The sequence below is a fragment of the Flavobacterium sp. U410 genome (assembly GCF_053570605.1).
In genome coordinates this window covers 1-83,199 of sequence record NZ_JBSEFI010000019.1, presented here as the reverse complement: position 1 = coordinate 83,199, position 83,199 = coordinate 1, and the positions used below count along the sequence as shown (strand labels likewise).

General features: G+C 33.1%; 89 protein-coding genes, 4 tRNA genes, 1 pseudogene and 1 riboswitch. Of the genes and pseudogenes, 43 read left to right on the top strand and 51 right to left on the bottom strand.

Annotated features, from left to right (window positions below; genetic code table 11):
- Window positions 1–94: 94 nt before the first annotated feature.
- The 11 genes from trpA to ACUSJC_RS12970 all read right to left on the bottom strand — a co-directional run bounded on the left by trpA (window position 95) and on the right by ACUSJC_RS12970 (window position 9,651).
- On the bottom strand, window positions 95–856 hold the full coding sequence (trpA, locus tag ACUSJC_RS13020; RefSeq protein WP_449270000.1) for a tryptophan synthase subunit alpha: 762 nt from the start codon (window positions 854–856) through the stop codon (window positions 95–97).
- 63 nt (window positions 857–919) lie between these two features.
- The gene (gene trpB / locus ACUSJC_RS13015) at window positions 920–2,107 is read right to left on the bottom strand and encodes a tryptophan synthase subunit beta (protein ID WP_449269999.1); all 1,188 of its coding nucleotides are present in this window, start codon (window positions 2,105–2,107) and stop codon (window positions 920–922) included.
- A 1-nt stretch (window position 2,108) separates the two neighbouring features.
- Window positions 2,109–2,741, bottom strand: a complete 633-nt coding sequence (locus tag ACUSJC_RS13010) for a phosphoribosylanthranilate isomerase (RefSeq protein WP_449269998.1) — start codon at window positions 2,739–2,741, stop codon at window positions 2,109–2,111.
- A 22-nt stretch (window positions 2,742–2,763) separates the two neighbouring features.
- Window positions 2,764–3,549, bottom strand: coding sequence for an indole-3-glycerol phosphate synthase TrpC (gene trpC / locus ACUSJC_RS13005; protein ID WP_449269997.1), 786 nt, complete (start codon window positions 3,547–3,549; stop codon window positions 2,764–2,766).
- A 70-nt stretch (window positions 3,550–3,619) separates the two neighbouring features.
- Window positions 3,620–4,612 carry an anthranilate phosphoribosyltransferase gene (gene trpD / locus ACUSJC_RS13000; protein ID WP_449269996.1) on the bottom strand — a complete coding sequence of 331 codons (993 nt, stop codon included), beginning with the start codon at window positions 4,610–4,612 and terminating at the stop codon, window positions 3,620–3,622.
- A 38-nt stretch (window positions 4,613–4,650) separates the two neighbouring features.
- Window positions 4,651–5,214, bottom strand: coding sequence for an anthranilate synthase component II (locus ACUSJC_RS12995; RefSeq protein ID WP_449269995.1), 564 nt, complete (start codon window positions 5,212–5,214; stop codon window positions 4,651–4,653).
- A gap of 18 nt (window positions 5,215–5,232) precedes the next feature.
- Window positions 5,233–6,633, bottom strand: a complete 1,401-nt coding sequence (locus tag ACUSJC_RS12990) for an anthranilate synthase component I family protein (protein WP_449269994.1) — start codon at window positions 6,631–6,633, stop codon at window positions 5,233–5,235.
- A gap of 221 nt (window positions 6,634–6,854) precedes the next feature.
- On the bottom strand, window positions 6,855–7,847 hold the full coding sequence (locus ACUSJC_RS12985; RefSeq protein ID WP_449269993.1) for an alpha/beta fold hydrolase: 993 nt from the start codon (window positions 7,845–7,847) through the stop codon (window positions 6,855–6,857).
- Between the two features lie 102 nt (window positions 7,848–7,949).
- The gene (locus ACUSJC_RS12980; RefSeq protein ID WP_449269992.1) at window positions 7,950–8,519 is read right to left on the bottom strand and encodes a YceI family protein; all 570 of its coding nucleotides are present in this window, start codon (window positions 8,517–8,519) and stop codon (window positions 7,950–7,952) included.
- Window positions 8,520–8,557: 38 nt separating this feature from the next.
- On the bottom strand, window positions 8,558–9,190 hold the full coding sequence (locus ACUSJC_RS12975) for an NAD(P)H-dependent oxidoreductase (protein WP_449269991.1): 633 nt from the start codon (window positions 9,188–9,190) through the stop codon (window positions 8,558–8,560).
- A gap of 5 nt (window positions 9,191–9,195) precedes the next feature.
- On the bottom strand, window positions 9,196–9,651 hold the full coding sequence (locus tag ACUSJC_RS12970; protein ID WP_449269990.1) for a MarR family winged helix-turn-helix transcriptional regulator: 456 nt from the start codon (window positions 9,649–9,651) through the stop codon (window positions 9,196–9,198).
- A gap of 129 nt (window positions 9,652–9,780) precedes the next feature.
- Here ACUSJC_RS12970 and ACUSJC_RS12965 point away from each other — a divergent pair, with 129 nt between their 5' ends.
- From ACUSJC_RS12965 to ACUSJC_RS12955, 3 genes are read left to right on the top strand one after another with little or no spacing between them, the layout of a single operon-like run.
- Window positions 9,781–10,293, top strand: a complete 513-nt coding sequence (locus ACUSJC_RS12965; protein ID WP_449269989.1) for a TlpA disulfide reductase family protein — start codon at window positions 9,781–9,783, stop codon at window positions 10,291–10,293.
- A 4-nt stretch (window positions 10,294–10,297) separates the two neighbouring features.
- Complete coding sequence (locus tag ACUSJC_RS12960) at window positions 10,298–10,906, top strand: thioredoxin family protein (RefSeq protein WP_449269988.1); 609 nt, start codon at window positions 10,298–10,300, stop codon at window positions 10,904–10,906.
- A gap of 21 nt (window positions 10,907–10,927) precedes the next feature.
- Window positions 10,928–11,236: a rhodanese-like domain-containing protein gene (locus ACUSJC_RS12955; RefSeq protein WP_449269987.1), complete on the top strand. Its 309-nt coding sequence runs from the start codon at window positions 10,928–10,930 to the stop codon at window positions 11,234–11,236.
- Between the two features lie 80 nt (window positions 11,237–11,316).
- On the opposite strand, the gene ACUSJC_RS12950 is transcribed toward ACUSJC_RS12955, so the two are convergent.
- Window positions 11,317–11,994, bottom strand: a complete 678-nt coding sequence (locus ACUSJC_RS12950; protein ID WP_449269986.1) for a Crp/Fnr family transcriptional regulator — start codon at window positions 11,992–11,994, stop codon at window positions 11,317–11,319.
- A gap of 116 nt (window positions 11,995–12,110) precedes the next feature.
- Here ACUSJC_RS12950 and ACUSJC_RS12945 point away from each other — a divergent pair, with 116 nt between their 5' ends.
- The 8 genes from ACUSJC_RS12945 to ACUSJC_RS12910 all read left to right on the top strand — a co-directional run bounded on the left by ACUSJC_RS12945 (window position 12,111) and on the right by ACUSJC_RS12910 (window position 20,857).
- A complete protein-coding gene (locus ACUSJC_RS12945) occupies window positions 12,111–14,486 on the top strand; it encodes a heavy metal translocating P-type ATPase (protein WP_449269985.1) in 2,376 nt (791 codons plus the stop codon).
- 86 nt (window positions 14,487–14,572) lie between these two features.
- Window positions 14,573–14,770, top strand: a complete 198-nt coding sequence (gene ccoS, locus ACUSJC_RS12940; protein WP_449269984.1) for a cbb3-type cytochrome oxidase assembly protein CcoS — start codon at window positions 14,573–14,575, stop codon at window positions 14,768–14,770.
- A 2-nt stretch (window positions 14,771–14,772) separates the two neighbouring features.
- Window positions 14,773–16,965 (top strand): cytochrome-c oxidase, cbb3-type subunit I, encoded by a 2,193-nt coding sequence (gene ccoN, locus ACUSJC_RS12935; protein ID WP_449269983.1) that lies wholly within the window; start codon window positions 14,773–14,775, stop codon window positions 16,963–16,965.
- Between the two features lie 11 nt (window positions 16,966–16,976).
- Window positions 16,977–17,147 (top strand): CcoQ/FixQ family Cbb3-type cytochrome c oxidase assembly chaperone, encoded by a 171-nt coding sequence (locus tag ACUSJC_RS12930; RefSeq protein WP_449269982.1) that lies wholly within the window; start codon window positions 16,977–16,979, stop codon window positions 17,145–17,147.
- A gap of 17 nt (window positions 17,148–17,164) precedes the next feature.
- Window positions 17,165–18,121, top strand: coding sequence for a cbb3-type cytochrome c oxidase N-terminal domain-containing protein (locus tag ACUSJC_RS12925; RefSeq protein ID WP_449269981.1), 957 nt, complete (start codon window positions 17,165–17,167; stop codon window positions 18,119–18,121).
- 57 nt (window positions 18,122–18,178) lie between these two features.
- On the top strand, window positions 18,179–19,600 hold the full coding sequence (ccoG, locus tag ACUSJC_RS12920; RefSeq protein ID WP_449269980.1) for a cytochrome c oxidase accessory protein CcoG: 1,422 nt from the start codon (window positions 18,179–18,181) through the stop codon (window positions 19,598–19,600).
- Window positions 19,601–19,674: 74 nt separating this feature from the next.
- On the top strand, window positions 19,675–20,121 hold the full coding sequence (locus tag ACUSJC_RS12915; protein ID WP_449269979.1) for a FixH family protein: 447 nt from the start codon (window positions 19,675–19,677) through the stop codon (window positions 20,119–20,121).
- Window positions 20,122–20,155: 34 nt separating this feature from the next.
- Window positions 20,156–20,857, top strand: coding sequence for a sulfite exporter TauE/SafE family protein (locus ACUSJC_RS12910; protein WP_449269978.1), 702 nt, complete (start codon window positions 20,156–20,158; stop codon window positions 20,855–20,857).
- A 142-nt stretch (window positions 20,858–20,999) separates the two neighbouring features.
- On the opposite strand, the gene ACUSJC_RS12905 is transcribed toward ACUSJC_RS12910, so the two are convergent.
- On the bottom strand, window positions 21,000–22,019 hold the full coding sequence (locus tag ACUSJC_RS12905) for a M28 family metallopeptidase (protein WP_449269977.1): 1,020 nt from the start codon (window positions 22,017–22,019) through the stop codon (window positions 21,000–21,002).
- A gap of 362 nt (window positions 22,020–22,381) precedes the next feature.
- Between ACUSJC_RS12905 and ACUSJC_RS12900 the strand changes: the two genes are divergently transcribed.
- A complete protein-coding gene (locus ACUSJC_RS12900; protein ID WP_449269976.1) occupies window positions 22,382–23,278 on the top strand; it encodes a DUF72 domain-containing protein in 897 nt (298 codons plus the stop codon).
- A 2-nt stretch (window positions 23,279–23,280) separates the two neighbouring features.
- Here ACUSJC_RS12900 and ACUSJC_RS12895 read toward each other — a convergent pair whose 3' ends face one another.
- Window positions 23,281–23,835, bottom strand: a complete 555-nt coding sequence (locus tag ACUSJC_RS12895; RefSeq protein ID WP_449269975.1) for a thioredoxin family protein — start codon at window positions 23,833–23,835, stop codon at window positions 23,281–23,283.
- A gap of 107 nt (window positions 23,836–23,942) precedes the next feature.
- Between ACUSJC_RS12895 and ACUSJC_RS12890 the strand changes: the two genes are divergently transcribed.
- Window positions 23,943–24,395 carry an Mpo1 family 2-hydroxy fatty acid dioxygenase gene (locus ACUSJC_RS12890; protein ID WP_449269974.1) on the top strand — a complete coding sequence of 151 codons (453 nt, stop codon included), beginning with the start codon at window positions 23,943–23,945 and terminating at the stop codon, window positions 24,393–24,395.
- Entirely contained in the window at window positions 24,385–24,729 is a 345-nt protein-coding gene (locus ACUSJC_RS12885) for a tRNA-binding protein (protein WP_449269973.1), read from the top strand. Before ACUSJC_RS12890 ends, ACUSJC_RS12885 begins: the two co-directional genes overlap by 11 nt.
- 48 nt (window positions 24,730–24,777) lie before the next feature.
- On the opposite strand, the gene ACUSJC_RS12880 is transcribed toward ACUSJC_RS12885, so the two are convergent.
- Both ACUSJC_RS12880 and ACUSJC_RS12875 read right to left on the bottom strand, forming a co-directional pair.
- Window positions 24,778–25,155, bottom strand: coding sequence for a PUR family DNA/RNA-binding protein (locus ACUSJC_RS12880; RefSeq protein WP_449269972.1), 378 nt, complete (start codon window positions 25,153–25,155; stop codon window positions 24,778–24,780).
- 70 nt (window positions 25,156–25,225) lie between these two features.
- Window positions 25,226–26,989, bottom strand: coding sequence for an ABC transporter ATP-binding protein (locus ACUSJC_RS12875; RefSeq protein ID WP_449269971.1), 1,764 nt, complete (start codon window positions 26,987–26,989; stop codon window positions 25,226–25,228).
- Between the two features lie 189 nt (window positions 26,990–27,178).
- Between ACUSJC_RS12875 and ACUSJC_RS12870 the strand changes: the two genes are divergently transcribed.
- From ACUSJC_RS12870 to yajC, 4 genes are all read left to right on the top strand, one after another.
- Complete coding sequence (locus ACUSJC_RS12870; protein ID WP_449269970.1) at window positions 27,179–28,285, top strand: Glu/Leu/Phe/Val dehydrogenase dimerization domain-containing protein; 1,107 nt, start codon at window positions 27,179–27,181, stop codon at window positions 28,283–28,285.
- Window positions 28,286–28,366: 81 nt separating this feature from the next.
- Window positions 28,367–29,308: a transcription antitermination factor NusB gene (gene nusB, locus ACUSJC_RS12865; protein WP_449269969.1), complete on the top strand. Its 942-nt coding sequence runs from the start codon at window positions 28,367–28,369 to the stop codon at window positions 29,306–29,308.
- An 18-nt stretch (window positions 29,309–29,326) separates the two neighbouring features.
- Window positions 29,327–29,776, top strand: a complete 450-nt coding sequence (locus ACUSJC_RS12860) for a DUF1573 domain-containing protein (protein ID WP_449269968.1) — start codon at window positions 29,327–29,329, stop codon at window positions 29,774–29,776.
- A 6-nt stretch (window positions 29,777–29,782) separates the two neighbouring features.
- Window positions 29,783–30,055, top strand: coding sequence for a preprotein translocase subunit YajC (yajC, locus tag ACUSJC_RS12855; protein WP_449269967.1), 273 nt, complete (start codon window positions 29,783–29,785; stop codon window positions 30,053–30,055).
- Between the two features lie 34 nt (window positions 30,056–30,089).
- Here yajC and ACUSJC_RS12850 read toward each other — a convergent pair whose 3' ends face one another.
- Genes ACUSJC_RS12850 through ACUSJC_RS12820 form a run of 7 tightly spaced genes read right to left on the bottom strand, consistent with a single transcriptional unit; the run spans window position 30,090 to window position 37,610 of the window.
- On the bottom strand, window positions 30,090–31,166 hold the full coding sequence (locus ACUSJC_RS12850; protein WP_449270003.1) for a peptidylprolyl isomerase: 1,077 nt from the start codon (window positions 31,164–31,166) through the stop codon (window positions 30,090–30,092).
- 9 nt (window positions 31,167–31,175) lie between these two features.
- On the bottom strand, window positions 31,176–32,270 hold the full coding sequence (locus tag ACUSJC_RS12845) for a peptidylprolyl isomerase (protein WP_449269966.1): 1,095 nt from the start codon (window positions 32,268–32,270) through the stop codon (window positions 31,176–31,178).
- Between the two features lie 15 nt (window positions 32,271–32,285).
- Window positions 32,286–32,831: a gliding motility-associated peptidyl-prolyl isomerase GldI gene (gene gldI / locus ACUSJC_RS12840; protein ID WP_449269965.1), complete on the bottom strand. Its 546-nt coding sequence runs from the start codon at window positions 32,829–32,831 to the stop codon at window positions 32,286–32,288.
- A 1-nt stretch (window position 32,832) separates the two neighbouring features.
- Window positions 32,833–33,843, bottom strand: a complete 1,011-nt coding sequence (locus ACUSJC_RS12835; protein ID WP_449269964.1) for a DHH family phosphoesterase — start codon at window positions 33,841–33,843, stop codon at window positions 32,833–32,835.
- 4 nt (window positions 33,844–33,847) lie between these two features.
- Window positions 33,848–35,833 (bottom strand): choice-of-anchor L domain-containing protein, encoded by a 1,986-nt coding sequence (locus ACUSJC_RS12830; protein ID WP_449269963.1) that lies wholly within the window; start codon window positions 35,831–35,833, stop codon window positions 33,848–33,850.
- Between the two features lie 22 nt (window positions 35,834–35,855).
- Window positions 35,856–36,704 (bottom strand): ABC transporter permease, encoded by an 849-nt coding sequence (locus ACUSJC_RS12825; protein WP_449269962.1) that lies wholly within the window; start codon window positions 36,702–36,704, stop codon window positions 35,856–35,858.
- 3 nt (window positions 36,705–36,707) lie between these two features.
- Complete coding sequence (locus tag ACUSJC_RS12820; protein ID WP_449269961.1) at window positions 36,708–37,610, bottom strand: ABC transporter ATP-binding protein; 903 nt, start codon at window positions 37,608–37,610, stop codon at window positions 36,708–36,710.
- A gap of 274 nt (window positions 37,611–37,884) precedes the next feature.
- Here ACUSJC_RS12820 and ACUSJC_RS12815 point away from each other — a divergent pair.
- Both ACUSJC_RS12815 and ACUSJC_RS12810 read left to right on the top strand, forming a co-directional pair.
- Window positions 37,885–38,061 (top strand): annotated as a pseudogene (locus ACUSJC_RS12815) (hypothetical protein); the annotation flags it as partial.
- A tRNA-Ala gene (locus ACUSJC_RS12810) sits at window positions 38,039–38,112 on the top strand. The pseudogene ACUSJC_RS12815 and the gene ACUSJC_RS12810, both read left to right, overlap by 23 nt.
- 86 nt (window positions 38,113–38,198) lie before the next feature.
- On the opposite strand, the gene ACUSJC_RS12805 is transcribed toward ACUSJC_RS12810, so the two are convergent.
- The 3 genes from ACUSJC_RS12805 to ACUSJC_RS12795 form a co-directional block, all read right to left on the bottom strand.
- Window positions 38,199–38,354, bottom strand: a complete 156-nt coding sequence (locus ACUSJC_RS12805; protein WP_449269960.1) for a DUF1328 domain-containing protein — start codon at window positions 38,352–38,354, stop codon at window positions 38,199–38,201.
- 127 nt (window positions 38,355–38,481) lie between these two features.
- The gene (locus ACUSJC_RS12800; protein ID WP_449269959.1) at window positions 38,482–39,246 is read right to left on the bottom strand and encodes a TIGR02757 family protein; all 765 of its coding nucleotides are present in this window, start codon (window positions 39,244–39,246) and stop codon (window positions 38,482–38,484) included.
- Between the two features lie 193 nt (window positions 39,247–39,439).
- A complete protein-coding gene (locus tag ACUSJC_RS12795; protein ID WP_449269958.1) occupies window positions 39,440–40,099 on the bottom strand; it encodes an ABC transporter ATP-binding protein in 660 nt (219 codons plus the stop codon).
- A 133-nt stretch (window positions 40,100–40,232) separates the two neighbouring features.
- Between ACUSJC_RS12795 and msrA the strand changes: the two genes are divergently transcribed.
- Window positions 40,233–40,877: a peptide-methionine (S)-S-oxide reductase MsrA gene (gene msrA, locus ACUSJC_RS12790; RefSeq protein WP_449269957.1), complete on the top strand. Its 645-nt coding sequence runs from the start codon at window positions 40,233–40,235 to the stop codon at window positions 40,875–40,877.
- Between the two features lie 56 nt (window positions 40,878–40,933).
- Complete coding sequence (locus ACUSJC_RS12785; protein WP_449269956.1) at window positions 40,934–41,239, top strand: hypothetical protein; 306 nt, start codon at window positions 40,934–40,936, stop codon at window positions 41,237–41,239.
- 201 nt (window positions 41,240–41,440) lie between these two features.
- Here ACUSJC_RS12785 and ACUSJC_RS12780 read toward each other — a convergent pair whose 3' ends face one another.
- The 7 genes from ACUSJC_RS12780 to ACUSJC_RS12750 all read right to left on the bottom strand — a co-directional run bounded on the left by ACUSJC_RS12780 (window position 41,441) and on the right by ACUSJC_RS12750 (window position 46,609).
- Entirely contained in the window at window positions 41,441–41,830 is a 390-nt protein-coding gene (locus ACUSJC_RS12780; protein WP_449269955.1) for a hypothetical protein, read from the bottom strand.
- A 20-nt stretch (window positions 41,831–41,850) separates the two neighbouring features.
- Window positions 41,851–42,183, bottom strand: coding sequence for a DUF6787 family protein (locus ACUSJC_RS12775; protein WP_449269954.1), 333 nt, complete (start codon window positions 42,181–42,183; stop codon window positions 41,851–41,853).
- A gap of 1 nt (window position 42,184) precedes the next feature.
- On the bottom strand, window positions 42,185–42,622 hold the full coding sequence (locus ACUSJC_RS12770) for a DUF6146 family protein (protein WP_449269953.1): 438 nt from the start codon (window positions 42,620–42,622) through the stop codon (window positions 42,185–42,187).
- Between the two features lie 80 nt (window positions 42,623–42,702).
- Window positions 42,703–43,329, bottom strand: a complete 627-nt coding sequence (locus ACUSJC_RS12765; protein WP_449269952.1) for a DUF937 domain-containing protein — start codon at window positions 43,327–43,329, stop codon at window positions 42,703–42,705.
- An 18-nt stretch (window positions 43,330–43,347) separates the two neighbouring features.
- A complete protein-coding gene (locus ACUSJC_RS12760; protein WP_449269951.1) occupies window positions 43,348–44,304 on the bottom strand; it encodes a D-2-hydroxyacid dehydrogenase in 957 nt (318 codons plus the stop codon).
- A 37-nt stretch (window positions 44,305–44,341) separates the two neighbouring features.
- Window positions 44,342–45,412, bottom strand: coding sequence for a 3-phosphoserine/phosphohydroxythreonine transaminase (gene serC / locus ACUSJC_RS12755; protein WP_449269950.1), 1,071 nt, complete (start codon window positions 45,410–45,412; stop codon window positions 44,342–44,344).
- A 138-nt stretch (window positions 45,413–45,550) separates the two neighbouring features.
- The gene (locus ACUSJC_RS12750; protein WP_449269949.1) at window positions 45,551–46,609 is read right to left on the bottom strand and encodes an acyl-CoA reductase; all 1,059 of its coding nucleotides are present in this window, start codon (window positions 46,607–46,609) and stop codon (window positions 45,551–45,553) included.
- A gap of 126 nt (window positions 46,610–46,735) precedes the next feature.
- Between ACUSJC_RS12750 and ACUSJC_RS12745 the strand changes: the two genes are divergently transcribed.
- Entirely contained in the window at window positions 46,736–47,086 is a 351-nt protein-coding gene (locus ACUSJC_RS12745) for a 4Fe-4S dicluster domain-containing protein (protein WP_449269948.1), read from the top strand.
- 114 nt (window positions 47,087–47,200) lie between these two features.
- Window positions 47,201–48,358 carry a hypothetical protein gene (locus tag ACUSJC_RS12740; RefSeq protein WP_449269947.1) on the top strand — a complete coding sequence of 386 codons (1,158 nt, stop codon included), beginning with the start codon at window positions 47,201–47,203 and terminating at the stop codon, window positions 48,356–48,358.
- Window positions 48,359–48,417: 59 nt separating this feature from the next.
- On the opposite strand, the gene ACUSJC_RS12735 is transcribed toward ACUSJC_RS12740, so the two are convergent.
- Window positions 48,418–48,957 (bottom strand): hypothetical protein, encoded by a 540-nt coding sequence (locus tag ACUSJC_RS12735; protein ID WP_449269946.1) that lies wholly within the window; start codon window positions 48,955–48,957, stop codon window positions 48,418–48,420.
- Between the two features lie 192 nt (window positions 48,958–49,149).
- Between ACUSJC_RS12735 and ychF the strand changes: the two genes are divergently transcribed.
- Window positions 49,150–50,244 (top strand): redox-regulated ATPase YchF, encoded by a 1,095-nt coding sequence (ychF, locus tag ACUSJC_RS12730; protein WP_449269945.1) that lies wholly within the window; start codon window positions 49,150–49,152, stop codon window positions 50,242–50,244.
- A gap of 328 nt (window positions 50,245–50,572) precedes the next feature.
- Here the strand turns inward: ychF and ACUSJC_RS12725 are convergent, their stop codons facing one another.
- Window positions 50,573–50,896, bottom strand: coding sequence for a YbaB/EbfC family nucleoid-associated protein (locus tag ACUSJC_RS12725; protein WP_449269944.1), 324 nt, complete (start codon window positions 50,894–50,896; stop codon window positions 50,573–50,575).
- 140 nt (window positions 50,897–51,036) lie between these two features.
- Between ACUSJC_RS12725 and ACUSJC_RS12720 the strand changes: the two genes are divergently transcribed.
- From ACUSJC_RS12720 to ACUSJC_RS12710, 3 genes are all read left to right on the top strand, one after another.
- Window positions 51,037–53,097 (top strand): S9 family peptidase, encoded by a 2,061-nt coding sequence (locus tag ACUSJC_RS12720; RefSeq protein WP_449270002.1) that lies wholly within the window; start codon window positions 51,037–51,039, stop codon window positions 53,095–53,097.
- A gap of 83 nt (window positions 53,098–53,180) precedes the next feature.
- On the top strand, window positions 53,181–54,221 hold the full coding sequence (locus ACUSJC_RS12715; RefSeq protein ID WP_449269943.1) for a PLP-dependent cysteine synthase family protein: 1,041 nt from the start codon (window positions 53,181–53,183) through the stop codon (window positions 54,219–54,221).
- A 105-nt stretch (window positions 54,222–54,326) separates the two neighbouring features.
- Window positions 54,327–54,821, top strand: a complete 495-nt coding sequence (locus ACUSJC_RS12710; RefSeq protein WP_449269942.1) for a hypothetical protein — start codon at window positions 54,327–54,329, stop codon at window positions 54,819–54,821.
- Window positions 54,822–54,943: 122 nt separating this feature from the next.
- Here the strand turns inward: ACUSJC_RS12710 and ACUSJC_RS12705 are convergent, their stop codons facing one another.
- From ACUSJC_RS12705 to ACUSJC_RS12690, 4 genes are all read right to left on the bottom strand, one after another.
- A complete protein-coding gene (locus tag ACUSJC_RS12705; RefSeq protein WP_449269941.1) occupies window positions 54,944–55,330 on the bottom strand; it encodes an acyl-CoA thioesterase in 387 nt (128 codons plus the stop codon).
- A gap of 234 nt (window positions 55,331–55,564) precedes the next feature.
- Window positions 55,565–55,749, bottom strand: a riboswitch (cobalamin riboswitch).
- An 80-nt stretch (window positions 55,750–55,829) separates the two neighbouring features.
- Window positions 55,830–55,903: transfer RNA gene (locus ACUSJC_RS12700), tRNA-Arg, on the bottom strand.
- Between the two features lie 13 nt (window positions 55,904–55,916).
- Window positions 55,917–55,991: transfer RNA gene (locus ACUSJC_RS12695), tRNA-Pro, on the bottom strand.
- Window positions 55,992–56,001: 10 nt separating this feature from the next.
- Window positions 56,002–56,085: transfer RNA gene (locus ACUSJC_RS12690), tRNA-Ser, on the bottom strand.
- A 269-nt stretch (window positions 56,086–56,354) separates the two neighbouring features.
- Between ACUSJC_RS12690 and ACUSJC_RS12685 the strand changes: the two genes are divergently transcribed.
- From ACUSJC_RS12685 to ACUSJC_RS12655, 7 genes are all read left to right on the top strand, one after another.
- Window positions 56,355–57,533: an acetyl-CoA C-acyltransferase gene (locus tag ACUSJC_RS12685; protein WP_449269940.1), complete on the top strand. Its 1,179-nt coding sequence runs from the start codon at window positions 56,355–56,357 to the stop codon at window positions 57,531–57,533.
- Between the two features lie 71 nt (window positions 57,534–57,604).
- A complete protein-coding gene (locus tag ACUSJC_RS12680; protein ID WP_449269939.1) occupies window positions 57,605–58,366 on the top strand; it encodes a C40 family peptidase in 762 nt (253 codons plus the stop codon).
- 79 nt (window positions 58,367–58,445) lie between these two features.
- Entirely contained in the window at window positions 58,446–59,126 is a 681-nt protein-coding gene (locus tag ACUSJC_RS12675) for a TIGR02117 family protein (protein ID WP_449269938.1), read from the top strand.
- A gap of 135 nt (window positions 59,127–59,261) precedes the next feature.
- Window positions 59,262–61,130 (top strand): DNA topoisomerase IV subunit B, encoded by a 1,869-nt coding sequence (locus ACUSJC_RS12670; protein WP_449269937.1) that lies wholly within the window; start codon window positions 59,262–59,264, stop codon window positions 61,128–61,130.
- A gap of 36 nt (window positions 61,131–61,166) precedes the next feature.
- Entirely contained in the window at window positions 61,167–63,815 is a 2,649-nt protein-coding gene (locus ACUSJC_RS12665) for a DNA gyrase/topoisomerase IV subunit A (RefSeq protein ID WP_449269936.1), read from the top strand.
- A gap of 176 nt (window positions 63,816–63,991) precedes the next feature.
- Window positions 63,992–65,443: an alkaline phosphatase PhoX gene (locus ACUSJC_RS12660; RefSeq protein ID WP_449269935.1), complete on the top strand. Its 1,452-nt coding sequence runs from the start codon at window positions 63,992–63,994 to the stop codon at window positions 65,441–65,443.
- Between the two features lies 1 nt (window position 65,444).
- On the top strand, window positions 65,445–67,241 hold the full coding sequence (locus ACUSJC_RS12655; RefSeq protein WP_449269934.1) for a cytochrome-c peroxidase: 1,797 nt from the start codon (window positions 65,445–65,447) through the stop codon (window positions 67,239–67,241).
- Between the two features lie 384 nt (window positions 67,242–67,625).
- Here the strand turns inward: ACUSJC_RS12655 and ACUSJC_RS12650 are convergent, their stop codons facing one another.
- Genes ACUSJC_RS12650 through ACUSJC_RS12620 form a run of 7 tightly spaced genes read right to left on the bottom strand, consistent with a single transcriptional unit; the run spans window position 67,626 to window position 71,634 of the window.
- A complete protein-coding gene (locus ACUSJC_RS12650; protein ID WP_449269933.1) occupies window positions 67,626–67,994 on the bottom strand; it encodes a DNA topoisomerase IV in 369 nt (122 codons plus the stop codon).
- A gap of 20 nt (window positions 67,995–68,014) precedes the next feature.
- The gene (locus tag ACUSJC_RS12645; RefSeq protein ID WP_449269932.1) at window positions 68,015–68,590 is read right to left on the bottom strand and encodes a DUF1572 family protein; all 576 of its coding nucleotides are present in this window, start codon (window positions 68,588–68,590) and stop codon (window positions 68,015–68,017) included.
- On the bottom strand, window positions 68,574–68,810 hold the full coding sequence (locus ACUSJC_RS12640; protein WP_449269931.1) for a DUF6095 family protein: 237 nt from the start codon (window positions 68,808–68,810) through the stop codon (window positions 68,574–68,576). The genes ACUSJC_RS12645 and ACUSJC_RS12640 overlap by 17 nt, the downstream gene beginning before the upstream one ends.
- A complete protein-coding gene (locus tag ACUSJC_RS12635) occupies window positions 68,810–69,277 on the bottom strand; it encodes a hypothetical protein (RefSeq protein ID WP_449269930.1) in 468 nt (155 codons plus the stop codon). Before ACUSJC_RS12635 ends, ACUSJC_RS12640 begins: the two co-directional genes overlap by 1 nt.
- Before the next feature lie 23 nt (window positions 69,278–69,300).
- On the bottom strand, window positions 69,301–70,113 hold the full coding sequence (gene murQ / locus ACUSJC_RS12630) for an N-acetylmuramic acid 6-phosphate etherase (protein ID WP_449269929.1): 813 nt from the start codon (window positions 70,111–70,113) through the stop codon (window positions 69,301–69,303).
- Between the two features lie 42 nt (window positions 70,114–70,155).
- Window positions 70,156–70,866 (bottom strand): ZIP family metal transporter, encoded by a 711-nt coding sequence (locus tag ACUSJC_RS12625; RefSeq protein WP_449269928.1) that lies wholly within the window; start codon window positions 70,864–70,866, stop codon window positions 70,156–70,158.
- A 6-nt stretch (window positions 70,867–70,872) separates the two neighbouring features.
- A complete protein-coding gene (locus tag ACUSJC_RS12620) occupies window positions 70,873–71,634 on the bottom strand; it encodes an SAM-dependent methyltransferase (RefSeq protein ID WP_449270001.1) in 762 nt (253 codons plus the stop codon).
- A 74-nt stretch (window positions 71,635–71,708) separates the two neighbouring features.
- Here ACUSJC_RS12620 and ACUSJC_RS12615 point away from each other — a divergent pair, with 74 nt between their 5' ends.
- Window positions 71,709–72,872, top strand: a complete 1,164-nt coding sequence (locus ACUSJC_RS12615) for a THUMP domain-containing class I SAM-dependent RNA methyltransferase (protein WP_449269927.1) — start codon at window positions 71,709–71,711, stop codon at window positions 72,870–72,872.
- A 26-nt stretch (window positions 72,873–72,898) separates the two neighbouring features.
- Entirely contained in the window at window positions 72,899–73,135 is a 237-nt protein-coding gene (locus tag ACUSJC_RS12610; protein WP_449269926.1) for a hypothetical protein, read from the top strand.
- A gap of 1 nt (window position 73,136) precedes the next feature.
- On the opposite strand, the gene ACUSJC_RS12605 is transcribed toward ACUSJC_RS12610, so the two are convergent.
- From ACUSJC_RS12605 to rlmD, 4 genes are all read right to left on the bottom strand, one after another.
- Complete coding sequence (locus ACUSJC_RS12605) at window positions 73,137–74,168, bottom strand: glycosyltransferase family 9 protein (protein ID WP_449269925.1); 1,032 nt, start codon at window positions 74,166–74,168, stop codon at window positions 73,137–73,139.
- Window positions 74,169–74,277: 109 nt separating this feature from the next.
- Window positions 74,278–74,973: a DUF6048 family protein gene (locus ACUSJC_RS12600; RefSeq protein WP_449269924.1), complete on the bottom strand. Its 696-nt coding sequence runs from the start codon at window positions 74,971–74,973 to the stop codon at window positions 74,278–74,280.
- Window positions 74,945–75,463 (bottom strand): DUF6452 family protein, encoded by a 519-nt coding sequence (locus ACUSJC_RS12595; protein WP_449269923.1) that lies wholly within the window; start codon window positions 75,461–75,463, stop codon window positions 74,945–74,947. The genes ACUSJC_RS12600 and ACUSJC_RS12595 overlap by 29 nt, the downstream gene beginning before the upstream one ends.
- A 10-nt stretch (window positions 75,464–75,473) precedes the next feature.
- On the bottom strand, window positions 75,474–76,889 hold the full coding sequence (gene rlmD, locus ACUSJC_RS12590; protein ID WP_449269922.1) for a 23S rRNA (uracil(1939)-C(5))-methyltransferase RlmD: 1,416 nt from the start codon (window positions 76,887–76,889) through the stop codon (window positions 75,474–75,476).
- Between the two features lie 174 nt (window positions 76,890–77,063).
- Between rlmD and rocD the strand changes: the two genes are divergently transcribed.
- The 5 genes from rocD to ACUSJC_RS12565 all read left to right on the top strand — a co-directional run bounded on the left by rocD (window position 77,064) and on the right by ACUSJC_RS12565 (window position 81,274).
- Complete coding sequence (gene rocD, locus ACUSJC_RS12585) at window positions 77,064–78,308, top strand: ornithine--oxo-acid transaminase (RefSeq protein ID WP_449269921.1); 1,245 nt, start codon at window positions 77,064–77,066, stop codon at window positions 78,306–78,308.
- Window positions 78,309–78,717: 409 nt separating this feature from the next.
- Window positions 78,718–79,245 (top strand): hypothetical protein, encoded by a 528-nt coding sequence (locus ACUSJC_RS12580; RefSeq protein WP_449269920.1) that lies wholly within the window; start codon window positions 78,718–78,720, stop codon window positions 79,243–79,245.
- 200 nt (window positions 79,246–79,445) lie between these two features.
- Window positions 79,446–79,931, top strand: coding sequence for a hypothetical protein (locus ACUSJC_RS12575; protein WP_449269919.1), 486 nt, complete (start codon window positions 79,446–79,448; stop codon window positions 79,929–79,931).
- Window positions 79,928–80,476 (top strand): hypothetical protein, encoded by a 549-nt coding sequence (locus tag ACUSJC_RS12570; RefSeq protein ID WP_449269918.1) that lies wholly within the window; start codon window positions 79,928–79,930, stop codon window positions 80,474–80,476. The genes ACUSJC_RS12575 and ACUSJC_RS12570 overlap by 4 nt, the downstream gene beginning before the upstream one ends.
- A gap of 408 nt (window positions 80,477–80,884) precedes the next feature.
- Entirely contained in the window at window positions 80,885–81,274 is a 390-nt protein-coding gene (locus ACUSJC_RS12565; RefSeq protein ID WP_449269917.1) for an ankyrin repeat domain-containing protein, read from the top strand.
- 53 nt (window positions 81,275–81,327) lie between these two features.
- Here the strand turns inward: ACUSJC_RS12565 and ACUSJC_RS12560 are convergent, their stop codons facing one another.
- The gene (locus ACUSJC_RS12560; protein ID WP_449269916.1) at window positions 81,328–82,416 is read right to left on the bottom strand and encodes a M42 family metallopeptidase; all 1,089 of its coding nucleotides are present in this window, start codon (window positions 82,414–82,416) and stop codon (window positions 81,328–81,330) included.
- 83 nt (window positions 82,417–82,499) lie between these two features.
- Between ACUSJC_RS12560 and ACUSJC_RS12555 the strand changes: the two genes are divergently transcribed.
- Entirely contained in the window at window positions 82,500–83,192 is a 693-nt protein-coding gene (locus tag ACUSJC_RS12555) for a DUF4294 domain-containing protein (RefSeq protein ID WP_449269915.1), read from the top strand.
- Window positions 83,193–83,199 lie beyond the last annotated feature (7 nt).

Below are 83,199 nucleotides of genomic sequence, written 5' to 3'. Positions count from 1 at the left end.
TAGCCATTGCACATTAAAAATTATAGTATAAAAACTTCAATTTCCTGATTTTTATGATTGTATATCGACTTTCTTGGCTGAATAATTAACCTTTTTACCGAACACTCTTTACAAATTTTCCAATATTCTTAATTGGGTTTTCGTTTAGAAATTTGATAAAAGCACTGCCGATAATCGCTCCTTTCTGGTACGTTGTGGCTTGTATAAACGTAACCTGATCTTTAACCCCAAACCCAACAATTTGTGGATTTTTCAGTTTTAAGTCGGCGATGCGTTTAAAATAAGCAAATTGTTCCGTTGCAAAACCACTTTGACTTCCTGTTACAGCCGCCGAACTTACCATATAAATAAAGCTATCAGAAATAGCATCAACCTGTTGAATACGTTCGTTACTGGTTTGTGGTGTGATCAAAAAGATGTTGTACAAACCATAACGCTCAAATAAAGCTTTGTATTCTGCCTCATAAATAGCTAAAGGTAAGTCGGGGATAATTAAACCATCGATGCCAATTTCAGCACATTTTTGACAAAATTTTTCCATACCAAATTGCATCATTGGGTTAAAATAACCCATAATCAACAACGGAATTTCTACGCTTTTGCGAATGTCTTTCAATTGTTCAAATAACAATTGAGTTGTCATTCCATTTTCTATAGCAATTGTCGAACTTTCTTGAATGGTTGGTCCATCGGCTAATGGATCACTAAAAGGTAAGCCAATTTCAATCATATCAACACCATTTTTTTCCAATTCTTTGATGATGGTTACGGTATCGTTTAATTGCGGATAACCAGCTGTAAAATAAATAGAAAGCAGTTTTTTATCTTGTTGTAAGGCTTGATATATTCGATTCATTTTTTGTTCATCTTTAATTTTGAAATAGAATTTTTACTAATTTGTTTGAACTAGTTCTAATTACTATTCACTCAGTTTAAAATAATTGATATAGGTATTCAAATCTTTATCGCCACGACCAGAAAGATTAACCACTACAACATCGTTTGGTTTAAAAGTTCGTTTAGCCAAAGCAGCTAACGCATGTGCCGATTCAATAGCGGGAATAATGCCTTCCGTTTTACATAAATTGAGTCCGGCTTGCATGGCTTCATTATCAGTTATGGCTTCAAAATCAGCTCGTTTTACATTGTGTAAATGCGCGTGTAACGGTCCAACTCCAGGGTAATCTAATCCGGCAGAAATAGAGTAGGGTTCCGTAATTTGTCCGTCTTCGGTTTGCATCAACAGCGTTTTGCTTCCGTGGATAATTCCAATTTTTCCCAAAACTGAAGTGGCTGCACTTTCACCCGAGTCTACGCCATGACCTGCCGCTTCCACAGCAATGAGTTTTACATTTTCTTCGTCTAAAAATTCGAAAAAAGCACCGGCTGCATTACTTCCGCCACCTACGCAAGCAATGACGTAATCTGGATTTTCTTTGTTTTCTAAAGCCAATAATTGCGATTTAATTTCCTTAGAAATAATGCTTTGGAAACGCGCCACCATATCCGGATAAGGATGAGGTCCAACCACCGAACCGATGATGTAAAAAGTATCCGTTGGATTATTAATCCAATCGCGAATAGCTTCGTTGGTGGCATCTTTTAATGTTTTAGAACCCGATGTTGCCGGACGAACTTCGGCGCCCAACATTTTCATTCGCGCAACATTTGGTGCTTGGCGTTCAATGTCAATTTCGCCCATATACACAATACATTCTAATCCCATTAAAGCACAAACAGTCGCTGTTGCCACGCCATGTTGACCGGCTCCGGTTTCGGCAATAATTCTTTTTTTGCCTAATCTTTTTGCCATCAAAATTTGCCCGATGGTATTGTTGATTTTATGCGCTCCGGTGTGACACAAATCTTCTCTTTTTAAGTAAATTTTGGTATTGTATTGCTCCGATAAGCGCTTTGCAAAATAGAGCGGAGTAGGACGGCCTACGTAGTGTTCCAGCAAATTCTGAAACTCTTCTTGAAAAGAAGCTTCGTTCATGATTTGCAAATATTTTTGACGCAATTCTTCTACATTCGGATAGAGCATTTCGGGGATAAAAGCGCCACCAAATTGTCCGTAAAATCCATCTTCATTAACGTTATATTTCATTTTAAAAGGTATTTATTTGTTGTTGAAATTGTTTTAGTTGTGCTGTATTTTTAATTCCGGGTGCTGTTTCAAACCTACTATTGATGTCTAGTGCGAAACAATGTTGAGCAGCTTTGGTTTTTAAAAACGCTTCAAGTTGGTTCATTTGTTCCAATCCGATGCCGCCACTTAAAAAATACGGTTTGTCATAAGGATATTGTTCCAGTAAGTTCCAATCGAAAGTAACGCCGTTACCACCGGGATTTTTACCTTTGGTATCCAATAAAAAGTAATCCGCTACATCCAAATATTTCTTCATAATTTTAAAATCGAAATTTTCATCTACCGAAAAAGCTTTGATGATTTTGATGTTCAATTTTTTCAATTTTTTACAAAATTCAGGTTTTTCTTTTCCGTGTAATTGCACATAATCTAATTGTTTCTTTTTTGCCGTAAGGAACACTTCCATTAGCCCCGGATTCACAAAAACACCTACTTTTTGAATGGTTTCAGGAATATTAGGTAACATTTTCAAGTCGCAAAACCGTTGGGAAGGTTTCCAAAAGATAAATCCTAAAAAATCAGGCGACAAAGCCGCAACTTCCTGAATATTTTCAGGATCTTTCATACCGCATATTTTCAGTTTAGGTTGCATGGTATTGGTTTTAAAAGAAAATTTATTGGATTAATTCTTGGATAAAAGCTTGTGCTTTGGCTCCCGGATCATCAGTTTTCATGAAATGTTCTCCCATTAAAAATCCTTGGTAACCAAATTGTTGCAATTCTTTAACGGCTTCCACAGAACTGATTCCGCTTTCGGAAACTTTGACAAATTCGTCAGGAATGTGAACCGAAAGTTTTTTACTGTAATCCAAACTGACTTCGAAGGTTTTTAAATTTCGGTTGTTTACGCCAATCATGTTCAAACTTGGCATAATCGATTTTTCCAATTCTTCCAAATTGTGAACTTCTAGCAATACTTCTAAACCTAAACTTTGAGCAAATTCTGATAAATATTTGATTTCTGTTCGGGTTAAAACTGCTGCTATCAGTAAAACAACATCGGCTCCGTTGGCTTTGGCTTCCAATAATTGGTATTCATCTATGATAAATTCTTTTCGTAAAACCGGAATGGACACACTCGCTTTTGCCAATAAAACGTCTTCTAACGAACCACCGAAATATTTGCCATCGGTTAATACTGAAATTCCGCAAACACCTGCATTTTGGTATCCCAAAACCACATCTTCTACATTGTGATTGAAGTTGATAACACTTTTTGAAGGCGAACGTCTTTTGTGTTCTGCAATAATTCCGGTAGAACTAAACGCAAGTATTTTGCGCAACGAATGCGTACGCGAATTGAAAAGATCAGTCGCTTCCAATTGGGCAACGGAAACCACTTTTTTCTTTAAAGCTACTTCACGCTTTTTATCGGCTATTATTTTATCTAATATATTCATTGATTTCCTTTTTTTGTCACATCGAGCGGAGTCGAGATGTTTTTGTTATCAATTTTACTGGAACTGACAATTATTTACTTAATTCAATTAGTTTATTGAGTTTTTCAAAAGCTCGTTTGCTGTTCAAACTTTTCTGAGCCATAGCCAAAGCTTCTTCATAACTGTTTTGTTGAACGGTTTGAATAGCAATAGCCGCATTGGCACAAACGACATCATTTTGCGCTTGTGTTCCATTACCCGAAATGATTTGGTAAAAGATTTGCGCCGCTTCATCGGTTGTGCTTCCACCTTTAATATCAGGTAATTGCGTAACTGATAGTTTGAAATCTTGTGGTTGGATAATTTGTTCCGAATGATTGGTAATGATCTTCACTTCATCGAAAAGGGAAATTTCGTCAAAACCACTCAATCCGTGTAAAATGCTGTATTGTGTATCGGTGTTTTGATACAAATAAGCATACATTCGAGCCAATTCTAAACTAAAAACGCCTACCATTTGATGTTTGGGAAATGACGGATTCACCATTGGTCCCAAAATATTGAAAAAGGTTTTTACACCCAATTCTTTACGAATAGGAGCCACCATTTTCATAGCCGGATGAAAAAGGGGAGCATGCAAAATGGCAACATTGGTTTCTTCGATTGCTTTTTTTAGAAAGTCGGTATTATTAGTGAATTTCACACCCATTTTCTCCATCACATTACTAGAACCTGAAATCGAGGAAACACCGTAATTTCCGTGCTTTGCAACTTTTATTCCGGCACCGGCAACGATAAACGAAGCTAAAGTTGAGATGTTAAAAGTGTCTTTTCCGTCGCCACCCGTTCCGCACAAATCAATGGTATCGTATTCGGAAAAATCAACCGGAATACAAAGTTCTAATAAGGCTTCGCGAAATCCGGCTAGTTCTTCTACCGTAATGCTACGCATCATGTACACTGTTAAAAAAGCAGCAATTTGACTTAAATTGTATTCGCCTTGCGAAATGTTAACCAAAACATTTTTCGCTTCTTCTTGACTTAATATTTCGTGATTGATTAATCTATTGAGTATTGTTTTCATTTTTTTGGAATTAAGAATTAGTAAATCAGTTTGCTTTTTTAATTCTTAAGCCAATTTTCTAAAATCTTTTTACCGTTAGGTGTTAAAACACTTTCCGGATGGTATTGCACGCCTCTTACTTTGTATTGTGCATGTTTCAGTGACATAATTTGATTGTTTTCATCAACAGAAGTAACGATTAGATCTGTGGGTAAATTGTCATTAGAAAGTACCCAGGAATGGTAACGACCTACTTCAAATTCGTTAGGTAAATCATTGAAAATAAAATCGTTTTCTGTTTGTTTTACTGTTGTTGCAACACCGTGATATACTTTGTTTAAATTGGTTAATTTCCCTCCGAAAATTTCGCCAATGGCTTGTAAACCTAAACAAACGCCGAAAATATCTTTGGTAGGTGCATATTTTTGAATGACTTGCTTTAGCAATCCGGCTTCATCGGGAATTCCCGGACCAGGAGAAAGCAATATTTTTTCGAATGGTTTGAGTTCGTCTAGTTCAAATTCGTCGTTGCGAAAAACAGTTACTTCGGCTCCTAAATCTTCTAAATAGTGAACCAAATTGTATGTAAAACTGTCGTAATTATCGATAACTGCTATTTTCATGTGATGTAATTTCTAAAATTAAATGGTTTCGGCAAGGTCCAACGCTTTTTGTAAAGCGTTTAGTTTGTTGTACACTTCTTGAGTTTCGTTTTCTTCGGATGAACTTTCTACAATTCCGGCTCCCGCCTGAAAATGAAGCGTGTGATTTTTACTTAAAAACGTTCGAATCATAATGGCGTGATTAAAATTTCCCTCAAAATCCATGACACCAATGGCGCCTCCGTAGAAACTTCTGTTAGTGGTTTCAATGCTTTCGATTAACTGCATGGCTTTTACTTTTGGCGCTCCGGTTAACGTTCCGGCTGGAAACGTTTTGGCAACCAAATCTAAGAAATGGCTTTTATCTTTTAGTTTTCCGGAAACTTTGGAAACCAAGTGAATAACGTGTGAAAAGAACTGAATTTCTTTGTATTTTTCTACGACAACTTCGCTACAACTTCTGCTTAAATCGTTACGAGCTAAATCGACCAGCATAACATGTTCGCTGTTTTCTTTGACATCAACTGCTAATTTTCGAGCCAATTCAGCATCTTGTTCGTCGTTTCCGGTGCGTTTGAATGTTCCGGCGATAGGATGAATTTCGGCTTGTGAATTATGGATAACTAATTGTGCTTCGGGTGATGAGCCGAACAATTTAAAGCTTCCGTAATCGAAATAGAATAGGTAAGGAGAAGGGTTGATGCTTCGCAAAGCGCGATAAACATTAAACTCATCGCCTTTGAAGTTTTGCGAAAATCTTCGGGATAAAACCAATTGAAATACGTCGCCTCGCATGCAGTGTTTCTTAGCCAAACGAACATAATTTTTATAAGCGTCATCCGTTAAATTTGACGTGTAATGACCTTCTTTTTTGAAACTGAATGATGCAAAATTTTTAGCTTGTAGCAATTGTTGAATTTCGTTGATGTTATTGTTTTGGTCTAAACTGTGGCAAAAAATATAAGCTTCATTTTTATGATGATTGATGGCAATGATATTTTGGTACACCGAATAGAACATTTCCGGAATTTGGTTTTCTGTCGATTTTTCACGGATATTCACTTTCTCAAAATATTGAACGGCATCATACGCCATGTAACCAAAAAGCCCTTGAGTAATAAATTTAAAGGATGATTTTCCGGTTTGAAAAGTTTTAGAAAATTGATCTAATTCGGTAAGAACTTGATCTTTATTGGTAATTGTATTCGTAACAGAACTTTTATCGGGAAAAGTTGTGATAATTTGTTGGTTTTCTACTTTAAAAGTCGCAATCGGATTGAAACAGATGTATGAAAAACTGTTTTCATTGGCACGATAATCAGAACTTTCCAATAAAATGCTATTGGCAAATTTGTCGCGTATTTTCAAATAAATGCTTACCGGCGTAATGGTGTCGGCAAGAATTTGTTTGTAGAAAGTATGTAATTTGAAGGTTTTCATTTGATGTTCTTTAAAATTGAGCAATAAAAAAAGGCTTGTCGTGATTGACAAGCCTTTTATGAGTATTTTGTTTTTAAATTATACTAATAGAGGTTTCGCTCACGACGTTTGACGTAAGTTATACCACCACCAAGTATTGTTTAAAATGTTGTTCATGTTCTTAAATGTTGAAACAAATGTAAAAAATATTTTTTTAGAATTCCAAATTTAGATTAAAAAAATTATTCGGCTAAGAAATTGGTAAGTGGTTGAATAAACTTTTCAAAAGATTCAATGTGAAGTAAATGTCCAATATTTTCAATCTCAACCAATTTAGAGTTTGGAATTTTTTGTTGTGTTTTTTTACCTAGTTCATAGTATAATCCCATGGTTTTTTGAATGTTTTCCGGAGCTAAATTTTTACCTAAAGCTGTGCGGTCACGTGTTCCTATGATCAATAAGGTTGGAACTTTGAGATTTGGAAATTCGTAGACTACAGGTTGCGTCATAATCATGTCATAGGTTAAAGCAGCATTCCAAGCGATAATGGGATAATCTTTATGTAAAGTCCAGCCGGCTAAAATATTAACCCACTGATCGTATTCCGGTTTCCATTTGTTGTCATAATAGAATTTTAGTTGGTAGTTTTTAATGGATTCATAATTGCTTTTTAATTCTTTTTCATACCACCAATCAATAGGTTGATAAGGTACAACTACTTTGTAATCTTCTAATCCAATGGGGTTTTCTAAGATTAATTTTTCAGTTGTTTCCGGATACATCAGTGCAAATCGAGTGGCTAGCATGCCACCCATAGAATGTCCCAGAACAGCTGTTTTGGTAATGTTTAATTCGTCTAAAATCGCTTTTGTGTTTTGTGCCAATTGATGAAAGGAATATTGAAAATGTTTCGGTTTGGTAGATTTTCCGAAACCAATTTGGTCCGGAGCTATTACTCGATACCCTTTGGTAGTTAGAGCTTCAATCGTGGTTTTCCAATAGGCTCCGTTAAAGTTTTTACCGTGTAGCAAAAGTACATTTTTACCGTTGAAATTTTTAGGCTTTACATCCATATATGCCATTTGAAGCGTTTGGTTTTGAACTTTTAGTTCCAAAAAATGAACAGGATATGGATATTTATAGTTGCTTAAGTTTTGATTGAGTGCAATAGGTTTGTCTTGTGCTGCGGCTAAAAAGGTAATTAATAGAATGACTAAAAGGTTTAGTTTTTTCATGTTTTTTGATTTTATCTGTATGAGCCTTAAAATTATATATAAACAAAAAAAGTCCAAGTATTACTCGGACTTTTCTCTTTTTCATAGCAAAGTTTATTTTGATTAGAAGCTTAAAGTAACGTCTAATTCAAATTCGTCATAGATAGTTCTATCTCCTAAATCAGAAAAGAATGAACCTGAACCATATTTAATACCAAATTTAGTTCTGTCGATGATTAATTTTCCTGAAGCGGAGTTATTGTTAACAGTTAAGTCAAAGTTTATATCTTGAGTAATTCCTTTGATTGTTAACTCACCATAAACAGTATAAACATTGTTCCCTTTATCAGCAATTTTTTTGAATACTAAGGTTGAAGTAGGGAATTTTTCAACACCGAAAAAATCTTCAGCTTTTAAGTGACCGTCTAATTTAGCTTTCATATCACCTTGTAAATCTGTAGTGCTAATTGAAGTCATGTCAACTGTAAAGTTACCACCTACTAATTTTTTACCTTTTAAAACTACAGCACCATCTTTTAATTTGATAGTTCCTTCGTGTTGACCTGTAACTTTTTTACCTACCCAGTGTAATTTACTTTTTTCGACATTTACTTTTTTAGTAGTTTGAGCTGTTGCAGTGAATGTTACAAATGCAACTAAAACTAACGCAATTGATTTTAAATTTGCTTTCATGTTTTTTAATGAAGTTAATTTGACTTTTATATAATGGATTAAATAGTTTCGAATAATGTTTCAAGTGGTTTTCTCACTTTTTTATAGTGTTGTGTACTATCTTCCTCGTGACGATACCCGATTGTTGCTACCAAAGAAGCATTCAATCCTCTTTCTGTTAAACCTAAAATTTTGTTATATTCGGCAGGAACAAAACCTTCCATTGGAGTTACGTCTATTTTAAGTTCAGCAGCAGCAGCTAAAAGATTTCCTAAAGCAATATATGTTTGTTTGGCAGCCCAAGTATTTTTTACGTCTGCCGGTAATCCTGCAACATTAGCATTCATTACGTCTTGATATCCTTTTAAAGCTTCTGTATGTATTCCGCGTGTTTCTGCAATATGATCGACAAATTTTGCGATATAAGGTTCGTCAACGTTAGTATGATTCACAAAAACAAATAGGTGAGAAGCATCAACAATTTGTGATTGCCCCCATGATGCTGGTTGCAATTGTTTTCTGATTTCCGGATTTTCAATGATTAAAACTTTATAAGGTTGTAAACCATAAGAAGAAGCGCTCAATTGGATAGCTTCTTTTAAAACTGCTAAGTCTGCATCTGATACTTTTTTAGTAGCATCAAATTTTTTTGTGGCATAACGCCAATTCTGATTATTGTTAAATGTACTCATTGTATTTAAATAGTTCTAAATTTTTCTAATAAATTGTTTAAATCTTCTAATTCTTCTTGCGACAAATTTTGTGCAAAGCATTTTTCATGGGAAATAACTAAAGGATCTAATTCTTCTAAAAGTGCTAATCCTTTTTCAGTAATTTCAATTTCCATTTTCCTTCTGTTTTCGGGACAAACTTCGCGAGTAACCAATTCTTTCAACAACAATTTGTCGACCAATCGTGTAGTGTTACTGGTTTTTGCAATCATACGTTCTTGAATCACACACATGTTTGCAGGTTTCCCTTTTTGACCTCGCAGAATTCTTAAAACATTAAATTGCTCTGTTGATAATTCAAATGGCTTTAAGACTTCATTAAACTTATCCGAAATAACATTCTGAGTGTACAAAATATTTAGTAGTGCACGCTTTTCTAATGTTAAATTTGAGTTTGATTTTATGATTTCCTCTATCTTCATTTGTAATTACAAAATTTGTATGTACAAATGTAGTGTATTTTTTAATAGTTGTATATACAAATGTGTTAATTTTTTATTAAAAAATTTCTAATCGGTTTTAGCTTGGATAACTTTAGAAAAAAATAAGAAATGAAGAGATTATTATTTGTATTTTTAGTATCTGTCCAATTTTTATCTGCTCAGGATTTAAAACCGCTTAAGACGTATTCAAATGAAAATAGAGAAGTAGCTTCTTTTGATTATGAACATTTGGAACCGCTATTTGAACAAAATGATGGTGCTACTTATGTAATTAATTTTTGGGCAACATGGTGTTTGCCTTGTGTTAAAGAACTGCCTCATTTTGAAAAACTGAATGAAACGTATAAAAATAAAAATGTAAAAGTAATCTTGGTGAGTTTAGATTTTCCTAAAAAGATAGAATCTCAGCTGCTTCCTTTTTTGGAACGAAAAAAAATACAGTCTGCCGTTTATGTATTGGATGATCCGGATGCTAATAGTTGGATCGAGAAAGTAAATAAAGATTGGTCAGGAGCCATTCCGGCAACAGTCATATATAAAGGTAAAAACAAAAAGTTTTTTGAACAATCGTTCACTTATGAAGAATTAGAAAAAGAACTCTTATTAATACTAAACAACTAAAATTATGAAAACAATCAAATTTGTACTTACTGCATTGGTATTGGTTATAACCTTTGCTTTTACCGAAAAACCAGTTGAAGGTTATAAAGTAGGCGATGCTGCAACCGATTTTAAACTAAAAAATATAGACGGTAAAATGGTGTCGCTGAAAGATTATAAAGATGCCAAAGGCTACATTGTAATCTTTACATGTAATCATTGTCCGTTTGCCAAAGCGTATGAAGATAGAATTATTGCTTTAGACAAAAAATACAAAAAATTAGGCTATCCGGTTATTGCTATCAATCCAAACAATCCGGAAGTACAACCTGATGATAGTTTTGATTTAATGAAAGTTAGAGCCAAAGAAAAAGGATTTACTTTTCCTTATTTATTTGATGAAGGTCAAAAGGTATATCCACAATACGGAGCTACTAAAACACCTCATGTATTTGTATTGCAAAAAACAGCTAAAGGAAATATCGTAAAGTATATAGGAGCAATTGATGACAATCATAGTGATGAAGAAGCTGTTAAAGTAAAATATGTTGAAAATGCTGTTGATGCTTTATTAAAAGGAAAAGAAATAGAAGTAAATTCAACAAAAGCTATTGGTTGTTCTATTAAATCCTAGTATTTTTGTCAAAAAACAGAAATGAACTTAACACAAAACGACTGGTGGAACCAATATCTTCAAGATCCTAACGGAGTTATTCTTGATGTTAGAACAGAAGATGAAAATGCAGCTTCAAGAATTCCTGAATCTATTAATATTGATTTTTATAAAGGTCAGGGCTTTGTTTATTTAGTAGACGAATTGGATAAAAGCAAAAACTATTATGTGTATTGTTTAGCCGGAGGAAGAAGTGCTCAAGCTTGTAATATTATGACACAATTAGGCTTTGAAAAAGTGTATAATCTTTTAGGAGGAATTTCAGAATGGGAAGGTCCGGTTGAACCTTAATAAGATTAAAATAAAACAAAATAAAAAGGAACTCTAAAAAATTATGGAGTTCCTTTTTCTGTTTAAAAATATAAACAACTTTATGAAAGTCTTTTTAATTTCAATTTGTCTTTAATAGCGATTTTTTTTCCAATTAACTCAATCCAGCCATTTTTATTAAATTCGGATAATAATCGAATACAACTCTCAGTTGCAGTACCAATCATTCCCGCCAATTCTTCTCTGGATAGCTGAATTTTTAATGTTTTATCGGTATTAATACCAAAAGTTTCTTCTAAATAAATTAATGTGTCAGCAAGTCTCTCTTTTACTGTTTTTTGAGCCATGTTCACCATCAAATCATCAGCATCACGCAAGTCACCACAGATAGTTTTCATAACATTCATGGAGAAATCATTATTTTGATTAAAGAATCCCATGATTTCTTTACCAGGTACAAAGCATACTTGCATATCTTCAAGAGCTACAGCACTTAAGTTAGCCGGTTCTTGACTTATCATAGAACGTTGCCCTAATAATTCTCCCGGTTTAACCAATTTGACAATTTGGTCTTTACCATTAGAACTTAATTTGGTTAATTTACAAACCCCATCTTTAATACAAAAAACACCATTTACAGATTCTCCTTCTTCAAAAAGAGGTTCTCCTTTTTTTATAGTATAAGTAGTTTTACAGTTAGCCATTTTTAAAAGCTCATCTTTATTAAGCGCTTTAATGGAACTAAACTCTCTTACAATACATTGCTCGCATTTACTCATAGGAAATTTTTTATTGGGAGTCACTTACAAATATACAAAAAAAAAGATGACAAAAATCATATTTTCTTTACGTCATATTTTTCACCTTTGTATAAGGTAAAAAAGAGCAAATTTATATGGAATCAAAAACTTGTTTCCATTGTGGTAATGCGGTAGAAAAGAAAGACGAAGTTATTTTTGATGACAAAAGTTTTTGCTGTACCGGTTGTAAAACGGTATATGAAATTTTTAGTCAAAATGATTTAACTTGTTATTATGATTTTCAATCGGCACCAGGGGCAACCCCGCAAGATATCAATGGAAAATATGACTTTTTAGACAATGACGTTATTGTTGAAAAATTATTGGAATTCAATGAAGCTACAACCAGTATTATTTCACTTTACATTCCGCATATACACTGTAGTTCGTGTATTTGGATTTTGGAAAATTTACAAAGGCTTCAAAAGGGGATTATAGCCTCACAAGTAAACTTCCCGGAAAAGAAAGTTCGTATCTCATTCAATTCGCAAGAAACAAATCTTAAAGATATTGTTTATTTATTAAGTTCCATTGGTTACGAACCTTATATCAGCTTAGAAAATTATGAAAGTGGTAAAAAGGAAATTGATCGCAGTTTGATTTATAAAGTCGGAGTTGCTTTCTTCTGCTTTGGAAATATCATGCTGTTGTCTTTTCCCGAATATTTTGAAGTTCAGGAATTTTGGATCAATCAATACCGTTCTTTCTTTAGATGGCTGATTTTCGCATTATCACTACCAGCGTTTCTTTATTCGGCAACCGATTATTATAAATCAGCTTATAAGACTATTAGAGCAGGAATTTTAAATATTGATATTCCTATTGCATTAGGTATTATTGTCATGTTTGTACGAAGTACAATTGATATTATAATGGGGTATGGGCAAGGTTTTTTTGATAGTTTGACTGGATTGATTTTCTTTATGCTTTTAGGGAAACTATTTCAGCAAAAAACCTATAGTTTTCTTTCGTTTGAACGCGATTATAAATCTTATTTTCCTATAGCGGTGACGCGAATTTCTAAAGAAGGAAAAGAAGAAGCAGTTCAAGTGTATGATATTGAAAAAGGAGATCGTTTATTGATTAGAAATCAAGAGCTTATTCCGGTTGATGGAATTTTAATTTCTGAAAAAGCATCCATTGATTACAGTTTTGTTACCGGTGAAGAAATCCCGATCGAAAAACAGTCGGGAGATAAACTTTTTGCCGGCGGAAAACAATTAGGGAAAAGTGTAGAAATGGAAGTGTTATTTTCGGTTTCCCAAAGTTATTTGACACAGTTGTGGAGCAATGATGTCTTTCAAAAGAAATTTGAACAAAAACACAAAACGATTACCGATAAAGTAAGCCAATATTTTACACCTATATTATTATTGATTGCTTTTACATCATTAATCATTTGGTTGTTTATTGATACTTACCAAGCTTTTAACGTATTCACAGCTGTTTTAATCGTGGCTTGTCCTTGTGCTATTGCGTTGTCGGCTCCATTTACATTAGGCAATGTGCTTCGTATCATGGGACGCCAAAAAATGTATTTGAAAAATGCGACAGTCATTGAACAAATGGCTCAAATCGATACCATTGTTTTTGATAAAACCGGAACCATTACGACTAATAAAAAGACAGCCATTCAGTTTTTTGGAGACGATTTATCAGAACACGAAATACTGTTGTTGAAAAACGCATTACGAGGTTCAAATCACCCGTTGAGTAGAAGGCTGTATGAATATTTGCCTGAAGTAGAAAGACTGATTCCTACTTCTTTTGAGGAAATAACCGGTAAGGGCGTTTTAGCATTATTTGGAGAAGAAACAGTTCAATTTGGTTCTGCAAAATATTTAGAAGTAGAAGAGAATTCTGATTTTCAAAAGACAAAAGTTAATGTAAAAATTAACGGAGTTTACAAAGGATTTTATATATTTAACAATCAATATCGTGAAGGTTTGACTGATTTATTTCGAAAATTAGCTAAAAATTACGAATTGAAAGTGCTTTCCGGTGATAATGATGGCGAAAAAGAAACGCTATTAACCTTACTGCCTAATAATACTGAATTGATATTCAATCAAAAGCCGGAAGAAAAATTAAAGTTCATAGAAGATCTGCAAAAGCAAGGTAAAAGTGTCATGATGATTGGTGACGGTTTAAATGATGCCGGTGCTTTAGCACAAAGTAATGTAGGTATAGCGATTTCTGAAAATGTAAATGTATTTTCTCCGGCTTGTGACGGAATCATGGATGCTAGTCAATTTTCAAATTTAGATTATCATCTACGCTATTCTAAAAATGCCATGAAAACAATTTATATGAGTTTTGGGTTGTCTCTTTTATACAATGCTGTTGGATTAAGTTTTGCAATTGCCGGGAAGTTATCTCCTTTATTTGCAGCTGTTATAATGCCTTTGAGTTCTATTACGGTAGTCAGCTTTGTAACAATTATGACAAACTTTTACGCTAGAAGGAAATAATTTTAGCAAAAAATTAAGATATGACAAAAATCATGTTTTAGTTACGAGGCGCAAACTAACTTTGTTAACGTTAAATAATAATAGGTATGAGTGTTATTTATTTATTAATTACAGTGAGTATCGTTGTCGCTGTAACCTTTTTGCTCGCTTTTATACGAGCGGTAAAAACAGGTCAATATGATGATGATTACACACCATCAGTCAGAATGCTTTTTGACGATGAAATCAAGAAAAATCCTAACAAATTAATTCAATCACAAAAAGAGAAACAAAAATCAATCTAATTATGGAAATGCAACAATTTTATTACGACAACAAAATTGTAAGAAACTTCCTTTACGCAGCGATTGCTTTCGGTGTCGTGGGGATGCTTGTCGGGCTTATAGTAGCTTTCTTTTATTTGTTTCCTAACATGACCGACGGTATTCCATGGTTAAGTTACGGAAGATTAAGACCACTACATACAAATGCAGTAATTTTTGCCTTTGTAGGTAATGGTGTGTTTGCAGGAGCTTATTACTCGTTGCAACGTTTATTAAAAACCAGAATGTATAGTGACTTTTTAAGTCAATTAAACTTTTGGGGATGGCAATTGATTATTCTAGCAGCAGCTATTACATTGCCTTTAGGTATTACATCTTCAAAAGAATATGCTGAATTAGAGTGGCCTATTGATATTGCAATTGCAGTTGTTTGGGTTGCTTTCGGAATCAATATGATTGGAACAATCATTAAGAGAAGAGAACGTCATATCTATGTAGCTATTTGGTTCTATATTGCAACTTTCATTGCAGTAGCTTTATTACATATTTTCAATAACTTAGAAATTCCGGTTTCTTGGACTTCTATGAAAAGTTACTCAGTGTATGCTGGTGTTCAAGATGCTTTGGTTCAATGGTGGTATGGTCACAACGCAGTAGCGTTCTTCTTAACAACACCTATTTTAGGGTTGATGTACTACTTTGTTCCAAAAGCGGCAAATCGTCCGGTATATTCTTATAGATTGTCAATTATCCATTTCTGGTCATTGATCTTCATTTACATCTGGGCTGGTCCTCACCACTTATTATATTCTGCTTTACCGGATTGGGCTCAAAACTTAGGAGTTGTATTCTCTGTAATGTTGATTGCGCCATCTTGGGGTGGTATGATTAATGGGTTATTAACATTAAGAGGTGTTTGGGATAAAGTAAGAGTTGATCCTGTACTTAAATTCATGGTAGTTGCTATTACAGGTTACGGAATGTCAACTTTTGAAGGACCAATGCTTTCTCTGAAAAACGTAAATGCTATTGCTCACTTTACTGATTGGATCGTAGCGCACGTACACGTTGGTACTTTAGCATGGAACGGTTTCATGATGTTTGGTATGACCTACTGGATGTTACCAAGAATGGCTAAAACAAACTTGTACTCTCAAAAATTAGCAAACTTCCACTTCTGGATCGGTACTTTAGGTATCATTTTATATGTGTTACCAATGTATGTTGCCGGGTTTACTCAAGCTTCAATGTGGAAACAATTTAATCCTGATGGATCATTGGTTTACGGTAACTTCTTAGAAACTGTTACGCAAATCATCCCTATGCACGCTATGAGAGCGGTAGGTGGAACATTATATTTCATTGGTATCTTAACTTTGGTTTACAATGTATTCAGAACAGTTAAACAAGGTTCTCCAATTGAAGATGAATTAGCAGAAGCTCCTGCATTAGCTAAAATTTCTCCTTACCAATTAAAAGGTGAAACTTGGCACTCTTGGTTAGAAAGAAAACCGGTTCAATTTACAATTTATACAACTATTGCTGTAGCTATCGGAGGTATTGTTCAAATCGTACCGATGTTAGTAGTAAAATCAAATATTCCAACTATTGCGAGTGTAAAACCATATACTCCGCTTGAGCTAGAAGGTAGAGATTTATATATCCGTGAAGGGTGTAACAACTGCCACTCTCAATTGGTTCGTCCGTTCCGTTCAGAAGTAAAACGTTATGGTGATTATTCAAAATCAGGTGAATATGTATATGATCATCCATTCTTATGGGGTTCTAAACGTACAGGTCCGGATTTACATAGAGTAGGAGGAAAATATAATGACAACTGGCATTTTAACCACATGTATGATCCACAAAGTACATCGCCAAACTCAATTATGCCAGCTTACAAATGGATGTTTGATAACAAAGCAATGGATCGTTCTTTGATTGAGAAAAAAATGGAAGTAATGCAAACTTTAGGTGTTCCTTATACCGCTGAAGATGTTGCAAATGCTAGAAAAAGTATGGATGAACAAGCTTCTCAAATTGAGAAAAATCTTCATGCAGATCCCGACTTTGTAAAAGCTTATGAAGAAAGTAAGAAAAATGCAATTGCTAGGGGAGAGAAATTTGTTCCAATGAAAGATAGAGAAATTGTAGCTTTAATTTCTTACTTACAACGTTTGGGAACTGATATTAAAGTGAAAAATCCAACAGAATAAATTTTAGAGTTATGTTAAAATTTGTCAAACACAATTTAGAAACTATCGTTGGTGTAGAAGTATATCCTATCATTTCGTTGACTATCTTCTTTATCGTTTTTGTGGCCTTTTTTATCTGGGCTATGACCTATAGTAAAGAAAAAATCAACGAGTTAAGCGAATTACCACTTAAAGAAGATTAATAATTAAAATATTTAATATGAAAAAATTAATTCCGGCATATATAAGAGTTCCTTTGATCTTCGCTATTGTTATGGGAGCTTTGGAATACTTTATAGACTCAGGAGATAAGCCAGCATTTATCAAATATCCGATGGTAGCATTATTTTTAGGAGTATTTTTATTCTTATTAATTGCTATAGAAATAGTTATTGATGCAGTAGATAAAGTTACTTACAGCTTATTAACTGATGAGCAAAGAAAGAAACTAGAAGAAGCTCAATCTGTTTCATTTTCAGATAGCAAGCTAATGAAAATGCTTACTCGTTCTAAAGATATTGAACATGAGCAAGATGTTTTATTAGATCATGATTATGATGGTATTAAAGAATTAGATAATGTATTACCTCCATGGTGGGTAGGATTGTTTTATGTTTGTATCGCGTTTGCTATCATATATTTAGTTCGTTTCGAAGTAATTGGTGATTACAACCAAGCGGAAGAATTTATTGCAGAAATGGAGCAAAAAGATAAAGAAGTTCAAGAATACTTAAAAACAGCTCCAGATTTGATGAATAAAGACAAAGTAACATTATTAACTGATGCTACTGCTTTAGCTGAAGGGAAAAAGATTTTTGAATCAAACTGTGTGGCTTGTCACCGTCCGGATGCTGGTGGAGCAATTGGTCCTAACTTAACTGATAAATATTGGATTTTAGGCGGAGGAATCAAAAATGTATTCAACACAATTACTGAAGGTGGTCGTTCCGGTAAAGGTATGGTGGCTTGGAAAGAAAGCTTAAAACCAACAGAAATTCAAAAAGTAGCAAGTTATGTTCTTTCTTTACAAGGCTCAAATCCTAAGGATCCTAAACCGGCCGAAGGAGATGAATGGGTAGAAGAAGGTGCTGCACCTGCTACTGAAGCAACTGAAACTCCTGCAGATTCTACTGCTGCTGCACCTGTAGCTGTTGAAGAAGAAGCTAAAACTGAATAAAAAACTTTAAAAAAGGATTTGGGTTTTCCCAAATCCTTTTTAAAACCAAATTGAAACATGTCTAACAATAATTTACCAGACGAAAGCTTTAGAGATAGTATAGGAACTATCGATAAAGAAGGTAAAAGAAATTATATTTTTCCTAAAAAACCATCCGGTAAATTTTACGATAAAAGAAAACTTTTAAGTTATTTTTTATTAGCCTTTTTATTTGCCGCTCCTTTTATAAAAATCAATGGGAATCAGTTTTTGATGTTCAATGTATTGGAACGAAGATTCAATATTTTCGGTTTTCCATTTTGGCCACAAGATTTTCACTTGTTTGTCATGTCAATGATTATCGGAGTAGTAGGGTTAACTCTATTTACCGTAGCCTTTGGGCGTATTTTTTGTGGTTGGTTTTGTCCGCAAACCATTTTTATGGAAATGGTATTCCGAAGAATTGAATTTTGGATTGATGGCGATCGTGGAGCTCAAATACGATTAGCAAAACAAGATTGGAATGCAGAAAAGATAAGAAAGAGAACACTAAAAGGGTTTATTTTCTTTGTTATTTCTTTTTTGATCGCTAACGTTTTCTTAGCGTATTTAGTGGGAAGCGACGAATTATTCAAAATGATTACTGAAGGACCGGCAAAAAATCTAAGTACTTTAGTTGCCTTACTAGTTTTCACAGGCGTATTTTATTTTGTATTCGCTTGGTTTAGAGAACAAGTATGTATCATTGCCTGCCCTTATGGTCGTTTGCAAGGAGTTCTATTAGATGATAAATCTATTATTGTTGCCTATGATCACGTTAGAGGAGAAGGAGAGAACGGAAGAAAAAAATGGCGTAATGGAGAAGATCGTCAAGCTTTAGGTCATGGCGATTGTATCGATTGTAACCAATGTGTTGTAGTTTGTCCTACAGGCATAGATATTCGTAACGGAACTCAGCTAGAGTGTGTAAACTGTACCGCTTGTATTGACGAATGTGATACTATTATGGAGAAAGTAGGTTTGCCTAAAGGATTGATCCGATATGCAAGTGAAGCCGAAATCATGAACAAAGAGAAGTTCACACTAACCACTCGAATGAAAGGATATATTGCTGTATTAACCATTTTAATAGGTTTGTTGATCGGTTTATTATTCCTTAGAGGAGAAGTGGAAGCAACAGTATTGCGTTTGCCAGGCCAGTTGTATGAACATAAAGGAGATAATATCAGTAATGTATTTACCTATAAAATAGTAAATAAGACTGTAAAAGAATTGGATAGTGTTCATTTCAAAGTTGTAAATCCAAAAGGAGAAATCAAAATGGTAGGAAATGAATATTTCAAAGTACCTAAAGAAGGTTTAGCTCAAGGAACATTATTCATTGAAATTAATCCGGCATTCTTAACAGGAGATAAAACTAAGGTAAAAATAGAAGTATATAGTGGTAATGAATTAATAGATCATACCACAACAAATTTCTTAGGACCAAGAAGTTTTTAAAAGAAGACTGGCCAAATGTATTGTTTTAGCGTAGATTTGGCTGGTTTTTAGTAACAAAAAATATTAGCATTATTATGAAAATCAATTGGGGAACTGGCATAGTTATAGCTTTCGGCTTATTTATGACTTTTATATTATCATTTGTTTTTAGAGTTCAATCTAATCCTAAATATGACAATGAATTGGTAACAAAAGATTACTATAAACAAGAGGCTACAGTTCAAAGTGATATCGATAAACAAAAAAATGCAAATGCATTAGAGCACAAAGTAACCATTATAAAAACAACAGAGGGTGTTTTAGTTACTTTTCCGGAAGAGTTTAGTTTGCAAGATATAAATGGGAAAGTGTCCCTATACAGACCGTCTGACCAAAAATTAGATTTTGAAATTCCAATTTCACTTTCTAGTCCACATTTGCTCATACCTAAAAGTCGTTTGGCAGGCGGTCTATGGGACATTACTGTTGATTGGAAATACCAATCAAAAGACTATCTTAACAAAGAAACTATTTATTTCTAAAAGAAACTATTTTAAATAGTAAAAAATAAAAGCTATGCTTTACACAGCACTCATATTAGGATTAATCAGTAGCTTACATTGTGTAGGTATGTGCGGTCCTATTGCTATGATGCTACCTGTGGATAGAAGTAATCAAGCGACAAAAACCATTCAAATTTTATTGTATCATTTAGGTCGAATTACAGCTTATGGTTCTTTAGGATTAGTTTTTGGTGTTTTGGGAAAAGGATTTTATCTAGCCGGATTACAACAGCAACTTTCCATAGCGGTAGGAATTCTAATGATTGTTGTTGCGGTTGTACCTGAAAAGCAATTTGCCAAATACAATTTTTCAAAACCGATTTATAAGATAATTTCAAACGTTAAATCTTCTTTAGGAAACCAATTCAAAAAGAAAACTATGGGGTCTATTTACACTATTGGTTTACTTAATGGTTTTTTACCTTGCGGAATGGTTTATGTAGCTTTGTTCGGAGCTTTAGCCATGAACCGTTTTGATTTAAGTGTTTTGTATATGATTTTATATGGTGTGGGAACTATTCCTTTGATGAGTTTAGTGGTTTATATCTCTAACTTTTTGACTTTTTCCTTTCGAAGTAAGTTGCAAAAGGTGATTCCTGTAATTGCGGTTTGTGTTGGAATTCTATTTATTATGAGAGGTTTAGGTTTAAATATACCTTACGTTTCACCCGGAAATGTTAGTTTATTTGTGCAAAGCGAAGCAAATTGTCACTAGCTTTAAGATAAAAATATAAAAAAGAGGTTGCTTTATTTTAAAAGTAATTTATATTCAAATCTGCTATAATATAATGAGACTAGTTCAGATTGATTATAAAACTTTTTTGAAGCACCTCTTTTTTAATATATATGAAATTCCCCTATTTACCGTCTTTATCAACTTTAATTTTTTCATCTCTGTTAGCTAGTTCCCAAGCTAAAGCAAATGCTAATTGCGCTCTTTTAGCTAAAGCATCGTATTCGATTTTATCAGGGGTGTCAGTAGGCATGTGATAATCAGCATGAATTCCGTTAAAAAAGAAAATAGCAGGAACACCCTTCTTTGCAAAATTGTAATGATCTGAACGATAGTAAATTCTTTCCGGATCATTTCGATCATTATATTTGTAATCTAAATCCATGTGAGTGTATTTTGCATTCATAGCTTCATTGATTTCGTGTAATTCAGAACTCAAACGATCAGATCCTATTACATAAATATAATTATTTGTATTTGGATGTAGTGTGTCTCGGCGACCTATCATATCTATATTAATGTCAGCAACTGTATTTTCCATAGGATATAATGGATTTTCTGAATAATATCTAGAACCATGGAGACCGTGTTCTTCACCTGTAACATGAAGAAATAAAATAGAGCGCTTAGGACTAAAACCATCCTTTTCGGCAAGTTTAAAAGCTTCTGCAATTTCCAAAAGAGCAACAGTTCCTGAACCATCATCATCAGCACCATTATAAATTTCACCGTTTTTTGTTCCCACATGATCATAATGAGCAGAAATGACAACAATTTCTTCAGGCTTTTCATTCCCTTTTATAAAAGCCCATATATTTTCAGAATCATTTAATTTAGGAGAGAAACCTCTGGCCATAAATTTAGAAGGGACTTTTTGATACCAATCTTCAGCTGCCGGAGGAAATTTTATTTTATTCGCTTCATATTGAGAAATCAAATATTCTCCTGCTTTTTTTTGTCCTTCTGTACCAGTATCACGTCCTTGCATTTCATCAGAAGAAACTATATATAAGTGTTCTTTTAACTCTTGAGGAGTTATAGATTGTAAATAAGTATTTAAATCTGCCTTTTTTTGAGATTTGGAAGCCGAACACCCCGCTAAAAGAACCCCTATAAATAAATAAGTTAGATTTTTTTTGTACATGTTATTCCTTTTTTAAAGTTAAAAGTAAATATATAAAACTGTTTCGGTTTTTTATAAAATAAAGGAAATTAGTATTATTTTATGTTCATATTACCAAATCAGAGAAACATTTAGTGACAGTGGTAGATACTCAAGGTTGTATATTCTTATAAAAATTAGTGATGGTAATAGATTATCCAAAGTATTTTACCTTTAATGATTATGGAATTAATAATACCTGTAATATTGGTTTAGTTTACAATATGAAGAAAATGGAATAGTTAAAGAATTTAAAACTCATTTTTCTTTAAAACGATAATTTTTTGTTATGTTTGAAGAGCACCTTAGATTTTTAAGGTGTTTTTTATACAAATTCAAAAATAATGAAATTTGGAAAAGTTGAATATCCGGAATTAATAGATTTTAGTTTACCAGAAGATAATTTAAATACAAATAGGATTTTAAATAAGCATAAGATCGATGATAACATTGAAGTTTTTGTAGGATGTGCTAAATGGAATAAAAATGATCTGAAAGGATTTTATCCCAAAGGGACAAAAGATGAATTAACGTATTATGCGACTCAATTTAATGCAATAGAATTGAACGCAACTTTTTATAAAATGCCAGATTGGAAACAAGTTAATATATGGAAAAACAAGACGTCTAAAGATTTTAAATTTTTTCCAAAGTTGCCTAATACCATAACTCATTATAAAAGATTATCAGATGTGCAAGAATATATAATTGATTTTTGTGATGCAGTAAGCAATTTCGAAGATAAATTAGGAATGACTTTTATGCAGTTGCATGAAAACTTTAGTTATAAAGAATATGATAAATTAAAACGGGTACTTGAAAATTTCCCAGAGAATATTCCTTTAGCTGTAGAGGTTCGTAGCCAAGATTGGTTTTTAAATTCTAAAATTAATCAAGAATATTCTCTATTATTAGAAGAGTTGGGATTAGCTAATATTATCGTTGATACAGCAGGTAGAAGAGATATGTTGCATATGAGGTTAACTACTCCGGTAGCTTTTGTACGTTTCGTTGGAGCTAATCATAAAGCGGATTATGAGAGATTGGACGATTGGGTAAAGCGAATAAAAAAATGGAAAGCAGAAGGATTACAAAGTTTGTATTTTTTTGTACATCAGAACATAGAAGTAGAATCACCTCTGCTCGCAAAATATTTCATTGAAAATCTGAATAAAGAATTAGGAATAAGAATAAAGATTCCTAATAAATCAAATCAGGAAACCCTTCGGTTGTTTGACTAAATTTATAACCATTTAATATTACATCCTAAGCTAGGTTTTTGGTACTCATCAATTTTTCGATTGTAGAGAATAGAATCAATGGCTCCTCGTAAATCACTTCCGCTAACAGGTATGCCATTTCCGGGACGGGAATCATCCAATTGACCTCTATAAATTAATTTATCTTGACTATCAAATAAATAAAAATCTGGAGTACAAGCAGCATCATAAGCCTTTGCTATTTCTTGTGTTTTATCATATAAATAAGGAAAATCTATTTTGTTTTCCAAAGCAAAATCAGCCATTTTATCGGGAGAGTCTTGCGGATAATTAGAGACGTCATTGCTCGAAATAGCAACTACACCAATCCCTTGAACACGATAATCATTCGCAATCATTACGATTTCATCAATTACATGTAAAACATAAGGACAATGATTACAGATAAACATGACCAAAGTACCTTTAGTGCCTTTAATAGATTCATAAGTGAAAAAATCATTAAAATTGGTAGCCGGTAAGTTAAAATCAGGAGCCTTTGTTCCAAGAGGAATCATATTAGAGGGTGTTCGAGCCATATTGTTTGTTTAAATTATATACTTAAAAAATTTATTATATTCTCTTTTTATTATACGCTATAAGTTTTAAATTAGTTACACCAAAAACAAAAATAAATAAAGCAAGTATGAGAACATTACAAGATTGGTTTAATGAATATAGCGTAAGTCATCAGAACAAGACAAATAAAGCTATTCATTATATTTGCGTACCGGCAATTTTTTTTTCTATTGTAGGTTTATTAATGAGTATTCCCAATGGGATACTAAATTTTTTACCTTCATTTTTTGCTAATTGGGCTTTTATAGCATTATGTCTAATATCTATTTTTTATTTTCGTTTATCTGCAAAAATGGGCATACAAATCGTATTATTTTCACTAGGTTGTTTATTATTGAATTATTATATAGGACAACAAGTAAGTTTATGGAAATTTTCGTTACTCATTTTCGGATTAGCTTGGATAGGTCAGTTCTATGGACATAAAGTAGAAGGGAAGAAACCTTCATTTTTTAAAAATTTACAATTTTTATTAATAGGCCCGGCATGGGTTATACATTCAATTTTTAATGGAAAATAATACAATTTCTTGGAGCGATTTTGAAAAAGTAGACATTAGAGTAGGAACCATTATTGAGATAAATGATTTTCCGGAAGCTAGAAATCCGGCATATCAATTGGTTATTGATTTCGGTGAAGAAATAGGGATCAAAAAATCATCGGCTCAAATTACAGTTTTATATAAAAAAGAAGATCTGTTAGGAAAACAGATCATAAGTGTAGTAAATTTTCCGAAGAAGCAGATAGGAAAGTTTATGAGCGAATGTCTGGTTTTAGGATTAGTCGGAGACCATAAAGAAATCACACTTCTATCTCCGGATTTTAAAGTCAAAAATGGTCAGCGGTTAGCATAAAAAAAGCCAAACTTAAGTTTGGCTTTTTTTATATATAATTTGATTCAATTAAATATCATCAAAATCTACATTAGTGAAACTTTTTGCAGAAGCAGTTTCTTCATTCTCTTCAGATGCAAACCCTTCTCTTTTGAAATCTTTTTGGTGTCTTTCAGAAATTACTTCTTCTCCTTTTTTAGAAATTACAAAAGAAGTCATTTCATCAAGAATTTCTCTGAAAGCAGCAAAATCTTCTTTATATAAATATATTTTGTGTTTTTTGAAGTGGTAAGAACCGTCATCTTCAGTAAACTTTTTGCTTTCAGTAATAGTGATGTAATAATCGTCTGCCTTAGTAGCTCTCACATCAAAAAAATATGTTCTTCTACCAGCTCTTAATACTTTAGAAAAGATATCTTCTTGTTCTAACATTTCATTGTCTCTCATATTCCAATCTATCAATTAAATGGTTTTAAGTTTCCCAAAAGTCTAAAAAAAAAATGTATTAAACAATAGTTTACAGTATTTCTTTTTCGGCAAGTTGCTTAAAATACAAGTCTCGATAATAGCCTTCGATTGCTATTAATTGATTATGTGTGCCTTGCTGAATGATTTTACCTTCGTCCAAAATAATAATTTGCGAAGCATTCTTAGCAGAAGAAACCCTATGACTGACAATTAAGGTTGTGATATCTTTAGAAAAAGAACTCAAGTTATTTAAGATAGCTTCTTCTGTTTCAGTATCTACGGCACTTAAACAATCGTCTAACAATAGGATAGGGGATTCTTTAATAAGAGCACGAGCTATAGAAACTCTTTGTTTTTGTCCGCCCGATAAGGTAATTCCTCGTTCACCTAAAACCGTTTGATAACCATTTTTGAAACTAACAATGTTTTCATGAACGGCGGCTAACTTTGCAGCATGGATCACTTCTTCTTCAGAAGCATTTTCATTACCAAATTTGATATTATTTTCAATGCTATCAGAAAATAGAAAAGCATCTTGAGGTACAACACTAACCGCATTTCGTAAATCATCCAAATTAATCAAATCTATTACAGTATTGTCAATTTCAATTTTACCTATTCTTATATCATAAAGACGACTGATCAATGATAAAATTGTAGATTTTCCAGAACCTGTTTTACCTAAAATAGCTAAAGTTTCTCCGGGGTTCACTTCAAAACTCACATTAGATAAAGCTTTTATTCCTGTATCAGGATATTCAAAACTTACATTTTTAAAATTGATTTGACCTTTAATATCAAAATGTTCATTGGTCTTATTAGTAATTTCAGGTTGAGTATTCAAAAATTCATTAATTCTTTTCTGAGATGCTTCGGCTTCTTGTACTAATGACGAAACCCAGCCCAAAGAAGCCACAGGCCAAGTCAACATATTAATGTATAAAATAAATTGAGCAATTATACCGATGTTCTCAATGGAGCCATTGATATACATCATCCCTCCGACATAAACCACAACGAGGTTACTCAATCCAATTAAAAGAATCATTAAAGGTCCGAATAAGGAATTGACTTTGGCTAAATCCATCGATTTTTTTCTACTGTCTTCTGTTAGATCAGTAAACTCGGTTTCTTTTTGTTTTTCTATAGCATAAGCTTTTATAACTCTAATCCCGGAGAACATTTCCTGAGTAAAAGAAGATAGGGTAGAAAGGTTTGCCTGAAAAATACCACTTCTTTTATTGATTTCTGAACTGATCTTAAAGATGCCATAAGAAAGTAAAGGAAGAGGAAGTAAAGAATAATAAGTAAGTTCAGGAGAAATATTATACATATAGACGATAACCATAGTAAATCGAACTAATGTATTAAGCGAATACATTACGGCAGGGCCAACATACATTCTCACTTTACTGACATCTTCACTAATTCTGTTCATCAAGTCACCCGTACGGTTTTGTTTGTAAAAAGACTGACTCAAAATTTGATAATGATTGTAAATTTCATTTTTGAGGTCAAATTCTACATAACGCGACATAACGATTAGGGTTTGTCTCATTAAAAAAGTAAAAAATCCCGAAATTAGTGTAGTAACTAAAATTAAAATTATATTTTTGAGTAATAAATTTTGAGCTTGATTAATACTGATTTCGTGATTATTACGCGTATATTCTTCTATTGACGTTATAGAGTCACCAACCAGTTCTGGTGTGAATAACGAAAAAATTTGAGCCACAAAAGTAATAACAATTCCAAGTAGGAACCGATATTTATATTTGATAAAAAATTTATTTAAATAATGTAGTTCTTTCATCTATTGAATAAAAAAAGCGATTTATTTTAGTTAAATTGGTTTAAATGTTGTTTTTTATGAAAATTATCTTTTCGTTTTAAAATTAACTTTTTATTGCTGATTTATTAAAAAAAAGGTAAATTTTTGAATCGTTTCAAATTTTTACGTAATATTGCTTCTAATTATTGAAAAATTTTCAACACAATTCAAATGATAGCAGACGTATTAAATTCAAAAGATCTTCAAAAAGTTGACCCGGTTTTCGGGCAAATTTCTTTCGATGGTCACGAACAAGTTGTTTTTTGCCATGACAAAGATACAGGTTTAAAAGCAATTATTGGTATTCATAACACAGTTTTAGGACCTGCCTTAGGAGGAACAAGAATGTGGAAGTATGCTAACGAATGGGAAGCTTTAAATGATGTATTGCGTTTATCTCGTGGTATGACATTTAAAAATTCTATTTCAGGATTAAATTTAGGTGGTGGTAAAGCCGTGATTATCGGTGATGCTAAAACTGAAAAAACACCTGAATTGATGCGTAAATTTGGGGAGTATGTTGACTCTTTATCCGGAAGATATATTACTGCAGAAGACGTGGGTATGGAAACCAAAGATATGGACACTGTACGCGAAGTAACAAAACACGTAGCAGGTATTTCAGTAGAGAAAGGCGGTTCTGGGAATCCGTCACCTATTACTGCGTATGGCGTTTTTATGGGATTAAAAGCAGCGGCTAAATATCAGTTTGGTTCAGATAACTTAGAAGGTAAAAAAGTATTAGTACAAGGTATTGGTCACGTAGGTGAAGTTTTGGTACAACATTTAACTGAAAACGGTGCAATTGTTACCATTACAGATATTAATGAAGACAGATTACATCAGGTAGGAGCAAAATATGGTGCCAAAATTTATACAGGCTCAGATTTATATACTGCTGATGTAGATATTTATGCTCCATGTGCTTTAGGTGCTACCGTTAATGATGAAACAATCAGTAAATTAAAAGCAAAAGTAATTGCAGGAGCGGCAAACAACCAATTAGCAAATGAAGTGATTCATGGAAAAGTTTTAAAAGAAAAAGGTATTCTTTATGCTCCTGATTTCTTAATTAACGCAGGTGGAGTGATTAATGTTTATTCAGAATTGGCTAATTTAACAAAAGCACAAGTGTTAGAAAAAACAGAGAACATTTATAACACTTCATTAGAAATTTTTGATTTCGCTGAAAAAAATAACATTACTACGCATCAAGCAGCATTGTCAATTGCTCAAAAGCGTATTGATGACAGAAAAAAAGAATTAGAGACAAAATAAATTCTAAATAATATTGTATTTTTGCAAAGCGAAAGATGAACTTCTTTCGCTTTCTTAATTTTTAAAAGTTCTTAACCAGTTATGTTAAACAGAAGACATATCCGTATTAAAGTGATGCAAACTATTTATGCAATGCATCAACACCAATCTGATGTTCTTGATAAAGAAGAAAAATTCCTTTATCAAAGTATCGAAAACATGCAAGATCTATACTTGTTGTTGCTTTCAGCTCTTGTGGAAATCAGAGAAAAAGAGGAAGAATATCTTGATGTGGCTTCCAAAAAACATTTAGCAACTAAAGAAGAACGAAATCCCAACCGTAAATTTATTTCAAATATTGTTTTAAAACAGTTAGCTGAAAATGAAGCATTGCAAGATGCTTTGGATAATAGAAGTATTAAAAACTGGAAAAACAATGACGATTTGATTTTGCATTTGATTGAAGAAATCAAAGCAAGCGATTTGTATGCTTCTTATATGAGTAAGCCTGTTGGTTCATTTGAAGAAGAAAAACATTTTGTAGCCGATTTGTTTAGCCAGATTATTGCGCCTAACGAGCGTTTGTATGATTATTTAGAAGATTACAAATTAACATGGTTAGATGATTTACCGGTAGTGAATACTTTTATTCTAAAACAGATCAAAGGTTTAAAGAACGAAGAAGATTCCATTCGTTTATCTAAATTATACAAAGATGAAGACGACAAAGAATTCGTTAGAAACTTATTTAGAAAAACGGTTTTAAACGAAATTGAGTTTTCTAAAGAATATATCGATAAAACACCGAACTGGGATGTAGATCGTATTGCAGAAATGGATACGATTATACTAAAATTAGCTATTTGCGAATTGTTAAAATTTCCATCAATACCCGTAAAAGTAACAATTAACGAATATTTAGAAATTGCGAAAGAGTATTCTACACCTAAAAGTAGTATTTTTATCAACGGAATCTTAGATAACTTAGTAAAAGACTTCCAAAAAGATAACCGTTTACAAAAAGCGGGTAGAGGACTATTATAAACTAAAAATAAAATTACAATGAAAAAAGTATTTTATGTAGCGGTGATAGCTATTGCATTGTCTGCAGTTTCATGTAAAGATACTGCTGAAGCTAAAATTACCGAACAAGACATGGCAGCTGTTGAAGCTGAGAAAGCTTTAATCGGTAAATTGCCGAAAGTGAGTTTCGACAAAACAGAACATGATTTCGGAACAATTACAGCAGGAGATGTAGTAGAAACAGAATTTGTAGTAACTAATACAGGAGAATCAGATTTAATCATTTCTGATGCAAAAGCGTCTTGTGGTTGTACCGTTCCTGATTATCCCAAACAACCCGTTAAACCGGGAGAATCTGCACCTATTAAAGTTTCTTTTAATTCAGCAGGAAAATCCGGAATGCAAAATAAAACAGTTACGTTAACTACTAATACAGAAAACGGACAAGAGACTTTTGCGATCAAAGCTAATGTAAATCCAAAAAACTAAATAATTATGAGTCCAATGGTAATAGGCCAGTTGCTATTAATGATAGCAATTTTCTATTTTTTATTAATTCGTCCGCAACAACAAAGAGCTAAAAAAGAAAAAGCTTTTGAAAGCGAACTAAAAGTTGGAGATCGAATTATCACAAAAGCAGGAATTCATGGAAAAATTGCAGAATTAAGTGACACTACTATGGTAATAGAAACTATGGCAGGCAAAATTAAAATGGAAAAATCAGCGTTGTCAATGGAAATGACAGCTAAACTGAATGAGAAGAAATAAAAAAAATCCCAAACTTTAGTTTGGGATTTTTTTATTATTTAACTTCAAGTAATTCTACTTCAAAAATCAAATCAGCATTTGGAGGAATAACGCCACCGGCGCCTCTTTCGCCATATGCTAGATTAGAAGGAATGTAAAATTTGTATTTAGCACCTTGTTTCATCAGTTGTACACCTTCGGTCCAACCTGGAATAACTCTTTTTAAAGGAAATTCAACAGGCTCACCTCTTTGTACGCTGCTATCAAAAACTTTCCCGTCTAAAAGCATTCCTGTATAATGAACTTTAACAGTACTTTCTACTGTAGGTTGTATGCCTGTTCCTTCTGATAAAACAATATATTTTAAACCACTGTCTGTAGTTGTTCCAGCCTCAAATTCTTTTAAAACTTTTTCTTTTGCCTCAGCTAATCTTTTGGCTGCTTCTTCAGCTTCTTTTTTTCTTTTTTCTTCTTTTATTTTAGCAAAGTTTTTACGATTTTCATCATTTAAGGCAGCAATTCTTTTGTCTTCAGCTTCCTTGTTTTCCATGTAAGCTTTAAAAACTTTTTCAGCTTTAAATTTTTTAGCATCTTTACCGTTTCTAATAATTGTTATCTTTTCGATTACATCGTCCTGAGCAATTTTGTCAACGACATCCTGACCTTCTACAACGTGACCAAAAACAGTGTGTTTTCCATCTAGCCATGCAGTTTCTTTGTGTGTAATGAAGAATTGACTTCCATTAGTACCGGCTCCAGCATTTGCCATAGATAAAATTCCCGGACCTTCATGCATTAAATCGGTAACTTCGTCTGTAAATTTATAACCTGGACCACCTGAACCGGTTCCATCAGGATCGCCACCTTGAATCATAAAATTAGCAATGACACGGTGAAATTTTAATCCGTCATAAAAAGGTTTCTTCTTTAAATTCTCAGCAACAAAACTATTTTTACCTTCTGCTAAACTAACAAAGTTGGCTACAGTAATTGGTGTTTTCTGATATTCTAAAGCAAGAAGAATAGTTCCTTTATTGGTTTTAATTTCTGCAAAAAGGCCGTCTTCTTTTTTATGTTGAGCGTTGATCACAGCAGCAAATAATACAAGAGCTGCTGTAAATTGTTTAAACATTTTCATTTTTTATTGGTTTGGTAAAGATTCAAATAATTCAATTTCAAAAACAATATCAGTATTTGGCGGAATAACATCTCCGGCTCCTTGAGCTCCATAACCTAATCTTGCAGGAATGTAAAAAGTTCCTTTATCACCAAAAGAAAGTAAATCTAGTGCTTCAATAAATCCCGGGATTAAACCTTGTTTGGTTCCGTAGTTAAAGGGGAATGGTTTGTAAGCTTGAGCAGCAGCTTTTCTAGCGTCTAACTTGCCAAATTTTTCAGCAATAGCTTCAACACTTGTGTCGAATAATTCTCCATTAGTTAAATAGCCTGCATACTGTACAAAAACTTCTTGTCCGTTAGCTGGCTTTTTACCATTGCCTTTTTCAATAGAATATACTAAACCGGAAGCTGTTTTAGTACCATTCATTGTTATAGCATTAATTTTTATTACTTGTTCTTTTTTAGCTACTTCTAAAGCTTCGGCTGCTTTCTTTTGGTTCTCAGCTTCAACACTATAATAATCTTTAAAGATTTTTACAGCATCAAATTTTTTAGCCTCGTTCCCTTTAGCAATAATAGTTACTTTTTTGATGACATCATCTTGAACAATAGCATTAACAATATCTTGTCCTTCAACAACATGACCAAAAACAGTGTGCATATTATCTAGCCAAGGGGTTTCTTTATGAGTAATGAAGAATTGACTACCATTGGTTCCCGGACCTGCATTTGCCATAGATAAAATTCCTGCTTTATCATGTTTAAGATCAGGATGAAATTCATCTTTAAATTTATATCCCGGATCTCCTGATCCATCACCGAGAGGATCACCACCTTGAATCATAAAATCGGCAATGACACGGTGGAATTTTAATCCATCATAGAAAGGTTTTCCTTTGTATTGTGATTCTACGAAAGGATTTTTTCCCTCAGCTAATGCTACAAAATTAGCAACGGTAATAGGCGTTTTTTCAAATTCTAACTGAACGATAATATCTCCTTTTGAGGTTTCAATATCGGCATATAAACCATCTCCTAAATCTTTGTATTTATCGCTACAAGAAAAGAAAGAAATAGATGCAATTAGTGCTAATAAAACTTTTTTTACGTTTTTCATTTATTAAGGTTTGAATTAATGAACGGAGTCTTTTCGTATGTCGTTAAGAGTAACAATACAAATTAAAGGTTGATTAGAAGAAATTTTATTATCATCTCCATGATAGCCATATCCCATATAAGACGGAAATATGAAAGTAACTTGTTCGCCTTTTTTCATTAGTTTAATACCATCGCGAAGTCCCATCATGATATTTTCTTTATCAACGTAGTATTTTTGAGATTTCAATTCTTCTTTAGAATAGATCACAGCATTATTTAAATCGCGAACTTCATAATCAAAAAAAGCGATGTCCCCTCTTATAGGAGAAGCAGTGATTTCTTCAGCTTTTAAGTCATATTTGTACCAATATCCTTTAGAAGAAGCTAAATATTCTTTTAAAGTATCATTTTTGATAATTTCAGCAATCAATTTTTCTTCATCGGCTACCAACTTTTTATTTCGCTCAATAGATTCTTTGATAAAAGTTCCATTGGTATGCGAAAGCGGTTTACGAGCTTGCTGCTGCGAACAAGCGGTTACTAATAAGCCTAAAGCTAGTATTCTCAGTACAATTTTCATATTAAGCGTTTTCTTTTGCTAAAATAGCAATAAATTGGTTTACGGTTTCTTCCAAACTGGAAAAAGATTTTCCACCGGCAGCATTAATGTGTCCGCCGCCATTAAAATGATTACGTGCAAATTGATTAACATCAAAATTTTCTTGTGATCGGAATGATATTTTGACGATACCCTCATCTTTATTTTCAATAAAAATGGCAGTTACGTGAATTCCTTTGATGGTCAATCCGTAATTTACAATGCCTTCGGTGTCACCTTTTTGGTAGTTAAAACTATCCAATTCTTCCTGACTTAAAGTGATGTATGATGCATTGTATTCCGGTAAAACTTTAAGGTTTTGTAAGGCTCTGCCTAAAAGTTGTAAACGGTTATAAGTGGAGTTATCATATAATAAATTGTAAACTTCTGAATTATTTACGCCTCTTTCAATAAGTTCAGCTACACAACGATGGGTTTCGGGAGTCGTTTTTGGAAATCTAAATCCGCCCGAATCCGTTAAAATACCGGTGTAAATGCAAGTTGCCACTTCTTTATTGATCAAATGATTGTAACCCAAAGCATTGATAAAATCATAGATCATTTGGCACGTAGAACCATAGCTAGTATCAGAAAATAAGAATTTTGCGTAACTATGAGGCAACTCGTGGTGATCTATTAAAATCATAGGAGCATTTAAGTTTTCCATAAAAGCGCCCATGAAGTCACCGGTTCTGTGCAAAGCATTAAAATCTAGTGTAAAAACGTAATCTGATTTTTTTAGAATTTCAGAAGCTTTGTCTGTTTCTTTTTCAAAGATGACTACATTTTGAGTATTGGGTAACCAAGCTAAGAAATCAGGATAATCATTCGGTGAAATATAAGTAACCTCATGTTGCAATTGTTCTAAGAAATGTAGCAAGCCAAGAGAGGAACCCATAGCATCACCATCAGGATTTCTATGAGAAACAATACTGATTTTTTTAGGTTGAGAAAGTATTTCTTGTAATTGAGAAATTTCTAAAGGTGTAAACATAAAATTATCTTTTTAAAGCAAAATGTCCTTTAATCGTTCTGCCATTAGTGAGTTTTGCAGTAAACCAATAGTCAGAAGCAGGAAGTTGATATCCATTAGATGTACCGTCCCAGCCTAATCCTTCAGGAGCAATTTGTTTAATTAGTTTTCCAAATCTATCAAAGATATAAATTTTGCTAGTTTGCAGTCCTCGTTTATCCATATTTTTAATATTCCAATAGTCATTATAACCATCGCCATTAGGAGTAAAATACTTAGGATAATTTAGTATGTAGAATGTATCGACAGCTATTCCGCAACCATTTTTATCTTGAACATAAACAGTATATTCTCCTTCTTCTAAGTGTTCGAAAGTAGAGATGTCTTGGTAGTGAATTCCGTCTAGTGAATATTCATAATTGCCAGTTCCGGTTACTAATATCGTAGCAGTATTATTAGAAGCAAAATCATTGATTTCAATATTGGTTATGGTTGCTATTTCGGAGCCTACAACGTAGAAAGTTTTAATTTTAGTGCAGTTTTGGCTGTTTGTAATTTGAACGGTGTAAGTTCCGGCAGTACTAACAGTTATAGAAGAAGTGGTTGAACCATCATCCCATAAATAACTGCTAAATCCTGAATCAGCTTCTAAAATTTCAGAATTGGTATTACATAATCCAATGGTAACATCATTAATATTTTCGACAAAAGTATTTACATTAAGTGTTACGGGAAAATCACTATAACAATTTACATTTGAAATTCGTGCATTAATGATTTGTTGGAAAGGTGTTGTATTAGTGTAATTACTAGGTAAAGGTGAACTAGAACCTATTTCGTAAAAGTTCACTTGAAAACTTGAAGGTAAATTGGTAAACAACTGATTCGCAATATTGTTTAAATTAAAGGAAGTCATGCCATCTTGATTGTCATCAGCATCGCATTCTGTGAAATCGTTTTGATTGATATGTAAAACCGGAGCAAATTCCAAATCAATATCAGATGAAGAAGGAGGACAGGTTCCTATACTGATTTCTACTTTGTAATTTCCGTCGGTAGTTACATCTAAAGTAGCATTGGTTTCACCAACTAAAAGAACATTATCTTGATACCATTGATAAGTTGCTCCCGGAATAGCTTCACCTATAGTAAAAGGACTATCTGTAGAGCATAACGGGTTTCCGTTTGCTACAGTTCGGTCGTCACCTAAATCTAATCCAAAATTAAAACTCCCTCCCTGTAAAAATATAGCAGAATCATAGCGATAATTACCTTCGTCAGCAATCACTAATTTAATGTGGTAAGTTGATCCCGGATTTACATTGGCTTGTGCTGTCATGCTAACCGTTTGTCCGTTGTAATTGGTAGGATGATTGACACCATTGAATGCATCAAAATATTGTTCATTTTGGGCACTACAACCTCCTGGTATATCAGGATGTACATTAGTTACTTTTACGGGAGTGTTAGTTCCCGGAAGAACTGCTAAATTTTGATAGGTTGAGCTTCCTACTTCTTTTAAAAGAAAGGCAAAACCATCCGAATAGGTACACGTTGCTGTTCCGTGATATTCCTCAGATGAAAAAATATAGTTGAAACTGATTTGTGTTCCGACTGGAATGAAATCAAATTCTAGAACTGTTGCATTTAATGAATTGGAGATATTTAAAGCTCGGTTCAAATCAGTATCGCCTCCCCAACCTATATTGGCACCATCATCAGAAATATAGCTATTCGGTCCTGGAGCATTATCAATTTTTCCGGAACTTAAAATAATTCCGTTTTGAAAGGGAAAGCTACTTCCGTTGCCATCAAAATAGCCCCAACTTTGTTGTCCGCTTCCAAAATTTCCACCCGAAACGGAAACATTACTTACCGACGCGCATGAACCGGAAAAAAGAACATTGTTGACTAGATCGGCAGCAGTATAAGTATCATCTACAGTAATATATTGGGCTTCTAATTGTTGAAAGCTCAAAAAAGATAGTAAAAAAACTAAAAATATTTTCATTTTCATAGTATCGGCAAAGATACTACAAATCTCGTTTTTCTAATAATCGGTATGACAAGAAAATAAAGATAAATGTCCAAATTAAAGCAACTAAAAGAGTTGAAAAATGAACGCTATAATCTTTAATGTTTTCTATTCCTACTTGATTTCCAATAGTTTTTACGAAATTTAATCTGGAATAAGGCTCCACTACAATATTAGACATGGCTTCTAATGGAAAAAAATCATAAATTTTATCGATTAAAGTAATATCGTCTTTACTTTCTTTAAGGATGACATATTTTAAAATTCCATGGCTAAAAAATTCAAACATCGACCAAAAGATTAAAAAACCTAATGCAAAAGCGGAACGTTTAATCAAAACACTTAAGAACAAACAGAATGAGAAAAAAGTAACCAGTTTGATAAAATAGCCTAAAACGTATTCCAATTGGGAAAAAATAATGGAAACTTCATTGTAAGAAGAAAATCGAAGTCCTAAAATTAAGGTGATGATAAATACAAAAAGCGTTGAGATAAAAGAAAGAGCAATAACAGTCAAAAATTTACTGAGAATGACTTCTTTTTTGCTTAAACCATCAATTAAATTTTGTTTTAAAGTGCCGTAAGTATATTCATTTGCCATCATTGATACGATAACAACAGCCAAAAATATTTTAAAATAATCAGCTACATAAGCGTTGAAATGCCAAATAAACGGGAAATTGAAAATTCCTTGATCGGCAATATTAATATGAATTGGTCCTAAATCAAACTCGATATTACTAATTAAGAATAGTAAAAATAATAAAGAAAAATAAAGGATAACCAATATTTTACTGGCTCTGTTTTTGAATATTTTTTGAAATTCTATAGAAAGTAAACGATACATAAATTAAGCGTGTTGGTTAGTTAATTGCAAGAATTGTTCTTCTAAGCTGTTTTTGCGTTTGACTAAATGAGTTAAAGTAATTCCTTTGGAAAACAGATACGAATTCAAATCATCAGCTTTAAGTTCTGATTTTAGGTAAACCAATAGTCTATCGTATTCCATTTTTACAGATTCAACAGCTTCATGCGAATTTAAAGTTTCGTGTAAATGTTCCATGTTTTCGCATTGTAATTCAAAGAAACCTTCGCTGGAAACCATTTCATTTACGGTTCCTTGGTACAACATTTCACCTTTTCGCAAAACCACCACATGACTGCATACTTTCTCGACTTCGTCCAAAAGGTGTGAAGCTAATAAAATAGTAGTTCCTTGAGCGGCAATGATTTTAATTAAATCACGAATTTGTCGAATTCCTTGCGGATCTAAACCATTGGTGGGTTCGTCCAAAATCAAAATTTCAGGATCGTTTAAAAGGGCAGAAGCAATAGCCAAGCGTTGTTTCATTCCTAATGAAAACGTTTTGAATTTACTATCTTTACGTTCTAAAAGTCCAACTAACTCCAATTTTTCAGTTATTTTAGCTTTTGGAACATCTTTAATTTTACATACCAAAGCCAAATTTTCTTCGGCACTCATATACGGATAAAAATTAGGACGTTCAATAATGGCTCCTACTTTTTTTAAAGCATCATGTGTTTGCATTTTGCCATCAAACCACTGATAATCGCCAGAAGTTTTATTGACAACATTTAGAACAATTCCCAAAGTAGTTGATTTTCCAGAACCGTTGGGACCTAAAATTCCATAAACATTTCCTTTTTTTATTTCAAACGAAACATTTTTTACGGCATGTACTTTATTAGAGTACACTTTGTCTAAGTTTTGAATAGTAAGAATGGTTTCCAATAGATCTTTTTTTGAAGTTATAAAATCACGATTGTGATTTTCTTAAGTATAAGACGAATCATTATCTTTTTTGTTACAAATTCAAAATAAGAAGGATTTTTTTAAGGGGCTGATGTAAAAGCAATTGAAAAAATCATTAGGTTTGTTGCACTTCAAATAAGGAATTAGATCAGTTGGGTAGAACGTCCCGAATGGAATTCAGGAAGGTCATCTTTATTATGATATTATGTTTAAAACGTATATTTTATATTCAGAATAAAAAGATAAATATTATGTTGGTCATACAGATGATATTGGTAGGAGATTACAAGACCATATCAGTCGAAAAAATTTAGGAGCTATCGATTGGGAAGTTAAGTATTATAAAAAGTTTGCAACCAGAGGAGTAGCAATTTTATTGAAAATTTACTACATTCGTCAAAAGAAATGGGGGATTAGCTCAGTTGGCTAGAGCGCTACGCTGGCAGCGTAGAGGTCATCGGTTCGAGCCCGATATTCTCCACATAAAAAATCCCGATACAATTTTTGCATCGGGATTTTCATTTCAACCAAAACTAACTTAACTATAATGAGATCAATTGTATTCGTTTAACGTCGTCCCCTTATCAATGAAAGAATAAAGAGAACGATAAAAATAAAAAATAAGATTTTTGCAATTTGTGCGGCTCCGGCTGCAATTCCGCCAAAACCAAGAATTCCGGCAACTATAGCTAGAATAATAAAGGTAACTGTCCAACGTAACATAAGCTTTATATTTTAAGGGTTAGTAACTTGTTTTTGATATTTCAAAGTTACGATGGACTGCAAGAAGTTATTTTACAACATTTTATAAGAATGTTATATAACTTTAAGGAAACAATTAAATATAGGTTTAAAACCCTTCAAAAACACCTAAGCCAAATAAAGCAAAATCGTATTTTACAGGATCTTTTGCATCCATTTCACGTAAATTGGTATCGAGTTCTTCTAAAGCTTTTGAATCGTTTTGTTTACGAGTAAGCAATCCTAATTTTCGAGCTACATTTCCTGAATGTACATCTAACGGACAAGATAAATAAGCCGGATTAATTGTTTTCCAAATACCTAAATCTACGCCGGTATTGTCTTGTCGCACTAACCAACGGAGCATCATGTTTATCCGTTTTGCAGCGGATTTATTCATAGGATCAGAAATGTGTTTGGTGGTGCGCTGTAAATGCGGAATTTCAAAAAAGATGCGTTTGAAGTTTGAAATGCTTTCGACTTGGTTTTTGTGGTTTTGAAATTGTTGAAACACGGCTTCTAAACCTTGATGATTGGTGTAAATGTTTCGTAGCGCTTTCATAAATGTCTTTGCATCTTCGCCGTTGAACGTTCGGTGGACAAAAGAATTTAGGTTTTCTAAATGTGCATCGTTGTGATTCATAACAAAATCATAAGGCGAATTTCCCATGATATCCATGAGTTTACGTCCGCTTTTGATAATCATTTTGCGGTTTCCCCAAGCTAAATTGGCCGCAAAAAAAGCAGCAATTTCAATATCTTCTTTTAATGTATAGGAATGCGGAATTTGTAACGGATCGGTGGTTATAAAATCGGGGCGATTGTATAACTCGACTTTTTCGTCTAAAAATTCTTTGAGTTCGTTTTTTGTCATTTTATTTTTTTGTCACTTCGAGCAGAAAATTAGAAAATGTAGTTTTATTGCAACGTTCGTTTTTTTGTTTATGTTTTATGCAGAAAACGTGAAGTATAGCCCTGATGGAAGCGGCATCGCCCGCATTTTTTGCGGGAATACAGCGAACAGCAGGACAATTGTGGTTGCAAAAATGAATGCTGTGCTTCTGATGTTATACAATATTTCCGTCGATCATGGTTAGTTTTCTGTCGGCCATGTCGGCTAAATCTTCGTTGTGCGTTACGATGACGAACGTTTGTCCAAACTCGTCGCGAAGTTTAAAAAATAATTGGTGCAGATTTTCTGCACTGTGCGTGTCCAAATTTCCTGAAGGTTCATCGGCAAAAATAACGGCAGGCTTGTTAATCAACGCTCTGGCCACAGCAACACGTTGTTGTTCGCCACCCGAAAGTTCGCTAGGTTTGTGATTGATTCGGTGTGAAAGACCTAAATATTCCAATAACTTTTTAGCTTCGGTTTCTAATTCTGATTTGCTTCTGTTGGCAATCAATCCGGGAATGCACACATTTTCTAAAGCTGTGAATTCCGGTAATAATTGGTGAAACTGAAAGATAAATCCTAAATGTTGGTTACGGAATTTAGACAAATTTTTGTCCTTCATTTTCAAAACATCTTCATTGTTGATGATCAGTGAAGATCCGGTTTGCACATCGGGGTGATCTAAAGTACCTAAAATTTGTAAAAGTGTTGTTTTTCCGGCACCGGAAGCTCCCACGATAGAAACAATTTCTCCTTTTTGAATATGTAGATTCACGCCTTTTAATACGTGAAGCGTTCCGTAATTTTTATGAATATTATAGGCTTTTATCATGACGAATTTTTTACAAAGTAACTTATTTTGAGGCAATGAAACTACGTTTGCAGTTAAAAAATGTGATAAAAATTCGTTAAACTGTCTTTTAAAATTTTAGTAATGGTTAACTTAGAAATAAAATTGCAATGTTATGAAAAGAATCTTAATTTTAAGTCTCTTGGTTTTGACCGCTTGTCAAGGTCAGGAAAAGAAGAAAAAAATAATGGAAAACAAAGAACCAATAGCTGTTATAATGGACAAACACAATGAGATAGCCACTTTTGCCGGCGGGTGTTTTTGGTGTACAGAAGCACTATTTTTGGAGGTAAAAGGCGTAAAAAAAGTAGTTTCGGGATATATAGGTGGAACTATTAAAAATCCGACGTATAAAGAAGTTTGTACAGGAACGACCGGGCATGCGGAAGCAATTCAAATTACTTTTGATCCAACGTTGGTTGCGTATGAAGATTTATTAGAGATTTTCTTTGGAACACATGATCCTACAACTTTAAATAGGCAAGGAGCCGATGTGGGAACACAATACCGAAGCGAAATTTTTTATTACACAACAGCTCAAAAGGAAGTAGCGGAACATTATATTCAACTGATTGAAAAGGAGAAATTATACAGTAAACCCATTGTAACGAAAGTGAGTCCGGCATCTGAATTTTATGCAGCAGAAGACTATCATCAAAATTATTACAATGAAAATTCTTCTCAAGGCTATTGCCAAATGGTGATTGCACCTAAACTGGAAAAGTTGCGAAAATACTATTCGTCTAAATTAAAGGAGTAAAAAATTGGCATTAGTTTTGAATATACATTTAGAGATGAATTAAAAATTAAACGTAAATGGCAGAAGAAATAACTGTAAAACCGGCAACTAAAAGTTCGAATAAAAAAACAAAATTAATTTTAAGCATTATTTTTGACCTGATTGGAATGCTGTCTTATGTAGTACCTATATTTGGAGAAGCTATAGATGTGGTTTGGGCGCCTATTTCGGGTTTGTTGCTGATGTTGATGTATAAGGGAACCAAAGGAAAAGTCGCGGGTATTATTGGAACTATTGAAGAATTAATTCCGCTCGTCGATATTATACCAACGTTTACGTTAACGTGGATTTATACGTATGTTATTGTAAAAGAGGAAGCCTGATTTTTTCAGGCTTTTTTTAAAATCATGATTTGATAAGATTAATTATTGTTTCCTTCTTTTCATCATCATCTACAACAGAAATTTCTTGTATTGAATATACAAATATTTTTAAAATTTTGGATTTTAGATAGTCTCTATCTATTAATTCACAACCTTGGAATTTAATTTTGCATACAAAAAAATTATTCTTCTTTATTCTCTTTAAGAAAAAATCATTATTAATGATGTAACCTTTTCTCTTATAATGAAAAAAACAATATCAAGGTTTAAGTTAGCATAATAATAAATATCTTTTCGAGGATTCTCTATACAGTCATTACTTTTAAATACATATGGAAATTTATAAAACTTACTACCCCCTGAATTCCGAACTTTAAGTTCTAATTTATCATCTTTATGCTCTAAAGTTTCTTTATTAAACGAAATGTTATTTTTGTTAAAATCAAGAGGAAGAAAATAATACTCATTGTAAGCCTCTTCAGCGATTTGTTTATTATCAATACATAGAATATATCCCTCAAAACTTTCTTGAGAAAATATTTTACAGGTAGAAAGTAAAGTAAAAACGATTATGAAAGTATGGAATTTCATTTTCCTATTTGCATTAAATTCTAATTGTTTTTATCAGAATTCCGTTCAAAAAAATCAGCAATAAAACCTAACTTCATTCCTCGGAGCATTTTCTTCTCAAAGTTCCAAAAGAACTGAAATTGTCCGAAAAGAAAACCAATGCATACTAACAAAATTTGGTAAAGCGGAAAAATTAAGATCAAGCGGAGTGGTAAATAAATAAAATAGGGTAGACTGTCTTTGTGAATGCCTAAAAAATCAGTTACCGGACGAGAAACATAAGCGGCTGTTGAGCCTGTTATAGCAAAAACAATAAAAATGATGGTAAGCTGAAGATTGCTTTTAACATTCCAGCGTTCTTTAAGTTTCTTCATATTAAATTCGAGGTGTAAAACCGCCTAAACGTTGTTGGTGTGTCAATTGAAAATAAACCAAATAATTGTATATCATATAATTGACTTCGTAACCGTAATTAGTAGTTGAATTGTAATTGATTTGCATTTCATATAAATTGGGATCGTATTGAAAAGGCATTGTAACACGTCTGTTCCATTCGGTAACCCAAAAAATGTTTCTTGTTTCTAAATAACTCTGTGAATAATAGCCTCTGGGTTTTGCATACGAATTGAACCACGATGTAAATCCGGCATCAATAATAATGACTTCATATTCAATTTCATCATTTGCAATTCTAACGGTGTCACTTTCTAATTTAGGTTTGTCGTTGTTGTTTTGACTCACTACTTTTTCACTAGAATTACAAGCAAAAAGTAATCCCGAAAGAATAGCGAATATGTAGACATAAACTTTCAAAAAGAATGTTATTTAGAATGGTTAAAGATAAAAAAAAGCTCTGACATAATCAGAGCTTTTAACAAAATATATTTTAGAGATTATTTTCCGAAAAGACCGCCTAATAATCCTCCTAAACCACCTTTCTTTTTGGTAACGGCAGCTATAGCATCACTTGCATCAACTTTTCCGTCTCCGTTTTGATCTAAAACTGAATTTAATAAATCACCGCCACCGGCATTTCCACTGGTCACGCCTGTTAGTAAACTTCCTAGTAAACCTCCCAAATCAGAAGTGCTGGAAACATTTCCTTTTTGCGTTTGTTTTCCTAAATAGCCCATGATAATAGGGGCTAACATCGGAAGAATTTTAGTAATGATACTAGAACTAACGCCTGTTTTTGAGCTAATTCCCGTAGCAATGGCATTGGTTTTATCACCTAGTAAATGATTTAAAATTTTACTACCATCAGAAAAATCGCCACCGTTTAAAAAGCCACTTACATTATCTAAAATGCTACCATCGTGTTTTCCGCTGGTTAAAGCACTTAACAATCCGTTTGCTCCATCGCCATTCAACATGTTTCCTTGCATAGCACCTAATAATTCAGGTAAGCTTGAAGAAACTACATTGGAAGCTTGAGCTTGACTGATTCCGGTTTGTTCTGAAATGTTTCCAATGATTTGTTTTCCTAAATCACTATTTACTAAGTCTAAAATTCCTGCCATAATTACATTTTATAAGGTTTATTCGTTTTTTAATAAACTGATGATTTGTTCTGCTAATTCAGTACCGATTCTATCTTGAGCTTCATTAGTCGCTGCACCGATATGTGGTGTTAATGAAATTTTAGGATTCATTAAAACTTTCATAGCCGGAGTAGGTTCGTTTTCAAAAACATCTAAACCTGCAAAACTTAATTTTCCAGCGTCTAAGGCTTCTACAAGAGCTACTTCGTCAATAACACCACCACGAGCAGCGTTAACAATTCCGGCTCCGTCTTTCATCATATCGATTTCCTCTTTAGCAATAACATATCCGTCTTGTGCCGGAACGTGAAGCGTGATAAAATCAGAATGCTTGATTACGTCTTCCAGACTTTCAGTTTTTATATCCACATTGATGAATTGACCGTTGTAGAAATCAACTTTAATCACCGCATTGTCAATATATTTATCGGCAGCAATTACTTTCATGCCTAAACCTAAAGCCATTTTAGCTACGGCTTGACCGATTCTACCAAAACCGATAATTCCTAAAGTTTTACCTCTTAATTCAACACCATTAGCATAAGCTTTCTTTAAAGCGTCGAAATTTGTGTCGCCTTCTAAAGGCATATTTCGGTTTGAATCGTGTAAGAAACGAACACCATTAAATAAGTGACCAAAAACTAATTCAGCCACACTTTCAGATGAAGATGCTGGAGTGTTAATGACATGAATACCTTGTTGGCGTGCGTAATCCACATCAATGTTGTCCATACCCACACCACCGCGACCGATGATTTTTAATCCCGGGCAAGCATCGATAATATCTTTACGAACTTTGGTAGCACTTCTTACCAAAATTACTTTTACATCGTGAGTATTGATAAAGCTAGCTACTTGTTCTTGTGCTACTTTTGTAGTTATTACTTCAAATCCGCCTTTTTCTAAAGCTTTAATTCCGCTTTTAGAAATACCGTCATTTGCTAATACTTTCATATTTTTTATCATTCTTTTATTGGGTTACCAATAAATATTAAACGTTTTTTTCTAATTTTTTCATAGTGTCTACCAATACTTGTACACTTTCTAAAGGTAAAGCATTATAGATCGATGCACGGTAACCACCTACAGAACGGTGTCCGTTAAGACCTGAAATTCCGGCTTCTTTCCACATTTTGTCAAATGTTTCTTGGTGTGCTTCATTGTTCAGTACAAAAGTAACATTCATAAACGAACGGTCTTCTGTAGCTGCTACACCTTTGAATAATGGATTTCTGTCGATTTCGTTGTATAAAAGGGTGGCTTTTTCAGTATTGATTTTTTCAATAGCTGCAACTCCACCTAAACCTTTTAACCACTTTAAAGTTAATAAAGAAGCGTAAACAGCAAATACAGGAGGTGTATTGTACATACTTTCTTTGTCAATGTGCTGTTTGTAATCTAGCATAGCAGGAATATTTCTTCCTGATTTTCCTAAGATTTCTTCTTTAACGATAACTAATGTAGTTCCCGCAGGTCCCATATTTTTTTGAGCACCGGCATAAATGATATCAAATTTAGAAAAATCTAAAACTCTTGAGAAGATATCAGAACTCATATCACAAACCACCGGTACATTAGTTGCAGGGAAAGATTTTAGTTGTGTTCCAAAAATAGTATTGTTAGAAGTGCAGTGGAAATAATCTGCATCCGAAGGGATTTCATAATTTTTAGGAATAAAGGAGTAATTGTCTTCTTTTGATGAAGCAACCAATACAGTTTCTCCAAAAGCCTTTGCTTGTTTAATAGCTCCGGAAGCCCAAGTTCCTGTGTCTAAATAAGCTGCTTTCCCATTTTCTTTCATTAAATTGTAAGGAATCATCAAAAATTCCAAACTTGCCCCACCTTGTAAAAATAAAGCCTGATATCCTTTTCCTTTAAGGTCTAAAAGTTCTAAGGCTAAATCTCTAGCTTCGTCCATTACGGCAACGAAGTCTTTGCTACGGTGAGAAATTTCTAATATTGAAAGCCCAGAATTATTAAAATTTAAAACTGCCTGTGCTGATTGCTCAAGAACTTCTTGAGGTAAAATTGAAGGACCAGCACTAAAATTGTGTTTTTTCATGTTATGTTGGAATTAACTAAATAGCGTTGCAAATTTCGTAAATAATATAACAAATAGAGGTAAAAAACATGAACAATTTCACATTGTTATCAACAATTATCGTTCTTGAATTAAAATCGATGAGAATTTAATAATGCTTTATAAATTTAGTAGAAAATCTAAAGTATCCACATTATCAGCGTAATCCCAAAGTTCCGGTTGTTGTGTTTTTCCAAATGGAATACTCTGTTCTAAGACGTTTTTAGAAACGATACATTGTATTTTTTCTACATCATTTTTTAACCTATCTTTTATGATATCTAAAGAATCGTAATATTCGTAGAAAACAGAAGAAATAGGGGAGCTATAGCCTTCATCTTCTTTAAGTGTTAAAAATTCGTTATCTAAAAGTTTAAAATTACTCATTAAAAATACGGCTTTGTTATAATCATAATTGTTGGCGTATTTTTCATAATGAATAATATCTCCGTATTCATACATGGCTTCAAAAAATGTTTTGAAATCGTAATCTTTCGGAATAAAAATTTTAGAAACGTTACGACAACCCAATCCAAAATATCGAAAAATATCTTCACCTAAACCAATTAAATCTTCTTTGGTTTCCTTTCCGGTTAAAACGGCAACAGAATTTCTGTTCTTACGAATTATACTTGGTTTTTCTCTGAAATAATATTCAAAATAGCGGGCTGTATTGTTGCTTCCGGTAGCAATGACAGCATCAAAGTTTTCTAATTTCCCTTCAACCAATTGAATTCGATCAGCAAATTCAGGATTTAACGCCACTAAATATTTAACGATTGCTTTAAGCAGTTGTTGATCGTTAGACGATAATTTTATTTTGGCAATATTTCCTGAAATCAAAACGGAAAGTACATCGTGAAAACCTACCAAAGGAATATTTCCGGCAAGAATAAGTCCAACTATTTTAGGTTTTTTATTATCTGAAAAATGGTATGATTGCAACCATTGGTTCAAATTATCAGTTGTTAAGGCATTTGCCCAAGCTTGCACTGCATGAACTACTTGTTCTTTCGTAAACCATCCGTTTAAATGTTGTTGATTCTCAATAATTGAAGCAAATTGGTCAAAAAATAAATCATTATGTAGAACATTGTTATTTTGAGTAAATTCGGTATCAAATTGTTTTAAGAAAAATCCTAATTGGACAAAATAATCTTTAATTTCATTTTGTAACATTTGTAACTTGTTTTTATAGGGTTTACATTGTACTTTTGCAAAAGTACGTAATAAGTTGTTATGGGGAGTTTTTTTAGGAAAATCTTATGTAACAATACATTTAAATCAATTTAAAAACGATATAAAATGGCTATAAAAATAACAGATGAGTGCATTAATTGCGGAGCTTGTGAGCCGGAATGTCCAAATACTGCAATTTATGAAGGAGCTGATGATTGGCGCTATAGTGATGGTACTAAATTATCAGGTTCAATAGTGTTGCCTAATGGTGAAACTGTAGATTCAAATGCGGCTCAGACCCCTTTTTCTGATGATGTATATTATATAGTTCCGGGAAAATGTACGGAATGTAAAGGATTTCACGAAGAGCCTCAATGCGCGGCAGTTTGCCCCGTAGATTGCTGTGTGCCAGATGATGATCATGTAGAGAGTGAAGAAGTACTATTGAACCGCCAAGCTTTCTTGCATAATGAGTAGTGAAAAAAAAAGAATATTTTAAAGAGGGTTTTTAATTAAAAATTCTCTTTTTTTTTTATCTTAGTCCAAACAATTAGCCCAAACAAATTGACCATTACAAAAGTTTAACCGCTTATGAGAAAGATTTTACTTCTGTTTTTTATTGCTGCTATTTATACTTCCGGTTTCTCTCAAATTAAAGAGTTTACCATTATCGTTAAGGATATTGATACAGATACTCCCGTTGACGAAGTTACTATTACAGCTTTAAAAACCAGACAAGGTTTTTTAACTAATGCCGAGGGTGTGGCAAAAATAAATCTTTCTAAGGATTCTGATTTGGAATTGGTTCATACATCTTATAAGCCACTTGTTGTTAGATATTCAACTATTAAGAAAGAAAACGTTATTTATTTAGAAAGTAATTTAAGGCTGTTAGATGAGGTGGTTTTGACGCAAAATCATCCACAGGAAATATTAAAGAATTTGATGGAAAATTCGGCTAAACATGTAACAGTTCCGGCGAATTTAAAAGTTTACCTTCGAGAGTTTTATAAGAAAGATGATGCTTATGTGTTTTTTAATGACGGATTGGTCAATTTTCAATTATTAGGATCTCCTAAGAATATAAAAACAGATATTTTAATTGAGCAGAATCGTTCTGTAGGTTTTTTTGATAATGATTTGGATATAGATGTTTTAGGATATAATCTTAATAATATCATGGAGAATTATTATCAGTTTAAGTATTTGAATGAAGTATTAAGTAAAAGGGCATTAAAAGAATATGATTTTCAGGTAAAAACATATCCGCAAAATGAAGATTATCTGGCAATAAAAATTTCTCCTTATGAAGAAGTGAAAGGAGTATTGTCTAATTTTTATATTATTTATGATAGTAAGAAGAAATTAATTGTGGAAATTAACTCTACAATTCCTTCTTCACGAATGATTTATATGGAAGGATCTTTTTTAAACCGAAGTAATATTTATATGTTAGAATATAAGAATACCTTTAGAATAGATGGTAGTTTGTATTATTTGACAAACTCTAAAGAAGTAATTGGTTTTGAGAAAAAATATAAAGGAGAAAAGAAAAGGATTGAAGTGAAAAATTACATGGTAGTTACTAATTTTGATACCAAACTATTTGGTTACTCAAAAGATAATATTTTTACAGATAAATCACTGATTAATAAGCGGTCAATGGTTTTTACGCCTTATTGGGAATTTGAATCCGGTTTAACACCAACAGTAGAGGAAAAGAAAATAATTACTATGTTAGCGGAATAAAACAATAAAAGCTGTTCTTATGAACAGCTTTTATTGTTAATAGAATAGAGGCAAAAAGGTTATGGTTTCATAACGGTATATTTCTCTACAGTAATTTCGTCTTTTTTCTTGTCGTATGACTCGATAATTAGATTTCCGTTGCTGTCAAATTTAGCAATAGAAACGTCGTTTTTATTGATGTATAAATAATAATCACCTGAAGTTTTTCTCAGTATTTCATTAGTTTCTTTACCATTGTGATAAAAGATATATCCCTTTTCATCATCTTTTATCTCATATTTTTTATTATTATACATATAGTAAGCAGAATGATCAATATCTACATATTGTGTTTTACCATCTACAGCAACTTTAGTTTGAGTTTGAACATTAACAGGGACATTCTCTTTTATAGGAATGTTTTTTCCTTTTTGCTCAGATACCTCTAATTCTACAGGTTGGGTTTCGTTACGTACGACTGTTTTTTCAATTTTACGTTCTCCTTTTGAATCTTTAATAGTCGTTACTTTTGTTTCAGTTTCCTTTAAAACATTTGTATTTTGAGCAAAGCTTATCGAACTACCCAAAATGATTACGGATAAAATCATTAACTTTTTCATAATTCTTCTTTTTAAAATTAATATTACAAAGTTAGGATTGACACGAGTTATCTGTGTTATGCAATTTTAGGAAAGTCTTATATAATTTACATTTCAACCGAAAAACCAAAAAATATTGGTTCAAATATTTATATTTGCACACTTTTAAAAAACAAATGGTTAACCCAAGAAGTTAACGGCAAATATAAAATTATGAAAGCAGGAATTGTAGGCTTACCAAACGTAGGAAAATCAACTTTATTTAACTGTTTGTCAAATGCTAAGGCGCAAAGTGCAAACTTTCCGTTTTGTACAATTGAACCTAATATTGGTGTGGTAAACGTACCCGATCCGCGTATTGCTCGTTTGGAAGAATTAGTAAAACCGGAGCGTGTTCAAATGGCTACTGTAGACATTGTAGATATTGCAGGTTTAGTTAAAGGAGCGAGTAAGGGAGAAGGTTTAGGAAACCAATTCCTTGGAAATATCCGAGAGTGTAACGCTATTATTCACGTGTTACGTTGTTTTGATAACGATAATATTGTTCATGTTGACGGAAATGTAAATCCTATTCGTGATAAAGAAACTATCGATATTGAATTGCAGTTAAAAGATCTGGAAACAGTTGAAAAACGTTTAGAGAAAGCTAATAAAGCAGCAAAAGCAGGAAACAAAGAAGCACTTGTAGAACAAGCATTGTTAAATAAAATTAAAGATGCTTTAATGCAAGCTAAATCAGCTCGTACGGTTGTACCAAACGGAGTCGATGAAGAAGTGCTATTCGAAAATTTTCAATTGATTACTGCAAAACCGGTATTGTATGTTTGTAATGTAGATGAAGCTTCTGCAGTTACCGGAAATCAATATGTGGATCAAGTACGTGAATTGGTAAAAGATGAAAATGCGGAAGTAATTGTACTTTCTGTGGGTGCGGAAGCCGATATTAATGAATTAGAAAGCTATGAAGAACGTCAAATGTTCTTGCAAGATTTAGGCTTAACTGAGCCAGGTTCAGCAGTTTTAATTCGTGCAGCATACAAATTATTGAACCTTCAAACTTATTTTACAGCAGGAGTGAAAGAAGTTCGTGCTTGGACTATTAAAATTGGAGATACTGCACCAAAAGCTGCCGGAGTGATTCATACCGATTTCGAAAAAGGATTCATTAGAGCGGAAGTAATTGCATTTGATGACTTTTCAAATTATGGTTCAGAAGCGAAAGTAAAAGAAGCGGGTAAACTTCGTGTAGAAGGAAAAGAATATATCGTTAAAGACGGAGATGTAATGCATTTCAGATTTAATGTGTAACTTGATAGAAGAAATAAATTCAGTCGTTCTAAAATAGGTTGACAGTTTTATGCTTAAAAAATAGTTAAATCGGAACAGAATTATTCTGTTCCGATTTATTTTTTAGGCTTCTAATAGTATTTATTTTTCGCTTGTAATAAGCATATTTCATAGACTTAATAAGCAGAAATTACGCTCTATCTTTATTTTAATACTACTTAAAAGCAATTTTACAATATCTCGCGATAAATCGCGTGAAAGTTTTATTTTAGCTAATTTAGCTTCTAACTTTTTATACGTTGTTACAGGAAATCTTTCTTAGAACCCCATGTAATTTCCATGAGTAAATTTATTTAAACAAATCCATTCCTGGAATATTTGGCATTCCTTCTTTGGCTACGGCAGCGATCTCAGTTTCGTGTACTTGTGTAGCGCGGTCGATTGCTTTGTTTAAAACGTTAACCAAATAATCTTCAAGCATTTCTTTGTCTTCTAATAATTCGTCAGCAATTGAAATATTTTTGAGGGTTCTATTAGCTGTAATGGTAACTTCTAATAAGTTGTCAGAACTTTTCTCATCAATTAATACGGTGTTTAAACGCGTTTTAGTAGCTTCAACTTTTTCTTGGGTTTCTTTAATTTTACCCATCATTCCCATAAGGTCTCCAAACATAAATGTTAAATTTTAATTTTGAAAGACAAATTTAGTAAATTTAGAGTCAATAAATAATTTATAATTAAATGAGAAAACTTTCGGTCATCCTGTATATTTCTATTACATTTGTCCTTTCTTGTAATTCAAAAAAGTCAGAAATGAATGCAGATGCGCAACCTCCAGTTGCCAAAAAAATACCGCACAAACTTGAAAAACATGGCGATATTAGAATTGACAACTATTATTGGCTAAACCAAAGAGAAAACCCTGAAGTTATAGCTTATCTAAATGCTGAAAATGAGTACTATCAGAAAATGACAGCTCATACTAAGCAATTTCAAGAGGATTTATTCAAAGAAATGAAATCTCGAATCAAGGAAGATGATACCTCAGTTCCTTATTTCTACAACGGTTATTACTATATTACTCGTTTTGAAACCGGAAAAGATTATCCTATTTATGCTCGTAAAAAAGGAAGTTTAGAAGCCGAAGAAGAAATTATGTTTGATTGTAACGAAATGGCAAAAGGACATTCGTATTTCAACCTAAGTGGAATTAGTATTAGTGAGGATAACGAATGGTGTTCTTTCGGAATTGATACCGTTTCTAGACGCCAATACACCATTAAGGTTAAAAACCTAAAAACAGGAGAAATTCTTTCAGAAGCTATCGAAAATACTACAGGTAGCGTTGCTTGGGCAAGCGATAATAAAACTTTCTTTTACACTAAAAAAGACCCGCAAACACTTCGATCAGATAAAATTTGTAGACATGTTGTAGGTTCAGATGTTGTTAAAGACGAATTGGTTTTCCATGAAAAAGATGATACTTTTTATACTTTCGTCTATAAAGAAAAATCAAAAAAATATTTAGTCATTGGTTCTACAAGTACTTTAACGTCAGAATATCAAATTTTAGAAGCTAACCAACCGGAAGGTAAATTTAGAATTTTCCAAAAAAGGGTAAGAGGTGTTGAATATTCTATTTCGCATTATGGCGATAGTTTTTATGTGTTGACCAATAAGGATAAGGCAACCAACTTTAAGTTGATGAAAACGCCTGAAACTAAAACTACATCAGACAATTGGGTAGATTTAATTCCGCATCGCAAAGATGTTCTTTTAGAAGGAATTGATATCTTTAAAGATTATTTAGTAGTGGAAGAACGCTCTAACGGATTGAATAAAATTCAAATTCGCCCGTGGAGTGGAGCAGAAGCTTATTATTTGCCTTTCGAAAGCGAAACCTATACGGCTTATACCACTACAAATCCTGATTTTGATACCGAATTATTGCGATTTGCTTACCAATCGTTGGCTACGCCTTCTTCGGTAATTGATTTTAACATGCGTACTCAAGAAAAAACAATCTTGAAAGAACAAGAGGTTTTAGGTGGTAAATTTGATAAGAATAATTATCAGGAAGAAAGAGTTTGGGCAACCGCAGGAGATGGAACAAAAGTACCAATTTCTTTAGTGTACAGAAAAGGAGTTAAAAAAGACGGAAAAAATCCGTTGTTGCAATATGCTTACGGTTCTTACGGTTCGTCAATGGATCCTTGGTTTTCTTCAACCCGATTGAGTTTGTTAGACAGAGGTTTTATTTTTGCGATCGCTCATATTAGAGGAGGAGAGGATTTAGGAAGAGATTGGTATGAAGACGGAAAACTTTTAAAAAAGATTAACACTTTCACCGATTTTATTGACTGTTCAAAATTCTTAATACAAGAAGGTTATACTTCAAAAGAGCATTTATATGCAGAAGGAGGTTCGGCCGGAGGGTTATTAATGGGAGCTGTTGTGAATATGGATTCCGAATTATATCACGGAGTGATAGCACAAGTTCCTTTTGTAGATGTTGTAACAACAATGTTGGACGATTCAATTCCGCTTACTACAGGAGAATATGACGAATGGGGAAATCCCAACGAGAAAGAGTATTATGATTACATGCTTTCGTATTCGCCATACGATAATGTAAAAGCACAAGCTTATCCAAACATGTATATTTCTACAGGATTGCACGATTCTCAAGTACAATATTGGGAGCCGGCTAAGTGGGTTGCCAAATTAAGAGATATGAAAACAAATAATAATTTATTATTTTTAGACACTAATATGGATGCTGGTCATGGTGGAGCTTCGGGGCGTTTTGAAGCACTGAAAGAGTTAGCCAAAGAATTTGCATTTTTATTAGATTTAGAAAAAATTAAGGAATAGTTAAACTTTTTTTGTTAAATTTGCATGGTTTTGGGGTTGTCAAATATATACACAGAAAGCCTACCACAACTAATTTTTTATTTATGAAAGAAGAAATAAAAGCCTACGATAATGTTCTTGAATTAATAGGGAACACTCCGTTATTAAAATTAAGTAAAGTAACATCCAATTTAGAAGGAAATTTTTACGCCAAAGTTGAAGCCTTTAATCCAGGGCATTCTGCAAAAGATAGAATAGCACTTTATATTATTGAAGAAGCTGAAAGAAAAGGGATTCTAAAGCCCGGAGATACCATTATCGAGACGACTTCAGGAAACACAGGTTTTAGTATAGCAATGGTTAGTATCATTAAAGGATATGAATGTATACTGGCAGTTAGCTCAAAATCTTCAAAAGACAAAATTGATATGTTAAGAGCAATGGGAGCAAAAGTATATCTTTGTCCTGCTCACGTATCAGCTGATGATGAACGTTCTTATTATAGTGTAGCAAAACGTTTACATGAAGAAACAAAAGGATCAATTTACATCAATCAGTATTTCAACGAACTTAATGTTGAAGCGCATTATAAAACCACTGGTCCTGAAATTTGGGAACAAACTAACGGAAAAATTACACACTTAGTAGCATGTAGTGGAACAGGAGGAACTATTTCGGGAACTGCAAGATTCTTGAAAGAAATGAATCCGAATATCAAAGTTTTAGGAGTTGATGCTTACGGTTCAATATTAAAAAAATATCATGAAACACGCGAGTTTGACAGCAATGAAATTTATCCTTACAGAATTGAAGGCTTAGGTAAAAATTTAATTCCAACTGCAACTGATTTTGACACGATTGATAAATTCATGAAAGTATCCGATGAAGAAAGTGCTCATACAGCAAGAGAAATTTCGAGGGTTGAAGGTTTGTTTGTGGGGTATACTTCAGGTGCAGCACTGCAAGCAGTTCGTCAATATGCAGAAGAAGGTGAATTTACAAAAGACAGTAATGTCGTTATAATCTTCCCGGATCATGGTTCTCGTTATATGAGTAAAATTTATAGTGATGAATGGATGAATGATCAAGGATTCTATGATAGTGTTAATATTGATGCTACTCAAAAAGTAGAAGTAATTAAATAAAATATATCTGTAGTAATTCTAAAAAAGGATTTTACTATAATAAAAACGGAGCTAAAATAATTTTTTAGCTCCGTTTTTATTTTTGAGAAAAAATTAAAATAAGTTTTGCGTAACTTTTTAGCTATTTTTTATACAGAGTTTAAATTAAAAGGAGTTGACTATGACAATTTACAAGTGACAGATTCTATTACGTATAATTTTGAAGCGCCGATTACAAATGTTGGAAATTTAATGACTTGTAATTTAGTGTCTGAATTTATATCTTATCAAATAGATAGTGATCCTATAGTTTATATAGTAAGTGATATCAATGCTGATTTTACAACGTATGGACTAAGTATTTTTACTTATACAACACCTATTCAAAACGGTATTTTGTTATCGTGTAGTTCAAATTTAGTTGGAATTCAATCTAATTTTTCAATTGAAGGTGGAGATGTTGGACTAATTGATCAAAGTTCTCCTGAAATGACTTTTTTACTCAACTATTTTGGAGCATTTGGTGATTATATTGATGTAAGTTTTTATGGTAATTATATTGACTATAATAATAAAAATCTAACAATTAGAGGTGTCGCACATGTAATACGAGACAACTAAAAATTAAAAGGTTAATAGTTTAAATATTATCAGGAATGATTAAAATCGGAACAGAATTAATTCTGTTCCGATTTAACTACTAACGAGTCAATCTTTTTTAGGACAACTCATAATTGTATTAATCATTCTGATATTTTTACGGGTTGCTTATTTTTATCTAAAGCAACAAAAGTGAATTCTCCATGAATAGCTTTTTCTCTTACCTCAGAATACATTTCTTCAATAAAAATTTCGACACAAACGCGTAAACTTGTGTTTCCTACATAGCAAACTCTTCCTATCAATTCAATGATAGTTCCGCCGGGAATAGGTTTTTTAAAATCAATCTTATCACTACTAACAGTGACTACTTTTTGACGGCAAAAGCGTGTAGCGCAAATAAATGCTACTTCATCCATTAATTGCATAGCAGTTCCTCCAAACAACGTGTCGTAATGATTGGTTGTGTTAGGGAAAACGGCCTTGAAAATTCGGGTTTCTGATTGTTTGATTTTTTCTTCAATTAACATAATCTCTCTTTTTTAAAGTTAGACAATGTTTTGTTAAGCCTTTTTAAGCTATTAAATCGCGAATAGCTAAATTGAAATACTCTCATTTCATTTTACTTTTAAATATTAAACAATAATTAAAAGTTCATTCATAAACTGTAGTACAGTATTGAAATAAAAATAAGGTATAAGAGAAGTGCAGCAAAAGAATTTTGCTGTTATACATCAAATCGACCTACTTTTAAATCGCGAAAGTACTGTCTGTCAAAAAAGGCAGGTCTCCTGACTTATAACAGTTTCTATCGTCCTTCCCGTTAAAAAACAGTGGAACACTAAGGATAGAAACCTTAAAGTTATTTACAGTTGCGCGACAGCTCCGGATTTACACCGGATTCCCTATTAATGTTCAATTAAGCACAACCTCTTTTGCTTGATAAAATTTATGTAAAGAACTCTTTTGCAAAATTAGCAATTAAAAACTATAAAAAACAAAAAAGCCTAGCAATTGCTAGGCTTTTTGTGATCGCGCCAGGATTCGAACCTGGGACCTACTCATTAGAAGTGAGTTGCTCTATCCAGCTGAGCTACGCAACCATTATTTTTATCGTCGGGGTGGCAGGATTCGAACCTGCGACCTCCTGGTCCCAAACCAGGCGCGATGACCGGGCTACGCTACACCCCGAAAAAAGAAGCGGAGAGACAGGGACTCGAACCCTGGCATCGGTTACCCGATGACAGATTAGCAATCTGCTCCGTTACCACTCCGGCACCTCTCCTTTAAAATTCTGCTTAAGAACTTATCTTTTTTGCGGTTGCAAATGTAAGTCGAAGTATTGTTATTTACAACTATTTTTTAAAGTTTTTTTAAAATTATTTTTCAAAAAAATCAAAACAAATTAAAATTCAACAAGATAGCTGTCTGATTTTTTTTTATAAAAAATGGAATAAAAATATTTTTAAGCAAACCATAAGCTATTTCAATCGATTTAGAGATAATTTATGGAATAAAAATAGTAAATTCGCAAAAAACTAAATAAACACAATTATGAGTAAAAAAGTTGTTATAGTTTCTGCAGCTAGAACGCCTATAGGAAGTTTCATGGGAGCTTTATCAAGCGTACCGGCTACTAAACTAGGAGCTACAGCTATCAAAGGAGCTCTAAATAAAATTAATTTAAAACCGGAAGAAGTTGACGAGGTATTAATGGGTAATGTAGTTCAGGCGAACAATGGACAAGCTCCGGCTCGTCAGGCAGCGATGTACGCAGGAATTCCAAATACTGTTCCTTGTACAACTGTAAATAAAGTTTGTGCTAGCGGAATGAAGGCTATCATGCAAGGCGCGCAAGCGATCATGTGTGGTGATGCTGATGTAGTAGTTGCCGGAGGTATGGAGAACATGAGTTTGATCCCTCATTATGTTCACATGAGAAACGGAGTTAAATTCGGACCAAGTACTTTAGCTGACGGATTACAACGTGATGGATTAGTTGATGCTTATGATAATCAAGCTATGGGCGTTTTTGCTGATTTATGTGCAACCGAATACAAGATTACCAGAGAAGATCAAGATAAATTTGCTGTTCAATCGTATGAAAGATCTGCAAAAGCTTGGGAAGACAATAAATTTGATACCGAAATCGTACCGGTAGAGGTTCCTCAAAGACGTGGTGAACCTGTTATTGTAAACAGAGACGAAGAATTTACGAATGTAAAATTAGACAAAGTTCCGGCATTGGCTCCGGCTTTTACAAAAGAAGGAACTGTAACTGCGGCAAACGCTTCGACTATTAACGATGGAGCCGCTGCTTTGGTTTTAATGAGCGAAGAAAAAGCAAATGCTTTAGGCTTAAAACCTTTGGCTTACATAAAATCGTATGCTGATGCTGCTCAAGAACCAAAATGGTTTACTACTGCTCCTTCAAAAGCTTTACCTATTGCTTTGAAAAAAGCTAATTTAGAATTGACTGATATTGATTTCTTCGAATTTAACGAAGCCTTTTCGGTAGTTGGTTTAGCTAATGCTCAAATTTTAGGTTTAAGCCAAGATAAAATTAACGTAAATGGTGGTGCGGTTTCTTTAGGGCATCCACTAGGTTGTTCCGGAGCTCGAATTGTAGTTACATTATTGAGTGTTTTAGAACAAAACAATGCTAAATTAGGTGCTGCTGCAATTTGTAATGGTGGTGGTGGTGCTTCAGCTTTAGTTATTGAAAGAGCATAATATTATATTTACCAAGAAAAACATCGGGAGTTTTTACCCGATGTTTTTTATTCAATCTCAATTTATTTTTAATGTTCGGAATTTGTAATCTTGCCATTGTTCCTATTCGTTTTGAACCTTCAGACCGAAGCGAACAAGTATCACAATTGTTATTTGGCGAATTTTTTAAAATTTTGGAAGAAACTCCCAAATGGAGTAAAATTGAAACTGCTTTTGATCAATATCAAGGTTGGGTTGACAACAAGCAATTTCAGAAGATTTCAGAAAATCAATTTTTAGAACTCTCAGAAACTCCGGAAGTTTTAAGTTCTGATTTGATTGAATATATTACAAATCCGGAAAATGAACTTATAGCAATCCCACTAGGCTCGTCTTTGTCGTTTTTAAGCCATGAAAATATCAATCTGAAGAACTTTTACTTTGAAGGTTTAAAAACTTGTGGAGTGAAGCCTAAATCAAATTTAGTTAAAACTGCTTATATGTATTTGAATGCGCCTTACTTATGGGGCGGAAAAACACCTTTCGGAATTGATTGTTCCGGTTTTGCCCAAATGGTATATCGTTTAAATGGTTACTCTATTTTAAGAGATGCATCACAACAAGCCACTCAGGGAGAAGCTTTAAGTTTTATTGAAGAAAGCGAACCCGGAGATTTAGCATTTTTTGATAACGAAGAAGGTACTATTATCCATGTAGGTATTATGATGGAGAATAATTACATTATTCACGCTTCCGGTAAAGTACGTATTGACCGCTTAGATCACTTGGGGATTTACAATGCTGAAACTAATCGGCATACGCATAAATTGAGAGTTATTAAAAAAATAATCTAAATTAGAAGTAACACTCTAAATCTAATTTATACAAAAACAAAACGATATTTAAGAATTCTTTAATTAGAAAGCACAGCAAATGAAAAAGTCAGGCAAAAAGATATTTCGATTTTTAACTTTGTTTTCACTGGCTATTATATTCTATATAATATTTGTTGTTTTAATTTCATATATTCCTGTAAATTCTGATATTCCGCTTAAAAGTCTTGCTCGTCCGGTTCCGATTTATATTTTATCAAATGGTGTCCATACGGATATAGTCGTTCCTGTTAAAAACGAAATTCATGACTGGTCACAAAAGATAAAATTTACGGATGTAAAAGCTCAAAATCAAGATTATGAATACATCGCATTCGGTTGGGGCGATAAAGGTTTTTATTTAGACACACCTACTTGGTCTGATTTGAAAACCAGTACTGCACTTAAAGCAGTTTCCGGATTTAATTCTACAGCTATGCATGTTACTTTTTATACCAAACTGCAGGAGAATGAAAATTGTATTAAGTTGTTTGTTTCTCAATCGAGCTATAAAAAATTAATCCGTTTTATTCAAGATTCCTTCCAATTAGAAAATGATAATTTTTCTAAAATAGAAACCAATGCCGTTTATGGTCTTCATGATGCTTTTTATGAGGCAAAAGGAAGATATAGTCTGTTTTACACTTGCAATACATGGGCTAATCAAGCTTTAAAAGCGGCAAACAAGAAGGCTGCGTTATGGACTATTTTTGACTTTGGGATTTTTCAGCATTATAAGTGAAATCGTACCCAATAGATCCGTTTTTTTCTTTTAAAATAAACGAAGTCTAAACTTCAAATTGTCAATAACTTCTATTGATGTAGCTTTTATTTTTTAGGCAGAAATGCTATATTGCACAAAATCCAAAGTTTATCTATGCAAGAGCAAAATCAATACACCGAAGACAATATACGTTCACTCGAGTGGCAAGAGCATATCCGTATTCGTCCGGGTATGTATATTGGTAAACTAGGCGATGGTTCTACTCCCGATGATGGTATCTATATTCTTCTAAAAGAGGTTTTAGATAACTGTATCGACGAATTTGCTATGGGTGCTGGTAAAACTATTGAAGTAACCATTAAAGATCGTTTGGTTACCGTTCGTGATTATGGTCGTGGAATTCCTCTTGGAAAAGTGGTCGACGTGGTGTCTAAAATGAATACCGGAGGTAAATACGATTCTAAAGCCTTCAAAAAATCAATTGGTTTAAATGGTGTAGGTACCAAAGCAGTAAATGCACTTTCTACTTTTTTCCGTGTAGAATCGGTACGTGATAACCAACAAAAAGCTGCGGAATTCTCAGCTGGTATTTTAACGCAAGAAGAAGATGTAGCCGAATCGACAAAACGTCGTGGAACGAAAGTTTCCTTCATTGCCGATGATACCATCTTCAAAAACTACAAATACCGTAACGAGTATGTAGAAAAAATGTTGAAAAACTACACGTATTTAAATCGTGGGTTGACCTTATACTACAACGGTGAAAAGTTTTATTCAGAATACGGATTAAAAGATTTATTAGACGAAAATATTCTTGAAGAAGAAAGAGTGTATCCAATCATACATTTAGAAGGAGACGATATTGAAATAGCCATTACGCATAGTAAAACGCAATATTCAGAAGAATATTATTCTTTCGTAAACGGACAAAATACGACACAGGGAGGAACACATCTAGGAGCTTTTCGTGAAGCAGTAGTTCGAACGTTAAAAGAGTTTTACAATAAAAACTTTGAGGCGTCTGATATTCGTAAATCGATTGTGGCAGCAATTGCTATTAAAGTTGAAGAACCTGTTTTTGAATCGCAAACGAAAACCAAATTAGGTTCTACTGATATTGGTCCAAAAGGACCTACGGTTCGTACGTTTGTTAATGATTTTATCAAAACGAAATTAGATAACTTTTTACATAAAAATCCGGAAGTTGCCGATGCTTTACTTCGTAAAATATTACAAGCAGAGCGGGAACGTAAAGAACTTTCCGGTATTCGTAAATTAGCGAAAGAACGTGCTAAAAAAGCAAGTTTACACAATAAAAAATTACGCGATTGTCGTGTGCATTTGCCCGATACTAAAAATCCTCGTTACTTAGAAAGTACACTTTTTATTACTGAGGGTGACTCGGCTTCGGGTTCCATTACTAAAAGTCGCGATGTGAACACGCAAGCGGTTTTCTCACTTCGTGGTAAGCCTTTGAATTCGTACGGAATGAGTAAAAAAATTGTGTACGAAAACGAAGAATTCAATTTGTTGCAAGCGGCTTTAGACATTGAAGAAGATTACGATAATTTGCGTTACAACAACATTGTAATTGCAACTGACGCCGATGTCGATGGAATGCACATTCGTTTGTTGTTGATAACGTTTTTCTTGCAATTTTTTCCCGAATTAATCAAAGAAGGCCATTTGTATATTTTGCAAACGCCTCTGTTCCGTGTGCGAAACAAAAAAGAAACCATTTATTGTTATAGTGATGAGGAGCGAATAGCGGCTATCGAGAAATTGAAACCAAAACCCGAAATCACACGATTCAAAGGATTAGGGGAAATTTCGCCCGATGAATTCAAACATTTCATTGGTCAAGATATTCGATTGGATCCGGTGATGCTCGATAAAGCCATGTCAATTGAAAAATTACTAGAGTTTTACATGGGGAAAAACACACCAGACCGACAAGAGTTTATCATTCACAATTTGAAAGTGGAATTAGATACCGAAGAAGAGTTACTAAAAAGCAATTAACTGTCAACTGTCAACCCGATAACTGACAACTGAAATATGAGTGAAGAAAATCAAAATATAAACCCGGACGATAATCCAAATTTTGAACCTGAAAATCAGGAGCAAGTCGAAAATTCCGATTCAATTACCAAGGTAACCGGAATGTATAAAGACTGGTTTTTGGATTATGCCTCTTATGTTATTTTAGAACGTGCCGTTCCGGCAATTGAAGACGGATTCAAGCCTGTGCAACGTCGTATTATGCATTCCATGAAAGAATTGGATGACGGACGTTATAACAAAGTGGCAAATATCATTGGTCACACTATGCAGTATCACCCTCACGGAGATGCGAGTATTGGTGATGCTATGGTAAATATTGGTCAAAAAGAATTATTGATTGATTGCCAAGGAAACTGGGGAAATATCTTAACAGGTGATGGTGCGGCTGCTCCGCGTTATATTGAAGCACGTTTGAGTAAATTTGCTTTAGATGTGTTGTTTTCGCCTAAAGTAACCGAATGGCAGTTGAGTTATGACGGACGTAAGAACGAACCCATTCATCTTCCGGTTAAGTTTCCGTTGCTGTTGGCACAAGGAGGAGAAGGTATTGCGGTAGGTTTGTCAACCAAAGTATTGCCACACAATTTCAATGAGTTAATTGATGCTTCTATCAAAATATTAAAAGGAAAGCCTTTTACCTTATATCCCGATTTTCCAACAGCGGGAATCGCTGATGTTTCCAATTATAACGAAGGAATGCGCGGCGGACGTGTGCGTGTGCGTGCCAAAATTTCGCAGTTAGATAAATCGACTTTAGTGATAACCCAAATTCCGTTTGCGACAGATACGACCAAATTAATTGATAGTATTTTGAAAGCGAATGAAAAAGGGAAAATCAAAATCAAGAAAATCGAAGATAATACTGCTGCTGAGGTTGAAATTTTAGTACACCTTCCGGCTGGTGTTTCGCCCGATAAAATGATTGACGCTTTGTATGCTTTTACCGATTGCGAATCGTCAATTGCGCCATTAGGTTGTGTTATCGAAAATTGTAACAAACCCTTGTTTATAGGTGTTTCCGATATGTTGAAGATTTCGACAAATCGTACACTAAACATCTTAAAAAGGGAGTTGGAAATCCAATTGGATGAGTTGGAAACCAAATGGCATTTTTCAAATTTGGAAAAAATATTCATTCGCGAAGAAATGTATATCGATTTCAAATTGTATAGCGACAGAGAGTCTTTGTATCGCTATTTATACGAAAGATTTGAACCTTTCAAAGAAATCTTAATTCGTGAAATTATTGATGAAGATCTACAGAAGCTAACCCAAATTCCGATGATTCGTATCACGCGATTCGATTCGGATAAGGCAGATGATGCAATTGCTAAATTAGAAGCAGAGATTGAACAAGTAAAACATGATTTAGATCATTTGATTGATTTTGCGATTGCTTATTTTACGAAGCTAAAAGAAAAATACGGAAAAGGTCGTGAGCGCCAAACTGAACTAAGAAGTTTTGATACTATTGAAGCGACCAAAGTGGTTTTGCGTAACACCAAATTATATGTCAATAGAGAAGAAGGTTTTATAGGAACCGGATTGAAAAAAGATGAATACGTTTGTGACTGTTCTGATATTGACGATGTGATTGTCTTTTTGCGCGATGGTAAAATGATGATTACTAAAGTGGATGACAAAAAATTCGTGGGAAAAGATATTATTCATATTGCGGTTTTTGACAAAAACGACAAGCGTACAATTTATAATATGATTTATCGCGATGGTAAAAACGGAGCTTCGTTTATCAAACGATTCAATGTTTCGGGAGTAACTCGTGATAAAGATTATGATTTAACGCAAGGCAAACCGGGTAGTCAAGTTTTGTATTTTTCTGCGAATCCGAATGGAGAAGCCGAAGTAGTGACTATTTTGTTGCGTCAGGTAGGAAGTGTTAAAAAGTTGAAATGGGATATTGACTTTGCCGATATTATGATTAAAGGAAGAAGTTCCAAAGGAAATACCGTTGCTAAATACCCGATTAAGCGTATTGAACTGAAAGAAAAAGGAATTTCAACACTTCGTCCACGAAAAATTTGGTTCGACGATACCGTGCAGCGTTTGAATGTAGATGGTAGAGGTGAGTTGTTAGGCGAATTTAAACCTAACGATCGTTTGTTAGTCATTTCACAAACAGGGAAATTGAAAACGATTATTCCAGAGTTAACAACGCATTTTGATGAAGATATGATTGTTCTGGAAAAATGGAAACCTAACAAACCTATTTCTGCGATTTATTATGATGGTGAAAAAGAACGTTATTATGTCAAACGATTTTTAATTGAAAATGAGAACAAAGAAGAGCTCTTTATTTCAGAACACGAGAAGTCGCAATTAGAAATTGTTTCCACTGATTGGCGTCCGGTAGCCGAAGTGATTTTTGCCAAAGTAAAAGGCGTTCAAAAAGAAACCATTACGGTAGATTTAGAGCAATTTATATCAGTTAAAGGAATAAAAGCTTTAGGAAATCAGTTGACAACCGATAAAATCAAACAGATTAACTTACTGGAATCTTTGCCTTTTGAAGAACCAGTTGAACCGGAACCTGAAAAAATGGAAGTTACCAATGAAGAAAACGTTTCGGAAGATATCAAAACCGATTTAGAAGACGACGGTCAAATAACATTGAGTTTAGATTAAATAAAATGAAAAGCCCAAACTAGTTTGGGCTTTTCATTTTATTAAAGATAAATTTACACAGTCTGTTTTTAATAATTTTTTCATAATGTTTTAGTGACTATTTTGTAAGAATAAGGAAATGTTATTTTAATCTGCTGGGCATAGCTTTGCGACTAATTAATTAACTACAAAACCTTATGAAAACAAACACTAAATTAACTTCAATTCTTGCATTTGCAAGTGTAATTGTAGCTTGTAATCAGGATGATAACTCATCTACAGTTACAGAACCTGTTTTACAGCCCGTTTTGGCTAGTCATTCACAAACTCCGGTTTTTTTATCAAAAGGAACGGGTTTTGAAAATCTTGAAATTTATTCTTTATTAAGCTCAGAAGATCAACTAACAGATTCTCCTGAATTTGTTTACGGTTCAATGGCTGATGGTGCCGGATTGTTAAGAAATGATGATGGGACTTTTACTTTGATTAACAATATAGAAGCCGATTACTCAATTGCTAGAATTTCGTTAGATCAAACTTTTAAACCTGTAAAAGGAGAATATATTTTGAATGCTGCAGCTACGGCTAGTACAGCAATGTGTTCAGGAACTTTAATTACACCTCAGGAACATGGTTTTGGTCCGTTATATTTATCTGGTGGAGAATGGGGCGGATCGTCTAAAAATGTTTTCGCAACAGATCCATTCAGAAATGCAGAAGATGCAGAATTAGGAACTGTTTTACCGGCTTTAGGACAGTGGGATACAGAAAATGCAGTGCCTCTTGGTAAAGATGCTTACTCAGATAAAACTGTGATTTTAATTGGTGATGATAAATCGGATAATACAACACCAAAAGGACAATTAGCAATGTATGTTGGTAATAGAGGAGACTTAGCGGGAGGAAAATTATATGGACTAAAAGTAACTACTGCAGGGGTAACTTACGAAATGGATATGCAAGAAGGTCAATCATACAATGTTGAGTTTGTAGAGTATACAGAAAGAACCTATAATGAATTAGAAGATGAGTCAGCTGCATTAGGAATTATGGGGTTCTCAAGAGTTGAAGATATTGATTATAGAAAAGGTTCTGCAGCTAATAACAGAGAATTTTATTTTGCAGTTACGGGGCGTAAAAGCAGTGGTTTAGTAGGTAAAGGAACGGCTTATGGGCGTGTGTACAAAGTGGTTTTAGATGCAAATAATCCATTATCAGGAACAATTACTTGTGTGCTAGATGGAGACAATGCTGCAGGTGTAGCAAAAGAATTTCACAGTCCGGATAACGTATGTGTAACTAAAAATTATGTGTACATACAAGAAGATCCAAATGGTTATTTTGATAATGCAGATAAAACACACTTTGCTCGTTTATACCAATACAATATTCAAACCGGAGCTTTAAAAGTAGTTTTAGAATGTAATCAAAATGCTGCTGAAACGGCAGGTTATGGTTTGGCTTCTAGTTTTTGGGAATTGACAGGAATGATTGATATTTCTGAGCAAGTAGGGATTGAAGGGACATTCTTAATTATGACACAAAATCACGGTTGGACAGATGCTGGATTTACAGATGTTAACGCTAATCCTAACTCTACATCAAACGAAGGAAGTGTTTTACATATAATCAAAGGGTTAGAAAGATAAAATGAAGAAAAATTTAGTTATCTCCTTTTGCAAAAAGGCTATATGTTTATATAGCCTTTTTGCATGTTTGATTAGTTGTTCTGAAAAGAAAGAATTTGATCAAAAAGAAGAAAAAGTAGTTTTAGAACAATTTTATAAACAACAGTTACAAAACTCATTTTCACAGTTAGATTCTATTGCATTAGTCTCCGGATCTACAGCAAAAAAGCAACACTTTTGGAAAGCACGAAAGGCATTTAAAACAATAGAACCGCTTTTAGCTTTTATAGATTATGAGAACTATAATTATTTGAATCAAGCTAATTTGACGAAAATAGATGAAGAAGATGCTACATCTATAAAAATTAAAAATCCTGTAGGCTTTCAGGTTATAGAAGAACTATTGTATGATGATGCATCAGAAGCAAAAGATTTAAAAGAACAAGTTCATAAAACAAGTCAAAGATTGAAATTCATTCATAAGAATCATTCGTTTCGATTTTTGAAAAACCATCAGGTGCTATGGATAATACGAGATGGATTTTTAAGAACTTCACTATTAGGAATTACCGGATTTGATGTGCCGGAAACCTCTAAGACATTAGAGGAAGTAAGTTGGGTTTACGATGGAATTTCAGAGATCATTACAATTTATAAAAACCAGTTTCAACATGAGGAACTGTTTGATAAATGGCAAAAAGAGATTAAAAAAACGCAAAAACAGTTGGCTAATTCTACTTTTGAAACGTTTAATTATTATCAATATTACAAGCAAGAAGTTCACCCTAAACTTAGTTTGTGGCAAGAAACCGTTAAGGATTGGCAAGTACAATTTCCTTTTAAGCAAGCAATAGCTTATAATGCTGATAATTTATTTACTAATGAAACTTTTAATGTTGGCTATTTTATGGATAAGCCTAATTTTCAGTTGGAGAATAATGAGGTTGAACTGGGGAAAAAATTATTTGAAGACACTAGTTTGTCAGAAAGTGGAAAGTTGAGTTGCGCAACGTGTCACCACAAAGAATTGCATTTTACAGATGGTTTAGCTCAATCTAAAGGAACCACTAGAAACTCACCAACATTATTTTATGCAGCTTTACAAAAAGGTTTTTTCCATGATAAACGTACGGGGAGTTTAGAAGGACAAATTATTGATGTTGTGGAAAATCCTAATGAGTTTCATACGAGCTTAAACACTATAGAATTAAAAGTTAAAGAGCAAAAGGAATATCAACAGGTATTCCGGAAAATATTTGGGAAAGAAGTTACGAATGTATTAATTCGTGAGGCTATTGCTTCTTATATTGCCTCTTTGAGTCCGTTTAATTCTAAGTTTGATCAAAGTATGCAAAGTGATGCAGTGGTGTTGACTGAACAGGAGATTAACGGATTTAATGTTTTTATGGGAAAAGCAAAATGTGCAACCTGTCATTTTGCTCCACTTTTTAATGGTACTGTTCCTGTGGCTTATAAAGAATCGGAATTGGAATTATTAGGTGTTCCTATGACAAAAGATACCTTAAATCCGGTTTTAGATGATGATTTAGGACGATATAATTTGTTTAAAACAGAACAACGCAAGTACTTTTTTAAAACACCAACGGTACGGAATAGTGCCGGAACAGCTCCGTATATGCACAATGGTGTGTATACAACTTTAGAAGAGGTGGTTGATTTTTATAATAAGGGAGGCGGACAAGGTTTAGGGTTTGATCTGGAATTTCAAACGCTGCCTTTTGACCAGTTGGAGTTAACAAATGAAGAGCAAAAGAATTTGGTGTTATTTTTGCAAACTTTGACTGATAATTTGAATTGATTTGGTATTCAGTTATATAACTTTTTACAATACTAAAAAGATTAAAGATAAATTTACAATAATGAATAATCTTAACATTTTCTTATTGATATTGTAAGGATAATTAAAGCTAATACTTGAAAATCTATACTACCTTGCCCTAAGGAATGTTCCACTTATTATAGGAAACAAATAAGAGGTATTGAACCGAAAATTGTTGTTGTTATTTTTCGAAACCCATGAGTGTAAAAACTTGTGGGTTTATTTTTTGATGCAAAAAGTTATATTTAGCCGTGGTTGTAGCAAAGTACCGCGTACTGCGAAAAACGCGATGACTAGTGAATAGAAAATAAAAAAGTCGGCTCCTAAAAAAAAACCGACTTTACAATATATTGTGAAAAGTGACTATTTTATTTTTACTGCTTTTCCGCGTTGTTTTTTGGAATCGCCCACAAAAGCATATTCAAAAGTGTAACCATCGGAATGAGTACTTAAAATTTTCATGTGAATAGCTTTGGTTTCAGCTCTGTTTTTGGGGTGAAGTTTTTGGAGAACAAATTCACAATCGTTAATCCAGCGAACAGAAGAAGTATCGGTTTTTCCACGAAAGGTTTCAATCTGTAGCGAATCGTTGCGTTCAAAAACAGAACGTTCTGTCTTTCCGTCAATTTCTTCAGAAAATTCGAAAGTACCGGTTTTAAAATCCGTGCAATTGCGTTCTTGATTATAACAAGAGGCTAGAAGTAAAGGAATAAATAGAATTAGTTTTTTCATTTTAAGAAAACATGTAATCTTTATTGTAGCTTTTTTAGTTCATCATCAGTAAAATGCTTTATACTTTTTTCCTGAGAAAACTTGTTGGAATTGTAATCTTTTGATTGGTTTTTAGGAATGGATAAACTATTCCATTCTGTTTCTTTCAGTAATTTAGCATAGAAGACAATTTGTCCCACGTGATAAGGATAATGGGCTAATTGCCTATTAATAGCATCTACAACGGTATGACCTTGATTGCGGATGTATACAATTTGGGTTAAATCTTCAGGTTGTAGACTTTGAAGTGTATTTAAAAAAACATCCCAGCCTTTATTCCAAAAGGATATTAATTCTTCTTTTGAATTGAAATCATTTTCAAATTCAGCATCGCGATCTCGCCATTCTTTTTCGCCGTCTGTAACTAAGAAATCAGTCCATCGGGAAAGCATATTTCCTGTCAAATGTTTTACAATGACAGCAATGGAGTTTGTATTCTCATTATAAGCTACAAACAACTGATCTTCATGAATTTGATCCATAGCTTTTTCAGCTAATGTTTTGTAATAAAGCATTTGCTTGTAAGCGCTTTCCAAATAGTTATGATTGATCTCCATCGAATAAGCTTTTAACAAGAGTATTAATTCCTTTGAAAATTAAATACATGGCAAAACCACAAATCACAATACCTAAACCTAAAACATAAGGATATAGCGGATGTTTTTGATTTTTAAAAGCACTATTGATCACCACTGGTCCTATGAAAAGCAAAGGCAGGGTAAAGGCTAATATTTTAATACCTTTGTAAAGTAATTTTCGGTTGGTTCTTGTTGCCATTAAAATGTTAAATTAAAACCAACACCATTTTGATTGGTAATCAATTTAACATCAAAGTTATACCCCAATGTTTTTTCCTTTTTAGGTAATGAAGCATTGTATAAATCAACACTTTCTTGTACTCGTTTTTTGTTGCCTGATAAAATAGGAATAGAAATCCCGGCAACTACCACACCTGCAACTGTTAAAACTTTTGGATAACTTCTGTTGTCTGTAGTAAGCCCCATCACTGCATCGGCAACACATAATCCGATACCTGAAGCTAATAAAATACCACCAATAGATTGACGTGTTTTAGCTTTGTTATATAATGATAAGGCTTCTGAATTTGCAGACAAAACATTTTTAATTTGATGTTTGTAAACCAAAGTATCATTTACAAAAAATTTGTTATCTTCATATTTAATTTCCTGAGCGAAAGCTAATCCTGTAAATAAAAAGCAAAGAGCAAATAAGACAGTTTTCATATTGTTGTGGATTTTTAAGTTATTTATAGATTAAAATTTTGAATGGCATTGCGAACGTTTCCGTATTTTTCTAATAATTCCTGAGCTTTTTCATAAGGAACTCCAAGTTCTTCAACTAACATTTTAGCCCCTCGGTCAACTAATTTATTGTTACTCAGTTGCATATCAACCATTTTGTTTCCTTTCACTCTTCCCAATTGTATCATGGTTGTGGTGGAAATCATGTTTAAGACCAATTTTTGAGCAGTTCCTGCTTTCATTCGGCTGCTTCCGGTTACAAATTCCGGTCCGACAACTACTTCAATAGGATATTGAGCAACTTGCGCCAATGAACTTCCGGCATTACAAGTAATACATCCTGTGGTAATATTGTTCGCATTACATTTTTCTAAACCGCCTATAACATAAGGTGTTGTTCCTGAAGCTGCAATTCCAATAACCACATCATTTTCAGTGATTTTGCAGGCTTGTAAATCTTCCCAAGCTTGTTCGGCATCATCTTCGGCAAACTCAACTGCACGTCTTATGGCAGTATCACCACCGGCAATTAAACCGATAACCCAGTCAAATGGTACACCAAATGTAGGTGGACATTCTGAAGCATCAACAATCCCTAACCGACCAGAAGTTCCCGCACCGATATAAAACAAACGACCTCCTTTTTTCATTTTTTCTACCACAACTGCCACTAATCTCTCAATTTGCGGAATGGCTTTTTCAACAGCTAACGGAACGGTTTTGTCTTCATTGTTAATATTATGCAACAAATCAGAAACCGACATTTGTTCTAAATGATTGTATTTTGAGGCTTGCTCTGTAGTTTTGGTAAAATTCATAGGTTATACAAAGTTGTATTGTTCCAAAGTTACAAAGAATTTTTACATAAAATACGCCAAAATGATCCCTAAGATAATTACACTCAATTTTGCCAAATTAAACTTGTGTCCTTCACTACTTTCAAAAATAATAGTAGAAGAGATATGAAATAGAATCCCAATTACAATTCCTGAAATTTCAGTGTAGTAATGGGTTAAAAAGTCTAAGTTTTCGGCTAAAAAGGTTCCTGTAGGCGTCATAAATGCAAAAACAAGCATAAAGAAAAATACTGTTTTGGGTTGTAAATGAGCATTCACAAAAAAAGAGGTTAAGATAATAGCAATAGGGAAGTGGTGTATTGCAATTCCATAAGCTAAATGATTATCTGAACTAATAGGCATTCCTTCTAGTAATGCATGAATACATAAACTAAAAAAAAGCAGCCAAGGCATTTTGTGTAAGTTATCGTGCGTGTGAACGTGTCCGTGTTCGGCGCCTTTTGAAAAGTATTCTAAAATGATTTGGAACACAATACCAATCATAATGTAAATCCCTACAGCACTGTGATGGTGGTGATGGTGTCCTTCACTATGATGTAAATCGGCTTCATATACTTCAGGAAGTAAATGCATTACCGTTAATGAAAGTAAAAACGATCCGCTAAAGGCTAATAACAGCTTTAAATTTCTTTTGTCTTTAGGTTTTAAGAATAAGGCAACCGCATAACCTAAAAGAACCGAGAAAAGTGGAAATATATATATAGAGTAAGGCATATAGTTTTATTGGAAAATCATAATTAAACGTTCTGATTGAGTTTTGTAGAATTTTTGCAATTTGTAGTTGCCAAAAATATCCAGTAGATAAATTCCGGCTTCTTCCATCATTTTTTCAAAATCTTCTAAACGCAAAGCTTGTACTTTTTCAAAGTAGCGATGCTGTTCGCCATCGGCAAAAAAATCAATTTCTTTAATAATGTGGTTGTTTTCAACATAGCGTTTGATGTGAAATTCAATACCATCAACCGTTTTTGTTTCTTGCGGAACTAAATTTTCAATCACATAATCAGCATTCATAAAATCAATACAGGCAAATCCGGTTTCGTTCAAACTGGAATGAATGGCTTTCAATGTTTTTAAATTGTCTGCATCATCTTCAAAATAACCAAAACTGGTAAATAAATTGAAAATAGCATCATATTTTTCTTCACACTGCACACGCATATCGTGTACTTTGAAATGAAGTTTGCTATTCGCAAATTCTGATGCCGCTGCAATACTGTTTTCTGACAAGTCAATTCCGGTGACATCATAACCTAAAGAATTCAAATAAATGGAATGACGACCTTTACCGCAAGCCAGATCTAATATTCTAGCTTCTTCAGGTAAATTTAAATATTGCGTCAAATTATCCATGAAGTGCTGTGCATCAGTATCGTCACGGTCTTTATATAAAATATGGTAATAAGGCGTGTCAAACCATGAAGCATACCATTTTGATTGTGGATTGTTTGGAGTAGACTGCTCAGGTGATATTTTAGACATTAATTCGTTATCAAAAGGGTTAAACATGCAAATTTAATGTATTTTTGCAAATCTATAAGCATTGAAAGAATCGAATGGAAAACTTTAGTATGATTGCCAAAACTTTTTTTGGCTTTGAAGAAATTTTAGCAAAGGAATTACAACAATTAGGAGCCCAAAAAGTGGAACAAGGAACCCGAATGGTGAGTTTTGTGGGTGATAAAGGGTTTATGTACAAAGCAAATTTAGCTTTGCGAACTGCTTTAAAAATTCTAAAGCCGATAAAAAAGTTCAAAGCATTCAATGAAAAAAGTTTGTACGAAGGCATAAAAAGTATGGATTGGTCCAATTATTTGAACGAAAATCAAACTTTTGTAGTGGAAACTACGTTGCATTCGGAGCTATTCACTCACAGTCAGTTTGTGGCGTTAAAAACGAAAGATGCTATTGTAGACCAATTTAGAGAACTGAACGGCAAACGTCCTAGTATAGATAAAGAATTTCCGGATTTACGCATTCATGTTCATATTGATCGCGATTTGTGTACGGTTTCTATTGATACTTCAGGAGCATCATTGCACCACAGAGGGTATAGAACAGCAACTAATATTGCACCTATCAACGAAGTTTTAGCTGCGGGAATGTTGTTGCTTTCGGGTTGGGAAGGAAATTCTCATTTTTTAGACCCTATGTGTGGAAGTGGAACTATTTTGGCCGAAGCCGCTATGATTGCGTGTAATATTCCGGCGAATATCAACAGAAAAGAATTTGCCTTTGAACGTTGGAAAGATTGGGACAGCGAATTGTTTGATAAAATCTTAGAATCGTTGTTGAAAAAAACCAAAGAGTTTCATTACACCATAACCGGTTATGATAAAGCACCAAGTGCTGTAAATAAAGCGAAAGATAACATTAGAAATGCAAATTTAGAAGAATACATAAGCATTCGTCATGATAATTTCTTTGAAACCAAAAAAATGACTGAAGGACCGTTACACATGGTATTCAATCCGCCGTATGGAGAGCGTTTAGATATTGAAATGGAGCGTTTTTACAGAGAAATTGGTGATACATTAAAACATGGTTATCCTAACACTAATGCTTGGTTTATTACCGCTAATTTAGAAGCCTTGAAATTTGTGGGTTTAAAACCTTCAAGAAAAATAAAACTTTTCAATGGAAAACTTGAAGCGAGATTGGTAAAATACGAAATGTACGAAGGAAGCAAGAGAGCAAAATTCAACGACTTTTCAAATTAACCAACGATTAATTTTTAAATCAAAAAATGATGAGTAAAAAAACGAAAGCCTTTTTATACAATTTAGCCGGATTTATTGCCTTTTATTTACCAACATTACTAATTGGTACAAAAGTTTTTAAACTAGAAGGTTTTGCTCCAAAAATTATAGCTTTTGTAGTTTCTATAGTTTTAGCACCTAAGTTTCAATATATGAAAACAGCGGAAGGAGATAAAATTTTTATGAAATGGTTATTCATTAAAGGAGTAAAAGAAATAGAGTAAATTATAATCTATTTTTAATTTCCTGAATAAGTTCTTCGGTTGTGAACTGAGTGGTAATTAAACTACAGTTTTTATTGCCATAAGGTTCATATCTACTAGGATCAGTAACGTGAAATAAGCCAATAGTTGTAGTTCCGCTTGCTGTGGATAAGTGCATCATTCCACTGTCAGCACCGATAAAAATAGCTGTATTTGCCATAAAAGCTGTAATTTCTCTAATATCTTTGCTGTAATAAGTCGGCGCTTTGCGTTGAATTTGAGAAACATCTTCAACCGGAAGAATTTCAACAATATTGTAGTCTGTAAATTTGGCTATCATAGCTGAATATAAAGTATTCCACCATTCTTCAGAATAGCATTTATCGCCCGTTGCAAAAGTAAAAATTGCAATTGTAGGTTTGCTTTGATTAGGAATAATTCCGTTAAGTTTATTTCTTCCTTTTTGTAATTCTTCCGGTGAAAGTTGTAAAGACAAAACAGGAATACTTTCGTGAGCTATTGTTCTTCCTGATTTTTCTAAATAAGCCCAAAAGTTGTAAACCGGAAATTTTGAAAAATGTTCGTAATCTGAAAGGTTTTGATATGAATTGTTTTCAATTTGCCCGTAAAATTTATAGGTTGCTCTTGCTGCTTTAGTAGCTAAACGCCCGGAAGAAGAACCTTTATTGGTGTTGATAACTAAGTCATATTTCTTGAAACGGATTTTAAACCACGTTCTGAAATATTGAAATAACTGTTTGAAGTGTTTTTTGGGTAAACATAAAATTTCGTCTACTTGCGGATAGGTTTCAAAAACAACATTTGCAACTGTTCCTTTTACAAATAAATCGATTTTTACATCCGGGAACTGATTGGAAATTTCTTGAATTAAGGGTGTAATCAATAAAGTGTTTCCTAATCTATGGTTTGGGCGTACAACCAAAACTCTTTTAGGAGTAAATCCTTCTTTTAAAAAGATATTTTCGCCTAAATCTTGCGTTAAACCTTTGGTTAATTTTCTTCTGTAAACATTAATTCTGGCTAAAACACTCATAAAAAAGGGGTTGGTGCTGCCAAATTTACAATTTTTTTAAAATAGAAAAATGAAAAAGCAAATTCTTAACTTTAAGGAAACAATAGAGGCTTTATAATTCCTCTTTTAATCATTGTTTCTTTTTGTAGACCGGTATAAAATAGCTTAGAGTATAGTTGAATCCGGCACCAAATTTACCTTCATAGGTTCTGTTATATCCCGGAATAAAAAGGTTGTCAAAGTTATCCGGTTTTTTATTAGAGATTAAATAATTCAAACGAACAGAGAAACCAAGAAAAATATTGTTGAATAATTTTGCTTTAACACCGCCTATAATTTCAATCCAACTGGCACTTAATCCATCAAATTTTCGGTTAGGAGATAGAGTGTTTTCTCCATAATAATTAGTTGGATCGTAAATAGTATAGGTATTTAAATTTTGAGAAAAAGAACTGATTCCAACACGCATTCCGGTGTAGATCATATTTTCCATATCTAACCAGTTCTCATAAGCATTGTAGTCGAAACCAATCTTTAAATAGGATCCGTTAGTTGTAAAATTGAAACGATCGTCATCAGTGATTTTTTCTTCGTTACCAATTTCAGCTGCAGCATAGAATTTTTGGGTTAAACGATAGTCACCAACGAGTTCTAAACCTTTATAATTACTATCGTAGAACGATTTTGATAAACGATGTAAATCAATACCTAAGCGCAAACCATAACGCTGCGGATAAGTTTTGATAGAATCTTGTTCTTGCGCATAGAATTGGGTTACCAATAGCAATGCAATAAAACTAAAAATATATTTTAACGTGTACTTCATCTTCATTGGTTATGCTAGGTTGTTCAATAGAGTAATTATTAATCCAATTGTTGGAATTTAAGGTAACCGTATTTAACGTAAAATTAGTTTTGTAGCCACAAGCTCTTGAAATATAAATATCTTCACGAGAGTATTCAAAAGTGATTTCGTCAACAATTTGACTTGTGTCTCCATAGTTAAACTTAAATTCAAATTGAGAAATATCCTCAAAAGTTTTTAATGGAATCTTAATTGTATTGTCATTCGTTAAATAACGTGCTTCATTATCACTACTTAGATTACTATTGAAAACAACACCTTTTCCAGTTCCTAATTCTTCAACTCTTAAATTAGTTACATTTTTTAATACCGTATTATCGGTAGCGTCATAAAATTCAATAACTAATTGAGGTGTAGTTACAGTTCCATCGGCACAAAGGTCATCTTTTTCACAATTCCAAAAGGAAATAGCAAAAACGAGTAGTAAGCAAGTGACAATATATTTTTTCATAAAATTTTTTTTAATCTCTTTTTTCCAAAAGTACAACATTTTCTACATGGTGCGTTTGCGGAAACATATCTACAGGTCTCACACGGATAACTTTATATTTTTCATCCATCAAAGCTAAATCTCTAGCCTGAGTAGCGCTGTTACAACTTACGTAAACTACGCGTTTTGGAGCAATTTTCAAAATTTGTTCTACCACATCTTTATGCATTCCATCACGCGGTGGATCAGTGATAATTACATCAGGTTGTCCGTGTGTAGCAATGAATTCGTCATTAAATACATTTTTCATGTCGCCCACAAAGAACTCACAATTTGTAATAGCATTACGAGTAGCATTGGCTTTTGCATCTTCGATAGCTTCAGGAACTGCTTCAACACCAATTACTTTTTTGGCTTTTTTGGAAACAAATTGCGCAATAGTTCCGGTTCCAGTATATAAATCGTAAACCAATTCTTCTCCGGTTAATCCGGCAAATTCGCGAGTAACTTTATACAATTCATACGCTTGATCTGAATTGGTTTGGTAGAAAGATTTAGCATTAATACTAAAATGTAAACCTTCCATTTCTTCTAAAATGTAGTCGCGACCTTTGTATAATTTAATGTCTTGGTCATACAATGTATCATTCGCTTTGCTGTTAATCACATAAAGCAACGAAGTGATTTCCGGAAAACGTTCGGCAACGAAATTTAACAACAATTCGCGATTTTCTTTGTCTTCATGATAAAACTGTACCAATACCATGATTTCTCCGGTAGAAGCCGTTCTGATCATCAAAGTACGCAAGAAACCTTCCTGATGACGAGCATCAAAGAAAGTCAATCCTTTTTCGGTTGCAAATTTTTTAATTTCATTTCGGATAGCATTAGAAGGATCTTGTTGTAAATGACATTTTTCAATGTCTAAAATTTTATCCCACATTCTGGGAATATGAAAACCAAGAGCATTTTTAGATTCAAATTCGACACCACTTCTAATTTCTTCATCGGTCATCCAACGAGCATTAGAAAAGCCAAACTCCATTTTATTACGGTAAAAGAACTGTTTTTCAGAACCTAAAATTGCTTCAAATTCAGGCAATTCAATTTTCCCGATGCGTTTTAGATTATTAGCAACTTCTTGATTTTTATAGAATAATTGACGGTCATACGACATATTTTGCCATTTACACCCACCACAAGCACCAAAGTGTTTACAAACGGGTTCCACTCGATAAGAAGATAGTTGATGCTGATTGGTAGCTTTACCTTCGTAATATGCTTTCCGTTTTTTAGTCGTTTGAATATCTACTACATCACCCGGTACAACATTTGGAACAAAAATAACTTTACCATCAGGTGCTTTAGCTACGCAAACTCCTTTTGCGCCAGCGTCTAAAATTTCTATGTTTTCAAAAACAATTCGTTCAGTGCGTCTTTTTCCCATAGCGCAAAAATAAAGTATTGCTTTTGATATTTTGTTTTTTAGCTTAAAAAAAGTAATTGTAACTATAAGATTGCTCTCAACTCAATTGGTTTTTTTGTATTTTTGCTAACAACAAGGATGATTTCTCTCCGAATTAAGAAGGAATTGCGATTTATTTAATTCAAAATTAAAAAAATGTCAGTTTTAGAAAAAATCAGTTCAACAGAAGCTATTGCTTTAGAAAATCAGTATGGAGCTCATAACTACCATCCGTTACCCGTTGTGTTGAGCAAAGGAAAAGGTGTTTTTGTATGGGATGTAGAAGGAAAAAAGTATTATGATTTTCTATCAGCATATTCTGCGGTTAACCAAGGGCATTGTCATCCTGATATTATTGAGGCTTTAACCACGCAAGCACAAACATTAACCTTAACTTCCAGAGCATTTTATAACGATAAGTTAGGGGTTTACGAAAAATTTGTGAGCGAATATTTTGGTTTTGATAAGGTTTTACCAATGAATACAGGTGCTGAAGCCGTTGAAACAGCCATCAAAATTTGTAGAAAATGGGCTTACGAGAAAAAAGGAATTGCCGAAAATGAAGCTCAAATCATTGTTTGTGAAAATAACTTTCACGGTAGAACAACCACTATTATTTCTTTTTCAAATGATGAAAATGCGAGAAAGAATTTCGGTCCGTATACTGCAGGGTTTGTCAAAATACCTTATGATAATATTGAAGCTTTGGAACAAGCAATTGCTTCATCGTCAAATATTGCCGGTTTCTTGGTAGAACCTATTCAAGGTGAAGCCGGAGTTTACGTTCCTACTGAAGGCTATTTGGCAAGAGCAAAAGAGTTGTGTGAAAAGCACAATATTTTATTTATCGCAGACGAAGTACAAACAGGAATTGCTCGTACCGGAAAATTATTAGCAGTACAACATGAAAATGTACAACCCGATGTTTTAATCCTGGGAAAAGCTATTTCCGGTGGTGTTTATCCAGTTTCAGCAGTGTTGGCAAATGATGAAATTATGAATGTGATTCATCCGGGACAACACGGTTCAACTTTTGGAGGAAATCCGTTGGCTGCGGCTGTAGCAATTGCGGCTTTAGAAGTGGTGGAGAATGAGAAATTAGCCGAAAATGCAGAAAGTCTGGGTAAAATTTTCAGAGAGCAATTAGACGTTTATATTCAAAATAGTTCTATTGCAACTTTAGTTCGTGGAAAAGGATTGTTAAACGCCGTTGTGATTAACGACACGGAAGAAAGCGATACCGCTTGGAATATTTGCATGAAATTGGCTGAAAATGGATTGTTAGCTAAACCAACTCATGGTAATATTATTCGTTTTGCGCCGCCTTTGGTCATGACCGAAGAACAATTATTAGATTGTGTTTCTATAATTACAAAGACTCTTCAAGAATTTGAAAAATAAAAAAACAATAACGTTTTTATAGATATTTATCATTAAAACCCTTGCTTTCAAAAAGTAAGGGTTTTATTTTTTTAAAAATTGAATATTGAATTGTTGAGATAGTAATTTTAACGGTATGTATTTTAGAACATTCATCACTTTTATTTTCCAAATTGAAATACACAATAAGTATTTTTAAAATTAATAGAATATCATAATTATTATATGTGAGATTATTATTTTCCTTAGAAAATAAGGAGAAGTATAGGAACAAAAAATGTTTAGTTAGTTTAATTATTAAATTTCACAATTTTTTTTCAAAGTAATATTTTATGATTTTAAAAAATATTTATGTTAAAATAGTTACAATTTTATGTTTTGAAAGAAAAAGAGGTTAATTTGGTTGACTAATTAATAAATCTTATATTTTATGAAAATTTTTTTTGTTTCATTAGCCTTAACTGTTTTTTTAATTTCATGTTCTAATGAAGATTCGGGTTTAGCTACACCAGAGAATAAATTATTAAACAAAACGAGTGAAATTTCTAACACTACAAATGAGACCGCTAGATTATTTGGAGGTGGATCCATTAGTTTCGGAATAGGAAGGACATCTAGAAATTGTGGTGGATTAGGAATTTGTAGAATAAATAAAGTTAGCGTAATAATTGAAGATTATACAATAACATGGACAAATCAAAATAGAACTGTTAATTGTAATTATCAAAAGATTGACGATAATAATTTTTACTTATTAATTGATAGATCAATCGTAGATGAGTTAAGAGAAATCGAAAGAGGTGATAATTTCATATTTGAAGAGAGTTTTACTTTTGATGATGTAACTACTAGTACAATAGAAGTTACGAGGGGGTTCAATGTAGCTGCTGGTAGTTATCCAATTGCTTTTGATGAAGAAAATGATATCTATAAAATCCTTCTTACTAATTCTCGTTAATTAGTGTTTTACTATAAATTAAGAAAAGATTTAGGATAATCTTTTCTTAATTTTGTTTAAAAAATAGTATTATGGTTATACATAAAAACAAATTTTTTATTTTTTGCATTCTATTTATCTTTCAGCTAACGATTGCTCAAAAGAATAAAGCACTATTTGAATTTCAGAATACTGAAAGTGTAGATAATTTTTTAAAGAAAATGAAGTACAAAGTAAACTATGAAGATGTATATATTTTTAGAAGTTTTGATGGTTTTTTTGAATATAACAAAAATGGTTATCTGAAAGGTCCTATTATTTATGTATTTAATTCGGAAGGATTTTTTCTCGAAGATATAACTCCTTTAGAGGTTGAAGAAAAATTGTCTAATTTTAAAAGAATTGAAAAAAGAGCAAAAAAAGGAGCAGTTACTATAGAAGAATGGTTCTCTAAAATAGAGAATTTTAAAGATCATCAAATTACTGAAAGAAGTAGTGATTTTGATTATTACTTTGTTTTAAATTGGGCTATTTTTTTCAATAAGCCCGATAGTATAAATGAACTTTTTAAATGGTATGATGTCCTAAGAAGACAAAAAGAGCAAGGGCAAAATATACAAATTATTCTTTTAAATATGGACTTACAAGACTCGTGGAATCTATCTCCGGAGAAGAAATCCAGTATACTTAGTCAAGTGAATAGATGAAAAATTATTTTATTATAATAGCTTTATACTTATTAAGTACTTCTGTATTTGCACAGAAAAGTGAAAATCAAATTGAAAACGACACAAATTTTAATTCGCAGAAAAAAATACAGATTTCAAACGTTACAATAGAAACGTTTAAACAGTTGGTCAATAAATCTGATAAAAAAAATAAAATAATATACTTTATAAGTAATAACTGTTCTTCATCAGTAGAATTTACTCCTCTTTTATATGAAATATATAACAATCAGAAGACTAAAGATTTTGAATTATTTGTGATATCAACGAAAGGAAAAAATCATTTTGATAAACTTTATAATTATCTCTTCTACAATGGTTATTATTTCCCTGTTTTTCTTATTTCAAAAAGTAATTCAAAAGAAGTTTTGAAAGAATTATGTTCAAGCTGTCAACAAAAATTTATGGGATATGGAAATTTTTTTGCTTTGAATGAGTTTAATGAGTTAATAATTCAAACAGATTTTAATTTTACTATGGAAGAGAAGTTAGAACAGATTAAAAAAATCATTGGAATAGAATAAATATTAAATGATAGTACATTGTTAATCAAATAATACAAGCAACCATTTTTGATCCTAACTGTTTTTTGAAATTTTTTACTTCAACGTATATTGTCTCTTAGCTATATAGTCCTTTATCAAAATATTCCTCTCTTTTATTATCACCGTTGCGTTTTTTGTTAAAACAAGCATTGGACTGTATTTTCTTGCCAGCATATATTTTTTTCAAGTCTAGGATATATTTAAAAACATATTCATACTATAATAATATAGTTTTTATCTAGCTTTACTGTATATAAAATACGTTTTTCATAAATGATATATTAAATAAAAGTTAATAAGATGTTTTTAACACAGAAAGATGTAACAAATATGATAAAAGTACGTCTATTCTGTATCATCAATCTTTAATCATTTAAATTTTATATCATGAAAAAAACGATCAGTTATCTAGGTTTAGCTTTTGTATTATGTACAACAGCAGTTGAGGCTTCTAATGTTAATCTTTTACATTCTAAAACTTATGAAATGTATTATGATGCAAATCCGTTATGTGCAGCAATAAGTAAAGGAGATTTAAAAGCAGTTAGTATAATGATTGATTATGGTGCAGATATTAATGAGACATCGTCCAGAGGAATGACACCTTTAATGTATGCAGCCATTTACAACAATACAGAGATTATTAAATTGTTAGTTGAAAAAGGGGCAAGACTAGGAATAAAAGACAATAGAGGTTTTACAGCTCTAGATCACGCAAAGGCAAGCGAGTCAATGGAGGCAATAGAATTGTTATCAAATGCTATGGCTAAGAAATAAATATTAATTTTGTTAAGGTAAAAAGGCAACTCTCAAGAGTTGCCTTTTTTATGTTATTTGAAATAAGAAAAACTTTCGTTGTTCTCTATTTTTAGTAAACTTTTGTAAATCAATTGAATCACATGTTCTACATCTTCACGGTGAACCATTTCCACTGTTGTATGCATATAACGCAAAGGAAGCGAAATCAAAGCAGAAGCGACTCCACCATTACTATACGCAAAAGCATCCGTATCTGTTCCGGTTACTCTTGAAGACGCATGACGCTGAAACGGAATTTCATTTTCAACTGCTGTATCAACAATCATTTCTCGTAAAATATTTTGAGTTGCCGGTGCGTAAGCAATAACCGGTCCACGTCCCATTTTTAAGTCGCCTTCAATTTTTTTATCAATCATTGGAGTAGTGGTATCGTGACAAACATCAGTAACAATAGCAACATTAGGTTTAATAGTTTGCGTAATCATTTCGGCTCCGCGTAATCCAATTTCCTCCTGTACTGAATTCACTACATATAAACCAAAAGGAAGTTGCTTTTTGTTTTCGTGTAACAATCGAGCTACTTCAGCAATCATAAAACCTCCCATACGATTATCAATAGCGCGACAAACAAATTTGTTACCGTTTAAAACTTCAAATTCGTCAGGATAAGTAATAACACATCCTACGTGAATACCAAGTTCTTCAACTTCTTTTTTAGTTTCACAACCACAATCAATAAAAATGTTACTTATTTTGGCACTTTCTTCTTTATCTCTATTACGAGTGTGTATAGCGGGCCAACCAAATACACCTCTAACAATTCCCTTTTTAGTATGGATGTTTACACGTTTAGATGGAGCAATCATATGATCGCTACCTCCATTTCGTATAACATAAATCAAACCGTCTTCTGTAATATAATTGACATACCACGAAATTTCGTCAGCATGCCCTTCAATAACTACTTTATAAGGGGCGTCTGGATTAATAACCCCTACTGCCGATCCATAGGTATCGGTAATGAAAGTATCAACATAAGGTTTTAAATAATCCATCCATATTTTTTGTCCGTTGGCTTCATAACCCGTTGGCGAAGCATTGTTTAAATATTTAGCTAAAAATTCTAGTGATTTTTCATTCAATATGGAACCTGTACTCATAATTTTAAATTTTTGCTAAATTATGAAATAGATTTCGTAGACTAATAATTATTTGTTTATTTTTGATTTGATATTATTAAGGTATGAAAGCGGTTTTATTATTTTCTTTATTATGTTTCTGCAGTGTTACTCAAGCGCAAGAAATTGATACACTAAAAATAACGCGTCAAGATTCGGCTATTGTTTACGCTATAGAATTAGATGAAGTGATAGTGTCCAAAGAAGAAACTGCTCTTGAGGCCGAACGTAAAAAACTACTAATATTAAAGAGAAGAGTTTTTAAAACCTATCCTTATGCAAAAATGACTTCTGAAAAGTTGGTTCAACTCAATGCTACTATGGCAAAGCTAAAAACTAATAAAGAGAAAAAGAAGTATTTTAAAATAGTAGAGAAATATCTTCAACAAGAATTTGAACCACGTTTAAAAAAATTATCTCGCAAGGACGGTCAAATTCTGGTAAAATTAATCTATCGTCAAACTGGCGAAACTACTTTCGACTTAATTAAAAATTACAAAAGTGGTTGGAAAGCCTTTTGGTCAAGTAGTACAGCTAAACTTTTTGACATTAATTTAAAAGAAGATTACCAACCTTTTGATGAAGTAGAGGATTTTCATATTGAAAGTATTTTAGTAACTGCGTTCCGTCAAGGACAATTGGTAAAGCAAGATCCGGCCATCCCTATTGATTTAAAAGAATTAGCAGCTTCTTGGCGAGCTAAAATTGAGAAGGCTAGAGCACAAAAACAAGCGTTAGAGACTAAAATTCAAGATTAATTTCTTT

Coding starts and splice junctions, on each gene's coding strand:
- trpA (WP_449270000.1), bottom strand. CDS start 856: ATGAATCGAATATATCAAGCCTTACAACAAGATAAAAAACTGCTTTCT.
- trpB (WP_449269999.1), bottom strand. CDS start 2,107: ATGAAATATAACGTTAATGAAGATGGATTTTACGGACAATTTGGTGGC.
- ACUSJC_RS13010 (WP_449269998.1), bottom strand. CDS start 2,741: ATGCAACCTAAACTGAAAATATGCGGTATGAAAGATCCTGAAAATATT.
- trpC (WP_449269997.1), bottom strand. CDS start 3,549: ATGAATATATTAGATAAAATAATAGCCGATAAAAAGCGTGAAGTAGCT.
- trpD (WP_449269996.1), bottom strand. CDS start 4,612: ATGAAAACAATACTCAATAGATTAATCAATCACGAAATATTAAGTCAA.
- ACUSJC_RS12995 (WP_449269995.1), bottom strand. CDS start 5,214: ATGAAAATAGCAGTTATCGATAATTACGACAGTTTTACATACAATTTG.
- ACUSJC_RS12990 (WP_449269994.1), bottom strand. CDS start 6,633: ATGAAAACCTTCAAATTACATACTTTCTACAAACAAATTCTTGCCGAC.
- ACUSJC_RS12985 (WP_449269993.1), bottom strand. CDS start 7,847: ATGAAAAAACTAAACCTTTTAGTCATTCTATTAATTACCTTTTTAGCC.
- ACUSJC_RS12980 (WP_449269992.1), bottom strand. CDS start 8,519: ATGAAAGCAAATTTAAAATCAATTGCGTTAGTTTTAGTTGCATTTGTA.
- ACUSJC_RS12975 (WP_449269991.1), bottom strand. CDS start 9,190: ATGAGTACATTTAACAATAATCAGAATTGGCGTTATGCCACAAAAAAA.
- ACUSJC_RS12970 (WP_449269990.1), bottom strand. CDS start 9,651: ATGAAGATAGAGGAAATCATAAAATCAAACTCAAATTTAACATTAGAA.
- ACUSJC_RS12965 (WP_449269989.1), top strand. CDS start 9,781: ATGAAGAGATTATTATTTGTATTTTTAGTATCTGTCCAATTTTTATCT.
- ACUSJC_RS12960 (WP_449269988.1), top strand. CDS start 10,298: ATGAAAACAATCAAATTTGTACTTACTGCATTGGTATTGGTTATAACC.
- ACUSJC_RS12955 (WP_449269987.1), top strand. CDS start 10,928: ATGAACTTAACACAAAACGACTGGTGGAACCAATATCTTCAAGATCCT.
- ACUSJC_RS12950 (WP_449269986.1), bottom strand. CDS start 11,994: ATGAGTAAATGCGAGCAATGTATTGTAAGAGAGTTTAGTTCCATTAAA.
- ACUSJC_RS12945 (WP_449269985.1), top strand. CDS start 12,111: ATGGAATCAAAAACTTGTTTCCATTGTGGTAATGCGGTAGAAAAGAAA.
- ccoS (WP_449269984.1), top strand. CDS start 14,573: ATGAGTGTTATTTATTTATTAATTACAGTGAGTATCGTTGTCGCTGTA.
- ccoN (WP_449269983.1), top strand. CDS start 14,773: ATGGAAATGCAACAATTTTATTACGACAACAAAATTGTAAGAAACTTC.
- ACUSJC_RS12930 (WP_449269982.1), top strand. CDS start 16,977: ATGTTAAAATTTGTCAAACACAATTTAGAAACTATCGTTGGTGTAGAA.
- ACUSJC_RS12925 (WP_449269981.1), top strand. CDS start 17,165: ATGAAAAAATTAATTCCGGCATATATAAGAGTTCCTTTGATCTTCGCT.
- ccoG (WP_449269980.1), top strand. CDS start 18,179: ATGTCTAACAATAATTTACCAGACGAAAGCTTTAGAGATAGTATAGGA.
- ACUSJC_RS12915 (WP_449269979.1), top strand. CDS start 19,675: ATGAAAATCAATTGGGGAACTGGCATAGTTATAGCTTTCGGCTTATTT.
- ACUSJC_RS12910 (WP_449269978.1), top strand. CDS start 20,156: ATGCTTTACACAGCACTCATATTAGGATTAATCAGTAGCTTACATTGT.
- ACUSJC_RS12905 (WP_449269977.1), bottom strand. CDS start 22,019: ATGTACAAAAAAAATCTAACTTATTTATTTATAGGGGTTCTTTTAGCG.
- ACUSJC_RS12900 (WP_449269976.1), top strand. CDS start 22,382: ATGAAATTTGGAAAAGTTGAATATCCGGAATTAATAGATTTTAGTTTA.
- ACUSJC_RS12895 (WP_449269975.1), bottom strand. CDS start 23,835: ATGGCTCGAACACCCTCTAATATGATTCCTCTTGGAACAAAGGCTCCT.
- ACUSJC_RS12890 (WP_449269974.1), top strand. CDS start 23,943: ATGAGAACATTACAAGATTGGTTTAATGAATATAGCGTAAGTCATCAG.
- ACUSJC_RS12885 (WP_449269973.1), top strand. CDS start 24,385: ATGGAAAATAATACAATTTCTTGGAGCGATTTTGAAAAAGTAGACATT.
- ACUSJC_RS12880 (WP_449269972.1), bottom strand. CDS start 25,155: ATGAGAGACAATGAAATGTTAGAACAAGAAGATATCTTTTCTAAAGTA.
- ACUSJC_RS12875 (WP_449269971.1), bottom strand. CDS start 26,989: ATGAAAGAACTACATTATTTAAATAAATTTTTTATCAAATATAAATAT.
- ACUSJC_RS12870 (WP_449269970.1), top strand. CDS start 27,179: ATGATAGCAGACGTATTAAATTCAAAAGATCTTCAAAAAGTTGACCCG.
- nusB (WP_449269969.1), top strand. CDS start 28,367: ATGTTAAACAGAAGACATATCCGTATTAAAGTGATGCAAACTATTTAT.
- ACUSJC_RS12860 (WP_449269968.1), top strand. CDS start 29,327: ATGAAAAAAGTATTTTATGTAGCGGTGATAGCTATTGCATTGTCTGCA.
- yajC (WP_449269967.1), top strand. CDS start 29,783: ATGAGTCCAATGGTAATAGGCCAGTTGCTATTAATGATAGCAATTTTC.
- ACUSJC_RS12850 (WP_449270003.1), bottom strand. CDS start 31,166: ATGTTTAAACAATTTACAGCAGCTCTTGTATTATTTGCTGCTGTGATC.
- ACUSJC_RS12845 (WP_449269966.1), bottom strand. CDS start 32,270: ATGAAAAACGTAAAAAAAGTTTTATTAGCACTAATTGCATCTATTTCT.
- gldI (WP_449269965.1), bottom strand. CDS start 32,831: ATGAAAATTGTACTGAGAATACTAGCTTTAGGCTTATTAGTAACCGCT.
- ACUSJC_RS12835 (WP_449269964.1), bottom strand. CDS start 33,843: ATGTTTACACCTTTAGAAATTTCTCAATTACAAGAAATACTTTCTCAA.
- ACUSJC_RS12830 (WP_449269963.1), bottom strand. CDS start 35,833: ATGAAAATATTTTTAGTTTTTTTACTATCTTTTTTGAGCTTTCAACAA.
- ACUSJC_RS12825 (WP_449269962.1), bottom strand. CDS start 36,704: ATGTATCGTTTACTTTCTATAGAATTTCAAAAAATATTCAAAAACAGA.
- ACUSJC_RS12805 (WP_449269960.1), bottom strand. CDS start 38,354: ATGTTACGTTGGACAGTTACCTTTATTATTCTAGCTATAGTTGCCGGA.
- ACUSJC_RS12800 (WP_449269959.1), bottom strand. CDS start 39,246: ATGACAAAAAACGAACTCAAAGAATTTTTAGACGAAAAAGTCGAGTTA.
- ACUSJC_RS12795 (WP_449269958.1), bottom strand. CDS start 40,099: ATGATAAAAGCCTATAATATTCATAAAAATTACGGAACGCTTCACGTA.
- msrA (WP_449269957.1), top strand. CDS start 40,233: ATGAAAAGAATCTTAATTTTAAGTCTCTTGGTTTTGACCGCTTGTCAA.
- ACUSJC_RS12785 (WP_449269956.1), top strand. CDS start 40,934: ATGGCAGAAGAAATAACTGTAAAACCGGCAACTAAAAGTTCGAATAAA.
- ACUSJC_RS12780 (WP_449269955.1), bottom strand. CDS start 41,830: ATGAAATTCCATACTTTCATAATCGTTTTTACTTTACTTTCTACCTGT.
- ACUSJC_RS12775 (WP_449269954.1), bottom strand. CDS start 42,183: ATGAAGAAACTTAAAGAACGCTGGAATGTTAAAAGCAATCTTCAGCTT.
- ACUSJC_RS12765 (WP_449269952.1), bottom strand. CDS start 43,329: ATGGCAGGAATTTTAGACTTAGTAAATAGTGATTTAGGAAAACAAATC.
- ACUSJC_RS12760 (WP_449269951.1), bottom strand. CDS start 44,304: ATGAAAGTATTAGCAAATGACGGTATTTCTAAAAGCGGAATTAAAGCT.
- serC (WP_449269950.1), bottom strand. CDS start 45,412: ATGAAAAAACACAATTTTAGTGCTGGTCCTTCAATTTTACCTCAAGAA.
- ACUSJC_RS12750 (WP_449269949.1), bottom strand. CDS start 46,609: ATGTTACAAAATGAAATTAAAGATTATTTTGTCCAATTAGGATTTTTC.
- ACUSJC_RS12745 (WP_449269948.1), top strand. CDS start 46,736: ATGGCTATAAAAATAACAGATGAGTGCATTAATTGCGGAGCTTGTGAG.
- ACUSJC_RS12740 (WP_449269947.1), top strand. CDS start 47,201: ATGAGAAAGATTTTACTTCTGTTTTTTATTGCTGCTATTTATACTTCC.
- ACUSJC_RS12735 (WP_449269946.1), bottom strand. CDS start 48,957: ATGAAAAAGTTAATGATTTTATCCGTAATCATTTTGGGTAGTTCGATA.
- ychF (WP_449269945.1), top strand. CDS start 49,150: ATGAAAGCAGGAATTGTAGGCTTACCAAACGTAGGAAAATCAACTTTA.
- ACUSJC_RS12725 (WP_449269944.1), bottom strand. CDS start 50,896: ATGTTTGGAGACCTTATGGGAATGATGGGTAAAATTAAAGAAACCCAA.
- ACUSJC_RS12720 (WP_449270002.1), top strand. CDS start 51,037: ATGAATGCAGATGCGCAACCTCCAGTTGCCAAAAAAATACCGCACAAA.
- ACUSJC_RS12715 (WP_449269943.1), top strand. CDS start 53,181: ATGAAAGAAGAAATAAAAGCCTACGATAATGTTCTTGAATTAATAGGG.
- ACUSJC_RS12705 (WP_449269941.1), bottom strand. CDS start 55,330: ATGTTAATTGAAGAAAAAATCAAACAATCAGAAACCCGAATTTTCAAG.
- ACUSJC_RS12685 (WP_449269940.1), top strand. CDS start 56,355: ATGAGTAAAAAAGTTGTTATAGTTTCTGCAGCTAGAACGCCTATAGGA.
- ACUSJC_RS12680 (WP_449269939.1), top strand. CDS start 57,605: ATGTTCGGAATTTGTAATCTTGCCATTGTTCCTATTCGTTTTGAACCT.
- ACUSJC_RS12675 (WP_449269938.1), top strand. CDS start 58,446: ATGAAAAAGTCAGGCAAAAAGATATTTCGATTTTTAACTTTGTTTTCA.
- ACUSJC_RS12670 (WP_449269937.1), top strand. CDS start 59,262: ATGCAAGAGCAAAATCAATACACCGAAGACAATATACGTTCACTCGAG.
- ACUSJC_RS12665 (WP_449269936.1), top strand. CDS start 61,167: ATGAGTGAAGAAAATCAAAATATAAACCCGGACGATAATCCAAATTTT.
- ACUSJC_RS12660 (WP_449269935.1), top strand. CDS start 63,992: ATGAAAACAAACACTAAATTAACTTCAATTCTTGCATTTGCAAGTGTA.
- ACUSJC_RS12655 (WP_449269934.1), top strand. CDS start 65,445: ATGAAGAAAAATTTAGTTATCTCCTTTTGCAAAAAGGCTATATGTTTA.
- ACUSJC_RS12650 (WP_449269933.1), bottom strand. CDS start 67,994: ATGAAAAAACTAATTCTATTTATTCCTTTACTTCTAGCCTCTTGTTAT.
- ACUSJC_RS12645 (WP_449269932.1), bottom strand. CDS start 68,590: ATGGAGATCAATCATAACTATTTGGAAAGCGCTTACAAGCAAATGCTT.
- ACUSJC_RS12640 (WP_449269931.1), bottom strand. CDS start 68,810: ATGGCAACAAGAACCAACCGAAAATTACTTTACAAAGGTATTAAAATA.
- ACUSJC_RS12635 (WP_449269930.1), bottom strand. CDS start 69,277: ATGAAAACTGTCTTATTTGCTCTTTGCTTTTTATTTACAGGATTAGCT.
- murQ (WP_449269929.1), bottom strand. CDS start 70,113: ATGAATTTTACCAAAACTACAGAGCAAGCCTCAAAATACAATCATTTA.
- ACUSJC_RS12625 (WP_449269928.1), bottom strand. CDS start 70,866: ATGCCTTACTCTATATATATATTTCCACTTTTCTCGGTTCTTTTAGGT.
- ACUSJC_RS12620 (WP_449270001.1), bottom strand. CDS start 71,634: ATGTCTAAAATATCACCTGAGCAGTCTACTCCAAACAATCCACAATCA.
- ACUSJC_RS12615 (WP_449269927.1), top strand. CDS start 71,709: ATGGAAAACTTTAGTATGATTGCCAAAACTTTTTTTGGCTTTGAAGAA.
- ACUSJC_RS12610 (WP_449269926.1), top strand. CDS start 72,899: ATGATGAGTAAAAAAACGAAAGCCTTTTTATACAATTTAGCCGGATTT.
- ACUSJC_RS12605 (WP_449269925.1), bottom strand. CDS start 74,168: ATGAGTGTTTTAGCCAGAATTAATGTTTACAGAAGAAAATTAACCAAA.
- ACUSJC_RS12600 (WP_449269924.1), bottom strand. CDS start 74,973: ATGAAGTACACGTTAAAATATATTTTTAGTTTTATTGCATTGCTATTG.
- ACUSJC_RS12595 (WP_449269923.1), bottom strand. CDS start 75,463: ATGAAAAAATATATTGTCACTTGCTTACTACTCGTTTTTGCTATTTCC.
- rlmD (WP_449269922.1), bottom strand. CDS start 76,889: ATGGGAAAAAGACGCACTGAACGAATTGTTTTTGAAAACATAGAAATT.
- rocD (WP_449269921.1), top strand. CDS start 77,064: ATGTCAGTTTTAGAAAAAATCAGTTCAACAGAAGCTATTGCTTTAGAA.
- ACUSJC_RS12580 (WP_449269920.1), top strand. CDS start 78,718: ATGAAAATTTTTTTTGTTTCATTAGCCTTAACTGTTTTTTTAATTTCA.
- ACUSJC_RS12575 (WP_449269919.1), top strand. CDS start 79,446: ATGAAGTACAAAGTAAACTATGAAGATGTATATATTTTTAGAAGTTTT.
- ACUSJC_RS12570 (WP_449269918.1), top strand. CDS start 79,928: ATGAAAAATTATTTTATTATAATAGCTTTATACTTATTAAGTACTTCT.
- ACUSJC_RS12565 (WP_449269917.1), top strand. CDS start 80,885: ATGAAAAAAACGATCAGTTATCTAGGTTTAGCTTTTGTATTATGTACA.
- ACUSJC_RS12560 (WP_449269916.1), bottom strand. CDS start 82,416: ATGAGTACAGGTTCCATATTGAATGAAAAATCACTAGAATTTTTAGCT.
- ACUSJC_RS12555 (WP_449269915.1), top strand. CDS start 82,500: ATGAAAGCGGTTTTATTATTTTCTTTATTATGTTTCTGCAGTGTTACT.